Source organism: Klebsiella sp. GG_Kp175, from assembly GCF_040062325.1.
Classification (GTDB): domain Bacteria; phylum Pseudomonadota; class Gammaproteobacteria; order Enterobacterales; family Enterobacteriaceae; genus Klebsiella; species Klebsiella quasipneumoniae.
In genome coordinates, this window is record NZ_JBEAFX010000007.1 from 1 (window position 1) to 115,343 (window position 115,343).

A 115,343-nucleotide genomic window follows, 5' to 3' on the forward strand; every position below is an offset into this window, starting at 1 on the left:
CTGCACGACCCACCAATGTAAAAAGGCGCCCTAAAGGCGCCTTTTTGCTATGCGTGGAACACAGCCCCGGCCACGAGCTTCCCCGTGGCGATAAAACGCGATCAACGCTGATACAGCGGATCTTCAACCCTGGCGGCGGTGAGATTGCCCCCTTCTTCTCGCACGATTTCCCATAACGCCTGGGCGGCGGTCGACAGCGAGCGGTTTTTCCGGCATGCCAGCATCAGCTGCCGCTCCATTACCGGAGTCAGTCGCTTCACCGCCAGATGGCTTCCCTGCGGTAACGGCAGCGCCAGCGCCGGCAGTACGCTGATGCCAATTCCCGATTCCACCATCGGAAACAGCGTTGCCGGATGGCCAATCTCCTGCACAATGTTCGCCCGGACAGCCAGCCTGCTGAGCGCCGCATCAATCAGCGGACGGCTGCCGGAAGCATAGTCCTGCAGGATCAGTCTCTCATTCTGTAGCGCCTGCCACGGCACTTCAGTCAGGCTGGCAAAAGGATGATCCTCCCGGCAGAGCAGCAAAAAAGGTTCCGCCAGGACCACCTCGCACTGCAGATCGGCCGCCGGGCCCGGATCAATCACGATGCCAAAATCCACTTCTCCCTGGCGAATACTCTCCAGGACCCACTGCTGGGGCCGGTCGTGCAGCACAAAATCGATATCAGGATAACGTCGATTACTGTGAGCAATACACTGCGGAATAAGGTGGGCGGAAATCGTCTGACTGGCGGCGACCTTAACGGTGCCACTCAGCTGCTGGCCTACCCGACCGGCATCGCGCAGCGTCACCGCAAGCTCATCGAGCAAACGCTCCAGCCTGCCTGCCAGCTGCTGACCCGCCTCGGTGAGGACCACCTCCCGGGTGGTACGGTCAAGGAGACGGACTCCGGTCTGATGCTCCAGCTCCTTGACGCTGTGGCTGACGGCCGACTGGCTTAAGCCAATCATCTCCCCCGCCCGGCTAAAGCTCCTGGCGCGGGCAACGGTAACGAATACTTTTAACTGACGCAGAGAGTAATTCATCTTTTTAATTCATGAATAGATGCAATAAATCAATTTTATTTCTCAAATCAAAAAAAGCACAATAGCGCATCTCTTTTCAGGAGCGTTTATGAAACTTTTCCGCATTCTCGATCCGTTTACGGCAACCCTGGTCACCGTTGTCCTGTTGGCCTCATTCTTCCCGGCCCGTGGCACTTTCGTCCCCTTCTTTGAACATCTCACCACCGCCGCCATCGCCCTGCTGTTCTTTATGCATGGCGCCAAACTCTCCCGGGAGGCAATTATCGCCGGCGGCAGCCACTGGCGTTTGCATCTGTGGGTGATGTGCAGCACCTTTATCCTCTTCCCGGTGCTGGGGGTTCTGTTTGCCTGGTGGGCGCCGGTGAAGGTCGATCCGATGCTCTACAGCGGTTTTATTTATTTGTGCATTCTGCCGGCCACCGTGCAATCCGCCATCGCCTTCACCTCGCTGGCCGGAGGCAACGTCGCGGCGGCGGTCTGCTCAGCTTCGGCCTCCAGCCTGTTGGGCATCTTTGTTTCACCACTGCTGGTGGGGGTCCTGATGAACCTTCACGGCGCAGGCGGTAGCCTCGAGCAGGTCGGAAAGATCATGCTGCAGCTGCTGTTGCCTTTCGTGCTCGGCCATTTATCGCGGCCGTGGATCGGCAACTGGGTGGCGAAGCATAAGAAGTGGATTGGTAAGACCGACCAGACCTCGATTCTGCTGGTGGTCTACTCCGCCTTTAGCGAGGCGGTGGTGAACGGGATCTGGCATAAAGTGGGCCTGGGATCGCTGCTGTTTATCGTGGTAGTCAGCCTGGTGCTGCTGGCCATCGTCATCGCGGTCAACGTGTTCGTCGCCCGCCGCTGCGGCTTTAACAAAGCCGATGAAATTACCATCGTCTTCTGCGGTTCGAAAAAGAGCCTGGCCAACGGCATCCCGATGGCCAATATTCTCTTCCCGACCTCCATCCTCGGCATCATGGTGCTGCCGCTGATGATCTTCCATCAAATCCAGCTGATGGTCTGCGCGGTGCTGGCACGGCGCTATAAGCAGCAAACCGATGCGCGTCTCGCTCAGGAAAAGACTAACGCTGCCAAAGCTTAACGCGCTTTCTTCAGGGGCTGGACCAGATCGCTCAGCCCCTCGCTTTTAATCAGCAGGGTCAGCGCCATCAGCTCGCCGAGATGGCCGGCAGGGAATTGATCCTTGCGCGCGAACCACAATAAATACTCCTCCGGGACATCGATTAAACGACGCCCCTTGTATTTACCGAACGGCATCTCGGTATTGGCGATCTCGACCAGCTGCGCTTTATCCACGTTATTCTCCCAACAGGCGCATCATTTCGGCTTCGTCAATCACCTCGATGCCGAGCTCCTGCGCTTTCGCCAGCTTAGAACCCGCCGCTTCGCCTGCAATCACCAGATCGGTTTTCTTCGACACGCTGCCCGCCACCTTCGCCCCCAGCGCCACCAGACGCGCTTTGGCATCATCCCGCGACAACTGACTGAGGCTGCCGGTCAGGACGACGGTTTTGCCTGCAAACGGGCTGTCAATCTCTTCCGCCTTCACCACCACCGGCGCCGGCCAGTGAACCCCTTCCGCCAGCAGCTGCGCGATGACATCGCGGTTGCTCTCTTCGGCAAAGAAGTTGAAAGTATGGGTGGCGACGACGATGCCGACATCAGGGACCTTCTGCAGCTCCTCAATGGAAGCCTGCTCCAGGGCTTCGAGGGTGCCAAAATGCGCCGCCAGGCCTGCCGCCGTGGCTTCTCCTACCTCGCGAATGCCCAAGGCGTAGAGGAAACGCGCGAAGGTTGTCTCTTTGGCTTTCTCGAGAGCGTTGACCACGTTTTGCGCGGACTTCGGCCCCATCCGATCCAGCCCGGTCAGTTTCCCTGCGGTCAGCCGGAACAGATCCGCCGGGGTATGGACGTACTCTTTCTCCACCAGCTGGTCGATGATCTTATCGCCCATGCCGTCAACGTCCAGCGCGCGACGGGAGACAAAGTGCTTGAGCGACTCTTTGCGCTGCGCGCCGCAGATCAGGCCGCCGGTACAGCGGGCTACCGCCTCGCCTTCCACTCGCTCAACGTCGGACTGACAAACCGGGCAGTGGGTCGGGAATTCAACATCCCGGGCATCTGCCGGACGTTCGGAAAGCACCACGTTGACCACCTGAGGGATCACGTCGCCTGCCCGGCGAATCACCACCTTGTCGCCGATTTTCAAGCCTAAGCGTTCAATCTCATCGGCGTTATGCAAAGTGGCATTACTCACCAGCACGCCGGCGACATGGACCGGCTCCAGGCGCGCCACCGGCGTAATCGCCCCGGTGCGACCCACCTGGAACTCCACGTCCCGGACGAAAGTCATCTGCTCCTGGGCCGGGAACTTAAAGGCCACGGCCCAGCGCGGCGCGCGGGCGACGAAACCCAGCTGTTCCTGCAGCGCCAGCGAATCGACTTTGATCACCACGCCATCAATGTCAAAGCCCAGATGGGGACGATCTTCCTCGACTTTACGATAGTAAGTGAGCACTTCCTCGGGGGTATGGCAAAGAGTGACGCGATCGCTCACCGGTAATCCCCATGCTTTGAACTGCTGTAAACGGGCCGAGTGGCTGGCCGGCAGCTCACCGCCCTCCAGCACCCCAACGCCGTAGCAGAAGAAAGTAAGCGGTCGCTTCGCGGTGATGCGCGGGTCCAGCTGGCGCAACGAGCCCGCCGCCGCATTGCGCGGGTTAGCAAACACTTTTCCGCCGGTGCGGCGAGCTTCTTCATTGATTTTTTCGAACCCGGCCTGTGGGAGGAACACTTCCCCGCGCACCTCCAGGCGTGCGGGGATATTATCGCCATGCAGCCTGAGCGGGATGGTGCGGATGGTTCGCACGTTAGAGGTAATATCCTCGCCGGTGGTGCCGTCGCCGCGGGTCGCCGCCTGCACCAGCACGCCGTTTTCGTAGAGAATGCTCACCGCGAGACCGTCGAGCTTCAGCTCGCAGCAGTAGATGAGCGGGTCTGTGCTTTTCAGGCGATCCAGCACCCGCTTGTTGAAGGCCAGAAAGCTCTCTTCGTCAAACACGTTGTCCAGTGACAGCATCGGCACTTCATGGCGGATCTGGCTGAAGGCGGTCAGTGGCGCCGCCCCCACGCGCTGAGTCGGCGAATCCGGGGTAATCAGCTCCGGATGCTGGCTCTCCAGCTCGCGCAGCTCGCGCATCAGCCGGTCATACTCCGCATCGGGCACTTCCGGCGCGTCCATAACGTGGTACAGGTATTCATGATGGCGAAGCGTGGTTCGCAGTTCAGTCAGTTGTTGTTCGATCGGTTCCATATCACACCATCAATGATAAAAAACCCCCGACAGGCGGGGGTTGAGAAGGAGTTGAGATAACGCGGGACGTCAGGCGTTCGCGTCTTTCACTTCGCGAATACGATCCTGGTATTCACGCAGTTTTTGCGGCGTCATCATGCGACGCTGATCGTCAAGCACCACGCCGCCCACTTCATCGGCGATATACTGCGCAGACTGCAGCATCAGCTTGAAGTTCTGCAGTTCATCACCGTAGGAAGGGACCTGCATAAAGATAGTCACCCCAGGGGTCATCATATCCGCCATGCTGTCCGGATTGAAGGTCCCCGGCTTCACCATGTTGGCCAGGCTGAATAGCACCGGGCCGCTGCCGTCCGGGCTCAGATGGCGGTGGAAAATATTCATTTCACCAAACTTGAAGCCGGCCTGCTGGATGCTATTGATAAGCACCTCGCCGTTAAGCTGCGCGCCATGGTGCGCGGCGACGTTCATCACGATGACCGTCTCTTTACGCTCTTTCGGCTGCGGCGCTGCAGGCTGCTGCGGCTCTGTCGGCTGCGGTTCAGCCACCGCGGGCTGCGGCGCGGCAACAGGCTGTGGCGCAGGCTGCTGCGGAGCGGCCGGCTGCGGCTGGGCGACGGTCGGGGTCACCGGCTTCGGCGCGACAGGCTGTTGCACAACAGGCTGCGGCTGGTGTTGCGGTTGCACGGGCGGCTGCGCGGGTTGCGGCTGTTGCCAGCCCGGCTGCGGAGCGGCATGCGGCGCAGACGGTTGTCCCTGCGGTTGTACCGGGGCCTGGCGCGGCGGCGGCGCCTGACGAACCGGTTCCTCAGGACGCACAGGCTGCTGCATCTGGCGCTCGTAAGGCGGCTGGTACTGGTGCTGCGGCGCCTGACGAGGGGCTTCATGCTCCCCATGCGCGCCGTGCGGAGCGTGAGTCACCGGATGAACGCGGACTTCACCTACGCCTTCAACATTATCATCAAAGTCGTCGTTTTCCGACTCATCGTCGCGCGACTTCATACGTTTCAGTGGGCGATCGCGAAACATCGAAGAACGTTCTTTACGGCTGGTCCAGAAACCATGTACCAGTAAAGCGATTATGGCGATCGCGCCAACAATGATTAATATCAGACGCAAATCCTGCATCATTATATTCTCTGTTGTTCTAACACCTTGCCACCACGGCAAACATTTACTCACTAAGAGTATTTGCCGATTACCTCAAGTGCAAGTGCGTCGGTCGCTTTCACCACATAAAGATGAACTAAATCGTGCTTTTTGCTGTTTTTTCGAACATTTCCTAACTGGTTATTGTCTGACGACCCGATAAAATAAGCGAACATTCACACTGGATGTTAAAAAAGGAGCAATGCCTGGCTATGGTTTCATCATCCGCACCGACCCCGCGTAGCGGCGTACACTATTTTTCGCAGGGCTGGAAACTCATCGGGCTGCCGGGCATACGTCGTTATGTCTTCCTGCCTTTACTGGTTAACGTGCTGCTGATGGGCGGTGCTTTCTGGTGGCTGTTTACCCGTCTCGACAGCTGGATCCCTTCGCTGATGAGCCATGTACCTGACTGGCTGCAGTGGCTGAACTACCTGCTGTGGCCGGTGGTGGTGCTGTCGATCCTGCTGGTGTTTGGCTACTTCTTTTCTACTATTGCCAACTGGATTGCCGCACCGTTCAGCGGCCTGCTGGCGGAACAGCTGGAAGCGCGTCTGACTGGCGCCACCCCGCCGGACGTCGGCGTCTTTGGCATCATGAAGGATATTCCGCGCATCATGAAGCGTGAGTGGCAGAAGCTGGCATGGTACCTGCCCCGCGCCATCGTGCTGCTGCTGCTCTACTTTATACCCGGCGTTGGCCAGACGGTGGCTCCGGTACTCTGGTTCCTGTTCAGCGCATGGATGCTGGCGATTCAATACTGCGATTACCCCTTCGATAACCACAAGGTTCCCTTCAGGACCATGCGCGAAGCGCTGCGCAGCCGCAAGGTGATGAATATGCAGTTTGGCGCGCTCACCAGCCTGTTCACCATGATCCCGGTGTTAAACCTGGTGATCCTCCCGGTGGCTATCTGCGGCGCCACCGCCATGTGGGTCGATTGCTATCGCGACAGACACGCCAGCTGGAAGTAGTCGTCACACCTCCCCCGGGGAGCGGCGAGCGCCGCTCCTTATATCTCCGCTTATTCCTTCTTGCTCATCATTATTTCCCTTACGCATATAGATATGCTAAATCCTTACTTCCGCATATTCTTTAAGCGGGTATGCTGATGCCGTACCCCCAAATTTCATACAGTTAAGGACGGGCCATGAGTAAGATTTTTGAAGACAACTCCCTGACTATCGGTCATACGCCGCTGGTACGACTGAACCGAATTGGTAACGGCCGTATCCTGGCAAAGGTAGAATCTCGTAACCCGAGCTTTAGCGTAAAATGCCGTATCGGCGCCAATATGATCTGGGATGCTGAAAAGCGCGGCGTGCTGAAACCTGGCGTGGAACTGGTCGAACCGACCAGCGGCAACACCGGTATCGCCCTCGCCTACGTGGCGGCGGCACGCGGCTACAAGCTAACGCTAACCATGCCGGAAACCATGAGCATTGAGCGTCGTAAGCTTCTGAAAGCGCTGGGCGCCAACCTGGTGCTGACCGAAGGCGCCAAAGGCATGAAAGGCGCCATTCAGAAAGCGGAAGAGATTGTCGCCAGCAACCCGGAAAAATTCCTGCTGCTGCAGCAGTTCAGTAACCCGGCTAACCCGGAAATCCACGAAAAGACCACCGGCCCGGAAATCTGGGAAGACACCGACGGTCAGGTGGATGTCTTCATCTCCGGCGTCGGTACCGGCGGTACGCTGACCGGCGTCAGCCGCTACATTAAAAACACCAAGGGCAAAAAAGATCTGATCACCGTCGCGGTTGAACCGACCGATTCGCCGGTCATCTCCCAGGCGCTGGCGGGGGAAGAGCTCAAGCCGGGCCCGCACAAAATTCAGGGCATCGGCGCCGGCTTCATTCCTGGCAACCTGGATCTGAAGCTGGTGGACAAAGTAATCGGCATCACCAATGATGAAGCGATCTCCACCGCACGCCGCCTGATGGAAGAAGAAGGCATCCTGGCGGGTATCTCTTCCGGGGCCGCCGTTGCCGCGGCGCTGAAGCTGCAGGAAGATGAGGCCTTTACCAATAAGAATATTGTGGTTATCCTGCCTTCCTCGGGTGAGCGTTATTTAAGCACCGCGCTGTTTGCCGATCTCTTCACCGAGAAAGAACTGCAACAGTAGTGCCAGCTTGTAAATAATGTGTAAAAAAGCACCTTTTCAGGTGCTTTTTTGTGGCATACGTCAAAGTTTTACCCCTCCTGGCATTGATTCACCTCGTAGGGTCTGGTATTTAACCAGCACATTTATTTTGATGCGCGAAATTATTCAGAAGAGGATTTCCGCCAGCTGAATCGATTTTATGATTTGGTTCAAGTCTTCCTTTCGCGGCATAATGTTTAATGACGTGCTAGACGTCAATGGCCCGCAGGTCTTCGCAGCGCCAGGCGCTGCCGACGCCAAGGCCGGAAACGTAACGCCGGCGCTAACAATACAGGCTAAAGTCGAGTCGTTAGACTAGACTTTAGGTCCACAACACTAAACCTATAAGTTGGGGAAATATAATGTTCCAGCAAGAAGTTACCATTACCGCTCCGAACGGTCTGCACACCCGCCCTGCTGCTCAGTTTGTTAAAGAAGCTAAAGGCTTCACTTCTGAGATCACTGTAACCTCCAACGGCAAAAGCGCCAGCGCCAAAAGCCTGTTCAAACTGCAGACTCTGGGCCTGACCCAGGGCACCGTAGTGACCCTCTCCGCGGAAGGCGAAGATGAGCAGAAAGCTGTTGAGCATCTGGTTAAACTGATGGCTGAACTCGAGTAAGTTCACGGGTTCTTTTTCATATCAGTCACAAGTAAGGTAGGGTTATGATTTCAGGCATTTTAGCATCCCCGGGTATCGCCTTCGGCAAAGCACTGCTGCTGAAGGAAGATGAAATTGTCATCGACCGGAAGAAAATTTCTGCCGATAAGGTTGATCAGGAAGTCGAACGTTTCCTGAGCGGCCGCGCCAAGGCCTCCGCCCAGCTGGAGGTCATCAAAACCAAAGCTGGTGAAACTTTCGGTGAAGAAAAAGAAGCCATCTTCGAAGGGCATATTATGCTGCTGGAAGATGAGGAGCTTGAGCAGGAAATCATAGCCCTGATTAAAGATAAGCACATGACTGCCGACGCGGCAGCCAATGAAGTTATCGACGGTCAGGCCACTGCCCTGGAAGAGCTGGACGATGAATACCTGAAAGAACGTGCGGCTGACGTACGTGATATCGGTAAGCGCCTGCTGCGCAACATCCTTGGTCTGGCTATCATCGATCTGAGCGCGATTCAGGATGAAGTCATCCTTGTCGCCGCCGATCTGACCCCGTCTGAAACCGCACAGCTGAACCTGAAAAAAGTGCTGGGTTTCATCACCGACGCGGGCGGCCGTACCTCCCACACCTCCATCATGGCGCGTTCCCTGGAACTGCCGGCCATCGTGGGCACCGGCAGCATCACGGCGCAGGTGAAAAACGGCGACTATCTGATTCTCGACGCGGTGAACAACCAGGTTCTGATCAACCCGTCTAACGAGCAAATTGAAGCGCTGCGTAATCTGCAGGCTCAGGTTGCGGAAGAAAAAGCCGAACTGGCGAAACTGAAAGATCTGCCGGCGATTACTCTCGACGGCCATCAGGTTGAAGTGTGCGCCAACATCGGTACCGTTCGCGACGTCGAAGGTGCTGAGCGCAACGGCGCCGAAGGCGTAGGCCTGTATCGTACTGAATTCCTGTTCATGGATCGCGACGCGCTGCCAACCGAAGAAGAGCAGTTTGCGGCTTATAAAGCGGTGGCTGAAGCCTGTGGCTCTCAGGCCGTTATCGTGCGTACCATGGACATCGGCGGCGACAAAGAGCTGCCGTACATGAACTTCCCGAAAGAAGAGAACCCGTTCCTCGGCTGGCGTGCCGTGCGTATCGCCATGGATCGTAAAGAGATCCTCCGCGATCAGGTTCGCGCCATCCTGCGTGCCTCCGCTTTCGGTAAGCTGCGCATTATGTTCCCGATGATCATCTCTGTTGAAGAAGTGCGTGCGCTGAAGAAAGAGATCGAAATCTACAAACAGGAACTGCGTGACGAAGGTAAAGCATTTGACGAATCCATTGAGATCGGCGTGATGGTGGAAACACCGGCTGCGGCGACCATTGCTCGTCATCTGGCCAAAGAAGTTGATTTCTTTAGTATCGGCACCAATGATTTAACGCAATATACTCTGGCAGTTGACCGTGGTAATGATATGATTTCACATCTTTACCAGCCGATGTCACCGTCTGTACTGAATCTGATTAAGCAAGTTATTGATGCTTCTCACGCTGAAGGTAAATGGACTGGCATGTGCGGTGAGCTTGCGGGCGATGAACGTGCTACACTTCTGTTGCTGGGTATGGGGCTGGACGAATTCTCTATGAGCGCCATTTCCATCCCGCGCATCAAGAAGATTATTCGTAACACGAACTTCGAAGATGCGAAAGTATTAGCAGAGCAGGCTCTTGCTCAACCGACAACGGACGAGTTAATGACGCTGGTTAACAAGTTCATTGAAGAAAAAACAATCTGCTAATCCACGAGATGCGCGGCCCAAATTACTGCTTAGGAGAAGATCATGGGTTTGTTTGATAAATTGAAATCTCTGGTTTCTGATGACAAGAAAGACACCGGAACTATTGAGATTGTTGCTCCCCTCTCCGGTGAGATCGTCAACATTGAAGACGTGCCGGATGTGGTTTTTGCGGAAAAAATTGTGGGCGATGGGATTGCCATCAAACCGACCGGCAACAAAATGGTCGCGCCGGTAGACGGTACCATTGGTAAAATTTTCGAAACCAACCATGCGTTCTCTATTGAATCTGATAGCGGCATCGAGCTGTTCGTTCACTTCGGTATTGATACCGTTGAACTGAAAGGCGAAGGCTTCAAGCGTATCGCTGAAGAAGGCCAGCGCGTGAAAGTCGGCGACCCGGTTATCGAATTCGATCTGCCGCTGCTGGAAGAGAAAGCCAAGTCTACCCTGACTCCGGTGGTTATCTCCAACATGGACGAGATCAAAGAGCTGATCAAACTGTCCGGTAGCGTGACCGTGGGTGAAACCCCGGTAATCCGCATCAAGAAGTAATGATTGCTGCATTGAAATGGCGCCGAAAGGCGCCATTTTTTTATATCGCGTGGGTCACCGGCTGATAGCATTTTTCGCGAGATAAGAGACGCAATCCTTCCGGGGTGCTCTCCAGAATGCGCCGCTCGCCGTCAGAGACCAGCAGTTCGCACTGATATCCACCGGCCAGGCCGAACAGCGACCGCGCCACGCAGGCATCCTCCAGCGCCGCCTCCCCTGTGGTATCAAAATGACCAACAATGCGTCCCTGCTGACGGATCACTAACCGATAGCTTTTCATCTCTGTTGCTCCAGCGGCGGCAGGATCAGTTCGTCACACCCCTGCGCGGCAGTCCAGTTCATCACCTCCAGCACGCGCTGGGCGGCTGCTTCCGTCGCTGCCCCCAGCGCCAGGCCCGAAAGCAACCCGCTCACCAGCTCAGCGCAAAACAGATCGCCGGTACCCTTCAAGTCCGTCTCCACCCGCGGGTGAACCACCACCTGCACTGCATCGGCCGTCACCACCAGCACATTGATTGTCGAAGCGGCCTCTCCTGGCGCGCTGGTGATCACCACCCACTTGAGACTGTCCGACAGCAGGCTTCGCGCCGCGGCGACCGCCTCCTGCTGATTGCGACAGCGCCGGCCGCTCAGCGTCTCCAGCTCAAACAGATTAGGGGTGATCCCTTGCGCCAGCGGCAGCAGGTGCTGACGATAGGCGTCCGGGATCTCGGCCTTGACGTAGATGCCGCTGTCGACATCGCCAATCACCGGATCCACCAGAATACAGAGATCGGGATGGCGGTCGCGGACCCGCGTCAGCCACTGCGCCAGGCGTTCAATTTGCACGGCGTTGCCCATATAGCCGGTGGTCACCGCACGCAGTTCGCGCAACGCGTCGCGCTCCTCAAGCGCCTGCAGGTACCCGACAAACCACTCCTCCGGGATAATGCCGCCATAGAACGTCTCATAATGGGGCGTATTGCTGAACAGCACCGTCGGCACCGCCAGCACGCGCAAACCGTGCTGTTTAATCGCCGGTACCGCGATGCTGTTGCCGACGCTGCCGTAAACTACCTGCGACTGCACGGCGACGATATCGACTTCCGACGCCCGGCTTTTGTCGTGAAAGAGCACTGATTGTATGTCATCTTGCTGGCCCATCTTTTCTCCCCCCGCTGGACAGCGGGTCACGCTCTGATTATGATTCGTCCTATGCTAAATTTCATTTTGTCATAGGTCAATAATGTTTGCCGGAAAAACCGCCAGCGATATCTTCGATCATATCCGCCATCTGGTGCAGAGCGGTGGCTTGCAGCCCGGAGAGGTTCTGCCGCCGGTACGCGAGCTCGCCAGCCAGCTGGCGGTGAATCGCAATACCGTCGCCGCCGCCTATAAACGGCTGGTGACATCTGGTCTGGCCGTGAGCCAGGGACGAAACGGCACGGCCATCAAAGCACGGGATCCGCTGCCGGCGCTGGAGGGCGGTGACCCCACGACGCCGCTGAACGATCTCTCCAGCGGCAATCCGGACCCCGCCAGGCTGCCTGATTTAGCACGCTATCTGGGCCAAATTGCCCGCACGCCCCACCTGTATGGCGATGCCCCCATCGAGCCGCGGCTTGGCGAATGGGCTGAGGCATGGTTTTCCGGGGAGATAACCGTTCCCTTTGCCCTGAACCTCGCCAGCGGGGCGATTGACGCGCTGGAGCGTCTGCTGTGCGCCTTGCTGCTCCCCGGCGACGGCGTGGTGGTTGAAGATCCCTGTTTTCTTAGCAGCATCAATATGGTGCGTTACGCTGGCTTTACCCCCTGCCCGGTGGCGGTGGATGCCGAGGGGATGGATCCTGTCGGGCTGGAGGAGGCGTTACGCAACGGCGCGCGGGCGGTGATCTTAACCCCGCGCGCGCACAATCCTACCGGCTGTAGCCTGACGGAAACCCGGGCGCATGCCCTGCGGGAGGTGCTGGTCCGTTATCCGCAGGTGCTGGCGATCGTCGATGACCATTTTGCCCTGCTGTCGGCTACGCCCTGGTTTTCTCCTCTGCCCGCGAGCACCCAGCGCTGGGCGGTGGTGCGTTCGATGTCAAAAACCCTCGGGCCAGACCTGCGGCTGGCCTTTATCGCCAGCGATATCGACACCTCCTCGGCGCTGCGCCTGCGGCTTAACGCCGGCAGCCAGTGGGTCAGTCATCTGCTGCAGTATCTGACGCTGGCCTGTCTCACCGATGAGGCATTTATCGCCTCGATGACGGAGACCCGCCGTCACTATCGCCAGCAGAATGAGAAACTGGCGGCAGCGCTGGCCCGGCACGGCTACAGCCATGCTACGCCTGGCGACGGCCTTAATTTCTGGCTGCCGCTGCCAACGGCGAGCCAGCCCTACGCCTTACGCCTGGCCCGCGCCGGCTGGCTGGTCCGCGAGGGGGAGGTGTTTGGCATTCGTACGCCCTCCCACGGGCTACGCCTGTCGCTGGGCCGCCTGAATGACAATGAGATTGCCCGCCTGGCGGCCGATATAGCCCAGGTCTTAGACGCTCCCTGACGCAGGTAGTGCGTCGAACGCATCGGGGAGTGGTAGCTACTGCCGACAAGTTACTGTAAAAATAAACGAAAACAGGCGTAGTCTTACCTGCATGCCCGGATCGTCGAAACGGATGAAACGCTCACGGTGGCGGACACATCGCTCACAATAAGGAGCACCAGAGATGCATCACATTGACCTGACCCTAAAAGCAGTCATCGAAGCCTGCGATCGCGCTATCTCGCAGGAAGATTACGATACCCTGATGGGCTATTACGCGGAAGACGCCGCGCTGGTCGTCAAACCGGGCATGGTAGTCAGAGGGAAAGAGAATATCCGCAAAGCGTTTATCGCCATTGCCGACTATTTCCAGCACCGGCTGATAGTAACCCAGGGGAAAATGGAGGTCATTGAGGGCGGCGGCAATGCACTGGTGATTATGGAGACCCGGCTGGATATCCCGACGGCACAGGGAATAACACAGGTTACGCGACGCGCAACCTATGTCTTTCAGAAGCGGGGGGAGCGCTGGTTGTGCACGGTCGATAACTCCTACGGCACCGACCTGCTCGATGATTAAATACCCGCTCCCTGGCTAAAGTGTTCCTCGCCGAACACGCCGGTGGAGAGGTAGCGATCGCCGCGATCGCAGACGATCGCCACCACCACCGCGCCTGGATTTTCGCGGGCGATACGTAACGCCCCGGCTACCGCGCCGCCAGAGCTGACGCCGCAGAAAATGCCTTCCCGCACCGCCAGCTGACGCATGGTGTTCTCGGCATCCTGCTGATGAATATCCAGCACCGCATCCACCAGCGAAGCGTTAAAGATCCCCGGCATATACTCTGCCGGCCAGCGGCGGATCCCGGGAATACTGCTGCCCTCCTCCGGCTGCAGGCCGACGATGGTCACCGGTTTACTCTGTTCGCGCAGAAATCGTGACACGCCGGTAATGGTGCCGGTGGTCCCCATACTGGAGACAAAGTGGGTGATACGCCCTGCGGTCTGCTGCCAGATTTCCGGCCCGGTGGTGGTGTAGTGGGCGTAGGGGTTGTCCGGGTTGTTAAACTGATCGAGCAGTTTGCCCTCCCCGCGCTGAGCCATCTCGAGGGCCAGGTCGCGAGCCCCTTCCATCCCCTGCTCTTTGGTGACCAGGATCAGCTCGGCGCCGTAGGCGCGCATCGCGGCCCGGCGCTCCTGGCTCATGTTGTCGGGCATCAGCAGCTTCATCCGGTAGCCTTTCAGCGCGGCGATCATCGCCAGCGCGATACCGGTGTTGCCGCTGGTCGCTTCGATCAGCACGTCGCCGGGCTGAATTTCGCCGCGCTTTTCCGCTTCGACGATCATCGACAGCGCAGCGCGATCTTTCACCGAACCGGCCGGATTATTGCCTTCGAGTTTGACCCAGATTTCGCTGCCGTTGTCCGGTCCGAGACGCTGAAGTTTGACCAGAGGGGTATTGCCGATGGTGTGTTCGAGTGTATTCACGATGTTTACTCAATAAAAAAGCCGGGCGGCGCTTCGCTTACCCGGCCTACCAGACGCGTGATAATTTCAGACCGGGTAAGCACAGCCTCACCCGGCAAAAGCACATGGATTTAAGCTATCAGGCCGACTGCGCCAGAGCAAGCTCGCCGCGCGGCTCGATACGCTCGGTACCGTTGTACAGGCGCGCATTTTGCAGCCCGACGAACAGCCGTTCGCCGCGGGACGGCGCCTCATCGCCCGTTAACACCACGCTCAGCGGTTCGTCATACCACCCCAGAGGCTGGACGACTAATTGGGTGTAGTGTCCTTTCGGACTGGCCTCCAGGACCTGCACCGGCAGCGGCGAATCCAGGCTGGTTCGGCGGCTGATGTCCACTTCCCACGGACGCAGGAACAGATCCACCGGCCCCTGGTATGCCGGGGTATAGCCTAACGGCCAGCGGTGGGCGCCAACGTGGAACTGTCCGCCGCGGATAACCCCCTGCAGACGATTCACTTCCCCCATGAACTCCAGCACGAAGCGGGTGGACGGCTCACGCCACACGCGTTCAGGCGCATCGGCTTGTTCGATGTTGCCCTGGCTCATCACCACCACCCGGTCGGCAACTTCCATCGCCTCTTCCTGATCGTGGGTGACGAACACGCTGGTAAATTTTAGCTCTTCATGCAGCTGACGCAGCCAGCGGCGCAGCTCTTTACGCACCTGCGCATCCAGCGCGCCGAAAGGTTCATCCAGCAGCAGAATTTGCGGCTCTACCGCCAGGGCGCGCGCCAGCGCCACGCGCTGCTTCTGACCACCGGACAGCTGCGCCGGATAGCGATCCGCCAGGTGAGCCAGCTGCACCATCTCCAGCAGTTTGGTCACTTTGGCTTTAATCGCCGCCGCATTGGGTCGTTCACGGCGCGGCAGCACGGTCAGGCCAAAAGCGATGTTATCGAACACCGTCATATGGCGGAACAGCGCATAGTGCTGGAAGACGAAGCCCACTTTACGGTCGCGGGCGTGCATCCGGCTGACGTCGGTGCCGTGGAAGCGGATATGACCGCTGGTCTGATGCTCCAGCCCGGCGATAATCCGCAGCAGGGTAGTTTTCCCGGAGCCGGAAGGCCCCAGCAGCGCGACCATTTGTCCGGAAGGGATATCCAGCGAGATATCATTCAGCACCTGGGTGCGACCAAACGATTTCTTAATATTGGCAATCTCAATGCTCATGATTTCCCTCCTGTTGCGCGCGTTTTTCCTGGTTGGCCAGACGCCATTGCAACATACTCTTTAAAAACAGGGTCAGAATAGCCATTAACGTCAGCAGGGCCGCGGCGGTAAACGAGCCGACGGTGTTGTAATCCTGCTCCAGTAATTCAATTTGCAGCGGCAGCGACAGCGTTTCTCCGCGGATCGAACCGGAGACCACCGATACCGCGCCGAATTCGCCGATGGCGCGGGCGTTGGTCAACACCACGCCGTACAGCAGCGCCCAGCGAATATTGGGCAACGTCACCCGGCGGAACATCTGCCATCCGGAAGCCCCCAGCAATACCGCCGCCTCATCTTCATGGCTGCCCTGACTCATCATCACCGGCACCAGCTCACGCACCACAAACGGACAGGTGACAAAGATCGTCGCCAGCACCATGCCCGGCCAGGCGAACATGATTTGCAGATTATGTGCATCAAGCCAGCCGCCCAGCGGACCGTTAGAGCCGTAGAACAGCAGATAAACCAGACCCGCGACCACTGGCGAGACGGCGAACGGGATATCCAGCATCGTCAACAGCAGCTGGCGTCCCGGGAACGTAAAGCGCGTGACCAGCCAGGCCAGCAAGGTCCCGAACACCAGGTTCACCGGCACGGTAATCAAGGCGATCATCACCGTCAGCCAGATGGCGTGCAGCATGTCCGGGTTCGCCAGGTTTTCCAGCACCGGCATTAACCCTTTGCTGAAGGCCTGGATGAAGATGTAGAGCATCGGCACCACAAGGATGAAGGCGGAAACCAGCATCCCGACGCCAATCAGAAACCATTTGCCCCAGTTGATGCGGGGCGCGTCGTAGCGTTTCAATTGAGTAACTTCCGCCATTAGTGACCTACCACGCGTCGACCAAAGCGACTCTGCAGGGTATTGATGGAAAACAACAGCAGCAGCGAGGCGGCCAGGATCACCGAGGCGATGGCGCTCGCCGCCGGATAGTCAAACTCCTGCAGACGAATAAAGATCATCAGCGACGTCACTTCCGTCTTCCACGCGATGTTGCCGGCGATAAAAATCACCGCGCCGAATTCGCCGAGGCTGCGGGTAAACGACAGAGCGATGCCCGCCAGCAGCGCCGGCGACAGCTCCGGCAGGACCACCTTGCGGAAACTCTGCCAGCGCGTGGCGCCCAGCGTTTCCGCTGCCTCTTCATATTCCGGTCCCAGCTCTTCCAGCACCGGCTGCACGGTACGCACCACGAACGGGATGCTGGTGAAAGCCATCGCCACGGCGATACCGAGCCAGGTATAGGTCACTTTAATATCGAACTTCGCCAGCCATTCCCCGTAAATGCCGTTTACCGAAAACAGCGAGGCCAGGGTCAGGCCGGCTACCGCCGTCGGCAGCGCAAACGGCAGGTCCATTAAGGCATCCAGCAGCGTGCGGCCCGGAAAACGATAGCGGGTAAGGATCCACGCCATCAGCAGACCGAAGACGCCGTTAAAAATCGAGGCCACGAACGCCGACAGCAGGGTCACCTTATAGGCCGCCACCACCTGCGGGTTGGTGATCACATCCCAGTACTGCGCCCAGCTCATCTGCGCCAGCTGCATCACCAGCGCGCTGAGCGGTAATAACAAAATCAGACAGACAAACAGCAGGCTGGTGCCGAGGCTCAGGGTAAAGCCCGGCAGCACGCGCTTGGACGACACAGCAAACATTACTTACGCCCCGCCGCCAGCAGTTTGTCCAGTTCGCCGCCGCTGGCGAAGTGGGTTTTCATCACCTCAGGCCAGGAGCCAAACTTGTCCTCCACGCGGAACAGTTCGGTCTGCGGGAATTTATCCTTCAGCGAATCCATCACTTTCGGGTTGTTTACCCGATAGTAGTAGTCGGTAATGATGGTCTGCGCCTGCGGGCTGTAGAGCCAGTTCAGATAGGCTTTCGCCGCCTTTTCCGTGCCGTTGGCTTTGACGTTTTTATCCACCCAGGCCACCGGGAACTCCGCCAGAATGTTGGTTTTCGGGATCACCACTTCAAATCCCTGCGCCTCATACTGCTTGCGAATATTGTTCACTTCCGACTCGAAACTGATCAGCACATCGCCCAGGCCGCGCTCGGCGAAGGTAGTGGTCGCCCCGCGTCCGCCGGTGTCGAAGACTTCGACGTTCTTCAGGAACTGGGTCATAAACTGTTCGGTTTTGGCTTTATCGCCACCGTCGGCTTTATCCGCCGCGCCCCAGGCCGCCAGGTAGGTGTACCGCGCGTTGCCCGAGGTTTTCGGGTTCGGGAAGATCAGCTTAACGTCAGAGCGGACCAGGTCGTTCCAGTCATGAATGTTTTTCGGGTTGCCTTTGCGCACCAGGAAGCCCATCGTCGAATAGAACGGCGAGCTGTTGTTTGGCAGGCGGCTTTGCCAGTCGGCCGGGATCAGGTTGCCTTTGTCATGCAGGATCTGCACGTCCGTCACCTGGTTGTAGGTCACCACGTCCGCCTTCAGGCCCTGCAGGATCGCCAGCGCCTGCTTGGAAGAGCCGGCGTGCGACTGCTTGATGGTCAGCTTGTCTCCACCATTGTCCTTCGCCCACTGCTGCTCAAAAGGCGGGTTAAGGGCGGCAAACAGCTCGCGGGAGACATCATAGGAGCTGTTCAGCAGCTCCGTCGCCTGCGCCTGCGCCACCAGCAGCAGGGAAGCCGCCAGCGCCAGATATCCTTTTTTCAGTGATTTAACGGCCATTGCGCACCCTTATCAAAAATGATCATTTACTGATGATCATCATATTTATAACGGGTACGAAAGGAGTAACGGTTTTATATACCGTTTGGCGATTTGGAAGTCGAAAAGGGAATAAGCACCTGGCAAAGCTTAGCTGAAAGCGGCTCGCAGATTAGACGTGTCATTGTGACAAACGGCAGCCAGGCGCGCACTGTGTTTATATGAAAAACACACAGATATTTGCTCGTCAGCTCAGACGTAGCTTAACGCCAACAGAACGTCGACTATGGTACTTACTGCGCAACCGCCGTTTTGCTTGCTATAAGTTTCGCCGCCAGCATCCCGTTGGCCCCTATATTCTCTATTTTGCCTGCTGCGCAACACGGCTGGCGATTGAACTTGACGGCGGTCAACACGATCAGAGACGCGTCTACGATGTTCGCCGTACCCGCTGGCTACAGAGTCAGGGATGGCGGGTTTTACGCTTCTGGAATAATGAGTTTGAAGAGTATGAAGAGGCGGTGATGGAGCGGATACTTGAAGCGCTTGAGTCGCCAATGCCCTCACCCCGCCCCTCTCCCTGAGGGAGAGGGAGAAAGAGAGTCCGCACGCAGATTCCATAACCGCACCGAACGGTTCCCTCTCCCTCAACGAGAGGGAGAAAGAGAGTCCACACGCAGATTCCATAACCGCACCGAACGGTTCCCTCTCCCTCAGCGAGAGGGAGAAAGAGAGTCCACACGCAGATTCCATAACCGCACCGTACCGTCCCCTCTCCCCTTTGGGGAGAGGGTTAGGGTGAGGGGACAAATTACAGCGCCTGAATACGCTCCAGGGAGGGCGCGAAGTAATAGCCGCCGGTCACTGGTTTGGTGAAGCGCAGCATCGCATCGCGTTTGCCGTCGGTATCGCCGAACATGCTCAGCAGCTGCTGCTCGATGTTGTACAGACGCGCGCAGTAAGCGCAAAAATAGAGGCCATGGGTACCGCTGGCGGTGCCATACGGCAGGCTCTGGCGAACAATTTTCAGCCCTTTGCCATCTTCTTTTAAGTCAACGCGGCTCAGGTGCGACGTGACCGGACGTTCGTCGCCATCGATCTCTTCATTGGCTTCCTTGGTGCGGCCGATCATCATCTCCTGATCCGGCACGCTCATGCGGTTCAGCTGTTTGAGATTATGCTCCCAGCGCTGGACGAACACGTAGCTGCCGCCCGCGTCCACGCCGTCTTTGATCACCGCCACTTCACGACGGGTTTCTTCCCCCGCCGGGTTTTCGGTGCCGTCGACGAAGCCGCTGAGGTCACGCTCTTCCACCCAGCGGAAGCCGTGGATCTCTTCTTTCACCTCGATAGCGTCGCCAAAGGCGGCCAGCGCGGCCTGCGCTACCGAGAAGTTCACTTCATGGCGGGCGGATAAAATATGAATCAGCAGGTCATACTGGGTGGACGGCGCCAGCCCTTTGCCGTAGACCGGAAAATCTTTTAACTCTTCCGCCCCTTCGCCGCCGCTCAGCTGACGCCAGACGTTATTGCCGAACGCCACCACGGCACCGAGTTTGGCGTCAGGGAATTTAGCCTGAAAGGTGGCCACTTTATCGACAAAAATTTTGCTCGCTTCGCGCAGGGCGTTAACGTCCCCTTTGACATTGGCTTCAATCCAAATCGCCGCGCGGCAATGTTCCGGCAAAATGCCGCTCTGAACCTGAGACATCGCTCCTCCTGAAATGATGCAACCACAACGCTGTCGCGTTGCTAACGCGCCATTGTAACCGTTTTTCAGGGCCGTCGTGTCTCTTCAGATCAATTTAGCGACGCCAGATAATTTTGCTGACCTTCCAGTTTTTCAGCGTATCGTCGGAGGGCATCAGTTCGTCCGGGCCGCTCCAGTGGCCGGTGAAGGCGTAACTGATATGCTGGCTCCCCTCGGCCTGACACTCGACGACCGCCCCGTTGTCATTGCTGCCTTTCTGGCAGTTGCCGAAGGCTTTGCTGTACAGATCGCTGAACGGTGTGCCGATTTTCACGCCGCTGGCGGTTTTGATTTCGGCATCACGCACCTCAATCCGGCTGATGGCGCCGTTGTCGCCATTGATGGTCAAGGCCACGCTGTTGTCTTTCAGCGCTTCAAAGTAGTGGACGATATTGCCCTTATCGGTCTTCATTCCGCTGCGCAAACGATAGTCGCCCCCCAGGGCATCGCTAATGGCCTGTTCGTTGAGCGGCGTGGACGCCGTCAGTTTACCCACCCCCTGCTCGGTCACCTCGGTGGAAGAACCAAACCAGTTCCACGGATAGGCCGCCGACCAGTTGACCGCGCTCATCGTTGAGCAGCCGGTGAGCGCCAGCGGAAGCGCGCAGAGCATTACACGTAGCGATTTCATTTCACAATCCTTTCTGAGTCATTCAACGCATGTTGGAGTTCACGATCGGTAAAAAGTGCCATTAAAAGCTAGTCTGGCGAAAACAGGCGCCGAGGCGACGGCTGGTTGCCAGCCACCACAGGGCATAACCATCCGCGACCAGCAGCGCAATGGTCAGCGATGAGGGCGATTCGCCGCTCAGCCATAGCATCGGCTGCCAGAGCAACAGCAGCACTTGCGATAGCACCAGCAGCCAGCGCATCGCCCGCCACAGGCGCGGCAGGCGCTGACGATAGCCGCTAAGCAGAAAGGCCAGCACCGCCGGCACGCCGGGAAGTAAACCGAGCCAGAAGCGGTCGTGATCGGGATAGAACAGATTCAGAATCGCGTCGCCCTGCTGGCGCGACGCGCCGGCCATCAAGAACAGCACCCACGTGCGGGCCTGTAACAACAGTACGCACCAGAAAAGAAAAGGCAGGCGCAGACGGCCATGGGCATCAAAATCGGCGGGGATAAACTCAGTATTCTTCATCTTCAATCAGGCGTTTGCCCAGGGTCAGAACGTCGGCGTACTCATAGCCCAGCCGCTCATACATCCCCTGCACCACGTCGTTGTCCTCGCGGACCATAATATTGATTTTCGGGCAGCCGCGGGCAATCAGCTTTTTCTCGAGCCGGTTGAGCAACGCGTTCGCAATCCCCCGGCCGCGATATTCCGGATGGACCCCCAGATAGTAGGCCGACCCGCGATGGCCGTCATATCCGCCCATCACCGTACCGACGACTTCGCCGTTCACTTCCGCCACCAGGAACAGGCTGACATCGTGATTCAGCTTGCGCTCAATATCCATCTCCGGATCGTTCCAGGGACGCAGCAGATCGCAACGCTCCCACAGCGTCACAACCTCTTCGAAATCCTGCTGGCGAAAAACGCGAATCTCCATGGTATTCCCCACCATTGACGGTTAAAAACAGTGATTATGGCGCGAATATGACTGATAGCCAATATCAGGCGAAATCAGCGACAAAAAATGGCATAATATGACTTTGTCATGTATTGAAATGAAAAGTAAAACAATTCTTATTTTGAATGGTCGTAACGGCAAACGCGATACGATATAACATTGGACATCACTTGTTTACAATTCAGGCCGAATGAGCACTTTTAAACCCTTAAAAATACTTGCTTCGCGCCGTCAGGTGCTGAAAGCCGGGCTGGCTGCCATGACGCTGAGCGGCGTCACTGCACAGGTCAGCGCAAAAGAGCAGCCACTGAAAACATCAAATGGACACAGCAAACCCGCCGCCAAAAAGGCCGGCGCCCGCCGCATTGTGATGCTCGACCCGGGCCACGGCGGCATCGACACCGGGGCTATCGGCCATAATGGCTCGAAAGAGAAGCATGTGGTACTGGCGATCGCTAAGAACGTGCGCAGCATCTTGCGCAGCAACGGCATTGACGCCCGCTTGACCCGCACCGGCGATACCTTTATCCCGCTGTATGACCGCGTGGAGATTGCCCATCAGCACGGCGCCGATCTGTTTATGTCGATCCACGCCGACGGCTTCACCAACCCGAGCGCCGCCGGCGCCTCGGTGTTCGCCCTGTCAAACCGCGGGGCGAGTAGCGCCATGGCGAAATACCTCTCCGATCGCGAAAACCGCGCCGACGAGGTCGCCGGTAAGAAAGCGACGGATAAAGACCATCTGCTGCAGCAGGTGCTGTTCGATCTGGTGCAGACCGACACCATTAAAAACAGCCTGACGCTGGGCTCGCATATCCTCAAAAAGATCAAGCCGGTGCATAAGCTACACAGCCGCAATACCGAACAGGCGGCGTTCGTGGTGCTGAAGTCGCCGTCCATACCGTCCGTGCTGGTGGAAACCTCGTTCATTACTAACCCGAACGAGGAGAAACTGCTCGGCACCACCGCCTTCCGGCAGAAAATCGCCACCGCGATTGCCAACGGCATTATCAGCTATTTCCACTGGTTCGATAACCAGAAAGCCCATTCGAAGAGACGTTAATGAAACCCGATGCCGCGCAGGTTAAAACTTTTCTGCTCCAGCTGCAGGACAGCCTCTGTCAGCAGCTGAGCGCCGTAGATGGCGCGCCGTTTATTGAAGACGCCTGGCAGCGGGAAGGCGGCGGCGGCGGACGCAGCCGGGTGCTGCGCGAGGGCAATGTGTTCGAACAGGCCGGGGTCAACTTCTCCCACGTCCATGGCGACGCCATGCCTGCCTCCGCCACGGCCCACCGCCCGGAGCTGGCCGGACGCAGCTTTGAAGCCATGGGCGTCTCGCTGGTGGTTCATCCGCTGAACCCCTATGTGCCCACCAGCCATGCCAACGTGCGGTTCTTTATTGCCGAGAAGCCCGGCGCCGACCCGGTGTGGTGGTTCGGCGGCGGCTTTGATTTAACCCCTTACTATGGCTTTGAAGAGGATGCCGTCCACTGGCATCGTACCGCCCGCGATCTGTGTCTGCCGTTCGGCGAGGAAGTCTATCCGCGCTATAAAAAATGGTGCGATGAGTACTTCTATCTCAAGCACCGCCAGGAGCAGCGCGGCATCGGCGGTCTGTTCTTTGACGACCTGAACACCCCGGATTTTGACCACTGCTTCGCCTTTATGCAGGCGGTCGGGAACGGCTATGCTGACGCCTATTTACCCATCGTCGAACGCCGGAAAGCCACGCCGTACGGCGAGCGCGAGCGCCACTTTCAGCTCTATCGCCGCGGCCGCTACGTCGAGTTCAATCTGGTCTGGGACCGCGGCACCCTGTTCGGTCTGCAGACCGGCGGTAGGACGGAATCGATTCTGATGTCGATGCCGCCGCTGGTACGCTGGGAATATGATTACCAGCCGGAGGCCGGCAGCCCCGAAGCGGCGCTGAGCGAGTTTATTAAAGTGAAAGCTTGGATCTAAACGAAGCCAATTCAGACCAAAAGCCCCGGAGTACCGGGGCTTTTTTATGACGTTTACAGCGGTTCGGTTTGCGCTTCGACAACCGCCAGCGCCACCATATTCACGATGCGACGCACGGAGGCGATCGGCGTCAGAATATGCACCGGCTTCGCGACTCCCATCAGCACCGGCCCGACGGTTACCCCTTCCGAACTGGAGACGCGCAGCAGGTTATAGCTGATCCGGGCGGCTTCCATATTCGGCATCACCAGAATATTGGCCGACCCTTTCAGCGGGCTGTCCGGCATGCGATCGTTGCGGATGCTTTCCACCAGCGCGGCGTCGCCATGCATTTCACCATCGATCATCAGCTCCGGGGCGCGGGCCTTCACCAGCTCCAGGGTTTTACGCATCTTGCTGGCTGACGGGCAGTCGGCAGAGCCAAAGTTGGAGTGCGACAGCAACGCCACCCGCGGCTCAATACCAAAGCGACGCACGCTTTCCGCCGCCATCAGGGTGATCTCCGCCAGCTCTTCCGGCGAGGGATCGTGATTGACATAGGTATCGGCGATAAAGGTGTTACCGCTCGGCAGCAGCAGCGCATTCATCGCCCCGGCGGTGCTGACGCCGTCGCGATAGCCGAACAGCGGCTGCACCACGCGGTAGTGGTCATGATATTCGCCGATAGTCCCGCAGATCATCGCATCCGCTTCGCCACGGTGAACCATGATGGCGCCAATCACTGTGGTGTTGCTAATCACCGCCCGCTGCGCCTGCTCCTGGGTAATGCCGCGGCGCTTCATCAGCTGATAGTACTCGCTCCAGTACTCTTTAAACCGCGGGTCGGATTCATTATTGACGATCTCGAAGTCAACGCCGGCCTTGATCTGCAGGCCCAGCTTCTGGATGCGCATTTCAATCACGCTTGGGCGGCCCACCAGAATCGGTTTGGCCAGCCCCAGCGACACCAGCTCCTGGGTGGCGTGCAGCACCCGGGTCTCCTCCCCTTCCGCCAGCACCACACGCTTCGGCTCTTTGCGCGCCTGAGAGAAGATAGGCTTCATAAACAGGTTGGTCTTATAGACGAACTCGCTCAGCTTCTCGATATAGGCGTCAAAATCAGCGATCGGGCGCGTCGCCACGCCGGAGTCCATCGCCGCCTTCGCCACCGCGGGGGCGATCTTGACGATCAGCCGCGGGTCGAACGGTTTCGGAATGATGTAGTCCGGGCCAAAGCTTAAATCCTGATCGCCGTAGGCGGAGGCCACCACTTCGCTCTGCTCAGCGTGGGCCAGCTCGGCAATGGCATGCACCGCCGCCAGCTTCATCTCTTCGTTGATCGCCGTCGCGCCGACGTCCAGCGCGCCGCGGAAGATGAACGGGAAGCAGAGCACGTTGTTGACCTGGTTAGGATAGTCGGAGCGGCCGGTGCAGATGATGGCATCATCGCGGACCTGCTTCGCCAGCGGCGGCAGAATTTCCGGCTCCGGATTGGCCAGGGCGAGGATCAGCGGCGCGCGCGCCATCTTCTTCACCATCTCCGGGGTCAGCACTTTCGGACCGGAGCAGCCGAGGAAAATGTCCGCGCCGTCGATCACGTCATCGAGGGTGCGTTTGCCGTCGTCTTCCACTGCATAGGCCGCTTTGGTTTCCGCCATGTTCGGCTCACGATCCTTATAGATAACGCCTTTCGAATCGCAGACCACGATGTTGTGCTTTTGCATCCCCAGCGCCACCAGCAGGTTCATGCAGGCAATTGCCGCCGCCCCGGCGCCGGAGACCACCATCCGCACGTCGGACAGATTCTTCTCAACGACGCGCAGGCCGTTGAGGATCGCCGCGGTGCTGATGATCGCCGTGCCGTGCTGATCGTCGTGGAAAACCGGAATATTCATCCGCTCGCGCAGCTGCTGCTCAATGTAGAAACACTCAGGCGCTTTAATATCTTCGAGGTTGATACCGCCGAAGGTCGGCTCGAGGGCGGCGACGACGTTAATGAATTTATCCGGGTCCAGCTCATCGACTTCGATATCAAACACATCGATGCCGGCGAATTTCTTAAACAGGACGCCTTTGCCCTCCATCACCGGCTTGCCGGCCAGCGCGCCGATGTTACCGAGTCCCAGCACCGCGGTGCCGTTGGAGACCACCGCCACCAGGTTGCCGCGGGCGGTATATTTGTAGGCCGCCAGCGGATCTTTTTCAATTTCCAGACAGGGGGCCGCGACGCCCGGCGAGTAGGCCAGCGCCAGATCGCGCTGGGTGGCGAGAGGTTTGGTCGGCGAGACCTGGATTTTTCCGGGAACCGGAAATTCGTGGAAGTCGAGGGCGCTCTGTTTTAACTGCTCATCCATTTTATATTCCTTTCTTTCACGTATCGTTCGTAGGGAAAAAGCGTGATGACCATCCTGTCGTTCACCTTTCAGTGGCAGACAGTATCCCTCCTGGCGGGGCGATAAACTTTGAACACCGCCAAACTCTGGCCATCGCTATGATCTGGTTGTTATCAATTTATAGCGGTTATGTTACCCGGATTCGCCGCCAATAATAGCCCCGTCTGCTATGCTTTTTGGTTATGTACCTCATCAATATTTATACCGCATACCGGCAAGCACTCATGTAACACCTTGTTCCAGGAGGACTTATCTATGAATCAGCTAGACAGTATCAAGCAGTTCACCACCGTGGTCGCCGACAGCGGCGACATCGAATCCATCCGCCACTACCATCCGGAAGATGCCACCACTAACCCCTCCCTGCTGCTGAAGGCCGCCGGCCTGGCGTCCTATAGCGGACTCATTGACGACGCGATCGCCTGGGCGAAAAAGCAAGGAGGCGGCCGTGAAGCGCAGGTGACTCACGCCTGCGATAAGCTGGCGGTCAATTTTGGCGCGGAGATCCTCAAAAGCATTCCTGGCCGGGTCTCCACCGAGGTGGACGCCCGGCTCTCCTTCAACCGGGAGAAGAGCATCGAGAAAGCGCGCCATCTGGTGGCGCTGTATCAGGAGATGGGCATTGATAAGTCGCGGATCCTGATCAAGCTGGCCTCCACCTGGGAGGGGATCCGCGCCGCCGAGACCCTGGAAAAAGAGGGGATCCACTGCAACCTGACGCTGCTGTTTTCCTTCGCCCAGGCCCGGGCCTGCGCCGAGGCCGGGGTCTATCTGATCTCCCCTTTCGTCGGACGTATTTATGACTGGTATCAGGCGCGCAAACCGCTGGATCCTTACGTGGTTGAGGAAGATCCCGGGGTGAAATCCGTGCGCAATATCTATGACTACTTCAAACAGCATAAATACAACACCATCGTGATGGGCGCCAGCTTCCGCCGCACCGAGCAGATCCTCGCCCTGGTCGGCTGCGACCGGCTGACCATCGCCCCGCCCCTGTTAAAAGAGCTGCAGGCCAGCGACGCCCCGGTGGTGCGCAAACTGATCCCTGCCAGCCAGATCCTGCCGCGCCCGGTGCCGCTCAGCGAGGCGGAGTTCCGCTGGGAACATAATCAGGATCCGATGGCGGTCGAAAAGCTGGCGGAGGGTATCCGCCTGTTCGCCGTCGATCAACGCAAACTGGAAGATCTGCTTGCCGCCAAACTGTCACTTTAGTCTCACGGAGAAAACTATGTCCCGAAGAGAGCTTGCCAACGCCATCCGCGCCCTGAGCATGGACGCGGTGCAGAAAGCCAATTCCGGCCACCCCGGTGCGCCAATGGGGATGGCAGACATTGCCGAAGTGCTGTGGAACGATTTTCTCAAGCACAATCCGCAGAACCCTGGCTGGGTGGACCGCGACCGTTTTATTCTGTCCAACGGCCACGCGTCGATGCTGCTCTACAGTCTGCTGCACCTGTCCGGCTACGATCTGCCGCTGTCAGAGCTGAAGCAGTTCCGCCAGCTGCACTCTAAAACGCCGGGTCACCCGGAGCATGGCTATACCCCCGGGGTGGAGACCACCACCGGCCCGCTGGGCCAGGGGCTGGCGAACGCCGTCGGTATGGCCATCGCCGAACGCACCCTGGCGGCGCAGTTTAACCGCCCCGGTCATGAGATTATCGACCATCACACCTGGGTTTTCATGGGCGATGGTTGTCTGATGGAGGGGATCTCCCATGAGGCCTGTTCGCTGGCAGGCACGCTCGGACTGGGCAAGCTGATCGGTTTTTACGACCACAACGGCATCTCCATCGACGGCAAAACCGACGGCTGGTTTACCGATGATACGGCAGAACGTTTCCGCGCCTACCACTGGCACGTGATCGGCGACATTGACGGCCACGATCCTCAGGCCATCAAACAGGCCATTACGGAAGCGCAGGCGGTGAAAGATAAGCCGTCGCTGATCATCTGTCGGACCATCATCGGCTTCGGTTCGCCCAACAAAGCCGGCTCAGAGGAGTCGCACGGCGCGGCGCTGGGTGAAAAAGAGGTGGCCCTGGCCCGCCAGCAGCTGGGCTGGAAACATCCCCCCTTTGAGATCCCGAAAGAGATCTATCAGGGCTGGGATGCGCGTCCACGCGGCGAAAAAGCCGAGCACGCCTGGAACGAGAAATTCGCCGCCTACCGGCAGCAGTTCCCGGAGCTGGCCGCTGAGCTGACCCGCCGCATGGATGGCGCCCTGCCGGAGGATTTTGCCGCGACCGCCCGCGACTACGTGGCGAAGCTGCAGGCCGAGCCGGCGAAGATCGCCAGCCGTAAAGCCTCGCAGAACGCGCTGAACGCGTACGGCCCGCACCTCCCGGAGCTGCTGGGCGGTTCGGCGGATCTGGCGCCGAGTAACCTGACCATCTGGTCTGGCTCGACATCGATTAAAGAGGATGCCGCGGGCAACTATATTCACTACGGCGTGCGCGAATTCGGCATGACCGCGGTGGCCAACGGCATCGCCCTGCACGGGGGATTCATCCCCTATACCTCGACCTTCCTGATGTTTGTGGAATACGCCCGCAACGCCGCGCGCATGGCGGCGCTGATGAAGGCCCGGCAGATCATGGTCTATACCCATGACTCCATCGGTCTGGGGGAAGACGGTCCGACCCACCAGGCGGTGGAACAGCTGGCCAGTCTGCGGCTGACGCCCAACTTCAGCACCTGGCGCCCATGCGACCAGGTGGAGACCGCTGTCGCCTGGCAGGCGGCCATCGCGCGTCAGGGCGGACCGACGGCGCTGATCCTGTCGCGACAAAACCTGGCGCAGATGCCGCGCACCCCGCAACAGGTGCAGGATATCGCCCGGGGCGGCTACGTGCTGAAGGATGCCGGAGGCAAACCCGACCTGATCCTCATCGCCACCGGCTCGGAAGTGGAGATCACCGTCCTGGCGGCGGAAAAATTGTTGGCCAACGGGGTGAATGTGCGAGTGGTTTCGCTCCCCTCCACCGATGTATTTGACGCTCAGGACGAGGCCTGGCGCGAGTCGGTGCTGCCGTCGGACGTCAGCTCCCGGGTGGCGGTCGAGGCCGGGATAGCGGACTACTGGTATAAATATGTCGGCTTAAAAGGCAAGATTGTCGGCATGACCGGCTACGGTGAATCCGCCCCGGCGGAGCAGCTGTTCCCGTTCTTTGGCTTTACGGTCGACCATATCGTCGCCACCGCCGAACAGGTGCTTAACGGGTGATCCACAACGTGGGCCAGGCGTCTGGCCCCTGCCAGTTGTCGCACGTCGGCTGCTGCGCGTAGCGGGAGAGGCTGAACCGCTGGCCGTCAAAACGCCAGCGGGTCTGGATCCCGCAATCGCCAGACGCGCGCCCCTTGTCCAGGGTCACCAGCTCATGGCGGCGGTCATCATAGCTGGCGTTAATTAGCTCTATCTCCCGCGGCGCCTCGCCCGGCGGCTGAAATGGCAGCGTTAGCCGCACCTGGCGGGCGACATACGGGCGCTGGCGGGAGACCAGCCAGGCCAGCCAGACGGTGTTGTACGCCCCGGATTCGCAGCTGGTCATTAGCAGCACTTTGTCATCCGTCAGGGCAGTGACGCGAATTTCGCGGCGGAACGGATCGAGGGAGCAGTTACTGTTGCTCATCCGCTCATTGCCATAGTCCATCAGATCGTTGAGCTCATCACGCCCCAGCGGCGACTGCGCCATGTCTGCGCTCGCCACCGCGCGCAGCGCCGGCGCCGGCGGTACGCTGAGCGGCGGCTCCTCCCCTTTGCCAACCCAGGCCGTTTCGCTGCCCACCCGCTTTTGCCGGGCGTCGATAAAAAACAGGGCCGCTTTCAGCCCCTGCAGGGAGATAGTCTGCAGGCCGTTGGCCAACGAGAGGGTTTTTCCCTCCTGTACCCGCTGGAGGAACGCATCGATCGTCACGCTGTCGTCAGTTTTAATGAGTTTATCTTCAATGCGCCAGCGCTTGTCGGTCAGGGACAGCGGTTTACCATCCAGCAGCAGGCGCGGCGCTATCGGCGCGAGCGTCGCCACCGGATTGCCGGTGCCGCCCAGTTCGATACGCAGGCTGGCATCAGTAGCCGCCCCGGCGCTGCGGCTGAGGGTCATCACCAGACCATAATGCAGCCCCACGTTGCGGGTGACGCAGAAGTTTTGGTTATTACAGGTGACCTGCCAGTCGTTGAAGCGCTGCTGCGCCGGTGCCGACCATGCCTGTGAGCAAGGCAGCACCGCCAGAAAGAGGAAAAAAATGATGCGAAAAAGCATGAACCGCCCGACCCCAGATAAACCCAACCACGGCGCCTATCCTGGACAACGGCAGCCGCTGACTCAATCGGATTTGTCAGAGTTCCCCGACATCAGGCCAGAGGTTTGCAAATACTGCAGCAGAATGACCGCTTTCCCGTCGCGGATCTCCCCGTCAGCGACCATCTGCAGCGCCTGGCTAAAGGGCAGCTCCAGCACCTCGATGGCTTCGTCATCCACCCCGCCGCCGCTGGTCGTTCGCTGCGCGTCGCTGTACTCAGCGATAAAGAAATGCACCACTTCGGTGACGCCCCCTGGCGACATAAACAGCTCAAACAGCTTTCGCACCTCGCCCACTTCATAGCCGGTCTCTTCCACTGCCTCTTTACGAATGCAGGCCTCCGGCTCGTCGTTGTCCAGCAGCCCGGCGCAGGTTTCAATCAGCATGCCGTCATGATTGCCATTGACCCAGGTGGCGACCCGAAACTGACGCACCAGGACCACCGTCTGCTTATGGCGGTTATAGAGCAGCACGGTGGCGCCATTGCCGCGATCGTAGACCTCGCGCTTGTGGCGCACGACGCTGCCGTCCGCCCGCGTCAGCTCATAGGTCATGTTGCGTAGTACGAACCAGTTCTCAGAGAGGATTTTATCTTTAATGACGTGAATATTGAGTGACATACCGACCCCACAGCGTAAAAGGACGCCCTCATACTACGCTGCGGAGCCGGGTTTGTCGTCAGTGAAGCGGCGTCGTTTTCAGCCCCAGGTAGTCAAGGATCCCCTGCGCCGCGTGACGGCCTTCCGCCATCGCCGTCACCACCAGGTCGGCGCCGCGCACGGCATCGCCGCCGGCAAAAATCTTCTCCTGGCTGGTCTGATAACGGTAACGGCTCTCCACTCCGGCTTTAATACGCCCCTGGCTGTCCAGTGCCACCCCCGCCGCTTCCAGCCAGGGCATGCGGTGCGGGTGGAAGCCAAAGGCCATGATCACCGCATCTGCCGGCATAACAAACTCGCTGCCGGGGATCGGCGTCGGGCGGCGTCTTCCCCCGGCGTCCGGAGCACCCAGCTCGGTGCGCAAAAAGCGAACCCCGTTCACCCGCCCGTTCTCGTCCAGCTCAAGCGTCACCGGCTGGACGTTAAACTCAAAAAGCGCTCCCTCTTCGCGGGCGTTTTTGACCTCTTTTTTCGAGCCCGGCATGTTGGCTTCATCCCGCCGATAGGCGCAGGTCACCTGGCGGGCGCCATGGCGCAGCGCGGTACGCACGCAGTCCATTGCCGTATCGCCGCCCCCCAGCACCACCACGTTCAGCCCGGCGGTGTTGACATAAGGCTCCTGCGCCGATTCCGCCAGCCCCATCACCTGTTTGGTGTTGGCGATAAGAAACGGCAGCGCATCGTAGACCCCGGGGGCCTCTTCATTCGGCAGGCCGGCCTTCATGGAGCGATAGGTTCCGGCGCCGACGAACACCGCGTCATACTCGGCCAGCAGCGTCGCCAGAGGGATATCTTTCCCCACCTCGCAGTTGAGCTCAAAGCGGACGCCCATCTCGCTGAAAATCGCCCGCCGCCGGGTCAGCAGCGACTTATCCAGCTTGAACGCCGGAATGCCGAAGGTCAGCAGACCGCCGATCTCCGGATGACGGTCAAAGACCACCGGCTGCACGCCGTGGCGCACCAGCACATCGGCGCAGGCCAGACCGGCCGGCCCGGCGCCGATAATCGCCACCCGTTTACCGTTCAGCTTAATCTGCGAGAGGTCCGGACGCCAGCCACTGGCCAGCGCCTGGTCGGATATAAATCGCTCAATATTGCCGATGGTGACCGCACCGCTTTCCTCGCGCAGGGTGCAGGCGCCCTCACACAGCCGGTCCTGGGGGCAGACGCGGCCGGTGATCTCCGGCAGACAGTTGGTCTGATGGGACAGGGCGACCGCGGCGGCGATATCCCCTGCCTTCACCAGCTCGACCCACTGCGGAATAGTGTTATGTAGCGGGCAGGTCCATTCACAGATGCTGTGTTCTCCACATTTCAGGCAGCGGGCGGCCTGCTGCCGGGCCTGGGTCGGGCTGAACGGCTGATAGATCTCCTCAAAGTGGTTCTTGCGCACCTCCGCCGGCAGCTTATCCGGCTCTCCGCGCGGCGGCGTCATCGCCATCTGCCTGACCTTCTCGCCGGCGTCGGGCTGTCTGGCGGGGGCCGCGCCGCGCTGCCACGGCTGCGCCTCCTGGCAGGCCGAACGCAGACGCCGCTGCCTGGCCATCGTGGTCAATGTCTCATCGTCGGCGAGGGTCAGCGCCTGCGCCGGACAGTTTTCCACACAGGCCGGTCCCGCCTCGCGGCCCGCGCACAGATCGCATTTCTGCGCGCTGGCTTTCACCTGGCCTGCGGCCTGCGGCGTCACCACCACCTCCATCACCCCGAACGGGCAGGCCACCATGCAGGATTTACAGCCAATGCATTTCTCCTGACAGACCTGAACGCTGTCGCCAGTCTGGGCGATGGCGCCGTTGGGGCAGCTGCGGAGGCAGGGGGCGTCTTCGCAGTGGCGGCAGGTGATGGCGTTACGCTGCCCCTCTGCTTTAATCACGGTGATACGTGGCAAAAAGCGCTGCGGGGTCAGCGCATGTTGCTCCTCGTTATGCGCCATTACGCAGGCCACTTCGCAGGCCTGGCAACCGATACATTTTCGGCTATCGCTCAATATAAAGTGGTTCATGGCTTCCTTTTGTCTTATTGGTGAATAACCCCTTAATGCGCATGCCTATTTATTACCCGACAAGACGAGGCCGGAACAATGTTCATTTGCCCAGGATACCCTTTTTCTGGAAAGAATCCGTTTTGGATCAATTTTTTTGACTTATATGAAATCAGGTTTCACACCGGCAAGGGATAATGCGTCCCCGGGTGCGGCGGGCGAAGCGGTGTGGCCGACCTGGCGGCACGAAAGGTCGATGTTTCTTTACGATACGGCAAAAGCAACATGATAAATTACACTATCTCCTTAATTTCTCCACGATTGCCGGAGGCGCTGGCGCTAAAGTGGCACAGGCTGTGCAATAACAAGAACATGTGCATATGAGGTTTTCATTCTGATGGCGAATTTCTTTATCGATCGCCCCATTTTTGCGTGGGTGCTGGCAATCCTGTTATGCCTGACGGGCACCCTTGCCATTTTGTCGCTGCCAGTTGAACAGTATCCCGATCTGGCCCCGCCGAATGTACGGGTCACAGCCAACTATCCTGGCGCCTCCGCACAAACCCTGGAGAATACCGTCACCCAGGTTATCGAACAGAATATGACCGGCCTCGATAACCTGATGTATATGTCATCCCAGAGCAGCGCCACCGGCCAGGCGACCATCACCCTCAGTTTTACCGCCGGTACCGACCCGGACGAAGCGGTACAGCAGGTGCAAAACCAGCTGCAGTCGGCGATGCGTAAACTGCCGCAGGCGGTGCAAAACCAGGGGGTTACGGTACGCAAGACCGGCGATACCAATATCCTGACCCTCGCCTTCGTCTCCACCGACGGCAGTATGGATAAACAGGATATCGCCGACTACGTCGCCAGTAACATTCAGGACCCGCTCAGTCGCGTCAACGGCGTGGGGGATATCGACGCCTACGGCTCGCAATACTCAATGCGCATCTGGCTCGATCCGGCAAAGCTCAATAGCTTCCAGCTGACCACCAAGGATGTTACCGACGCTATTAGTTCGCAGAACGCCCAGATTGCCGTCGGCCAGCTCGGCGGCACGCCTTCCGTGGATAAGCAGGCGCTGAACGCCACCATCAACGCGCAATCTCTGCTGCAAACCCCCGAACAGTTCCGCAATATCACCCTGCGCGTCAATCAGGATGGCTCAGAGGTGACCCTCGGCGATGTCGCTACCGTGGAGATGGGGGCGGAGAAGTATGACTATCTTAGCCGCTACAATCGCCAGGCCGCCTCTGGCCTGGGAATTAAGCTCGCCTCCGGCGCCAACGAAATGGCCACCGCGGAGCGCGTGATCGCTCGCCTCAATGAGCTCTCGCAGTATTTCCCGCACGGGCTGGAATATAAAGTCGCCTACGAGACCACCTCCTTCGTGAAGGCTTCTATTACCGACGTGGTGAAAACCCTGCTGGAGGCGATCCTGCTGGTTTTCCTCGTGATGTATCTTTTCCTGCAGAACTTCCGCGCCACTCTGATCCCGACCATCGCCGTACCGGTGGTGCTGATGGGCACCTTCGCGGTGCTCTATGCCTGTGGTTACAGCATCAACACCCTGACGATGTTCGCGATGGTGCTGGCGATCGGCCTGCTGGTGGATGACGCCATCGTGGTGGTGGAGAACGTTGAGCGCATCATGAGCGAGGAAGGACTGTCGCCGCGGGAAGCCACCCGCAAATCGATGGGACAAATTCAGGGCGCGCTGGTGGGGATCGCGATGGTGCTGTCGGCGGTGTTTGTGCCGATGGCCTTCTTCGGCGGCACCACCGGCGCTATCTATCGCCAGTTCTCTATTACGATTGTCGCGGCGATGGTCCTCTCGGTGCTGGTGGCCATGATCCTCACCCCGGCCCTTTGCGCTACCCTGCTCAAGCCGATTAAACCAGGTGAATCCCATGAGCGAAAAGGCTTCTTCGGCTGGTTCAACCGCACCTTTAACCGCAGCGCCAGCCGCTATGAAACTTTCGTCGGCAAGATCCTTCACCGCTCGCTGCGCTGGATGCTGATCTACATCGTCCTGCTCGGCGGGATGGTGTTCCTGTTCCTGCATCTGCCCACTTCGTTCCTGCCGCTGGAGGATCGGGGGATGTTCACCACCTCGGTACAGTTGCCGAGCGGCAGCACCCAACAGCAGACGCTGAAAGTGGTACAGAAAGCGGAAGATTACTTCCTCAATAACGAGAAGCAGAACGTCGAGTCAGTGTTCGCTACCGTTGGCTCCGGCCCCGGCGGCAACGGACAGAACGTAGCCCGCATGTTTGTGCGCCTCAAAGACTGGGACCAGCGCGATCCGCAAACCGGCTCCTCCTTTGCCATTATTGAACGCGCCACCAAAGCGTTTAATCAGATCAACGAAGCCCGGGTCATCGCCAGCAGCCCGCCGGCAATCAGCGGCCTCGGCAGTTCGGCAGGCTTCGACATGGAGCTGGAAGATCACGCCGGTAAGGGGCACGATGCGCTGATGGCGGCGCGCGATACGCTGCTTGAGCTGGCGGCTAAAAACCCGCTGTTGACCCGCGTCCGGCATAACGGGCTCGACGACAGCCCGCAGCTGCAGGTCGATATCGATCAGCGTAAAGCTCAGGCGCTGGGCGTCTCCATTGACGACATCAACGATACGCTGCAAACCGCCTGGGGGTCGAGCTACGTCAACGACTTTATGGATCGCGGGAGGGTGAAGAAAGTCTACGTCCAGGCGGCGGCGAAATATCGGATGCTGCCTGACGATATCAATCTCTGGTACGTCCGCAACAGCAGCGGCACGATGGTGCCGTTCTCGGCCTTCGCCACCTCGCACTGGGAGACCGGTTCGCCGCGCCTGGAGCGCTACAATGGCTACTCGGCGGTGGAGATCGTCGGTGAAGCGGCGCCGGGCATCAGTACCGGTACCGCGATGGACATGATGGAGAAGCTGGCCGCGCAGCTGCCGACCGGCTTTGGCCTCGAATGGACCGCCATGTCCTATCAGGAACGCCTCTCCGGCGCTCAGGCGCCGGCCCTGTACGCGATTTCCCTGCTGGTGGTGTTCCTGTGCCTGGCGGCGCTGTACGAGAGCTGGTCGGTGCCGTTCTCGGTGATGCTGGTGGTTCCGCTCGGGGTGATTGGCGCTCTGCTGGCGACCTGGATGCGCGGCCTGGAGAATGACGTTTATTTTCAGGTGGGCCTGTTGACGGTGATCGGCCTGTCGGCGAAAAACGCTATTCTGATCGTCGAGTTCGCCAATGAGCTTAACGAGAAAGGCCAGGATCTGCTCAGCGCCACGCTGTCGGCCTGCCGTCAGCGCCTGCGCCCTATCCTGATGACCTCGCTGGCGTTTATCTTCGGCGTGCTGCCGATGGCCACCAGCACCGGCGCCGGTTCCGGCAGCCAGCATGCGGTCGGCACCGGGGTGATGGGCGGGATGATCTCCGCCACCGTGCTGGCCATCTTTTTCGTACCGCTGTTCTTTGTGCTGGTGCGTCGCCGCTTTCCGCTGAAGGAGCGTCCGCAATAAACCCTCGGACGTGGGCGGCGAGCCGTAATAACAGAAAAGGCGACCTGGATGGTCGCCTTCTTTATGTGTTCAGAACTATGACGCGCTTATTTACGTCGCGTTATTCCCCTGCTCACATTGCGGAAATTTATTTACGAAGCATGCCTTCAATAAAATCTTTCCAGTTCCCCAGTTCATGTTCAATCATAATAGCCTCTCTTATTATTATGGTCGATTCTATATAACTTCATTGCTGATGGGAAGTTGTGCTCCCCTATTGCTCTGATTGTCTTGTGGACCGCTGACAGAGATAAAACCTCTGGTTGCCGCCACTATGCCGTCTCGTATGTAAAAATTATGTGATGCAGAGCACCATCAAGCAACATTTTCGTAATATTGTTAATGCCCTCACATCATGCCCGCGGCTGGGCGAATTTTAATCACCCTAACGCATTGCATGAATTGCCTGGTAAAAAGTTATATTTATTCATCTGAATCACGTATTATTTCAATAAGGCTTATATATTCGGAAATATCTGAGTTAACCGCTTAATTGAATGTTAAAGGTTTATCTATGCTCACCATGTACGGAATTAAAAACTGCGATACCATTAAAAAAGCCCGCCGCTGGCTGGAAGCACATCAGATTGACTATCGCTTCCATGACTACCGCACCGATGGCCTCGACCGCGCGCAACTGGATACCTTTATTGCCGAACTGGGCTGGCAGGCGCTGCTGAACACCCGCGGCACCACCTGGCGCAAACTGGACGAATCGCTGCGCAACAGCATCGATAATGCCGATGCCGCCGCCGCATTGATGCTGGAAATGCCGGCGATCATCAAACGCCCATTGCTCTGCGCGCCCGGTCGTCCTATGCTGCTGGGTTTTAGTGAAGCAAGTTATCAGCAGTTTAACGAGGTATAGTCTATGTCTTGCCCGGTCATTGAGCTGGCTCAGCAGCTTATTCGCCGCCCTTCCCTTAGCCCCGATGATGCGGGATGCCAGGCGTTAATGATTGAACGCCTGCGTGCGATCGGCTTTACCGTTGAACCGATGGATTTCGGCGATACGCAGAACTTCTGGGCCTGGCGCGGCCACGGCGAGACGCTGGCCTTCGCCGGCCACACCGACGTGGTCCCGGCAGGCGACGCCGACCGCTGGATCAATCCACCGTTCGAACCTACCATCCGCGACGGGATGCTGTTTGGCCGCGGGGCGGCGGATATGAAAGGCTCGCTGGCGGCGATGGTGGTTGCCGCAGAGCGTTTTGTCGCGCAGTACCCGAACCATCGGGGCCGGCTGGCGTTTTTGATCACCTCTGATGAAGAGGCCAGCGCGAAAAACGGCACCGTCAAAGTGGTGGAGACGCTGATGGCGCGTAACGAGCGTCTGGACTACTGTCTGGTCGGCGAACCCTCCAGTACCGAAGTGGTCGGCGATGTGGTGAAAAACGGCCGCCGCGGCTCGCTGACCTGCAACCTGACCATTCACGGCGTACAGGGCCACGTCGCCTATCCGCACCTTGCCGATAACCCCGTCCATCGCGCCGCGCCGATGCTGGCGGAGCTGGTCAATATCGAGTGGGATAAAGGCAATGAATACTTTCCGCCGACCAGCATGCAGATTGCCAACGTGCAGTCCGGTACCGGCAGCAACAACGTGATCCCTGGCGATATGTTCGTCCAGTTCAACTTCCGCTTCAGTACGGAACTGACTGACGAGACGATCAAAGCCCGGGTGGTCGCCCTGCTGGAAAAATACCAGCTGCGTTACAGCGTGGAGTGGTGGCTCTCCGGACAGCCGTTCCTTACCGGACGGGGCAAGCTGGTGGATGCGGTCGTCAATGCCATTGAGCACTATAATGAGATCAAACCGCAGCTGTTAACCAACGGCGGCACCTCAGACGGACGGTTTATCGCGCGCATGGGGGCGCAGGTGGTTGAGCTGGGCCCCGTGAACGCCACAATTCACAAAATTAATGAATGTGTGAACGCCGCCGACCTGCAGCTGCTGGCGCGGATGTATCAACGCGTAATGGAACAGCTGGTCGCCTGACGTACTGACGTAAAGAGGAAGCGCGCATGGAATGGCTTATTAAACACTGGTGGATTCTGGTGCTGGTCTTTTTGGTGGGGGTAATTATCAACGTGATTAAAGATCTAAACCGCGTTGACCACAAAAAATTCCTCAACAACAAACCCGATCTGCCGCCGCACCGTGATTTTAACGATAAATGGGACGATGACGACGACTGGCCGAAGCACGACCAGTCGAAGAAACCGTAAGTTTGCCGTTATCGCGGTAGCGCCCGCCTGTAACCCCGCCCGCCGGGGTTACAGCATTTCGATGATATCGTCCCCTTTCGGCGTACTGCCGCTCAGCGCCTCATCAAAATAGTGCTTCGGCACGGTGTAGCGCAGTCGCTCGATCGCGAACTGCATGCTGCGATCGTCAATGGCATGCCCCAGATCGTCCACAATATCTAAGGTCACGTCGCCCCCCGCCTGCAACAGCGCCTCCTGTGCCGACACCGCCCACGCCAGATCGATAACCCGATCGTCACCACCGTGGATCAGGTGAATGGTGGTGGCCGTCGTTGCGGTAACCGGCAGCGTCGCATAGCGGCCATTAAAGGCGATCACCCGCGAAGCCAGATCCGGCGCTGCTTTGATGCTCTCCAGCGACATGATCGCCCCCTGAGAGAAGCCGATCAGCGCGGTGGCCAGTGGGCTGATGCCGCTCTTTTCCTGCCAGTAGCGCACAATTTCAATAAAGGTCGGCATAATGGCGTCGATACGCTGCTGACGATTTTCTTCCGTCACTCCCTGCACCGAAAACCACTGCCGACCGTCAGGACCGCAAGGCTCCACCCCGCCAATGCTCACGATCAGCGCATCAGGAAACTGCGGCGCGAACCAGCTGCCAATTTGCCCCATGGAGACCGGGTTATCCCCCACGCCATGAAACAGCAGCAACAGCTGTTGCGCAGGCGTCGCAGGGCTTTGAACAATAAAATGATCGTGTTTCATGGCTGTCTCCTTAGTGTATGCGGGCAGTGTACGCCGCTCGCCAGATATGACCATGCCATTTAACTGAATGAGTTAGTTAAAAAAATTGCAGGTTCGCCACCTGCTGATGCAGCGCCTCGGCGCGCGCTGCATCGAGGAAGCGCAAAGCGTCAGCGGCCTCCTGACGCCATCTCGCCAGCAGGGCTTTACGCCCTGTTAGCTGCAGCGCGGCGCAGAGTTCGGCCTCTTCTTCCCCCTGCAGACGCCCGCGCAGGGCCGGCAACGGGATGTCGGCCTGCAACAGCAGGCGATTGAGGCAACCCAGCGCCGCGGCCAGCGGGCGATGGGCGAAGGCAAAGCTCGCCGCTTCCAGCCAGTCCTCATCACTAAGCATAGCCCCTGAAACGGCCGGCAGCGGCGCGGACGCTTGCCGCCACGGGCGCAGCCAGTATTCATCACGCTGTAGCCGCTGTGCCTCCCGTTGCGCGAGCTGATGCCCCGCTGCAGTCAGCGGGAACAGAGCCATCGCGGTATAGCACCCGCTGCTGGCCTCGCGATGGGTGCCCAGCCGCACGAGAATAAACCCACAGCGTTGCCAGAAGCGCCACAGCTCAGGGGTATAGCCAAAGCTGACGGAGAGATAATCATAACCTGCGGCATCGGCGGCGATATCGGCGATCATCTGTTGCCCCAGCCCTTCGCGCTGGCGGGCGGGGTGGACGGCGATCCGACTGACCCGCAGCCCGCGCAGCGTCGCCGCCAGGGGACTGCCGCCATGCGCCGCCAGCGACTGGGCGACCAGGTTCCCCCGCGGCCGGCGAAAACCCGCCCACACCGCCCGGCTGAGTTCGGGAGAAAGTCCCCCTTCGGCCACCAGCCACAGGGCGCCCGCCACCGCACCGCCGGCGCGAGCGCAGCGGAAAGCCTGGCCTGGAGCGTCCATCATGCGCCGCAGATCGAGAGGAGAAGTGCGGTAATGCGCCCCGGATAACAGCTGGTACATCGCTTCCGGCAGCGCCGGCTGCGTTTGCCAGCTAGACTGATTGACCGCCTCCAGGACTACCTCCCCCGTCGGCGCGTCGCGAAATGCCTCATCGCTGAAGATCAGCAGCTGGCTGATGGCCGACTCCAGCGGGCAGCCTGCGGCCCAGCGGATCGGCGCGCTCAGGCTGAACAATTGCAGATAGGGCAGGCTGGCGCAAAATTTCAGCAGGAACCCGCGACCGGTGCCCTCATAACCCTGCACCGTCGTGGTAAGTAGCGTGCGGGGAAAACGGCTAACCAGCTGCCGGAGAAGCGGAGCCGGTATAGCCGCGGCCTCATCGACAATCAGCCAGGACGCCTTTTCCTTCGACGACAGCAACGCATCAGGAGCCATAAAGCGAAACGCCTCGCCGGCAAAGCTCGCCAGCACGTCGACGGCGCTGCGGGTCGGGGCGGTAACAATGGCCTCGCCCGCGAGCTGGCGCAGCAGCATGCCCGCGAGGGCGGATTTGCCTCGCCCTCGTTCAGCCGTCACTGCTGCGATACCAGGCGGTAGACGCAATAATTGCCCAAGGATCGCCGCCTGTTCGGCCAGCGGGTGACCATCGGCGGGATGCCAGTCAGGGTGCCGGACGGCCAGCGGGAGCCGCGGCGAGTCCGACTGCCGCCAGAGCAGCACCTCGGGGTCGGCGATAAACTGCCGACAGCAGCGGAGAACAAAGTTGGGGGTAGAGATCGGGTCGGGCGTATCGCTCCAGCGCAGGGAGTCCTCATCCACCCGGGACGGCCAGTCGGCGAAAGAGGGCGTCAGCAGCACCAGCCAGCTTCCCGCCCGCAGCGTACCGCTCAGGGCCGCCAGGGCGGCCACATCAAACCCGCGCCGGGCATCGAAAAAGGCGTGCATCACTTCCCGCCCCAGCAGCGTCTTCAGGGCGCCAGGCGCCACGCCGGGCGCAGAAACCGGCTCGGAGCCCACCCACAGGCCATCGCCGCCGAGCCGCTCCCGCAGCGCCTGCGCCTGCTGCAGCGTCCAGGCCTCGTCGCCGCTGAGCACCAGCAGGCGGCGAATCCCCTCCCGCGCCATCTGCGCGGTGAGGTCAAGCAGCGCGTCCATCATCAGGGGCGATTACAGCGCGCTGCCGAAGGTGTTGCACTGCGCCGGGTCGCCGCTGTCGAAACCGCGTTTGAACCAGGTGTAGCGCTGTTTTGACGTTCCGTGGGTAAAGCTGTCCGGTACCACCCGCCCCTGGCTCTGCTGCTGCAGACGGTCGTCGCCGATGGCCTCGGCGGCGTTTAACGCCTCCTGCAGATCGCCGGTTTCCAGAATATCCTGCTGCTGCATATTATGCCCCCAGACGCCGGCGAAGCAGTCTGCCTGTAGCTCCATCTTAACCGACAGCCGGTTGGCTTCGGCCTCGGTGGCATGCTGCTGTTGCTGGCGAACCTTCGGCTCAATGCCCAGCAGTTTTTGTACGTGATGACCCACTTCATGGGCAATGACGTACCCCTGGGCAAAGTCGCCATCGGCGCCCAGTTTATTTTTCATCTCATCGTAGAATGACAGGTCGATATAGACCGTACTGTCGGCAGGACAGTAGAACGGCCCCATCACCGACTGGCCGGTACCGCAGCCGGTACGGGTCGCGCCGCGGTAGAGCACCAGCTTTGGCTGAGGGTACTGGCGGCCCATCTTTTCAAAAATCGGTCCCCAGGTATCTTCGGTGGTGGCCAGAATGACGGAAGTAAACTTCGCCGCTTCATCGTCTTTCGGACTGATGGAGCGCTGCGTGGAGGTCTGCTGCTGCGGCATCGGTTCGCCGGTCAACATGCCGGTCAAATCCACGCCGTAGTAGCCCGCCACCAGCACAATAATCAGCAGTACAATGCCGCCCTTCCCGCTCGGCAGACGGAAGCCGCCGCCCCCGCCGCCGCCAAACGGCGAGCCTGATTGTCCACGTCGATCTTCAACATTGTCGCTTTCGCGACGCCCTTGCCAGCGCATAAGCACCTCATTCCCTGTTATGTATCAATAGCAGAGATCGTAGGCGGTTCAGCGCAGGATTACCACAGGAAACAGCAAGAGACGCCAGAAGATGAGGCCATCTTCTGGCGGCGGGCGGGTTAGTCGAGCTTAACGCCCAGACGGTGAGCCACTTCTTCGTAGGCTTCGATCAGGCCGCCAAGGCTCTGGCGGAAGCGGTCTTTGTCCATTTTATCGAGGGTGTTTTTGTCCCACAGGCGGCTGCCGTCCGGCGAAAACTCATCGCCCAGGACCACTTCGCCTTTGAACAGACCAAACTCCAGCTTAAAGTCCACCAGAATCAGACCGGCGTCATCGAACAGCTTTTTCAGCACGTCGTTGGCTTTGTAGGTCAGCTCGCGCATCCGCGCCAGATTCTCTTTGCTCACCCAGCCGAAGGTTTCGCAATAGGAGTCGTTGACCATCGGATCGTGCATGGCATCGTTTTTCAGGAACAGATCGAACAGCGGCGGATTCAGCTCGATTCCTTCTTCAATGCCTAAACGTTTTACCAGCGAGCCTGCCGCACGGTTACGCACCACGCACTCCACCGGCACCATATCCAGTTTTTTTACCAGGCATTCGGTATCGGAGAGCAGCGCTTCCATCTGGGTAGGGATGCCCGCTTCTGCCAGTTTGCTCATAATGAAGTGGTTGAACTTGTTATTCACCATGCCTTTACGATCGAACTGCTCGATGCGCGCGCCATCACCTGCTGACGTATCGTTACGGAATTCCAGTACCAGCAGGTCCGGATTATCGGTGCTGTATACTGTCTTCGCCTTACCACGATACAACTCAGCTTGCTTTTTCATCTTTCACTACTCCAGTGATATTGAGCCTAAAAATACGTTTCCACCTATACACAAAATCATTCAAAGTGCATCGAGGCGGCAACTGAGCGAATCCCCAGGAGCTTACAAAAGTAAGTGACTGGGGTGAACGAAGGCGGCCAACAAAGAGGCAATTTGAAGGATGATGTGCATACGCACACGTTTGCGTCACTATATATTAAAAGGGCCGGATTGCTCCAGCCCTTTCGTTTACTTGTTAAATGCGGCCTGGAATACGGCTACCAGGGCGTCATTTTGCGACTGCGTCAGGGTGTGGCCTTTCGGGTCGATGAACTGCAGGCTACTGCGGTTATCGAGGTCGCCGACCTGAAGTTTGTAGTCACCGGAGGCCAGCTGCGGGTCGCGTGCGCCCAGCTCCTGCCAGCTGCTGTCAGACAGCGGCTTGTAGGTCAGCGCCATGCTGCCCTGAGAGCGCGTGCTGTCGGTCACTTTCATCCCCACTTTCTCGAGGGCGCCTGGCAGACGCTGCCACACCATGTTAAACGGCGCGCGAACAACGAGCATCGGCAGACCCGTATCGTCGGCAGCGCTCTGCACGTCGAAGGTGGCGCCCGCGCTGCGCTGGGCGGCGTTCTGGGCGCTGGTGGCGTTCATGTCCAGGCCTTCCGAAATGACGTTCAGCATGGCGGTGCTGTAGCGCTGCAGTGACGCCGGATCGGCAACCGGTTTACCCGCCTGCTCCAGATTCACCAGCTTGACCACCACCGCTTGCTGATAGCCCTGCGGTTTGACGGAGATTTGATAACGACCGCGATACTGCTGATCTTCATCAAGACGGTTCCACTCAACCCAGTCGGTGTTCAGCGTCTGGCTCGCATCATCGCGCTTGGCGATAACGTAGTTCTTCGACTGAAGAATGCTGGTAACCTGCGCCCACAGCGAACCGCTGCGGCCGTTCTCGACCATCAGCGTCGCGGTATCGCCGTTGAACTGGGTGCGGGCGCCGCTAACCAATGCCAGCGGCTGCGCCGGCGGGCGAATGTCCAGCGCCTTGCCGACCGCGCCGGTGCTGTTGGCCACCGGAATGTTGTAATCACCCACCTGAATCGGCAGGATCATCCCCGCCGGCGCGTGAAGTTCGCTCAACGGTGACGCCTGTAAATAGGCCTCATCACCGCTCACCTGACGCTTATAGCGCGAGTCGGAACTACAGGCCGCGAGGAGTAGAACCAGCGAAACACCCGCAACCTTCGCCAGGCGCGACTTCTGTACTGAGTAAGCCATCAAATCTCCCTAAACTTTACAGCAAACCGGCATGCTTCAGCGCGGCGGTAACGGCTTCACGACCCTGGTCGGTGATAGGCGTCATCGGCAAGCGCAGCGTATCGGTCGCCACAAGACCCAACGCCTTGCATCCCCATTTCACCGGGATAGGATTGGGTTCGACAAATAATTTTGTATGCAATGGCATCAGACGCTGGTTAATCGCCCGGGCTTCGGCAAATTGACCCGCCAGCGCCAGACGGCACATGTCGGCCATTTCGCGCGCCGCCACGTTGGCGGTGACGGAAATCACGCCCACGCCGCCGAGCTGCATGAAGTCCATACCGGTCGCATCGTCACCGCTCAGCAGAATAAAGTCGTCTGAAACCAGCTCTTTGATCTGGTGAACGCGACTTAAGTTCCCTGTAGCTTCCTTAATACCGACAATATTTTTAATTTCCGCCAGACGGCCAACGGTTTCCGGCAGCATATCGCAACCGGTACGGGACGGCACATTATACAGAATTTGCGGCAGGTCAGTATGTTCGGCGATAGCTTTAAAGTGCTGGAACAGGCCTTCCTGGGTAGGACGGTTATAATAAGGAGTGACCGTCAGGCAGCCGACAACGCCGCTGTCGTTAAAACGCTTGGTCAGGCTAATCGCCTCTGCGGTTGCATTGGCTCCCGTTCCAGCGATCACCGGGATACGCCCGTCAGCCAGTTCCAGCGTCATCATCACCACGTCGCCGTGCTCTTCATGGCTCAGCGTTGCGGATTCACCGGTAGTCCCTACCGAAACGATCGCCGAGGTTCCGTTGGCGACATGGTAATCAATCAGTTTTTTCAGGCTTGTCCGGCAGACATTACCGTTTTCATCCATCGGCGTGACAAGCGCTACAATACTTCCCGTGAACATGGGCCATCCTCAGAGCAGAAGTGCGACAAGATTCTCAATGTTACGTTTGGAGCTGCAATAAAAGCAAGAGACCCGACGCCATCAGGGATGTTGTATGGCGGTTTTTTTTATGCTTTCCTAATGTTACCTCACCTTTTTAAAGGAAGAACAGGTTTGACAGCCTCATTACAACACTATCTGGTTATTACCGCCCTGGGGGCTGACCGTCCCGGCATCGTGAATACGATCACTCGCCACGTCAGCAGCTGCGGTTGTAATATCGAAGACAGCCGGCTGGCCATGCTCGGTGATGAGTTTACGTTTATCATGCTGCTTTCCGGGTCGTGGAATGCGATTAACCTGATCGAATCAACCCTGCCGCTGAAAGGCGCGGAGCTGGAGCTGTTGATCGTGATGAAACGCACCACCGCGCGCCCCCCGCAGGCCATGCCAAACACCGTCTGGGTCCAGGTTGAGGTGCCGGACTCACCGCATATCATCGAGCGCTTCACTGCCCTGTGCGATACATGGAATATGAATATCGCGGAACTGGTGTCCCGCACGCAGCCGGGAGACGGTGATTCCGCGCAGCTTTTTATTCAGATAACTGCCCACAGTCCTGCGACGCAAAATGCAGCAAATATCGAACAAGCGTTCAAAGCCCTATGTACAGAACTCAACGCACAAGGCAGTATTAACATCGTTAATTATTCACAGCATGATGAACAGGATGGAGTTTAACCCATGACCCCACTGAAAGCCGGTGATCTTGCACCGAAATTTAGCTTACCGGACCAGGACGGCGAGGAAGTAAATTTAACCGACTTCCAGGGACAGCGTGTCCTGGTTTATTTTTACCCGAAGGCCATGACCCCGGGCTGCACCGTCCAGGCGTGCGGCTTGCGCGACAACATGGACGACCTGAAGAAAGCCGGTGTGGAAGTGCTGGGCATCAGCACCGATAAACCGGAAAAGCTCTCCCGCTTCGCCGAAAAAGAGCTGCTGAACTTTACGCTGCTGTCTGATGAAAACCATCAGGTTTGCGAGCAGTTTGGCGTCTGGGGCGAAAAATCCTTTATGGGGAAAACCTACGACGGGATCCACCGTATCAGCTTCCTCGTCGATGCCGATGGCAAAATCGAACACGTCTTTGATGACTTCAAAACCAGCAATCACCACGACGTGGTGCTGAACTGGCTGAAAGAAAACGCCTGATGCAAAGCAAGACGCCGGGTGAGAGAACCTCGCCCGGCGTCTTTTTTTATCCTCAATGCCTTAGTCGTCGTCGACCACCAGGCCATCCGGCCAGGCATGCACCACCGCTTTAATCAACGTGGCCAGCGGAATGGCGAAGAAGACGCCCCAGAACCCCCACAAACCGCCAAAGATCACCACCGACAGGATAATCACCAGCGGGTGCAGATTCACCGCTTCCGAGAACAGCACCGGGACCAGCAGATTGCCGTCAAGCCCCTGAATAATCAGATAGACCGCGAACAGACTCCAGAACTCGGTGCCCGCGCCAAACTGAAACAGCGCCACCCCCACCACCGGAATGGTCACCACAAATGCACCAATATAGGGGATCAGCACCGAGAAGCCCACCAGCACCGCCAACAGCAGCGAGTAGTTGAGGCCGAAAAGGATGAAGCCTATCCAGGTGGCGACGCTGACGACAATCATCTCCAGCACCTTACCGCGAATGTAGTTGGTGATTTGCTGGTTCATCTCCTTCCATACCTGCCCGGCCAGGCCGCGGTTGCGCGGCAGCACGCGGCGTACCGCGTTGAGCATCTGCTCTTTATCCTTCAGCAGGAAGAAGACCATCAGCGGCACCAGCACCAGATACACCGCCAGCGTAAGCAGCCCCACCAGCGAGGCGAGAGAATACTTGACCACTGAGTCGCCCACCGTCAGCATCCGGGTGCGCATATTTTCCGCCATCGCATCGATGATGCCGGCATCCATTAACGCCGGATAGCGCCGCGGCAGCGTGGCGGCAAAATCAGAGAGCTTGTTGAGCATGCCCGGCATATCGCGGATAAGGTAGATCCCCTGCTGCCAGGCCACCGGCAGCACCACGAAAGCCAGCAACAGCAGGATGCCCACGAAGAGGATCAGCACCAGCGAGGTCGCCCAGGTGCGCGACAGACCGATGCGCTCCAGGCGCACGGTCGGCCACTCCAGCAAATAGGCCAGCACGATAGCCACCAGTAACGGGGCCAGCAGGCCGCTGAAAAAGAACATGATGCCGAAACCGGCAAGCAAAATAACCAGCAGCGCTATCGCCTCAGGGTCGCTGAATCGACGGCGGTACCACTGCATTAACATCTCGAGCATAAAACCTTCCCTGAAGCGCAAAGCGGCGACAAACGGAGGAATTGTATCGAAATGTCACAAAAAAGACTTCGCTTTTTGATGCGCAGCAGACAAACCCGTCTCCGCCGTGAAGAACCTATTTTCAATGTGTCTAACGCCAGCTAAACTCGCTGGGATGCGGCCAGGGAACATTGCGTCGCACAATCGGTCAAACTGGCACACCCACATTACAGGACAGAGGTTATGTTCAGGCAGTTGAAGAAAACGCTGGTGGCGACCGTGATCGCGTCGCTGACGCTGGGTTCGTTAGGCCCTGCTTTTGCTGACTCCGCAGATACCCTGCCGGACATGGGGACCTCCGCAGGAAGCACGCTGTCGATTGGTCAGGAAATGCAGATGGGGGATTACTACGTCCGCCAGCTGCGCGGCAGCGCGCCGCTGATCAACGACCCTCTGCTGGTGCAATACATCAACGGGCTGGGCATGCGTCTGGTCTCGCATGCGAATTCGGTGCGCACCCCGTTCCACTTCTATTTGATTAATAACGACCAAATCAACGCCTTCGCCTTCTTCGGCGGCAATGTGGTCCTCCACTCGGCCCTGTTCCGCTATTCCGATAATGAGAGCGAACTGGCCTCTGTCATGGCGCACGAAATTTCCCACGTTACGCAGCGGCATCTTGCCCGCGCAATGGAAGATCAGAAGCGCAATGCGCCGCTGACCTGGGTCGGCGCGCTGGGTTCAATTCTGCTGGCGATGGCCAGCCCGCAGGCCGGGATGGCGGCGCTGACCGGGACGCTGGCCGGCACCCAACAGGGCATGATCAGCTTCACCCGTCAGAACGAAGAAGAGGCCGACCGGATTGGTATTCAGGTTCTGCAACGCTCGGGATTCGACCCGCAGGCCATGCCGATGTTTATGGGTAAACTGCTTGATGAGTCGCGCTACTCGACGCGGCCGCCGGAAATGCTGCTCACCCACCCTCTGCCGGAAAGCCGGCTTGCCGATGCTCGTAACCGCGCCAACCAGATGCGCCCGGTTGTCGTGCAGTCCTCAGCGGACTTCTATCTGGCGAAGGCGCGTACCCTCGGAATGTACACCAACGGCGACAATAAGCTGGGCATCGATCTGCTCAACGCCTGGGATAAAGGCAATATCCGCCAGCAGCATGCCGCGCAGTATGGCCGCGCCCTGCTGGCGATGGAAAGCAACAACTTTGACCAGGCGCGCAAAACGCTGCAGCCGCTGCTCAGCGCCGATCCGCAAAATCCCTGGTATCTCGATCTGGCCACCGATATCGACCTCGGGCAGAAGAAAACCGGCGACGCCATCAACCGTCTTAAAAACGCTCGTGAACTGCGCACCAATCCGGTGCTGCAGTTGAACCTGGCCAACGCCCTCCTGCAGGGCGGACAGCCCGGGGAAGCGGCGACCATCCTGAATCGTTATACCTTTACCTATAAAGAGGATGGCAACGGCTGGGACCTGCTGGCTCAGGCGGAAGGCGCCCTGGGCAATCGCGACCAGGAGCTGGCGGCGCGGGCAGAAAGCATGGCGCTGGTCGGCCAGCTGGAACAGGCGATTTCCCTGCTCAGCAGCGCCAGCTCGCAAGTGAAACTCGGTAGTCTGCAGCAGGCCCGCTACGATGCCCGCATCGACCAGCTACGTGAGCTACAGGCCCGCTTCCGCCCCTACCAAAAAATGTAAGGAGACCCCATGACCGACGCGGTAAAAATTTACCATAACCCACGCTGCTCGAAGAGCCGCGAAACGCTGAGCCTGTTGAAGAGCCACGGCATCGATCCTGAGGTGGTGCTTTATCTTGAGACGCCACCGGATGCCGGGACGCTGCGTCAACTGCTGCAGCTGCTGGATATGGAGAGCCCCCGCGAGCTCATGCGCCAGAAAGAGGATCTGTATAAATCGCTCAATCTTGCCGACCCGGCGCTCAGCGACGCGGCGCTGATACAGGCGATGGTCGCCAATCCTAAGCTTATCGAACGCCCCATTGTCGTTAGCCGCGGCCAGGCGCGTATTGGCCGACCGCCGGAGCAGGTCCTCGAGATCGTAAGCTAACCCACCCGCGCCGCGCTATCGCGGCGCTTTTTTACGTAGCCGATTCCAGATCTTCCACGCCAATCCCTCCCGCCCGCCTTGCAGTGCTACTGTTCATCTATCGCTCAATCCACTGGACGGATGAACATGAAAAAACCAACCTCAACGCCTCATGATGCCGTATTTAAGAGCTATCTCTCCCATCCTGATACCGCCCGCGATTTTCTGCGGCTGTACCTGCCCGAGACGCTGCTTAAGGTGTGCGATCTGCGTACGCTGCATCTCGAGTCCGGGCATTTTGTCGAAGACGATCTGCGTCCCTTTTACGCCGACATTCTGTATTCCCTGAAAACCACGGCGGGAGACGGCTATATTTATGCGCTTATCGAACACCAGAGCACGCCCGATCGGCATATGGCCTTTCGTCTGATGCGCTACGCCATCGCCGCCATGCAGCGCCACCTTGATGCCGGCCACGATCGGCTGCCGCTGGTGATCCCTGTTCTCTTCTACCACGGTCTGGTGAGCCCCTACCCGTTCTCGCTGCGCTGGCTCGATGAATTCGTCGCTCCGGAGCTGGCCGGCCACCTTTATCACGGGGCGTTTCCGCTGGCGGACATTACCGTCATTCCGGATGACGACATTGCCACCCATCAGCGCATGGCGACGCTGGAGTTACTGCAAAAACATATTCGACAACGCGATCTGGCGCAGCTCCTCGACAAGCTGAGCGAATTATTATTGACTGGTCTGGCGACGGAATCGCAGGTACAAGCCCTGATGCACTATCTGGTGCAGGCAGGCAACGCGCGAGAGCCGATCAAGTTCATTCGCGAGCTGGCGTTACGTACGCCGCAGCACAAGGAGACGTTGATGACAATTGCGGAATATCTGGAACAACAGGGCCTGGAGCGGGGCCTGGCGCAGGGCCGTCAGGAAGGCCGGAAGGAAGAGGCGCAGCGTATCGCCGCCGCTATGCTACACAGTGGCCTGGCGCGCGATCTGGTCGCCCGGTTGACCGGGCTGACGGAGGAGGAACTGACTCCGCAGGCGGACTAGAGTTTAAGGATCTCTTTCACGAAGGGGATCGTCAGCTTGCGCTGAGCGGTAATCGAGGCATGATCCAGCTGATCGAGGGTCATAAACAGCGAGCGCATTTCGCGATCCAGCCGCTTCAGCAGGAAGCGGCAAACGTCCTCCGGCATCTCGAAGCCGCGCAGTCTGGCGCGCAGCTGCAGGGCCTGCAGCTTGTCTTCATCCGACAGCGGCTGCAGCTTATAGATCTGCCCCCAGTCAAGCCGCGAGGCGAGATCCGGCAGACCAAGATTCAGTTGCCGCGGCGGCCGGTCCCCGGTGATCAGCAGACGGGTTTTACCTGATTCCAGGATCCGGTTGTAGAGATTAAAGATGGCCATTTCCCAGGGCTCATCCCCGGCGACGCACTCGATGTTATCGATGCAGACCAGCGCCAGCTGTTCCATCCCCTCCAGCACCTCCGGCACAAACCAGGTGCGTTTATCCAGCGGCACGTAGCCCACGGCATCCCCGCGCTGGGAAAGCTCGGCGCAGGCGGCATGTAACAGGTGGCTGCGACCCGCCCCTTCACGTGACCAGATATAAATATACCCGCTGTGTTCCTGGCGCAGTACGTTCTGGAGGGCAGCAAGTAGGGAAGGATTATCACCCGGCCAGAAACTCGCGAAGGTTTCGTCGTCAGGAAGATACAGTGGCAAAGAGAGCTGTGCCGGTGCGTTCAGATGGACCTCAACATAGGCTTACAGAAAAACGCGAAGAGTTTATCACAGATTTAGGTCAGGAGAGAACCGGGCGGGATCGCCGCCCGGCCAGACGATCGTTATTTAACCTCTTCGCTATCCGCGGCGTCGAGAACCACCTCTTCCGGACGCAGGACGCTGATAAGCTTGAAAATCAGGCTGAGCGCGATACCGACGATGGTGGCCAGCGCCATCCCTTTCAGCTCAGCGGCGCCGATGTGCACTTTGGCACCGCTGACGCCGATGATCAGGATCACGGAGGTGAGAATCAGATTCTGCGCCTTGCTGTAATCCACCTTCGATTCAATCAGTACGCGGATCCCTGAGGCGCCGATTACCCCGTACAGCAGCAGCGACACGCCGCCCATCACCGGCACCGGGATGATCTGGATCGCCGCCGCCAGTTTGCCGACGCAGGAGAGCAGAATCGCAATGATCGCCGCGCCGCCGATAACCCAGGTGCTGTAGACGCGGGTAATCGCCATCACGCCGATATTTTCCCCGTAGGTGGTGTTAGGCGTCGAGCCGAAGAAGCCGGAAACGATCGTCGACAGGCCATTGGCAAACATCGAACGATGCAGGCCCGGGTCGCGGATCAGATCGCGTTTGACGATATTGGCCGTCACCACCAGGTGACCGACGTGCTCGGCAATCACCACCAGCGCAGCGGGCAGAATGGTGAAGATGGCGAACCATTCAAAACGCGGCGTGTAGAAGGTTGGCAGCGCGAACCAGTGCGCTTCGGCGATCGGGGTGGTATCGACCACGCCCATCACAAACGACAGCGCATAGCCCACCAGAACGCCAATCAGGATCGGGATAATCGCCAGGAAGCCGCGGAACAGGACCGAACCAAACACCGTCACCGCCAGGGTCACCATCGAGATAATAATGGTTTTACTGTCCGGCGACTGGCCGTCGGCCGGCAGCAGCCCGGCCATGTTGGCCGCCACGCCCGCCAGCTCCAGACCGATAACCGCCACGATGGCCCCCATCGCCGCCGGGGGGAACATCACATCCAGCCAGCCGGTACCGGCTTTTTTGACAATAAAGGAGACGAGGCAGAACAGCACGCCGCACATAATGAAACCGCCCAGCGCCACTTCATAGCCCAGCGGCAGCAGGAGCAGCACTGGAGAGATAAAGGCGAAACTCGATCCCAGATACGCCGGGATTTTGCCTTTACAGATAAAGAGGTACAGCAGCGTACCAATACCGTTGAACAGCAGCACGGTGGCCGGGTTGATGTGGAACAGGATTGGCACCAGCACCGTTGCGCCAAACATGGCAAACAGGTGCTGCAAACTAAGCGGGATAGTCTGTAAAAGCGGCGGTCTTTCACTCACCCCGATAGCACGGCGCGTCATAGTGTTTTCCTCTGAGATGGTTAGTTATGTGTGTTTTATTCAAAAAAAAGCCGACTCTCAAAGTCGGCTTATTTATCGTTATGCGATTATTTCGTACCAAAGATCTTGTCGCCGGCATCGCCGAGACCGGGAATGATGTACCCGTGCTCGTTCAGTCCCTTATCGACAGAGGCGGTGTACAGCTCAACGTCCGGGTGCGCTTTCTCCAGCGCGGCAATTCCTTCCGGCGCCGCCACTAGTACCAGCACCTTGATGCTGGTGCAGCCGGCGTTTTTCAGCAGATCGATAGTGGCGATCATCGACCCACCGGTGGCCAGCATCGGGTCAACCACCAGCGCCATACGCTCATCGATGTTGGACACCAGCTTCTGGAAGTAAGGTACCGGCTCGAGGGTCTCTTCATTGCGATAAATACCCACCACGCTGATACGCGCGCTCGGCACGTGCTCAAGTACCCCTTCCATCATGCCGAGGCCTGCGCGCAGGATTGGCACGACGGTAATTTTCTTGCCCTTGATCTGCTCAACTTCCACCGGGCCGTTCCAGCCTTCGATGGTCACTTTCTCGGTCGCCAGATCGGCGGTGGCTTCATAAGTCAGTAAGCTGCCCACTTCAGAGGCGAGTTCACGGAAGCGTTTGGTGCTGATGTCGTGCTCGCGCATCAGGCCCAGCTTGTGTTTGACGAGTGGGTGTTTGACTTCCACAATCTTCATTCTCTTTCTCCTCTGAGGGGCAGCCACAAAAAAAATCGCGGGATTATACCGCTTTTTTCGGATTAGGCCATACCCATCTTGCTTGACGTATATCAAGCAAAGTGATTTAGAGACAAAAAAACCGGAGGCGAGGCTCCGGTTTTAGCGCGGGGTTCTGCCGGGCGGCGCTAACGCTTACCCGGACCGCAAACCCCGCAGGCCCGATAAGCGCAGCGCCACGGGGGAATTATAGCTGCTCCCCGTTGCTGGCAATCACCTTCTTATACCAGTCGAACGACTTCTTCTTACTGCGCTCCAGCGTGCCGTTGCCTTCATTATCTTTATCCACGTAGATAAAGCCGTAGCGTTTTTTCATCTCCCCCGTTCCGGCGGAAACCAGATCGATACAGCCCCACGGGGTATAACCCATAAGATCGACGCCATCCTCGACCACCGCCTTTTTCATCTCCGCTATATGCGCGGAGAGATAATCGATACGGTACTGGTCATCCACGCTGCCGTCCGCTTCACGAACATCGATCGCGCCAAAACCGTTTTCGACAATAAACAGCGGTAGCTGATAGTGATCCCAGAACCAGTTCAGAGAATAGCGCAGGCCGACCGGGTCAATCTGCCAGCCCCAGTCCGACTTTTTCACGTACGGGTTGGAGACCAGGCTGGTGGTTTCATCATAATCGAGCAAGGGGTTGTCTTCGGTGGCTTTGGTGGCGAAGGACATATAGTAGCTAAAGCCGATGTAGTCGACACAGCCTTCGGTTAACGCCTGACGATCGGCTTCGGTGATGTCCAGGCTAAAGCCGCGGCGGGCAAAATAGTTGAGCAGATGCTGCGGATAGCGGCCGCGCACGTGGACATCGGTGAACCAGTACCGACGGTGCATGGCGTTCATCGCCATCATCATATCGTCCGGCGCGCAGGTCAGCGGATAGATAGGGCACATGGCGATCATGCAGCCTATCTGCAGAGCAGGGTTGATCTCGCGCGCCGCTTTCACCGCCAGGGCGCTGGCCACCAGCTCATAATGTGCGGCCTGGTACATTACCGGTTCCCGATCTTCACCCGGTAAATACTTCAGACCGGAGTTGGTGAAAGGGGCAAAGTCCTCATGGTAGTTAGCCTGGTTGTTGATCTCGTTGAAGGTCATCCAGTACTTCACTTTATGCTGATAGCGGGTGAAGACGACCCTGGCGAAGCGCACGAAAAAGTCGATCAGCTTGCGGTTACGCCAGCCGCCGTACTCGGTGACCAGGTGATAGGGCATTTCAAAATGCGACAGCGTAATGACCGGTTCAATACCGTGTTTCAGACATTCGTCGAACAGATCGTCATAAAACTGCAGGCCAGCCTCGTTCGGCTCCTGTTCATCGCCCTGCGGGAAAATACGCGTCCAGGCAATCGAGGTGCGGAAACATTTGAAGCCCATTTCGGCAAACAGCGCCAGGTCCTGCGGGTAGCGATGATAAAAATCGATCGCCTCATGGTTCGGGTAGTTTTTTCCCGCCACCACGCCGTCGGTGATTTCCCGCGGCACGCCGTGGGCGCCGGCGGTCATCACATCCGCCACGCTGACCCCCTTGCCCCCCTCCTGCCAGCCGCCCTCTAACTGATGCGCCGCCACCGCGCCGCCCCACAGAAAACCTTCTTTAAATCCGGACATAGTCTCTCCCTAAGGTCGATCGTCGCCAGGCGAACGATAGTGCTGATTGAAATGGTAAACCGCGCCAATCAGGCCGGCATCGTTGCCGTGACTGACGGTATCGAGATAGTCGGCAATGCCGAACCAGGCCAGATGCTGGCGCAGCAGCGTCAGAAATCCAGGACGTTCCACAACGCCGCCGCCGATAAAAATGGTCTGCGGATCGAAGATATTGACGAGGTTATAAAGGCCATGGCCCAGGCCATTGAAGAACTCGGCGACCAGACGCTGGCAAACCGGGTCGCCGGCGTCATAGCGGTCAAAAATCATTTCGCCAGTGACGCTATCCAGCGGCGCGCCAATATGTTCTGCATAGCGATAGCGCAGCACACGCAGGGTGCAGTTTTCATTCATCGAGTAGCGACGGGGATCGCGTCCGCCGGGACGATCGGTAAGCATATAGCCGAACTCGCCGGCGCGAAAACGCGCCCCGTGGATCAGCTGATGTTGGCAAAAAATCGCTCCACCGATGCCAGTGCCGATAGTGAGCACCAGAAAATTGGCCATCTCCGCCGCTTTACCCTGCCAGCGCTCGGCAAGCAGCACACAGTTGGCGTCGTTTTCCACCGAGACCGGCAGCCCGGTTCGCGTCTCGAGCCATGATTTCATGGCGAAGTTATCAAAGCGACGGATAGCGCCGCCCATGGTGATAAATCCGCTGTGCGGATCGACATAGCCCGGCGCGCTGATGGCAATGCCTTCGCATGACGGGTGGGCCGCCAGCCACGACAGCATGGTCTGTAAGATATGATCGCCATCGCTGTCATTGATTGACTGCTTCGCGGTTTCCAGCAGCCTTCCGTCGCGGGTCATGACGCCCATCTTTAACGCGGTGCCACCGATATCAAATGCCGCAATCTTCATTCATCCCTCCCCTGTCGAACATAAATCACCGGTAATCCATACGGCGATCAATCACAGAAACCGGTTTCAGTAATATGATGGGGATTACCTGACACTGAGGCAAGCACAAGGCTGTACCCGGTTTCATTTTCGTGAGCAGTATCAAATTTGACCATCCGCCAACGGTTTTAAGCCGACTGTAAAGCAGGCTCGCAAACGTTTGCTTTCCCTGTTAGAATTGCGCCGATTTTTCTTGCTTACCGCAAACGCGTGGAGACTTCGCAGTGACCGACAAAACCTCTCTCAGCTATAAAGATGCCGGCGTGGATATTGATGCAGGCAACGCTCTCGTCGACCGTATTAAGGGCGTGGTGAAGAAAACCCGTCGCCCGGAAGTGATGGGTGGACTGGGCGGATTCGGCGCGCTGTGCGCACTGCCGCAGAAATACCGCGAGCCGGTACTGGTCTCCGGCACCGACGGCGTCGGTACCAAGCTGCGTCTGGCAATGGATCTGAAGCGTCACGACACCATCGGCATCGACCTGGTCGCCATGTGCGTGAACGACCTGGTGGTTCAGGGCGCTGAACCGCTGTTTTTCCTTGATTACTACGCCACCGGTAAACTGGACGTCGATACCGCAGCCAGCGTCATCAACGGCATCGCCGAAGGCTGCCTGCAGTCCGGTTGCGCGCTGGTGGGCGGTGAGACCGCAGAGATGCCGGGGATGTACCACGGCGAAGATTACGACGTGGCGGGTTTTTGCGTCGGGGTGGTGGAAAAATCAGAAATCATCGACGGCAGCAAAGTCGCTGACGGCGATGTGCTGGTGGCGCTGGCCTCCAGCGGCCCGCACTCTAACGGCTATTCGCTGGTGCGTAAGATTATTGAAGTTAGCGGCGTTGACCCACAGACCACCGACCTTGACGGCAAACCGCTGGCCGACCATTTGCTGGCGCCGACCCGCATCTATGTGAAATCGGTTCTCGACCTTATTGCCAGCGTTGACGTCCACGCCATCGCCCATCTGACCGGCGGCGGCTTCTGGGAAAACATCCCGCGCGTACTGCCGGACAACACCCAGGCGGTGATTGATGAGTCTTCCTGGCAGTGGCCGTCCGTTTTCAACTGGCTGCAAACCGCCGGTAACGTCAGCCAGCATGAGATGTACCGTACCTTTAACTGCGGCGTGGGGATGGTTATCGCCCTGCCGGCAGCAGAAGCAGACAAGGCCATTGCCCTGCTGAACGAGAAAGGTGAAAACGCGTGGAAAATCGGGTATATCAAAGCCTCCGATTCCGAACAGCGTGTGGTCATTGCATGAAAAACATTGTGGTGCTGATTTCCGGTAGCGGCAGTAATTTGCAGGCGATCATCGACGCCTGTGGCCGGAAACAGATAAACGGCACCCTGCGTGCGGTATTCAGTAACAAGGCCGATGCGTTCGGCCTTGAGCGCGCGCGCGCGGCCGGGATCCCGGCCCACGCGCTGGCGCAAAGTCAGTTTGCCGACCGGGAAGCGTTCGATCGTCAGCTGATGCATGAAATTGACGCCTACGCCCCGGATCTGGTGGTGCTGGCGGGCTATATGCGTATCCTTAGCCCGGCCTTTGTCAGCCACTATCAGGGACGACTGCTGAACATCCACCCTTCGTTACTGCCGAAGTATCCTGGCCTGCATACCCATCGCCAGGTGCTGGAAAACGGTGACGAGGAGCATGGGACCTCGGTGCACTTCGTCACCGATGAGCTGGATGGCGGTCCGGTTATCCTGCAGGCCAAAGTGCCGGTCTTTGCTGGCGACAGCGAGGAAGAGGTTACGGCGCGGGTACAGACCCAGGAACATGCCATTTATCCGCTGGTGATAAGCTGGTTCGTCGAGGGGCGTCTGCGCATGGTGGGCAACCACGCCTGGCTGGATGAACGACAGCTTCCCCCCCAGGGCTATGCCGCTGAAGTATAAGCACGTCTCGCCCCGGTCATTGCCGGGGCTACTTTCTCACTTCTCCCCGGTTATTTATCTGTGTTTTCCAGGCAAAGTGCGTTGTGGTTCCACCCCGCAGGCAATGGCGTCGGCCGCTGGTAATCAAACTCACGTAGCGTCAGGTCAGTCACGCCGTTGGCATACATCACCGGCAGCCCTCCCGGGTAAGGCTCAACCCCCCAGGCACGGCCGCTGTGCGGATTCAGACACCAGGCATTATCCATGCCCATGCCGGTTGGCGACTGCGGGTTACACGGCGGACGCACATCATAAAGCCCCTGCTCCATCTGTGGATTAAGCTTCTGGTGGAGCTGGATGCCGTCAAAAAGAATGCGCTGGATCAGGCCCGCTGGTTCACTATGCAAATTAATCGCCCCTTCACACTCCCCGACCAGACCGCGAAACTGGATCCGAGTGATGGCGCCGGGGGCGATAGCCGGATCGCGATGGCGTGCGGAAAGAAAAACCGGATCCGCCTCCCCCCAGTGACAGGCTGGCGCGCTCACGCAAGCAAACGCTATGTTGCTGAAGATCATCCGCCGCAGCTGGCCGCCGTCGCGGGATAGCAAGCCGATCCCGCGATTGGAATCAAAGATGGTGCAGTTGCTGACCAGCACATCTTCAATATCCTGCCAGGTTTCCGTACCGACTTTTAAGGCGCAGCTTTTCGACCGCAGCGTACAGTTCACGATCGTAACCTGACGCAGCGGACGCTGAATATGCGCAGGCTTGGCCGTGGTTTTCAGACAGATAGCGTCATCGGCGGCGCTGAAATAGCAGTTGGCGATATGCACCTGCTGGCAGCTGTCGATATCCAGCGCGTCGGTATTGGCCATCGTCAAATCGTTATCCACGGTAATCCCGTTAATCGTCACGCCGATACACGAGACCAGATGTATGGTCCACATCGGCGCATGGCGCACGGTAATATTTTCCAGTCGCACGCCGCGGCAGTTCTCCAGCAAAATGATGCGCGGCCGCCGCTCGACGGGCTGGCGGTACCCCATGGCATCGACATCCCGGGAAAACCAGCCGTCGGCGCTACCGTAGATTTCACCGCCGCCACAGATACTCACATTTTGCGCATCGAGAGCATAAAGAAAGGCCCGGTGGGAGCACTCTGCCTGGCTCAGCGCGACCGCTTGGGTAAAATCATCGCCGTTTTCGCTGACGATCAGCTTGGCGCCCGGCGACAGCCACAGGCAGGTATTTGACCCTATCCGCAAGCCGCCGAGCGCGTACCTGCCGTGATCGACCACCAGCGTACCTCCTCCGGCCTCCGCCAGCTCGTCCAGCGCCTGTTGAAAGAGAGCGGTATCGGGAGTGACGCCATCCGCGTGGGGATGGCGCTGAGAAAGATGAATATTCATAGCGTATCCTGAAAATCAAACAGGCAGCTATCACACCATCTCCTGCCCGACCAGCGTAGGGGAGAAACTGCCCGCGGGGCAATATCTGCGCAGCATTTCACATTCACCAGGTCCGTCCGGGATAAAATGTGATGGATAACGCAAATCCTGCGCGGCCAACCGCGAAAAGCGTACTCTCCGCACAGTTCCCGCCCGCGGCCATCGCGTCAGCCGTGAGCCATATCACGGGATTTATTTCATTTCATCGCCATTTGGCAGGCTGCTCGCAGAACGGCGCAAAATCCCCGTATCCGGCATTTTCGCCCCCGCCTCCCCTCTTTTCCTGTGCAACCTCGCTTTCCTTACCAAAGAGATACGCTTATGACGAGGACAGTAACCCCAACGCGAGAAGTCAAAACCCGCAATATCCTCTGCTGGGGGATGGGTGATATTTTCGGTAGCGGCGCGATGACCATTACCGGCCTGTGGCTGCTCTACTTCTATATTGAGGTCGCCGGGCTCTCCCCCGCCGCCGCCGCCTCCATTTTCGCCATCGCCAAAATCTGGGATGGGATCACCGATCCGGTGATGGGCTACATCACTGACAACATCCGCACCCGCTGGGGACGCCGGCGGATATTCTTTATTCTCGGCGCGCCGATGTCGCTCTGTTTCGCCCTGATGTGGGTGAGCGGTTTCGGTTACGCCTGGTACCTCGGCACTTATTTACTTTTCAGCACCGTGTTTACGCTACTGATGGTGCCTTACGATACACTGCCGGCAGAAATGACCTCGCGCTACGATCTGCGCTCTAAGATGTCGGGCGCGAGGATGCTGTTCGCGCAGGCGACGGCCTTTCTCGCCGCGCTGATCCCCGGGCAAATCATGGCTCACGTCGCCGACCAATCGCAGGCATTTCTCTATATCGGCATCGTCTTCGCCCTGCTCTTCGCCCTGCCGTGGATTTTTGTCTGGCGCGGCACCTGGGAGCGCGACGCTCTTCCGCCACCGCAGGCCCGCCAGGGGTTGCTTAAAACCCTGGGGTCGTTATACCGGGAGATGGCTTCAACGTTTCATCTGCGCACTTTCCGCATTCATATCATGATGTACGTCGGCGGCGCGGTGGCGTTGGATATTTTCGGCTCGCTGTTTATGCATTACATGACCTATGTATTGCGCGTCGGGACCTCCCTGGCATCGCAGGCGATGAGCCTGATGACGCTGTTTCAGTTCTTCGCCATCCCGTTCTTCACCTGGCTGTGCATTCGCGTTGGCAACGGCAATGCCTATAAGCTGGCCATTGCGCTGATCCTCTGCGCTTTGCTGTGGTTCAGCCAGCTTAGCGCCGGCTTTAGCCATCTCTCCTGGCTGCTGCTCGGCGGTGCGGTGGTAATGGGCGTCGCCCGCGGGGGAACCTATCTCATTCCGTGGAACGTCTATAACTTTCTGCCGGATGTCGATGAGGCCTATACCGGCGTGCGCCGCGAGGGAATTTACGCCGGCGTGATGATGCTGACGCGCAAGTTCTCCCAGGCGCTGGCGCTGTTTATCGTCGGACTGGCGCTGGAGGCGTTTGGCTTCACCAAGGGCGCTGAAGCGCAGAACGCCGCCGCCCTTAACGGCATCTGGTGGGTTTTCCTGGTGGGCCCGGCCTGCTGGCGATCCTGGCCATGTATGGCGCATTTCGTTTCCGCTTAAGCCAGCCGCGCCATCAAATTCTGATTAACGAGCTGGAGCGCCTGCGCGCTGGCGGCCATCCGCAGGATGCCAGCCCGCAGACGCGAGAAACTATTGAACTACTAACCGGTCATCCGCACCGCAATGCCCGCTGGCAACACGCCGTCTTACCGCAAGGGAGTGATTATGTCGCAGAAAAGCAACCGTCCTGAACTCCTTCAGCGTATTGAAGCGCTGATCGATAACCTAACCGCCATTAACGATAAGAGCGGCCAGTTGCAGCGGCTGGCCGATGGCCGGGTCATTGATACGAAAGGCTGGGAGGGCTGGGAATGGACGCACGGCATCGGTCTGTTCGGACTGTTTCGCTATCAGCAGTTGACCGGTTCCCCCCGCGCCCGTCAGCTGATTGACGACTGGTTCAGCGCCCGCTTCGCCGAGGGAACGCCGGAGAAAAACATCAATACGGCTTGTCCGTTCTTAACGCTGGCGCTGCGCTACCAGCAGGCGCCGCGCAGCGACTGGCGCGCCTACCTCGACTGCTGGGGCGAAGCCATCTATCGCCAGATGCCACGCACCGATGAAGGCTGTCTGCAGCATGTCACCTATGAGAGCGCGCATCAGCAACAAATCTGGGACGATACGCTGATGATGGCGGTATTGCCTCTGGCCATACTGGGCAAAATGTTTGATAAACCGCGCTGGGTGGAAGAGGCCATCTACCAGTTTTTACAGCATCTGCACTATCTCAGCGACCGCCAGAGCGGCCTGTGGTATCACGGCTGGCATTTCGCCGGCCGACACCACTTCGCCGGCGCTCTGTGGGCCCGAGGCAACAGCTGGATAACCCTGGCGATCCCGGAGCTGCTGGAGATGCTCGATCTCGACGAGCATGATGCTGTTTACCGGCAATTGCAAAATACCCTGCAGATACAGGTCGCCGCGCTTGCCCGCTGCCAGAGTGACAACGGTTTGTGGCCAACGCTGCTCAACGACCCCGACAGCTATCTGGAAGCCTCGGCGACCGCCGGGTTTGCCGCCGGCATCTTCAAAGCGATACGCCTCGGCTATCTGGAAGCGGATTATCTGCCGGTGGCCGAACGCGCGTGCGAGGGAATTATCGACCATATTTCACCACAGGGTGAACTGTTGCAGGTGTCGTTCGGCACCGCGATGGGCCACGACCTTGATCACTATCGTCACATCCCGCTCACCGCCATGCCCTATGGCCAGGCGATGGCGATGCTGTGCCTGGTGGAAGCCCTGCATCGCACGCTGTAAAAGCGTTACCTGAGCGCCGTCAGTTCGGTGCTCAGGCTATCCGCCAGGCTACGCACCCGTCCGGGATCGAACATGACGTAGAACGCCGGCGAGGCGTCGCTCATCTGCTGGCAGATCGTTTCCATCTCAGACGCGCAACGGTACAGCGCCTGCACATTGATATGGCAGATCTCCCGCATGCTCCAGCTGTTCTCCACCTCGCGGGCGAAATGCAGCGTAAAAAAGGCCTTTTGCGCATGGGTAAACAGCTGGCAATAGAGCGCCAGCCCCTGCCACTCTTCACGCCACTACCGCTCCAGCGCTGCAGGAAACTCCGCCGTGTGGGCAAACGCCAACGCCTCTTCCCCCAGGCGCTGCGCGCCGCTGGCCACCTCATCCTTTTCCTGCGCGATTTGCGTCAGATTGCTCATCGACTTCTGCGGGTCGTCGCGGGTGAAATGAATATCCTGCGCCGACCCCGGCAGCCAGTGGCTACGCGCCAGCTGACCGTACAGGCTCCACACCGCCTGCCCGTAGCTTTCCGGCAGCTGGCTGTGGCGATGGAAGACGTGGTCGCGCACGTAGATCGCCTGGTAGAGCGTTTGCGCTCCCTGCTCGAGAAGCTGCCGGAACTGCTGCGCCACGTCGTCAGGCGGACACCAGCCGTAGCGCTGCGCCAGCCACTGGTCGAGCAACTGCTGCTGGTTTTTCGCCATCCCGTCCCCCAGCAGCTGGCTGCAGGCGAACAGGTTGCATTCGCTTAAGGTATCGGGGATCCAGTGGTTATCAATACTTTCCCAGCTGGCTTTACAGATAGCGCCGGTGATACGCGGATTCCGGCTTTGGCACCACAGCAGCCGCCCCTGCAGTTCATCGATACGCAGAAACGGCATAACTCCCCAACCAACTTCCTCCCCGGCCAGATCGATATCAACCCACACATCCCGCGTCTGCACCGCCAGCAGCGCCGGGTTATTGGGAAAGGCTGGCCAGAAGCGTTCCGGGGTCAGTTTAATCGATACCGATACCGTCGGCGGCAGCGGTTCAATAGCGTCCAGCACGGTACTGAGATCGTCGTTGCTTGCCGGGAAGACGCGTATTACCAGATGTTTGTTTTGCGCCGCGACGGCCTGGCTCAAGGCGCCAAAACAGCGGCGATACAGCACGAAGCTCTGCGCCGGCTGGCGCCCTTCCCCCGCCTCGCGACGCTGCCTATCCCACTGCGGGCGGGAGATCGGCAACAAGCCGTCAGTGCTGGAAAGGGCGATAATCAAGCCGGTGAGCGCCGGTACGCCCTCGCAGACGGCGCGGACTTTGTCGGTCAACCAACGGCTCCAGAAATCCACATCAAAACGCACACCGCCCGGGTTATCCAGCAGTTCCGGATGCGCTAACAACAGCTCCGTCGGGAAACTGAGCTCTTTCGCCTGCAGATAAAAGCGCAGCCCCAGTTCCCGACAGCGCAGCGCCAGGCGGTTGAGATAGATACAGCGCGCTCGCTGCTGGCTCGACAACCGGTCGTTATAGTCAAACGGCGTGTAGCCCTGCGGCGATACCAGCTTGCCGAACAGCTCCGCCTGGCCGATCACCACGGTATTAAAACCATGTTTTATGGCATATTCCATTAAGCGACAAGCTGACGGCCAGTGCCAGATATCCTGATTATTGAGCTCCAGCGCCCGCGTTTCCCACATCGTTTCGCCCCCCATTTACTCATGATTGAACATAACGTAAGCAAACAAACGCGTCCGCTTTTTCCCGACATCAGGTTGAAAGAAAACTGTCATATTGCTTTGACATAGTTGGACATTCAATGGCAATGCTCGCCATAATGAAACAAGCGACATCAATGATCCGGAGTGTGAGTTGTAATGGGCCAGGAAAAGCTATACATCGAAAAAGAACTCAGCTGGTTATCTTTTAACGAACGCGTGCTGCAGGAAGCGGCGGACAAAAGTAACCCGCTGATTGAGCGCATGCGCTTCTTAGGGATCTACTCCAACAACCTTGATGAGTTTTACAAAGTGCGCTTCGCTGAGCTTAAGCGCCGGATTATTATCAGTGAAGAACAAGGCAGTACCGCCCATTCTCGCCACCTGTTAGGCAAAATCCAGGCCCGCGTTCTGAAGGCCGATCAGGAATTCGATAGTCTGTATAACGAACTGCTGCTGGAGATGGCGCGCAACCAGATCTTCCTGATCAACGAGCGCCAGCTGTCCGTCAATCAGCAGGCCTGGCTGCGCAACTACTTTAAACAGTATTTGCGGCAGCATATCTCGCCGATCCTGATTAACCGCGAAACGGACCTCGTGCAGTTCCTGAAAGATGATTACACCTATCTGGCGGTGGAGATTATCCGCGGGGAGAACATCAACTATGCCCTGCTGGAAATTCCGTCGGATAAGGTCCCGCGCTTCGTAAACCTGCCGCCGGAAGCGCCTCGCCGCCGTAAACCAATGATCCTGCTGGATAACATTCTGCGCTATTGCCTGGACGACATCTTTAAAGGCTTCTTTGATTACGATGCGCTGAACGCCTACTCGATGAAAATGACCCGTGACGCCGAGTACGATCTGGTGCATGAGATGGAGTCGAGCCTGATGGAGCTGATGTCCTCCAGCCTGAAACAGCGCCTGACCGCCGAGCCGGTTCGCTTCGTCTACCAGCGCGATATGCCGGACGCGATGGTCGAAATGCTGCGCGATAAGCTCTCCATCTCCAACTATGACTCAATGCTGCCGGGCGGCCGCTATCACAACTTCAAAGACTTTATCGGCTTCCCGAACGTGGGTAAGGCCAATCTGGTCAATAAACCTATGCCGCGCCTGCGTCATCTGTGGTTTGATAAATTCCGCAACGGCTTCGACGCCATTCGCGAACGCGATGTGCTGCTCTACTACCCCTATCATACTTTTGAGCATGTGCTGGAGCTGCTGCGTCAGGCCTCGTTCGACCCCAGCGTACTGGCGATCAAAATCAACATCTACCGCGTGGCCAAGGATTCGCGCATCATCGACGCGATGATCCACGCCGCCCACAACGGTAAAAAAGTCACCGTAGTGGTGGAGCTACAGGCGCGTTTTGACGAAGAGGCCAACATTCACTGGGCGAAACGCCTGACGGAAGCGGGCGTCCACGTTATCTTCTCCGCGCCGGGCCTGAAAATCCACGCCAAGCTGTTCCTGATCTCGCGTAAAGAAGGCGATGAGGTCGTGCGCTACGCCCACATCGGCACCGGTAACTTCAACGAGAAGACCGCGCGGATCTATACCGACTATTCGCTGTTAACCGCCGATGCGCGCATTACCAATGAAGTTCGCCGGGTGTTTAACTTTATTGAAAACCCCTACCGCCCGGTCAGCTTCGATTACCTGCTGGTGTCGCCGCAGAACTCGCGTCGTCTGCTGTATGAGATGATCGACCGCGAGATCGCCAATGCGCAGAACGGGCAACCGTCCGGTATTACCCTGAAGCTGAACAATCTGGTGGATAAAGGACTGGTAGACAGACTGTATGCCGCCTCCAGCTCCGGCGTGCCGGTCAACCTGTTAATCCGCGGCATGTGCTCGCTGATCCCCGGTCTGGAAGGCATCAGCGAAAATATTCGCGTCATCAGCATTGTGGACCGCTTCCTCGAGCATGACCGGGTCTATTGTTTTGAAAACGGTGGCGATAAGCAGGTCTGGCTCTCCTCTGCCGACTGGATGACGCGTAATATCGATTATCGCATCGAAGTTGCCGCCCCGCTGCTCGACCCGCGCCTGAAACAGCGGGTGCTGGATATTTTTGATATCTTGTTCAACGATACGGTAAAAGCGCGCTATCTTGATAAAGAACTGAGTAATCGCTATGTGCCGCGCGGCAATCGCCGTAAAGTACGCGCTCAGATGGCGATTTACGATTATCTCAAATCACTCGAACAACCCGACTAACCTATGCCAATAAACGAAAAAACCCCTCGGCCGCAGGAGTTCGCTGCGGTTGACCTTGGTTCGAACAGTTTTCATATGGTGATCGCCCGTGTCGTCGACGGCGCCATGCAGATCATCGGACGCCTGAAACAGCGCGTACATCTGGCCGATGGCCTCGATGAAAACTCGGTGTTGAGCGAAGAAGCCATGACCCGCGGGCTGAACTGCCTGTCGCTGTTTGCCGAACGCCTGCAGGGGTTCTCCCCTTCCAGCGTCTGCATCGTCGGGACGCATACGCTGCGCCAGGCGACCAATGCGGCAGAGTTTCTTAAACGCGCGGAAAAAGTGATCCCCTACCCGATCGAGATCATCTCCGGTAATGAAGAAGCGCGCCTGATTTTTATGGGCGTGGAGCACACGCAGCCGGAGCGCGGCCGTAAGCTGGTGATTGATATCGGCGGCGGTTCGACCGAGCTGGTCATCGGTGAAGATTTTGAGCCCCGGCTGGTGGAAAGCCGTCGCATGGGCTGCGTGAGTTTCTCCCAGGCCTACTTCCCCGGCGGGACCATCAATAAAGAAAATTTCCAGCGCGCTCGCCTGGCGGCGGTGCAAAAACTGGAAACCCTGGCCTGGCAGTTCCGTATTCAGGGCTGGACCGTGGCGCTGGGCGCCTCCGGTACCATTAAGGCCGCCCAGGAAGTGCTGGTGGCTATGGGCGAGAAGGACGGGTTTATTACGCCGGAGCGCCTCGAAATGCTGGTCAGTGAACTGCTGAAGCATAAAAACTTCGACGCGCTCAGCCTGCCCGGCCTCTCGGAAGATCGTAAAGCGGTCTTTGCCCCGGGGCTGGCCATTCTGTGCGGCGTATTTGACGCGCTAGCCATTAAAGAGCTTCGTCTGTCTGATGGCGCGCTGCGTGAAGGCGTGCTGTACGAAATGGAAGGCCGCTTCCGCCACCAGGATATTCGTAGCCGTACGGCGCAGAGTCTGGCGAATCAGTACAACATCGATCGCGAACAGGCGCGCCGGGTGCTGGAAACCACCACCCTTATGCTGGAGCAGTGGCAAGAGCAGAATCCCAAGCTGGCCAATCCGCACCTGGCGGCGCTGTTGAAGTGGGCGGTGATGCTCCATGAGGTGGGCCTGAATATTAACCACAGCGGCATGCACCGCCACTCGGCCTATATTCTGCAGAACAGCGACCTGCCGGGCTTCAACCAGGAGCAGCAGATGCTGATGGCCACCCTGGTGCGCTATCATCGCAAAGCGATAAAACTCGACGATCTGCCGCGCTTTACGCTGTTCAGGAAAAAGCAGTTTCTGCCGCTGATCCAGCTGCTGCGCCTCGGCGTGCTGCTGAACAACCAGCGTCAGGCCACCACCACGCCGCCGACGCTACGGCTGCAGACGGAAGCTCACCACTGGACGCTGACCTTCCCGCACAACTGGTTTAGCCAGAATGCGCTGGTGCTGCTGGATCTGGAAAAAGAGCAGCAGTACTGGGAAGGTGTGCCGGAGTGGCTGCTGAAAATTGCGGAAGAAGAGCCAGACGCCTGATCGCCTCTATGGATATCATGCGAGCCGGGCCATCGCGCCCGGCTTTTTTACGGCTTCAGGCGCTCATCCCCTCCGCCAGCTGCGTCAGAGGCACCGGGACGCCAATATCATAGCCCTGCATATAATCGATCCCCAGCGCGATGACCGCCTGGCGTATCTCCGGCGATTCAACATATTCGGCCACCACCTGCATGTTCTTCATCCGCGCCAGACGACAGATTGAATCCACCACCTGGTAATCAAGACTGCTGGCGAGCAGATTGCGAATAAAGCTGCCGTCTATTTTAAGAATATCGACGTTCATCGTTTTTAACCGCGCATAGCTGGCGTAGCCGGTACCAAAATCATCGATAGCTACCCGGCAGCCCAGTGCCCGCAGGTGCTCTAATGTCTGGCAAACTAGCTCGGGGTTGCTGAGCGCATAGTTTTCGGTCAGCTCGAAAATAATCTGCCATGGCTCAATGTTGTAGGCCTGCAGCAGGTTTTCGACCTCCTCGGGAAACTGACTGCGGCTCAACGAGACCGGAGAGAGGTTGATCGCCAGCCGCAGACCGGGCAGCGCCCGCCGGTTGGCATCCATAAAGGCCAGGGTATGCTCAATGACCCACTGATCCACGCGCGTGGACAGCCCAAACTCGTGCGCCACCGGCAGGAACTCGTTGGGCCCCGTCAGTTCGCCCGACTCGCCTTTCATCCTCAACAACACTTCATGGTAATTGTCGCCGCGAATGCCCTGGATAGGCTGCGCCATCAGGACAAAATAGTCTTGCTCCAGCGCCTTGAGGATGCGGTTCATCATCGCCACTTTGTCTTTCAGATCCTGCTGGACATGCCCGGCGCCGCGGCGCTGCAAATTCTCCGGATGGCCACTGGCCAGCGACATGTCGGCAATCGTGTTCAGCTCGCCAAGCAGCAAATACAGATGCTTCACCGGCGAGCGGACGTTGCAATAGCTCATGCCGATCCGCGGCTGCAGGGGGACCCCGTCCCAGTGAAAACGGAACTGTCGCAAGGAGCGCTCAATTAAGTGAATGCGCGCCTGGTGCCCTTCGCTGTTGAGACGAAACACTAAATCGTGACCGGCAAGATGATATACCGCTTCGTTCGGCTCCAGCAGCGCACGCAGGTGATTCGCCAGCATTTGCTTATACTGAATACGCAACAGCACCCCGTAGTGGCGGCCCAGCAGTTCAAGCTCAGGAATACGCAAAAAACAGAGCGTCGACCAGCTCGCGCCGTTCAGCGCCCGGCTCAGCGCCCGCAGATTCGGCATATGTACTACCGGGTCGAGGAAGGCCATCTGTCGGATCCGGGCGTAGATCAGCCGCTGCTGTGTTGCCAGCATCGCCGTATAGGCGACAATAAACGAGAACACCAGGTAGCTTGACGAGGTGATCGCCAGCTGAGTGTTATAACTTGGATAAATAGGTAAATAACGGTAATGAAAATGGATCACGGCGATCAGTACCGGCGTCCATATCAGCGAGATAAAGCGATAGCCAAAACGCATCGCCCCCCACAGCATCACCGGCATCAATAAGGATAATGTATAATTTGTACTAAATATGGTGCTGGTATCATTAAGCGGCATCAATAATAGCCCCAGCAATAGGGTTAATATCGCCGCCCAACTGATGATTTCAATTTTCTTTATTTTTGGATCAATTTGTAAGCGAACCTGAGAAATATACCCGCGCAAATAAAAAGGGTTACGAATTACCCGCAGCAGTAAATAACATAACGGTACACCGGTCAGGCACCCCACCATCAGCGCCTGAAAGGTGATTAACGACCGTAAACTAAACGGCGAGACGCCGGTCATATCCGTTGTGCGCGGATGTAGCCCCAGATACTCGGCGATCTGCGACAAAATCAGAAAAATGACCGAAGGGAGCAGCATTTGCCAGAACAGACGATGCGGCATCAGCCTGACGTTACCGTGCGATACCTGCTGCCGTTGGGGAACAAAGATGCGATATCCGCCCCAGCAGAGCACGCAGGGGATCAGAAAATGGAACAGTACGCCAACGGCCTGCTCCGGCGTCATGCCCCGGGCCAGCGTTAGCAGCAGACCAACGATAATACCGGGGATCGCCGCCCAGCCGAAAAACATCATCAGGCTGAGCACCAGCGCCAGGGGAAGATAATAAAGATAAACCATGTGCCCATTCAGCATGGTATATGTATTCATCCCTCTGGCAAGGGGTAATAATAACACAGGCAGGAGAAGCGGTAAGGCCCACCATTTGTCGCGATATTGTTGATAGTATTTTAATAAATTCATAGGTGCTCTACAGAGAGCCTCTGCTCCTGCGAGGCATATTCAGGCAGGCATCCAACCACCCCATGCTGACCGCATAAGTAATAACGATACGGTAACGTCCGCTGATTTTAGTGGTGAAGAGAATGAGGCTGTTGATGTAAATCAACAAATGCTGACACCAACATTAATAAAACTTATTTTTTCAGCTTTTCGTGGCTAATAAAGAGAGCATGTAAATACGAGGATTATCTTATATAACATTAATTAATGTTTTCACTGCCGCACTTTTACATCTGCATCAATTGACCCCACCTCGTTCCTGTGCCTTAATACCCCCATCGCCCATCTTCGGGTATACTTCAAGGAACCTTTTGTGAGTCAGGCACCCAGTATGCGTAAACGACATCGATTTAACCGTCGCATGACCCGTATCGTACTGCTTATCAGCTTTCTCTTCTTCTTTGGACGCTTTGTCTACTCCTCCATCGGCGCCTGGTATCATCACCAGGATAAAAAAGCGTCGCAGGAGTCAACGCTCACCGCCGAGCCCTCCGCCCGCGAGTAACCCGTTGATCCTGATGCCGGATACGCCACTATCCGCAGGTAGAGACACCCGTTTCCGAGGCACTATCCCTGACGAGGCATGTTTTGCCGCTGACGATTTATAAGCGCACGGCCTGCAGCAGACGCAGCATTTCCGCCATTCCTTTGGTAATCACTTTATCCTGACGCATGACAACCGCCAGCTGACGGTACAGCGACGGGGCCAGAGAATGTACCGTTAAGCCATAGCGATCCTCCGCCTGCTCTACCGCCATGCGGGGCACAATACTGTAGCCCAGCCCGGCCCGCACCATGCGTTTGATCGCCTCGATGCTCCCCAGCTGCATCACCGGCGTGACCGCCAGGCCCGCCGAACGGAACCAGCGGTCAATCAGATCCCGCGTGCCGCTGCCCGCCTCGAAGGCAATGAGCGGCAGCGCCTGCAGCTCCTCAGGGGTACACACCGCCGGGATCCCCGCCTCGTGGCTGGGATGGATGACCACGAACTCCTCGTCCACCACGGCGGTCACCGCCAGACTGCGTCCCTGAACGGGCAGCGTGACCAGCCCAAGATCGAGCCGGTTTTCCTCCACCGCCCGGACGATATCCAGCGTGTTGCCGGTGGTCACCCCCACCGTCAGCAGTGGGTGCTGCTGACGAAGATGCTGCAGCAGCGGCGGAAGAAGATGAATGCAGGCCGTCGCGCCGGTCCCCAGAGTCAGTGAGCCATTAACTTCCTGACTAAATGCACTGACCGACTGCACCGCGCTATTCACCGCCCGATCGATCTGCTCGCTGTGGGCCAGCAGCGCCATTCCCGCCGCCGTCGCCTTGATCCCGCGCCCGGTGCGCTCCAGCAGTCGGGTCTGTAAAAATTGCTCCAGCTGACGCACCTGCAGGCTGACGGCAGGCTGGGAGATCCCCAGCGCGTCGGCGGCGGCTGAGAAGCTGCCGCGCTGTACGACCAGCCGGAAGGTCGCCAGGTTTCCCAGGTTCAGTGTTGTCATGCAAAGTTTCTCTTATACCGCGCATAAGGTGGCCGCTCTGCCAGAACAATAGCCTGCCGGGTATGCTCAGGACAACTCTCTTAACGGAATGAAAAACCATGGGAACACCGGCTATTCCCCGACGCCTAGCCTTCACCGCGGGCGCTCAGCAACTGATCAACTGGGGTATCTCTTTTTATATGCCCGGCACCTTTGCCGGAGCTATCGCCGCCGACAAGGGATGGAGCTCGCCGCAGATCTATCTTGGCCTGACGCTTGCGATGCTGATCATGGCGGCGGTCTCCCCGCTGGTCGCCAGGCTGCTGGCTCGCTTTGGCGGACGACTGGTGGTCACCAGCGGAACCTTACTGATAGCCGCCAGTTGCGCGATGATGGCCTGGAGCCCTTCGCTGGTCGGCTGGTACGGCGCCTGGCTGCTGACCGGCGTCGGCATGCGGCTGTCGTTGTATGATGCCCTGTTCGCCGCGGTAGTGAACCTTTACGGCCAGCAGGCGCGGAAAACCATCTCTCAAATCACCCTCGCCGGCGGTCTGGCCTCTGCCCTCTTCTGGCCGCTGGGGGAGGCTTTACTCACCGTGATGTCCTGGCAGGATGCCCTGCGGGTCTATGCGCTGTTTGGCCTGCTGAGCGCATGGCTGAGTTATCAGCTGCCTCGTCAGCGGCTCGGCTCATCGACGAAAGCGAAAGCCCCAACAGCGGATGGCGATCGGCGTAACGGCATACGTTATGCGCTCTTTATTGCGCTGATCACCTTCATCTCCACCGGCACCTCCACCCATCTGCCGGAGTTTATCAGCCACTTTGGCCTGCCGGTTGCCATCGGAATGCTGTGGGGATTTGGCCAGACCGGCGCCCGGCTGGGGGAAGTGCTGGCCGGTCGACGCATCACCCCGCTCGCGCTGACGCGTTTTACCGCGCTCGCCATGCCGCTCTGTTTTCTCCTTGGTGTCAGCAGCACGGCGTATGCCGGGTGCGCAGCCGGGTTTGTGCTCGGCTATGGCGCGATAAATGGGCTGGTGACGATTGTGAAAGCGACGCTGCCGCTGGCGCTGTTTAGCGCAGAAAGCTACGCCAGCCGCACGGGTCTCCTGCTGATCCCCGGGCAACTGATGGCGGCGGCCGCCCCCTTTACCTATGCATGGCTGAACCATCGGCTGGGTATCGTGGGTGGAATGTGGATTTCCACCGGGTTAACGCTGATCGTTGCCGGACTGGCGCTGGCGATGGCGCGATCGGTGGGTAAAACAGAGCCGGACAAGCGTCCAGCCCTCTGCCCGGGGGCAAAACGTGGGCCGGCTGAACATCTGCCGGAACCATAAACGGGTACATTCACCGGGGACACAGGAAACCACCCAGTGATGGATAGCGGTGAGGGATGACGGGATTGAGGCTGGGCATAAATTAAAAAACCCTCTGTAACAACAGAGGGTTTCATTTTATTCAACTAACGCCGGGGATTATTCCCACTCGATCGTTGCTGGCGGCTTACCGCTGATGTCATACACCACGCGGGAGATACCGTTCACTTCATTGATAATGCGGTTAGAGACGCGGCCGAGGAAATCATACGGCAGGTGCGCCCAGTGCGCGGTCATGAAGTCGATGGTTTCCACCGCACGCAGGGAAACCACCCAGTCGTATTTACGGCCATCGCCCATCACGCCGACGGAGCGAACCGGCAGGAATACAGTGAACGCCTGGCTCACTTTGTTGTACAGGTCAGCTTTGTGCAGCTCTTCGATGAAGATAGCGTCCGCGCGACGCAGCAGGTCGCAGTACTCTTTCTTCACTTCGCCCAGCACGCGCACGCCGAGGCCCGGGCCCGGGAACGGATGACGGTAGAGCATATCGTACGGCAGACCCAGCTCCAGACCGATCTTGCGCACTTCGTCTTTGAACAGCTCACGCAGCGGCTCAACCAGCCCCATCTTCATCTCTTTCGGCAGGCCGCCCACGTTGTGGTGAGATTTGATGACGTGCGCTTTACCGGTGGCGGAAGCGGCAGATTCGATAACGTCAGGATAGATGGTGCCCTGCGCCAGCCATTTGACGTCGTCCAGCTTCAGCGCTTCTTCGTCGAACACTTCCACGAAGACGCGGCCGATGATCTTACGTTTCGCTTCCGGATCGCTTTCACCTGCCAGCGCGTCGAGGAAGCGCTGCTCGCCTTCCACGTGAACGATGTTCAGGCCAAAGTGGTCGCCAAACATCTCCATCACCTGCTGGGCTTCGTTCAGACGCAGGAGACCGTTATCCACGAATACGCAGGTCAGGTTTTTGCCGATGGCGCGGTGCAGCAGCATCGCGGTCACCGAAGAGTCCACGCCGCCGGAGAGGCCGAGGATTACTTTGTCATCGCCAACCTGCTGGCGAATACGCTCAACGGCGTCGTCGATGATTTTCGCCGGGGTCCACAGCGCTTCGCACTGGCAGATGTCGCGCACGAAGCGCTCCAGCATACGCATACCCTGACGGGTGTGGGTCACTTCCGGGTGGAACTGCACGCCATAGAAGCGTTTTTCTTCGTTGGCCATAATGGCGAACGGGCAGTTGTCGGTGCTGGCGACGGTGACGAAGTCAGACGGGATGGCGGTGACTTTGTCGCCATGGCTCATCCACACGTCCAGCAACGGTTTGCCGTCCGCGGTCAGGGAGTCTTCGATACCGCGCACCAGCGCGCTGTCGTTAACCACTTCAACCTGCGCGTAGCCAAACTCACGCTCGTTAGAGCCTTCTACATGGCCGCCCAACTGCATCGCCATGGTCTGCATACCGTAGCAGACGCCAAATACCGGCACGCCGGCTTCGAACACATACTGCGGCGCGCGCGGGCTGTTCTCTTCGGTGGTGCTTTCCGGGCCGCCGGAAAGAATGATGCCGCTTGGATTAAATTCGCGGATCTGTGCTTCCGTGACATCCCATGCCCACAGCTCACAGTAGACGCCCAGTTCACGCACGCGACGCGCCACCAGCTGAGTATACTGTGACCCGAAGTCGAGAATGAGAATGCGATGTTTATGAATGTTTTCCGTCATTGACGCTAATTCCGAGGCAAGTGAAACAGAGTAAATAAATCGCCCGACGCAAGGTCGGGCGAAGAAATCAGGAGCCCAGGCGGTAGTTCGGGGACTCTTTGGTGATGGTCACGTCGTGAACGTGGCTTTCCTGGATGCCCGCACCGCTGATGCGTACGAATTCAGCTTTGGTACGCAGCAGGTCAATGGTACCACAGCCGGTCAGCCCCATACAGGAGCGCAGGCCGCCCATCTGCTGGTGAATGATCTCTTTCAGGCGGCCTTTATAGGCCACGCGGCCTTCGATACCTTCCGGCACCAGTTTGTCAGCGGCGTTATCGCTCTGGAAGTAGCGGTCAGAGGAACCTTTCGACATCGCGCCGAGGGAACCCATCCCGCGATAGGATTTGTAAGAGCGCCCCTGATAGAGTTCGATTTCGCCCGGGGATTCTTCGGTACCGGCCAGCATGGAGCCGACCATCACTGCCGCCGCACCGGCCGCGATCGCTTTGGCGATGTCGCCGGAGAAACGGATACCGCCGTCGGCGATAACCGGAATTCCGGTGCCTTCCAGCGCTTCCACCGCGTCGGAAACGGCGGTGATCTGCGGCACGCCTACGCCGGTCACGATACGGGTAGTACAGATGGAGCCCGGGCCAATGCCTACTTTCACCGCACTGCAGCCGGCTTCCGCCAGCGCGCGTGCGCCTGCGCCAGTGGCAACGTTGCCGCCGATGATCTGCAGGTCAGGATATTTCGCGCGCGTTTCACGGATACGCTGCAGAACGCCTTCTGAGTGACCGTGCGAGGAGTCGATCAGCAGAACGTCAACGCCTGCCGCTACCAACGCGTCTACGCGCTCTTCGTTGCCGGCACCAGCGCCGACCGCCGCGCCTACGCGCAGACGGCCCTGCTCATCTTTACAGGCGTTCGGTTTACGTTCCGCTTTCTGGAAGTCTTTTACGGTGATCATCCCGCGCAGGTGGAAGCTCTCATCCACAACCAGCGCTTTCTCAACGCGTTTTTCGTGCATCTTAGCGAAGACCACTTCACGGCTTTCGCCTTCACGCACGGTGACCAGGCGCTCTTTCGGGGTCATATAGACGCTGACCGGCTGGTTCAGATCGGTAACGAAACGCACGTCGCGGCCGGTGATGATGCCGACCAGTTCGTTCTCTTCGGTAACCACCGGGTAGCCGGCGAAGCCGTTACGCTCGGTCAGCTCTTTCACTTCACGCAGGGTGGTGGTCGGCAGAACGGTCTGCGGGTCGGTGACCACGCCGGACTCATGTTTCTTCACGCGGCGAACTTCTTCCGCCTGGCGCTCGATAGACATGTTTTTGTGAATAAAGCCGATGCCGCCTTCCTGTGCCAGGGCAATAGCCAGACGCGCTTCCGTTACGGTATCCATGGCTGCGGAGAGCATAGGAATATTCAGACGAATGGTTTTCGTCAGCTGAGTGCTGAGATCGGCTGTATTCGGCAGAACGGTAGAATGAGCGGGAACGAGGAGGACGTCGTCAAACGTCAGGGCTTCTTTAGCGATACGTAGCATGGGCAATATCTCGACCAGGGTGGATAAATATTGCCGTGGCATTATACAGAGCGTAACCGATTGCATCTACCCTTTTTTGCAAATAATACTTGCCATCCCCTCTGAGCGCGTTACTATCGACTGAATAACCTGCTGATTTAAAGTTTGATCTTGCTCACATGTTACCCTCTCAATCCCCCGCAATTTTTACCGTAAGCCGCCTCAATCAGACGGTGCGTCTGCTGCTTGAGCGCGAAATGGGCCAGGTTTGGATCAGCGGCGAGATCTCTAACTTCAGCCAGCCTTCTTCCGGCCACTGGTACTTCACCTTAAAAGACGATAACGCCCAGGTGCGCTGCGCGATGTTCCGCAACAGCAACCGCCGGGTCACGTTCCGCCCGCAGCACGGGCAGCAGGTGCTGGTTCGCGCCAACATCACCCTGTATGAGCCGCGCGGCGACTACCAGATTATCGTCGAAAGCATGCAGCCCGCCGGCGAAGGGTTATTACAGCAGAAGTATGAGCAGCTCAAAGCGCAGTTAACGGCGGAAGGACTGTTCGAGCAAAAACATAAGCAGGCGCTCCCCTCACCCGCCCACTGCGTCGGCGTCATCACCTCGAAAACCGGTGCGGCGCTGCACGATATTCTCCATGTTCTCAGGCGCCGCGATCCCGGGCTGCCGGTGATCGTCTACCCGACCGCGGTCCAGGGTGACGATGCCCCAGGGCAGATTGTGCGCGCCATCGCGCTGGCCAACGCGCGCCAGGAGTGTGACGTGCTGATTGTCGGGCGCGGCGGCGGTTCGCTGGAGGATCTGTGGAGTTTTAACGATGAGCGGGTGGCGCGCGCTATCTTCGCCAGCCAGATCCCTATCGTCAGCGCCGTCGGCCATGAAACCGACGTCACTATCGCTGACTTTGTTGCCGACCTGCGCGCGCCGACCCCTTCTGCCGCCGCGGAGATCGTCAGCCGCAATCAGCAGGAGCTGCTGCGCCAGCTGCAGGCCGGGCAGCAGCGGCTGGAGATGGCGATGGACTATTTCCTCGCCAGTCGCCAGCGCCGTTTTACCCAGTTGTTCCATCGTCTGCAGCAGCAGCACCCGCAGCTGCGGCTGGCCCGCCAGCAGACCGCTCTGGAACGCCTGCGCCAGCGGATGCGCATCGCCGTGGAATCGCAGCTTAAACGCGCCGATCAGCGGCAAAAGCGCACCGTTCAGCGCCTGAATCACTACAACCCGCAGCCGCGCATCCACCGGGCGCAATCGCGCCTCCAGCAGCTGGAATACCGGCTGGCGGAAACGATGCGTGGCCGCCTCAGCGAGCGGCGTGAACGGTTTGGTCACGCGGTGACCCATCTGGAGGCGGTGAGTCCCTTAGCCACCCTGGCGCGCGGCTATAGCGTCACTTCGGTGAGCGACGGCACGGTACTGAAGCAGACAAAACAGGTCAAAACCGGCGATCTGCTCACCACCCGCCTGAAAGACGGCTGGGTCGAAAGCGAAGTGAGGCAGATTGCGCCGGTGAAAAAAACGCGGGCCAGAAAGCCATCGCCGCCTAAACCAGCGGAATAAATTCCACCCGTTTTTTCGAGATCAGGCCGTGCCCGTGCTGGCAAAAGTAATCCACCGCGCCACACGCCTTCAGCACCTCCAGCGGCTGGTGGCATTCCGGGCAGCGCGCCTCAAGGGCAAATACCCTTTCGCACTGCGCGCAATGCGCGCTGCTGCCTTTGACATCTAACGGCGCGTGGCACAGAGGGCAATCAAGTTCCATAACCATTCCTTTCAATGTTTATCTGCATCTATTTTACCATGTTCCGGGTTTAATGAGGGCCGCGTAATTGCTGCTGCAACCTGAGCAGCCACTCCACTTCCTCAAGCCGACGCCGCGTCAGCCCGGCCACGCTTTCGGGCGCCCGGGTAAACACATTCTCCGCGCCAAGGATCTGCTCTTCGAGACAGTGCGCATAGATCGCTCCGGGCCGGGTCCAGCGCTGGATCTGCTCACCGTCCTGTAGCGTCGCCACCTCGCCATCAGGGGCGCGATTGAGGGCAAGCATTCGCCCGTCCCGCAGCCCTATCCGCATCCCCTTTTGCCCGCCCTCGGGACCAGCATATTTGTTAAGCCAGATATTCAGCGGGATATCGCCCAGGCGTCCCTGCAGATGCGCCTCTCCCTCGGCGGTGAACGTATCCCCATGAGCAATGTCCCGGCCGAGACGGTCTTTCGCCGCCCGGACGGCGAGCTCCAGCGTCACATCGCCTCCGCAGCCGAGCAGGGTTTCACGCAGCATCGCCAGGACATGGGTACCGATATCGAGGATCACGCCGTCGGGATGACGCAGCTGCCGGGTATCCAGCTCGCCGGTGGCAAAGTTGAGCGCGACCGGTTCTCCGGCAGCGTTAAAGCCGCTTGGCTCCTGCAAATAGCCTTCGATCCAGACGATATCCTGCGCTGAAAGGTGCGGCGGCGGCAGGCCGCTGACCTCCTCTTCCGCCTGCCACGGCGGAGCAAGAGCGTTCAGCGCTAACCCACGCGCCATCCAGTGGTCGAGGGCCAGCACGCGACCGGCCTCCCCGGCCGGCGCCAGCAGCGCCCGCAGCCGGGCGGCCTGCTCAAGGTTGGCGACAATCGGTTTCTCCACCACGATGCGGGGAATGGCGCTGGCTAAAGCCCTCTCCAGCACGGGCAGGTGCTGGAGGGATGAGGTGGTGATGAAGAGCGTATCCAGGGGTTCGGCCAGCAGCGCCGACAGCGAACTACGGCGCTGGATCCCCGGCAGCGCTCTGCTGCTGTCCAGATCATAGCCCTGGCAGCTGTCAATACGGTATCCCAGGCGACGCAACGCCGGTAAATAGGCAGTTTCCACCACCGCGCCAAGGCCGATAAAACCAATCTGCATAACAAGTCCACTTTTGAGCCGGTCTGTTCCCGGCGAAGTATCGCGGGATTATGGCGGAAAGTTTTGACTTTTACCGGCGCGGCGGCCACAAAAAACCCGCCGAAGCGGGTTTAATGATTATTTGCTTTTCTTGATGTGCTTGATCAGGCGCTTACGTTTACGCATCTGGTTCGGCGTCAGGGTGTTGCGCTTATTGGCGAACGGGTTTTCCCCTTCCTTGAACTGGATACGGATTGGCGTGCCCATCACGTCCAGGGATTTACGGAAATAGTTCATCAGGTAGCGCTTGTAGGAATCCGGCAGATCCTTCACCTGGTTACCGTGGATCACCACGATAGGCGGGTTGTAGCCCCCGGCGTGGGCATATTTCAGCTTCACGCGTCGGCCGCGAACCAGCGGTGGCTGATGATCTTCCGCCGCCATGTTCATGATCCGGGTCAGCATCGCGGTGCTTACGCGGCGGGTAGCGCTATCGTAGGCTTCACGTACCGATTCAAACAGGTTGCCGACGCCGCTGCCGTGCAGGGCGGAGATGAAGTGCACCCGGGCAAAGTCGATAAAGCCCAGACGATAGTCGAGGGTCTCTTTCACCTGCTCCTTCACTTCCTGGCTCAGACCGTCCCATTTGTTGACGACGATCACCAGGGAGCGACCGCTGTTGAGGATAAAGCCCAGCAGCGACAGATCCTGATCGGAGATGCCTTCACGGGCATCAATCACCAGCAGCACGACGTTGGCGTCTTCAATCGCCTGCAGGGTCTTGATGACCGAGAATTTCTCCACCACGTCAGTAATTTTGCCGCGCTTGCGCACCCCGGCGGTATCGATGAGCACGTATTCGCGCTCGTCACGCTGCATCGGGATGTAAATGCTGTCGCGAGTAGTGCCCGGCATATCGTAAACTACCACGCGATCTTCGCCGAGGATGCGATTGGTGAGCGTCGATTTACCGACGTTGGGACGTCCGACAATCGCCAGTTTGATCGGCAGATCCTGCGGATTGAAGTCATCTTCAGGCTCTTCTTCCGCTTCACCGTTCTGCTCAGCTTCGAATTTTGCCCAGTATTCGGCGTCTTCATCCACCTCCTCCTGCGGATTAACCTCATCTACCCATGGCAGCAGGGCCTGCTCCAGCAGGCTGGTCACGCCGCGGCCGTGCGAAGCGGCAATAGGATAGATATCGCCCAGGCCAAGCGACCAGAAGTCCGCCATCGCCTGGTCGACGTCGATGCCGTCGGTTTTGTTAGCCACCAGGAAGGTGGGCTTTTCACGAGAGCGCAGGTGTTTAGCGATCGCGATGTCCGCCGGCATCAGGCCCGCGCGCGCATCGACCATAAACAGCACCACATCGGCCTCTTCGATTGCCAGCAGCGACTGCTCCGCCATCCGGGTTTCCACGCCCTCTTCCGTACCATCAATACCACCGGTATCGATACAGATGAATTCGCGGCCTTCGACTTCGGCCCGACCGTACTTACGGTCACGAGTCAGCCCCGGGAAATCCGCAACCAGCGCATCACGAGTGCGCGTCAGGCGGTTAAAGAGCGTGGATTTTCCAACGTTAGGGCGCCCGACAAGCGCGACCACAGGTATCATGTTAAATGCCTCATACAATCACTAAGCAACATCGTCATAACGACGTTTTTAAAAAAGTCAAAACGGCCCCTGTCTGCCAGGGGCCGTTTCTTAATCACTCACGACAGCGGTAATTAACGCGTAATCGCGTACAGCGTACCGTCTTTCGCCTGGATCAGCAGTCGACCATCGGCCACAACCGGGTCGGTCAGGAAGCCGGAGCTGTCCACTTTCTGCTGCGCCACAAAATGGCCATCTTCCGGGTTCACCCAGTGCATATAGCCTTCGCTATCGCCGACCACCAGATTGCCATTATACAACACCGGCGCGGTCAGCAAACGGTGCAGCAAATCGCTTTGTGTCCACAGGGTCACGCCGCCATCGGTAGTCAGCGCCAGCAGGCGGTCATTCTGGTCAACCAGATAGATACGGTTGCCATCGACGATGAAATCATTCACCGAACCCAGCTCGCGTTTCCACATAATCTGGCCGCTACGCAGATCCAGCGCGGTCAGGTTACCGTTGTAAGCCAGCGCATAGACAACGCCGTTGACGATAATCGGCGTGGTGTCGACGTCGCTCAGACGGTCGATTTCCGTCGGCCCGGTGGCCGTGGAAATACGCTGCTGCCAAATCATCTGCCCCTGCTGCATCAATACCGCGCTGACGCGGCCATTGTCGCCGCCCACGATCGCCGCGCCGTAGGCGGTGGCCGGAGCGGATTCGCCGCGCAGGGAGAGCGCAGGCATATCCAGATTCACCGTCCATTTCACGGCGCCATCGGTCTCATTCAGCGCCTGCAGCTGGCCGTTACTGGTGTGGACCAGCACCATGCCATCGCTCACCACCGGGCGCGACAGCGCTTCGCCGGCGACGCGGGTTTGCCAGGCCACGGTACCATCGCTGGTATTCAGCGCATACAGCTGCGCTTTTTCACTGCCGATATAAACATGGCCGCCCGAGACGGTCACACCGCCGGAAAGCAGCGCTGGGGTACGCGAGAACCAGCCATCTTTCTCCGCCAGATTCACCGACCATACCTCTTTACCGTCATCGGCGTTCAGCGCTTTGACGGTGCCTTTACGGTCAGCGGCATAAACCACGCCGTCGGCGAAGGCCGGATGAAGGTTAGAGTAAAATTCGCCGATACCATCGCCAACCGAGGTGCTCCAGGACGTGGACGGCGTAAACTGGTTTTCTACCGTCGGCAGCGGTGACATTTTCACCACATCTTCTTCGCTATTAAACAGCGAACACCCGCTCAGCAAGGTAACGGAAAGCAGCCCTGGCAACAGTAATTTACGCAATTGCATCGAGTCCCTCTCAGATGGACAAATTATTCATTTTCATACGCATCATTTCGCTGAGCGCAGGAGAAGCATCGCTTTTCACGCCAGCTTCCCACGCCGCACGGGCCCCTTGCTTATCGCCTTTGCTCAACAGAATTTCGCCGCGCAAATCAGCCACAATAGCGGTCCAGCCTTCACCTTTAATGCTGTCGAGGGTTTTCAGCGCCGCATCAGCCTGCTTCATCTGCAGTTGAACGCGGGCAAGACGCATACTGATAACCGATTTCAGATTATCATCAGACGCGGCAGCCAGCCCCTGCTGAAGCTGCTTTTCGGCGTTCGGCAGATCGTTCTGTTCAACAAAATGCTGTGCCAGCTCGAGAGAAGCGAAGGCGCCGTAGGTATTTTTATTGTCAGCCGCGAACTTCTCCGCCCCTGACAGCACTTCTGGCGTATTTGATTTCAGCGCGGAAGTCGCCTGTTCGTAAGCCAGCGACGCGTCTCTGGCGGTATCCTGCTGATGGGAGGTCCAGTAGCGCCAGCCAACCAGCGCGCCAATCCCTAAAATCACCCCGACCGCCAGCGCTTTGCCGTTTTCGGCAAAGAAGCGCTTCAGCGCATCGACCTGATCGTTCTCATTGTTAAAAGTTTCCACGCAGTCCTTCTCCTGACTAATAATTCCCGGGAGATTAACCCAGAAGTGTGCGCAAATGCGCGGCAACGCTCTCCTGCGTTACGGTAGTTTGCTCACCTGAGCGTAAATCCTTCACTACCACGTTTCCGTCAGCGATCTCTGACTCACCCAGCACCAGTGCGACGCGTGCGCCCCACTTATCAGCGCGGGCGAACTGCTTCTTAAAGTTGCCGCCGCCGTGGTTGGTCATCAGTTTCACGCCGGGTAGCGCATCGCGAACCTGCTCAGCCAGACGCATGGCGGCGGACTGAGTATCGGTTCCGGAGGCTACCAGGTATATATCGACAACAGGATCGGCTTTAAATTCCGGATTCACTGCCTGGACCAGTAAAACAAGACGTTCCAGACCCATGGCGAAGCCCACGCCCGGGGTGGCACGACCGCCAAGCTGCTCAACCAGACCGTCGTAACGGCCGCCGGCACAGACGGTGCCCTGGGAACCGAGACTGGTGGTCACCCACTCAAACACGGTGCGGTTATAGTAGTCGAGACCGCGCACCAGGCGCTGGTTGACGGTATAGCGGATCCCGGCATCGTCAAGCAACGCGCACAGGCCGGCAAAGTGGGCTTTCGACTCTTCGTCGAGATAATCGCCGAGCGCCGGCGCGTCGTTCAGCAGCGCCTGCACGTCCGGGTTTTTGGAGTCCAGCACCCGCAGCGGGTTGGTATACATCCGGCGTTTGCTGTCTTCATCAAGCTTATCGGTAAACTGCTCGAGATAAGCCACCAGCGCGTCGCGGTAGTTGGCGCGGGCTTCCAGCGAACCGATGGAGTTCAGCTCAAGGCTGACGTGATCGGAGATGCCCAGCTCACGCCACCAGCGCGCGGTCAGCATGATCAGCTCCGCATCAATGTCCGGCCCCTGCAGGCCGAAAACTTCGGCGCCGATCTGATGGAACTGGCGGTAACGGCCTTTCTGCGGACGCTCGTGGCGGAACATCGGCCCGACGTACCACAGACGCTGTTCTTGATTGTACAGCAGACCATGTTCGATGCCGGCTCGTACGCAGCCCGCCGTCCCTTCCGGACGCAGCGTCAGGCTGTCGCCGTTGCGGTCCTCAAAGGTGTACATCTCTTTTTCAACCACGTCGGTCACTTCGCCGATCGCGCGTTTGAATAACGGGGTCTGCTCTACAATCGGCAAACGGATTTCGCTGTAACCGTAGCTACCGAGCACCTGCTTCAGTGAGCCTTCAATGCGCTGCCAGAGAGCGGTTTCGCCCGGCAGATAATCGTTCATGCCACGGATGGCTTGAATGTTCTTTGCCACGTTTATTCTCTTTATATATACAAAAATGAACCCCGGCGCCTCGCGCCCGCAGGTTCAATCATACACGGGAAGCGTATCGCTTCCCAACACGTTATTTTGCTTCAAGCTGTTGAACGTCAATCCGACGGGCTTCATCGAGCATCGAGGCTTTGGCGCGGATCCGCGCTTCAAGCTGGTCGATCATGTCGTTGTTGTCCAGGCGATCTTTACGCACGCCGTCTTCATACAGGCCGCTTTTCTTGTTGCCGCCGGTCACCCCGAGGGTGGAAACCAGCGCTTCGCCCGGGCCGTTCACCACGCAGCCGATGATCGAAACATCCATCGGGGTGATGATATCTTCCAGACGTTGCTCCAGGGCGTTCACCGTACCGATAACGTCAAACTCCTGACGCGAACAGGTCGGGCAGGCGATGAAGTTAATACCGCGGGAACGGATACGCAGCGATTTGAGGATATCGAAGCCAACCTTGATCTCCTCCACTGGATCCGCCGCCAGCGAGACGCGCAGCGTATCGCCGATCCCTTCGGACAACAGCAGCCCAAGACCGATCGCCGATTTCACCGCGCCGCTGCGCGCACCGCCCGCTTCGGTGATCCCGAGGTGCAGCGGCTGATCGATCTGTTTCGCCAGCAGGCGATAAGACTCTACCGCCAGGAAGACGTCAGAGGCTTTAACGCTGACTTTAAACTGATCGAAGTTAAGGCGATCGAGATGATCAACGTGGCGCATGGCAGATTCGAGCAGCGCCTGCGGCGTCGGCTCGCCATATTTTTCCTGCAGATCTTTTTCCAGCGAGCCGGCGTTGACGCCAATGCGGATCGGGATGTTTTTATCCCGTGCGCAATCTACGACCATGCGGATGCGCTCTTCGTTGCCGATGTTGCCTGGGTTGATACGCAGGCAGTCGACGCCATATTCTGCGACTTTCAGCGCAATACGGTAGTCAAAGTGGATATCGGCGACCAGCGGGACGTTGACCTGCTGTTTGATCAATTTGAACGCCTCAGCGGCGTCCATCGTCGGAACAGAGACGCGGACAATATCCGCGCCTACGCGCTCTAACGCTTTGATTTGATTTACGGTCGCAGCCACATCAGTGGTGCGCGTATTGGTCATTGACTGAACGGCGATGGGGGCCCCATCGCCAATTGGCACATTACCAACGTAAATACGTTTAGATTTTCTACGTTGAATCGGAGCCTGGTTATGCATGAAAAATCTCCCGCGTTACCCGTCTGTTACTGCGCCGGTGATGATTCGGCATTAAGGGTCAGACGCGCAACCTGGTTAGTTCTGATAAAACGACTTAAATCGACAGGCTTGCCCAGATACTGGATCTCTACCGCAGCCGGGGCGCCAATTTTCAGCTTATACGGCGCCTGACCGCTCAGGTTCAGATTTCCGCCTTTACGCTGCAGGCCGCTGAACAATTTTTTGCCGGTAGCATCGCTCACTTCCAGCCAGCAGTCGGCGGAAAAGTTCATCACCAGATCCTGCGCCGATGCCGCCGGGTTCGTCACGTTCGCCTGATCGGTCGGCAATGGCGTGGCCGGGGTAGCCGGCGCCGTCGGGGCTGCGCCTGCGGTATCGACATTGGCCTGGGAAGGCGCGACAACGGCGTTATTGTCCGCTGGCGTCTGAGCCGGTGCGCTGGTGGTCGGGGCGCTGGCGGTATCGGTTGGCGCGCTGTTCGCAGCGCTATCGGCGGTCGGGGCTGCCGGGGCGCTGGTATCCAGCGGCACGCTCTGGCTACTGGTGTCGCCGCTGTTCAGCTCAGCGGAAGACTGATCGGCCATGGTGGAGATCTCTTCCTGCTGCGCCTTATGGTCTTGCCACCACCAGGCGCCGCTCAGGCCGATAACCACAAACAGCACCAGCCAGGTGAAGCTCATCAGCCAGCCGTCGCGTTTTTTGCGACGTTTACCTAAAGAGAAGCTCTGCATTGGCGCGACTTTCGCCGCACGGATGGGCGCTTGCTTGGCCATCATCGGCAGCAGCTCGTCTTCTGGAATATGTACGAGGCGAGCATAGGAGCGGATGTACCCGCGCAGGAAGGTGGAAGCGAGGTCGGCAGGCGCCTTATCGTCTTCAATATCACGAACCGTGGACACCTTCAGGCATAAGCGTTCTGCCACCGCTTGCTGGCTAAGTCCGAGTTGTTCGCGGGCGTGACGCAGACGCGCGCCCGTGGTGTTTGCTTCTTGATGATCTTGAGTGGCTTCAGTATTCATTCGCTACAACTACTGGTACGTGAAATTTAAAGTTCAGCGCGGGAAAAAGCCGGCGCCGCGAGACATCTGTGGTACGTCAGCCTCACAGTATAGGACTGTCAGCCGCGCGATCACAGAGACGAATCAAAATTGAATGCTAAGCGGTTGTTGTGCCGCTACATACTGCCTCAAAGTCGACAAAAACGCACCGTAATTATTAACCGAATCAGCGTATTTCGCCTGGCTATAGGTCATAAATATGGCCCGTGCCGCCTGCGCTGCACGGGCCATCATTTGTCAGACCGCTTTTACGTCAATCGCTTCGCCCTGCATCCGCTTACGCAGCGTGCGCTTGGTTCGGTCGATAACATCGCCCGCCAGCTGACCGCAGGCGGCGTCGATATCGTCGCCGCGCGTTTTACGCACGATGGTCGTAAAGCCGTACTCCATCAGGACTTTGGAGAAACGGTCGATGCGGCTGTTAGAGCTGCGGCCATACGGCGCGCCCGGGAACGGGTTCCATGGGATCAGGTTGATCTTACACGGCGTATCTTTCAGCAACGCCGCCAGTTCGTGGGCGTGCTCGGTGCCGTCGTTGACATGATCCAGCATCACGTACTCGATGGTCACCCGGCCCTGGTTGGCGTTGGACTTCGAAATATAGCCGCGCACCGAGTTGAGGAAGGTCTCGATGTTGTACTTTTTGTTGATCGGGACGATTTCGTCACGAATGGTATCGTTCGGCGCGTGCAGGGAGATCGCCAGCGCGACGTCGATCATATCGCCGAGTTTATCCAGCGCCGGCACCACGCCGGAAGTCGACAGGGTGACGCGACGTTTGGAGAGGCCAAAGCCGAAATCGTCGAGCATGATTTCCATCGCCGGAACGACGTTGTTGAGGTTCAGCAGCGGCTCGCCCATGCCCATCATCACCACGTTGGTGATCGGACGTACGCCGGTGGTCTTCACCGCGCCGACGATTTTCGCCGCGCGCCAGACCTGGCCGATAATTTCGGAAACCCGCAGGTTGCGGTTAAAGCCCTGCTGGGCGGTGGAGCAGAATTTACACTCCAGCGCGCAGCCTACCTGGGAGGAGACGCACAGGGTGGCGCGGTCTTCTTCCGGGATATAGACGGTCTCGACGCGCTGATCGCCAACGGCAATCGCCCATTTGATGGTCCCGTCGGTTGAGCGTTGTTCTTCAACTACTTCCGGGGCGCGGATCTCCGCCACTTCTTTCAGTTTACTGCGCAGGACTTTGTTGATGTCAGTCATCTCATCAAAGTCGTCGCAGCAGTAGTGATACATCCATTTCATCACCTGATCGGCGCGGAAAGGCTTCTCGCCCATGTTTTTGAAAAACTCGCGCATCTGCTGACGGTTTAAATCCAGCAGGTTGATTTTGGCATCTTTGTTCGGCACCGTCAGAGCGGCGGTATCAGGCGTGACAATTTGTTCAGACATAATGTTTTCCGGCCTCGTTATTACACGTTATGGCCCCAGGTGGGTTGAAAAAGAAACGCCCCGGAGAGCGACAGCTCGTCCAGGGGCGCTATATTCTACAAATTCTGGCGCATCATTGCCACGTTTGCACAAAGCAATGATAAAAAATCTGTAACTGACTGCTCAATCCTCTAAGGCTTTTCGATTGTCGCAAGGCGGCAAGCAAGTGACAAATTCGTCGGGAACGAATTTGACCAGCCGTAGGCTGGCCTCCGGTGAGAGGCAGGAGCCTCTCATTAATCCCCGGGAGCATAGATAACTATGTGACCGGGGTGAACGCGCGCAGCCAACGCCGCGACGGTCGAAAAGACGACGAGGATTAGCGAGTGCGCGGGCAAACCTCGCCTTCAGCAAAGAAGAACGCGATTTCGCGAGCAGCGGATTCTACAGAGTCGGAACCGTGGGTGCCGTTCTCGGTGAAGCTGTCAGCGTAGTCAGCGCGCAGTGTACCCGCCAGCGCGTTTGCCGGGTTGGTCGCGCCCAGCAGGTCACGGTGACGCTGAACCGCGTTTTCGCCTTCCAGGACGGAAACCACGATCGGGCCGGAGGTCATGAACTCAACCAGACCGTCGAAGAACGGGCGACCTTCGTGCTCAGCATAGAAACCACGAGCCTGCTCAACGGTCAGGTGCAGCATTTTGGTGCCGACGATTTTGAACCCTGCAGCTTCAAAGCGGGAAAAGATGCTGCCAATAACGTTTTTTGCCACCGCGTTTGGTTTGATGATGGAAAAAGTACGTTCAATAGCCATGATTACCTCTAATTAAATGTTCTGTTGTTGCACATACGATCGTATGGCCTGGCGCGCATTATAATGAGCATCCCCGCCCCTGCCTACGGATGAAGGTAACATTTTGTTAAAATAAGATGAGTATTGAAAACACAAACCGCCAACAACAAATTTACCCTGGTTATTGCAGGGTGAAACGCGCGGCCGCCGTTTGCCCTGCCTCATCCATCACCACCAGCTGCCACTCGCCGGGCTTATCCAGGGTTAGCGTGGTTCTCGCGCCGGCGGCATCTATCGGCTGGCCGTTGATAAACCACCAGCGCCGCCCTTCCCCGCCGCTGGTTTGCAGGGGCAACATCACCCGCGCCTCGCCCGGCAGACGTTTAATCACCGCCCCCTCGCGGACCCCGGAGAGCACCAGCGGTGCGACATCCTGAGTTTGCAGCGGCGGACATGCCCTTGATGCCGGCCCCAGACGCGCGGCGCGACGCTCACCCGGCGGTAGCCAGGGTTCCAGCGGCAGCGGCCAAACCTCAACCACCGTTTCGCGCGCCCCGGGACAATCCGCCGCCACCCGTTCGCCGTGTTCATTACGCCACACCGGGAAGCGGATCCCGCGCACGCCCTCCTGCCCCGGCAGCAGCAGGGTCGGCGGCTGGCTGTCTTCCAGCAGCCAGCTGGCCAGGCGACGACGGCAGTTGCTGTCGCCCGCCGGCAGCGCCTGGCCGCCGGGCCAGCATAGCGTCCCGCGGCTGACCGTTGCCGGGCGCGGATCGACCGGCAGGCCGCCGCGGCTCATCGCCGGGCGGGCGAGCAGCAGATTATTGACCTGATTGAGCAACGGCACCGCGCTGGCGAAACCAAACTGCCCCACCACCGGCGTACCGTCCGGACGCCCGGTCCAGATGCCTATCAGATAACGCGCATTGAGACCCACCGCCCATGCATCGCGATACCCGTAGCTGGTGCCGGTCTTCCAGGCCAGCGGCGCCACTTGCGGGAGTGAGGCATCGGGAACCGGTTGCGCTTCGCCGGCCAGGATGCGCCGGACGATCCACGCCGCCCCCGGGGATAGCAGCGCCCTTTCCACCAGCGGGTCTCCGGGCTTCATGCGCAGCCGCGCCGCCTTCCCGTGGCGGGCAAAGGCGCTGTATGCCGCGACGATATCTTCCAGCCTCGCCCCGGCGCCGCCGAGGATCAACGACAGATTTGGCTCGGCGCCGGCGGGCAGCATCAGGGGCAACCCGGCATTGCGCAAATTCGCCGCGAAACGTTTGGGCCCGTAGGCTTCAAGCACCTGGACCGCCGGTAGATTCAGGGAGCGCACCAGCGCCTCGCTGGCGCTCACCGGGCCGTGAAAGCCGCTGTCAAAGTTACCGGGGCGATAATCGCTAAAGCGCCGCGGCACATCCTGCAATAACGACGACGGATGAATCAGCCCCTCATCCATCGCCAGCGCATAAATGAAGGGTTTCAACACCGACCCCGGCGAACGGACCGCCGACGCCATATCAATGTGGCCAAAGCGGCTGTCGTCCGTAATATCCGCCGAACCCACCCAGCCGCGGACTTTCATATCCGTGTGATCGACCACGACCATCGCCAGCGAACTGCGCGGCGGCAGGCGCGATTTCCAGTTCAGCGCCAGATCCTCAAGCTGCCGCTGGAGTCCGGCATCGAGGGTCGTCACCACCTTTTCATCACCACTGCTCGCCAGCGCCCGACGGGCGAAGAGCGGCGCCAGCTGCGGCATCTGGCGCGGAAACAGCCACACCGGCTCCTCCATCGCCTCCTTTACCGCCTGCTCCGGCCAGACGCCCTGACTGACCATACGCGCAAGCACTTTATCGCGCGCCGCCTGGGCCCGCTGCGGCCAGCGGTCCGGACGTAAACGGCTGGGCGCCTGGGGCAGCACTGCCAGCAGCGCCGCCTCGCCGTAGCTAAGCCTGGCAGGCGGCTTCCCGAGATAGGCCCAGCTGGCCGCGCCGATACCCTGCAGGGTGCCGCCAAACGGCGCGCGGTTCAAATAGAGGGTCAGAATGTCGCTTTTTGACAGATGCCACTCCAGCTGCAGCGCACGCCATAGCTGGCGCAGCTTGCCGCCGAAAGTGCGGGGGTGGGGATCGAGCAGGCGCGCCACCTGCATGGTAAGCGTGCTGCCGCCGGAAATGACCCGCCCGGAGGTAAGATCCTGCCAGGCGGCGCGTACTACAGCGAAGGGATTGACCCCCGGATGGCGCCAGAACCAGCGGTCTTCATACTGGATGAGCGCCTGAAGATAACGCGGCGACACGTCGGCGAGAGTGACCGGATAACGCCAGACGCCCTGCGCGTCGGCAAACCGCCACAGCGGCGTCCCGTCTTCCGCCACCACCACGCGGGCGGGCGTAACGTCCCGTAGCGGCAGCGGCCACAGGCGATCGGCCGCCAGCACCGCCAGCCACAGCAGAAAAATAAACGCCGCCAGCCCGCGCCAGCAGCGTTTTACCCGAGGCAATACGCGCATTTACGGCGTCACGGTGAGCGGGCCGCTGGCCGCTCCGGTCGCCCGCCACTGCGGCACATACATCGATTCCACCTGCGGCTGCGGGACCTGATAAGTGCCCGGCGTCACCGCTCGCGCCAGATAGACCAGCGTCACCGGCTGACCTTCATTGACCGCGACTGCGGCGACGAAGCGGTCATCGCGGAACTCGATATGCTGAATATCCGCCTGCTGCATCTGGTTAAGCAGGTTTTGCACCGCTTCGCCATTCTCCTGCAGGCTGGCGCTGCTGTTGGCCAAATTCTGGTTTTCCAGCTCCAGACCGGCTGGCAACAGATCAACCACCAGCGCGTCAGGCACGTTGCGTTTGGCGGTCACCTCCAGCTTGACGAGTACCAGTTCGCCGCTGCGCAGTGATGACAGCGATTTCTGCTGCCCCTGGGTATCGAAAATAGTTCGTTCAATCCCCAGGACGTTACCGCCCGGCTGCGGCGCGCTTTGCGGATAGCCGCTGCTGTCGAGGCGCAGCCACAGCGGCTGGCTGCCGGTGTTGCTCACCTGCAGTGCCGCCAGCCGATCGCCGTCGAGGTTGCGGGTTTGCGCTTTGTCGCCGGTCAGCGGCTCCGCCTGCAGCGAGGTTTGCGCCTGCCAGCTGCCCGGCAGGTCGGCCAGCGTCCGTCCGGCAAGGAACAGGGCGTTGGTTTCCTGGGTCGACAGCCAGCGCTGGCCATAGGCCTCTTCCGACAGCGTGCTCAAAAGCTGATTTTGCACCTCCGGCAGCAGCTTATTCTCTTCCAGCAGCGCCAGCTTCAGGGCGTCATCGCGAAGCGGGCTACCGTAATCGCCCAGCCAGCGTTTCTCATCCTGACGCGGGGTGGCAACCGCCAGCTTCAGCGCGGCGTCGCCGCGCGGCGCATCGCCCATGGTTTTCAGCGCGATGCCGAGCTGCAACAGCGGCAAGCCGGATCGCGCCTGGTCGTGACGGCTCCAGATTTCACGTAAGGCGCCGAGGGGGGCTTTTTGCTGACGCGCCAGCACCAGCGCGGCATAGGCCTGAGCGGCAAAGCGGCTGGCCTGGGCGTCGTCGCTGTAGCGTACGGTCATCAGCCCCGGCTCCTGCAGGTAGCGCAGCAGACGTTCATTGCCTTTATTGATAGCGTTGATCGGCACGCTGTAACCCTGCTCGCCGGCGCGAACGAGGAAATCCATGGCGTAAGCGGTCAGCCAGTACTCTTCCGGCCCCTCTTTATCCCATAGCGCAAAGCCGCCGTTTTCCAGCTGCATCTGCAGCAGGCGCGAGATGCCGACATCGATTGCCGCGCGGCGTTTTTCGTCGCTATCGCCGCTGATGCCCAGCGCCTTTAGCTGCGCCGCGCTGGTATACAGGGACGGGAACAGACCGCTGGCGGTCTGCTCAAGGCAGCCGTAAGGATAGGCTTTCAGATCGCGGATATAACGCGCGAGATTCAGCGGCGGCTTGCCGCTGAGCAGCAGCTGGCCCTGCAGCGTCTGCGGGGCGAAACCTGCCGATTGCGCCGCTGGCGCCTGCCAGCTTTCGCCGGGCTGCAGCACGGCGCCGCTGTTGACGGTCTGCGCCGGGAACGCCGGACGAACGCCGATTTTCCACTGTTTCTGCAGCGGGGCGAAGGTTTCCCCCGGCAGGCTCAGGCCGCTGATCGTGGCGTTCACCTGGCCATCGCCGAAGCCCGCCAGCGCGCTCACCGGCACAAACAGCGTGCTGCGTGCCCCCGGCGCCAGCTGCACCGGCGGCAGTTGACCCTCGGTCAAGGACACCAGCCCGCTGGCGGCAAGATGCACCTGCAGGGTTTGCGGTTTATCGGTCAGGTTGCTGAGATCCAGCGCCAGACGCGTAGTGTCGCCGCTGGCGAGGAAGCGCGGAGTGTTCAGCTCGGCGATGACCGGGGCGGCCACCACCACTTTATCTTCGCTGCTGCCAAAGTCATTCGCCGTCCAGGCCTGAGCCATCACCCGCAGTTCGCCGTTAAAATCACCGATCGGCAGCGTCACCGTCCCTTCGCCCTGATCGTTCAGCACCACCGGCTGCGCTTGTTGGGCGATGATGGTCACATGGTTAACCGGCGGTTTACCGCCACGTTTTAACTCGTCGCCATCGCCGCCGAAGCGCAGGCTGGCCACACGTCCCTGTCCTTCAATGACCTGGCCGTAAATATCATAGATATCCGCCCCATAACGTTTCTGGCCAAAGAAGGCGTTCCACGGATCCGGGGTGGCGTAATCGGTAATATTCAGCACCCCGCTATCGACCGCCGAGAGCAGAACGTTCACCTGTTTCGGCGCCTCGCCCTCTTTGACGCTGGCTTTCACTTTCACCGTCAGCGGCTGGTTGGGGCGCATTTTATCCGGGGCCTCCAGCGCCAGCGTCAGGCGACGGTTTTCATCGCCCAGCGGCAGATGCAGCAGGCCCACCGCGCGTTTCGGCGTCGCCGAGCGGGATTTATCGCCAGGACGAACCACCAGTGTGCTGAGGTAGAGGTCGTGGCGATTCCAGGCTTTATCCACCGGGATCGACAGGTCCATCCCCTCGGCAGGTACGTCAATCTCCTGCCACCACAGCGGCCCTTCGCTGGATTCCACCATCGCGTAGCCTTTACCCGCCGCCGGGGCAGCAATGTGCAGCCTGATGGTGTCACCCGGCTTATAGCTCGGTTTATCCAGCTTCATGGTGACCCGGTCCGGGCGCGCTGCGCCGGTGCCTTCGCTGTTATCCTGCCAGCTGTAGCCCGCCCAGAAGCGCACGCTGCTGACGACATCGTCCGGTCCTTTCACCTCCAGGCGATAGGAGCCCCACTCTACCGGAAAGCTCACTTTACCGATCTGGCCGGCCTGCAAATCCAGCGACTCCTCGCCCTCCTGCAGATCTTTTTGATCGAACTGCGACTGCCAGCCTTCGCTGTCGGACCAGTTCCAGTAATAATCGCGGCGCTCGCGGATCAGCCGTACCTGCAGGCCGGAAACGGCTTTTTTCTCGCCTTTGGCGTCGGCATAGACGATATCAAACGCGGCGTTGCTGTTTTCATCCACCACCGGCTGCTTCACCGTAGTGTCAGTGCGGTAGTCATAAACGTCCTTCAGGGTAAATTGCGGGCGGATCCCCGGCAGCGCCTCGGCAGGCCAGATCGGCTGCATAACCGTACGGGTGATCGGACGCCCGCCGGACTCCAGCAGGCTCGCCTGCAACACCACCTGCAGCGGCGAATGGCTATCCTGCCACTGGCTTGAGGTCGTCACTTCACCATGGCCGTTTTCATCCAGCGTCAGCTGGACTTCATCAAGGCTGCGGGAGAGATTTTCTTCCGCGATATCGCCGAACTGGAAGCCCGGCAGAGCGGCGACGGCGTCGCGCAGCGGGCGCAGGAACAGTTTGCCCTGCAGCTGGTTGCCGCTGGCCGGCGCGCCGTAGAGATAAGCGCCGCTGACGCCAAAGGCGACATCGGCATTCGGCGCGACAGGCGCCGCCTGCGGCGTCAGCTTCAGCGCCATGCGTTCCGGCATGAAGTCTTCGACGTGGAAATCCCATTCGCGGGGCTGATTGTCGCCGGTGCTGGCGCGAATGTGCCACATGCCGGTGGCCGCGCCGCTGTCGAGCGGATAAGTAAACTGGTACAGGCCGTTAACCGGCTTGCTCATCACCGAGCGGATCACCTGGCCATCCGGCTGGACCACCTCCAGCTTCACCGGCTGTTCCGCCAGCGGCTTGCCGTCGCTATCGCGCAACAGCGCATTGAGGATCACCGTTTCGCCCGGACGATAGAGATCCCGTGGGCCAAACATAAAGAACTGTTTACTGAAGCCAGGCGCGCCGGCAATGGAGAACTCCGCCAGATCCAACGCCGGCAGTTTGAGGTCAAGGAGCGTGGTCTGCCCCTCTTTGCGCGCCAGCAGCAGCGCGGCTTCTTTATCGGTTTGCAGGGTGACGTGACCCTGGCTATCGCTTTTCGCCTGCGCCAGGGTCTGCCCTTTGGCGTTGAGCAGCTGGACGTCGATACCAGACTGGGCGGCGCCGTTTTCCAGGCTCTGGGTAAAGACGTCCAGCCGGTTGTGGTAACGATGCGCCGACACGCCGATGTCGCTAAGGGTAAACAGCGTCGCCGCGTTGCTGTAGCTATAATGACCCGCCGGGTTCATGACCGCCACGTAGACGCCAGGCTGCTGGAGCGGCTTGATGTCGCTCAGCGGCAGCAGCAGCTTTTCGCGGGTATTGCGCGCCGGATTGAGGTCAAAGCGGCCGCTGTATACCAGATCGGCCATCTTCAGCAGCTCGTCGGATTCCCAGTTGCTTAATGAATTGCGGTATTCCCACTGACTGACGAAGGCCGAGAGCGATTCCGGCTTAATGCGGAAGAAGTTCACGTCGACGTTATCGACGTTCAGCGCCATCACCGGTAGCCCGGCGATCACGTTGCCCGGCAGCAGCGAGCCGCGGCTGGCAAACCCAACGCTTGGCGCGATATCACGGGTGGTCAGAGTCTTCTCGAATGGTTTATCGAGCGTCGCCTTGTTCAGGGCGACCAGCGTCGGGTCGACCGAGACAATCAGCTCGCGCTTTGGCTCCAGGTGACGCAGACGCAGCTCTTTGAGGTTCGGCGCCAGCTCCCAGGCGCCATCTACCTTACCGCTCTTCTTATCCACCAGGTGTACGCTGCGGGAGAAATCCTGGTCCGGCTGCAGCGGCACGGAAAAGGTCAGCACCAGGGTCGCGGCGCCATCCAACTGCACCTCCGAGGCGTCGAGCAGCGTCAGCGCTTTGCCCTGACTTTTTTCCGCCAGCGCCGCCAGCTGGGCGCTGTCCGGTTTTGCCGCCGCGCCAGGGCCGCTATCGGCGGCCGGCGTCGGGGCCGTAGCCTGCGGTGCACCGCTGTCGTCACACCCGGTTAATGAAAATGCGGTAAGGAGCGCCAGTGACAGCGCCGCTAAACGAAATGGTTTCATCCTTCTAACCCCTCGGCCGGTGGGCCTGATGCAAATTATCACTTTTTATTATGCGTTAAGGCGGCGCTTCTCAACAGTGATGACGCGGGTTTCTGCCGATTAATCAGAAAAGTGCCGTGACGTCGTCCCCACTCTGGCGTCCTTAACTTGTCAGCACCCGATAAAACGCCGACAATTCAGTCATGAATAGTAAAACGGAGGCACCTATGTCCACCTCGTTTTTTGTCGCCGCCGACTGGCTGGCGGAACATATTGATGACCCGGAGATCCAGATTATCGACGCCCGCATGGCGCCCGCCGGACAGGAGGCCCTGCGCGATATGGCCGCGGAGTACCGCGCCGGCCATGTGCCGAACGCGCTGTTTTTCGATATCGAGGCGCTGTCCGATCACACCAGCCCGCTGCCGCATATGATGCCGCGCGCCGAGGCGTTTGCCGTCGCCATGCGCGAACTGGGCGTCTGCAGCGATAAGCACCTCGTGGTTTATGACGAAGGCAATCTGTTTTCCGCGCCTCGCGCCTGGTGGATGCTGCGCGCCTTTGGCGTGGAGAAGGTGTCGATTCTGGCCGGTGGACTGGAGGGCTGGCGCCGCGACGAACTGCCGCTGGAACAAGGGGTGCCGGAGGTGGCCGAAGGGGAATTCGACGTACGCTTCGATCCTCAGCAAATTAAGCGCCTGACCGACGTGCTGCTGGTCAGCCATGAAGGGTCGGCACAGATTGTCGATGCGCGTCCGGCGGCCCGGTTTAACGGCCAGGCTGACGAACCGCGCCCGGGCCTGCGGCGCGGGCATATCCCCGGCGCGCTTAACGTGCCGTGGACGGATCTGGTGATTAACGGCGAGCTGAAGACCGTCGACGAGCTGAACGACATCTTTTTGCGTCAGGGAGTCGATTTTGACCGGCCCATTATCGCCAGCTGCGGCTCCGGCGTGACGGCGGCGGTGGTGGTGCTGGCGCTCACCACGCTTGGCGTGAACGGCGTCTGCCTGTACGACGGCTCATGGAGCGAATGGGGGGCGCGCAGCGATCTGCCGATTGAACCGGCTCCTGCCGCTCAGTAAACGCCGTATGGCCGCGGGCGCCCCGTTCCGCGGCCACTAAATAATTTCTGATTTTCCCCGCCTCTTTCTCCTGCCAGCCGCTAAACCGGTTACTCTGTGCTGCCGCAGGGCTTGCGCCTGCCGTGTTCGCTTTACTGCCGCCCACTATATAAGGAAATTGAATGATGGCTTTTTCATTACCGGATCTCATGGATGTCGTACACAAGCACAACCGCAATCCCACCCCAAAACCGATGCCCGTAGAGGAAGTGGATCGCCTGCGAGTACGGAAATACCGCGATCCGCAAAATAGCGAAACCGTGGCGCTTCCGGAAAGTTTGAAAGCGCTGCTGGCTTACGATTGCCAGCTGACAAGCCCCCACGGTCAACGGGTGCTGGAATCGGTTCTGGACGCCATTGATGAACATGGCGTCCTGCTTTCCGACTCGCTGGATGAAGATGCTTATTATATGAATGGCCTTGATATGATCGGGCTGGATATTGAAGAGCTGATGCCCGTCTGGAACGACGATCCGCGTCTTCCTGCCCTGATTCGCCTCTGCCATCCTGGGGATCAGCAGGTATTTATCTATGTCACCGAGCGTGATGAACAGGGTGAATATCCTGTCGTCCGCTTCGAGGGTAAAGAGAATGACCTTTGGCTGGCAGAATCGTCACTGATTGAATATTTGCAGGAGATTTTTGCCGGTGGAGAGGAGAGCCACGACGAATGGCAGCATCAGCAAGCCCTCAACCAGGCACGCGATGGCGCCTTGCTGGAGCTGGAATATCTTCATGAGGATCTTTACGCCAGGCTCGAAGGTTGCCCTGACTAATTCACCATCTCCCGCCGAAAGCGCGCTTAACGGGCGCCGTCGGGGCCAGCTCCAGGAGGGAGCTCTTAATCCCTAACCTGATGTCACCACAAGGAGTGAAAATGGCATTAGTCTCCAACCCACATTCTGCTTATTCCCCTCGCCTTCCCTGGCTGGGAGGCATCGCTGGCCTGCTGGTCGGCGGCGCGATCCTCTATTTTTGGCCGCAATGGAACCGAACATGGTTAAGCCTGGTTCCTGCGCCCGTTTCCGTCTATACCCGCTTTATCGGCGTCACTTTGGCAGACGTCCCGCTGATCACCTATGGTCATCAGGCGCTGCTGGGTTTTCTGATGGTGCTGCTCGCGCCCGGTTACGGTAAATCGACGCTTGCCGCATGGATGATGCACAACCCGGCGTCAAGCCGCCGCTGGCCCGGCGAGGTACTCCGTGCCTGGGTGACGAAATTTGGCCTGCTGGTCATGGTCTTTTGCAATCTGTTCTTTTTGTCCCGGGTCGGATCCGGGACCCTGGCGTTATATATTTTTATTCTCCAGCACATCAGCGTTGCCGCGGCGGTGACGTCAGGAGGGCTGCTGCTGCGTGACGCCCGACGTCTGGCCCGCAGATTCGATGCTCAGCTGGCGGATCTGCGCCTTCTGATGCTCCTCACCCTCGGGTTCCAGACGATTTTGCCGGCGCAGATCGCGCTGATGAGCGCCCGGGGCGTGAATACGCCGCTGGGCTGGTATATTGTCAGCGCGCAGATGGTGGGGGTGTTACTGGCGTTTATGCTGGTCGCCGGGCTGGTAGCAGCGCTACGCTATCTGCTGGGAGAGGAAAGGTGCCGGGCCTGGCGCGGGGATATGGCGCTCTTCAACGGCATCGTCACGCTGTGCGTGGCGGGATTTCTGCTCTATCACATGGTGTCAGCCTATCCGCGAATCGTTGCCGCCCTGCATTAATCTTTACCAACCCGCTTTGGCATCGAGCTGAAAGTATAGCGAAACCGGGGGCTGCCGCCCCCGCTGTCAGATAATGCGGTTTTGTTTGAAATCGCGCAGGAAGCTGCCCCAGCGCTTTTCATAGAACGGCGTGATATGGGCAATCATAAAGTGGCTGATGCCCTTCTCGCCGTCTACCACCTGGCAAATATCGATCGGCTCATCGCCGGGCAGGGTATCGGTGGCCACGCTGCCGGTGGTCTGAATAATGGACTCGATATCCCCTTCCGCTTCAATGCCGATAAGCAGATTAGCAGGCGCGTCGGCGTGCTCTTTGATCGAGCACAGGAACGCCCGCTTGACGGTTTTCAGCGTTTTGAACAGCGTGGTCAGCGAATCCACCATCTGCGCCGGCGGCTCGGCGACTTCAGACAGCAGCAGCGCTTCGCCCCCCTCCAGCACCGTCTGGGTGCTGAGCGGGCTGCCCTCTTCCCCGAGCAGATGGCTGATTTCCCGCGGGGTGAATTCTTTACCGCTCGGCAGCTTCGGGTTGAGGAACAGCGATTCGCCGAGAGTCATCGCCATCAGCGTGCGGGCCGGCATCATCACGAAAGCCTGTTCGTCTTCCACCGCCTGCTGCAGGGCCTCCAGCGAAGTGAAGAACGGAATGACCGACGTGCCGTCATCTTTTTCCCAGTGCTGCAGATCCAGCGCGCTATCTTCAACAATCTGCTCGCCATCGGCTGCGCTGCCCGGTACCCAGACGGTGGCCTCAAGCAGCGCGCTGAAAAATGCCGGACGATGAGCGGGCTCGGTAGCCGCTTTTTCCAGCAGGGTTTCTAATTCGTTTTTGGTTTCGGACATAGTTTGGCTACTTCAAAAATCGCCCGGCGGCGCGACGTCCGCACGGGCCTGCGGATTTTCCAGGCCGGGTAAGCGTAGCGCTACCCGGCAAGGCCATTACTCAGCCGTCAGCAGATTGGCGATAGTACGTACGCCAAGCCCCGTCGCGCCCGCCGACCACTGCTCAACGGCCGATTTGCGGTAGGTTGCCGAACAGTCGATATGCAGCCAGCCCTGGTGGTAGTTTTCCACGAAGTGGGACAGGAAGCCCGCCGCGGTGCTGGCGCCGGCCGGATAGGCGGCGCTGCCGGTATTGTTCAGTTCCGCGAAGTTAGACGGCAGCTGATTACGGTGGAATTCGGCCAGCGGCAGACGCCAGAACGCTTCATTTTCCGCCTGGGCGCTCGCCAGCAGGCGATTCGCCAGCGCATCGTCAAAGCTGAACAGCGCGTGGTAGTCGTTGCCGAGGGCGGTTTTCGCCGCGCCGGTCAGGGTGGCGGCATCGACGATCAGCTCAGGCTTCTGCGCCGAAGCGTCAATCAGGCCATCCGCCAGCACCAGACGACCTTCGGCGTCGGTGTTCATCACTTCGACGGTTTTGCCGTTGCGATAATGAATAATATCGCCCAGTTTGAAAGCGTTGCCGCTGATCAGGTTGTCGGCGCAGCACAGATAGAGCTTCACGCGCTTATTCAGCCCGCGGGTAATGGCGAAAGCCAGAGCGCCGGTGACAGTCGCCGCGCCGCCCATATCAGACTTCATTGAATCCATAAAGGCGCTCTGTTTGATGCTGTAGCCGCCGGAATCAAAGGTGATGCCTTTACCTACCAGACAGGCGTATACCGGGGCTTCTTTATCGCCGGTCGGGTTATAGTCCAGCGCCAGCAGAACCGGCGGACGCTCGGAGCCGCGGCCGACGGTGTGCAGGCCGAGATAGCCCTGCTCACGCAGATCTTCGCCTTTGGTGATGCGATAGCTCATCTTTTCGCCCGCCACGCTGCACAGCAGGTCGACGGCGCGCTGCGCCAGCTGTTCCGGGCCCAGCTCTTCCGCCGGCGCATTGATGGTGTCGCGCACCCAGTCAATAATGGTCAGACGGTTATCCAGCTCGCTTTTCTGCACATCGTCCAGGGTCGGCCATTCAACTTTTCGGGTGCCTTTCGGGCCTTTATAGCCCGCCCAGAACGCCCACGCGCGGTCGGTGTTCCAGCCTTCGCCGCTTAACGCGACATGCTTGATGCCCATGCCGTCAATTTTACGCGCCGCGCGCTGAATCAAGCCCAGGTCGTCTTTACCGTTGAGATGCAGGGCAATGCCATCATTATTAATGCTGTAAGACGCCTTCTCTCCCCAGCGCGCATCGGCTGGCTGAGTGGAAAGCGTAATCTTCATGGCTTCGGTCATTATCATTATCCTTCTTAGCAAACGGGCCACCGTATGGCAGCCCGTAACGTTCTCTCGCTCGATGATTCATCCGACTTTATACCGCCGCATAAATCATGACGCGAAAATTATTCGGCTTCGTCTAACCAGACTAACAGAATCGCCTCGAGAATTTTTTCATTGGATGCGTTCGGATCATCATCAAACTCTTCCAGATCGCAAATCCACTGATGCATGTCGGTAAAGCGAACGGTTTTTGGGTCGAGGTCAGGGTAAGCGTCATACAGCGCTTCGCCGATTTCACGACTGTCGGTCCATTTCAGTGCCATATTAGTGCTCGCGTGCGTGGTTGATGGTGTAACGCGGGATCTCAACGACCAGATCTTCGTCGGTGACGCGCGCCTGGCAGCTCAGGCGGCTGTCAGGCTCCAGTCCCCAGGCTTTATCCAGCATATCGTCTTCATCTTCGGTACTTTCCGCCAGCGAGTCAAAGCCTTCACGCACGATGCAGTGGCAGGTGGTGCAGGCACAGGATTTTTCGCAAGCGTGTTCAATCTCGATGCCGCTACGCAGCGCCGCATCCAGAATAGTCTCACCGGTCTCAGCTTCCACAACGATGCCATCCGGACACAGGTCCTGGTGGGGCAGAAATACAATTTTTGGCATTTTAAACCTCGTCCACGGATTGGCCTTTCAGCGCGATACGGACCGACTGATCCATACGGCGGGCGGCGAATTCCTGGGTTTGTGTGTCGATATTTTTAATCGCTTCTTTAATGGCGTCGGCGTCGTCGCCTGCCGCGGCGGCGCGTACCTGCTCCGCAGCAGCATCGATAGCCTGACGCTCCGCGGCGCTTAACAGCGCGGCGTCGGCGGCCAGCGCGCTTGTCAGGCTTTCCAGGACGCGTGCGGCTTCTACTTTCTGTTCAGCCAGCATGCGCGCCTGAATATCCTGTTCGGCGTAGCTCATCGAATCTTTAATCATGGTGGCGATTTCGCCATCGGTCAGACCGTAAGACGGTTTCACCTGAATAGAGGCTTCCACGCCGGTCGATTTTTCCATCGCCGTGACGCTCAGCAGGCCATCGGCATCCACCTGGAAGGTGACGCGAATATGCGCCCCGCCCGCCGGCAGCGCCGGGATACCGCGCAGCGCAAAGCGCGCCAGCGAACGGCAATCCTGCACCAGCTCACGCTCGCCCTGCATCACATGAATGGACATCGCCGTCTGGCCATCTTTGAAGGTGGTGAACTCCTGGGCGCGGGCCACCGGAATGGTGGTATTACGCGGGATCACTTTCTCCACCAGACCGCCCATGGTTTCCAGCCCTAACGACAGCGGGATAACGTCGAGCAGCAGCAGTTCGCTGTCCGGCTTGTTGCCGACCAGAATATCGGCCTGGATCGCCGCGCCAATGGCGACGACTTTGTCCGGGTCAATGGCGGTCAGCGGAGTGCGGCCGAAGAATTCGCCTACGCGCTCGCGCACCAGCGGCACGCGGGTCGAACCGCCGACCATCACCACTTCCAGCACCTCTTGCGCCTCAACGCCAGCGTCTTTCAACGCCCGGCGGCAGGCCATTAACGTGCGTTTTACCAGCGGGGCGATCAGATCGTTAAACTGGCTGCGAGTGATATCGCCCTGCCAGCCGCCGACCTCAACGTGCGCCACCTCGGCATCGCTAAGGGCAATTTTCGCCGCGATGGCGGCATCCAGCAGCTCACGCTGCAGGCGGTTGTCGCTACGGTCGCTGAAGCCTGCCTGCTCGCGCAGGTAGTCCGCCAGCAGATGATCGAAATCATCGCCGCCGAGAGCGGAATCGCCGCCGGTAGCCAGCACTTCAAACACCCCGCGGCTTAAGCGCAGAATAGAGATATCGAAGGTGCCGCCGCCGAGATCGTAGACCGCAATCACCCCTTCCTGGCCGGAATCAAGGCCATAGGCGATAGCCGCCGCGGTCGGTTCATTAAGCAGGCGCAGCACGTGCAGACCCGCCAGACGCGCCGCGTCTTTGGTCCCCTGACGCTGGGCGTCATCAAAATAAGCGGGAACGGTGATCACCACGCCGTCGAGCTCGCCGGCCAGCGCTTCAGTGGCCCGGGCAGCCAGCGCTTTCAGAATATCGGCGGAGACGCGAATCGGGTTCAGCAGGCCGCCGGCGGTCTGGATCATCGGCAGGCCGTTTTCACTGGCCTGCAGCTGATACGGCAGATGCGGATAGCGATGTTGGATATCGGCGAGGGAGCGCCCCATCATCCGTTTCACGGAGCTGATGGTGTTGGCGGGATCCTGGGCGGCGTTCAGCCGGGCGTCATAGCCGACGGTCAGCCCCGATGCGTGGTAGTTCACCACCGACGGCAGCAGATAGCGGCCTTGATGATCGGGCAGAGTCTCGGCCTGGCCGCTACGCACGGTAGCCACCAGAGAATTGGTGGTGCCCAGGTCGATACCGGCCGCCAGACGACGCTGGTGCGGCGCGGCGCTCAGGCCGGGCTCACTAATTTGTAATAAGGCCATAATTGCTTCCGAAAATTAAAAATCGAGCAGTTTTTCTTCGAGTTCTTCAGCACTGCTGCGCAGTTTATCGAGGAAACGGAGCTTACGCACCGTGTCCGCCGCCGCCTCCCAGCTCTCATTATGCAATTGGTCAACCATCAGCTGATGGCGGGTATCAAACAGCGCTTTCACTCGTTTGATAAAGCTTTCCAGCCGCGCTTCGTCTTTCGCCTGGCCGATCTCATCCAACTCTTCGCGCAGTTCCAGCTGTTCCATCAGGAACGCGGTATCGCGAACGGTATGCTGCTCGCTGGCCAGATCGAAGCCATGCAGCGAGAGGAGGTATTCTGCGCGGGTCAGGGGATGGCGCAGCGTCTGCCAGGCCTGGTTAATGGTGGCGGAATACTGAACCGCCGCAAGCTGCTCCGCAGCGGGCGCGCTGGCAAATTTATCCGGATGGTACTGGCGCTGCAGATCCTGATACCGGACAGCCAGTTGTTCAAGCGAGAGGGTATAGCTGGCTGGTAACCCGAAGAGGGTGAAATAGTCCATAGTAACCTCAGGGTCATGCATCTAAACGAAAACCCCACGCGCGGCGTGACCGCGGTGGGGTTGGGGTGTACCGATTATACGTTAAAGCTTTCGCCGCAGCCGCACTCATCTTTGACGTTCGGGTTGGTGAACTTAAACCCTTCGTTAAGGCCTTCTTTGACGAAGTCCAGCTGCGTGCCGTCGAGGAATTGCAGACTTTTGCCGTCGATCACGACCTTCACGCCTTTGTCTTCAAACACGGTGTCTTCAGCCGCCGGCTCGTCAACAAACTCCAGTACATAGGCCATACCTGAGCAGCCGGAGGTTCTCACGCCCAGGCGCAGGCCAAACCCTTTTCCGCGGTTTGCCAGGAAGGCATTGACTCGCGCTGCTGCACTGTCGCTAAGAGTAATCGACATAACAAAACCTCAACTAATTATTTTGCTTCACGTTTGCTTTTGTAATCCGCAATCGCGGCTTTAATCGCGTCTTCCGCCAGAATAGAGCAGTGAATTTTCACCGGCGGCAGTTCCAGTTCATCGGCGATATCGGTGTTCTTGATCGCCTGCGCTTCGTCCAGGGATTTACCCTTCACCCACTCGGTGACCAGGGAGCTGGAAGCGATAGCAGAACCACAGCCGTAGGTCTTGAAGCGCGCGTCTTCAATGATACCTTCATTGTTGACTTTAATCTGCAACTTCATCACGTCGCCGCAGGCCGGCGCGCCGACCATGCCGCTGCCGACGTTCTCGTCGCTGTTGTCAAAAGAGCCGACGTTGCGCGGGTTCTCGTAATGATCGATAACTTTTTCGCTGTATGCCATGATGAATTCTCCTTATTGGTGCCGAATTAGTGATGTGACCATTCAATACTGTTCAGATCCACGCCCTGTTTGAACATTTCCCACAGTGGAGAAAGCTCGCGCAGACGGCCAATGGATTTACGAATCAGGTTGATGGCGTAGTCAATCTCTTCTTCGGTAGTGAAACGACCTAAAGAGAAACGAATAGAACTGTGCGCCAGTTCATCAGTCATGCCTAACGCGCGCAGCACGTAGGATGGCTCAAGGCTCGCGGAAGTACAGGCTGAACCGGAGGAAACCGCCAGGTCTTTCAGCGCCATAATCAGCGACTCGCCTTCAACATAGTTGAAGCTGACGTTAAGAATGTTCGGCGCGCCCTGCTCAAGGTCGCCGTTGAGGTACACTTCTTCCATATCCTTCACGCCGTTCCACAGACGGTTGCGCAGCGTGCGCAGACGCGCCATCTCGCTTTCCATCTCTTCTTTGGCGATACGGTAAGCTTCACCCATGCCGACGATCTGGTGAACAGGCAGAGTACCGGAACGCATACCGCGCTCGTGGCCGCCGCCGTGGATTTGCGCTTCGATACGAATGCGCGGCTTACGACGCACGTACAGCGCGCCGATGCCTTTCGGACCGTAGATTTTGTGACCGGAGAAGGACATCAGGTCCACTTTCAGCTGGCTGAGATCGATAGGCAGCTTGCCCACGCTCTGGGTGGCGTCTACGTGGTAAATGATACCGCGGGCGCGACACATCTCGCCGATGGTAGCGATATCCTGCACCACGCCGATTTCGTTATTCACATGCATGATGGAAACCAGGATGGTGTCGTCACGCATCGCCGCTTCCAGCTCTTTCAGATCGATAATCCCGTTGCTCTGCGGCGCCAGGTAGGTCACTTCGAAGCCTTCGCGCTCCAGCTGACGGCAGGTATCCAGAACCGCTTTATGCTCGGTTTTGCTGGTGATGATGTGCTTGCCTTTTTTCTGATAAAAGTTGGCAGCACCCTTGATCGCCAGGTTGTCGGATTCAGTCGCACCAGAGGTAAAGACGATTTCGCGCGGGTCGGCACCGACCAGCTCGGCAATCTGATTGCGGGCGATATCAACCGCCTCTTCAGCCTGCCAGCCAAAACGGTGGGAACGAGAGGCCGGGTTACCAAAGGTCCCGTCCATGGTCAGGAACTGCATCATTTTCTCGGCAACACGCGGGTCCACCGGCGTGGTTGCGGAGTAATCGAGGTAAATCGGTAATTTCATTGCTCTTAAACTCCGTACATCACTCAATGCAAGGAATCAGGCAACCGGCTTGATGTACGACCGAGTACACGGAATGTCGGAGCATCCCGGCCTGATTCTGAAAGCTCTTTATAATCGTTGTCCCGCCGTTTCGCGCTGCCTCGCCCTGTCAGCCGCAGCCCGAAACGGGACGGGTCACTCAGGCGCGCAGTTTAACGTCGATCGCGTCCTGGGTGCGCGCATTGCGCTGGGTTTCGTGCTGATGCTGACGACCGGAAACATCGAGGATCTCCTGGTTATTCACCAGTTCTCCGAGGGTGATATTGTTCAGGAAGCCGGTCAGACGCTCGCTCAGATCGCGCCACAGCGCGTGAGTCAGGCATTTATCGCCGCCCTGACAGCCGCCCTTGCCCTGGCAACGGGTGGCATCAACGGATTCGTCCACGGCGCTGATGACTTCGCCGACGGCGATACTGCCGGCATCTTTACCTAACAGATAACCACCGCCTGGGCCACGAACGCTGGAAACCAGGCCATTTTTACGCAGGCGAGAGAACAGCTGTTCCAGATAGGAAAGCGAAATTCCCTGACGCTCTGAAATATCTGCCAACGGCACCGGGCCCGTTTCAGAGTTGAGCGCAACGTCAAGCATCGCGGTCACGGCATAACGCCCTTTAGATGTCAGTCTCATGTCTTACTTAACCTCAAACTCGCCCCTGGCCGGGCTTTTTATTAATATGGGTATTGCATAGCAGGGCCAAGTCTGACATTCCCGAGTAATTTGGTCAACTATTTACTTGACTGTTTTAGTCAGGTATTTGGCTTTCCGTGCCGTTATTAATTTCGAGCCGCTCCCGGGGTCGGCCAAAGGCCTCGCCCGGGCTACAACAGAGATGTAGATTCGTAGGCCGGATAAGCGAAGCGCCATCCGGCGTTAACGCTCTTACTTACCTTTATTCTGCTGCTCAATAGACGCCAGCATGCCGCGCAGGATGTTCAGCTCCTGGCTTTCCGGACGTGCGCGGGTGAACAGACGACGCAGCTTGTTCATCACCTGCCCCGGATGATTCGGGCGGATAAAGCCCGTCGCCAGCAGCGTCTGCTCAAGATGGTCGTAGAATCGCTCGAGATCGTCCACCAGCGGGTACGGCGCCTCTTCATGTTCAACCGCCGGCTGCGCTTGCTCCTGCGCCGCCAGCCAGGCCATCCGCACTTCATAGGCGATAACCTGCACCGCCATCGCCAGGTTCAGCGAGCTGTACTCCGGGTTGGCGGCGATGGCCACATGGTAGTGACACTTCTGCAGTTCATCGTTAGTCAGGCCAACGCGCTCGCGGCCAAACACCAGCGCCACCGGCGCATGCTGGCCTTCGGCGATGCTTTTCAGACCGCATTCGCGCGGGTCGAGCATCGGCCACGGCAGCGTGCGGGAGCGCGCGCTGGTGCCAACCACCAGGCTACAGCCCGCCAGCGCTTCATCAAGGGTATCGACGATCTGCGCGTTGCCAATGACGTCGCTGGCGCCCGCAGCCAGAGCAATGGCCTGGGAATCAGGCTTCACCAGCGGATTGACCAGCCACAGGTTGGTTAAGCCCATGGTTTTCATCGCGCGGGCAACGGAGCCCATATTGCCGGTGTGGGAAGTTTCTACCAGTACGATTCGAATATTTTGCAGCATTATGGTTCTTCGGCTAAAGATTATTCGGGCATGCTACCATAAAACGGAGACATAAGCAGATTTCGCTGTTATTATATGCGCCGTTTTTTCCCGTTCTTTAACATCCAGTGAGAGAGACCGATGCATCCGATGCTGAACATCGCCGTGCGCGCCGCGCGCAAGGCGGGTAATTTAATTGCCAAACACTACGAAACGCCAGACACCGTAGAAACCAGCCAGAAAGGCAGCAATGATTTTGTGACCAACGTCGATAAAGCCGCCGAAGCGATTATTATCGAAACCATTCGCAAATCTTACCCGCAGCACACCATTATCACCGAAGAAAGCGGTGAACACGCTGGTGAAGAGCAGGATGTTCAATGGGTTATCGATCCACTGGATGGCACCACCAACTTCGTTAAACGTCTGCCGCACTTCTCTGTTTCCATCGCCGTACGCATCAAAGGCCGTACTGAAGTCGCGGTGGTTTACGATCCGATGCGTAACGAACTGTTCACCGCGACCCGCGGCCAGGGCGCGCAGCTGAACGGCTACCGTCTGCGCGGCAGCAACGCTCGCGACCTCGACGGCACCATCATCGCGACCGGCTTCCCGTTCAAGGCGAAGCAGCACGCCACCACTTACATGAATATTCTCGGCAACATGTTCACCGAATGCGCCGATTTCCGCCGTACCGGCTCCGCCGCACTGGATCTGGCCTACGTTGCCGCCGGCCGCGTTGACGGTTACTTTGAAATCGCCCTGAAACCATGGGATTTCGCCGCAGGCGAGCTGATCGCTCGTGAAGCAGGCGCTATCGTGTGCGACTTCACCGGCGGTCATAACTATATGCTGACGGGCAACATCGTTGCCGGTAACCCGCGCGTGGTAAAAGCGATGCTGGCGAACATGCGCGAGCAGCTGAGCGATGCGCTGAAGCGTTAATCTCTTACTGATGTCAAAAAGGAAGCCGCGGCTTCCTTTTTTTATGTCATGACAGCATCCTCAGGATCTGGCGAATCACCGCATTACCGCCAATACAGAGCACCGTCAGGCCGCTAAATAAAGCCAGCGGTCCGCGCCAGCGCAGGCAGCCCTGCGGCCCCAGCCAGCACCGGAAACACAGCGCTATTCCTACCGTCGCCAGGCGAGCGAGCAGCACGCCCACCATCGCCGGAACCAGCAGCAGCCATCCCCACAGCGGCAGCTCATACTGCTGCGCACTGAGTAAAATCCATACCAGCTGAAACGGCAGATAAAAACTCAGGGCAACGATCAGCGGAATGCGAATATTGCCTGCCGGTGCGGCAACGCCTTTAACGCCGCGCCAGCCGTCGCGCAGCAGTATTGCTGCCAGCACCAGCGTGGCCAGATAGCAAACGTCGTTACAGATGCCCGCAATCTGCATTAGCCTGTCGCTGCTTAGCTTACTCATAAACGCGAAACGCCAGAAAATGATCACCAGAAAACCCAACTGCAACGCCCAGCTGCGCAGGATCCAGTCGACCATCTCCCGCGGCGAGGGTTGGTTATGCACAGCCCAGGCGACGATGGGCAGTTTACTGTGTCCGGGATGGCAAAAGGCCAGCACGAAGCCTGACAGCGTCAGGGTGGCGTAGGCCACCAGCGGGATATCCGCGACACTCGTCACCCCGAATCGCATAACATACGGCATGGCGTGGTAGACGCGCACCAGATCGGACGGCCACCAGCTGGCCAGGGCTGGAAACCAGAAGACGATCGCCAGGCCCGCCAGCAGCCCGGCGGCGCCGGCGCAGCCATAATAGAACCGCCCGTTCTGCGCGGGAGAAACGATATTTGCGGCCATAGCGACTCCTTGTCATCCGCCGAAAAGCGGAAAACTAGAGCATCGCCGCGTCAGCGGCAAGCGCCGGCGCCCACTTTCGGATTTGCGCCCGACGCCTGGCTAAAACGGACGGATCCCGCCGCCGGCCGGGACGGCGCTGAACCACATCACGCCTGCCGCCGCGAGCAAAATGACGCCGCCGGCCAGCGCCAGCGTCAGCCAGCCTACCTGGCGCCACAGCGGCGGTGCCTGATGCTGACCCAGCTTCACCGCCAGCTGGCGAAAACTGTGCACCAGCAGCGCCAGCGCCGTGATAGTCAATGAGGTCCCTGCCGCCATCGCCAGCGCCGCCGCCATCCCCCAGCTGAACACCCCGATCACTTTGCTGAACAGCAGGACCATGATCGCCCCCGAGCAGGGACGCATGCCCATCGACAGGACAATCACGGTGCGAGCCCGCCAGTCGTCGCCGGCCTGCAGCTGCTCCGGGGCCGGGAGATGCTGATGCCCGCAGCCGCAGTGTTCGTTATGAACATGATGCGGGGTGAACGCGGTAAACGTTGGCCGGCTCAGCAGCAGACGCAGCTTTTTCAGCGCCCGCCAGCAGAGCAGCAGACCTAACGCGCCCACCAGCAAATAGCTGCCCTTCTCCAGCCAGAAACTGCTGAGATGCAGCTGGCGCGCTGGCAGCTGCAGTAGCGCCAGCACCACCACCACCAGCGCGATAGCCACCAGCCCCTGCAACAAAGAGGCGGCCAGCGTCAGGTTAATACTCGATTTCAGCTTTGAGGGATGGGTGGCAAGCCAGGTCGTAATGACAATTTTGCCGTGGCCGGGCCCTAAGGCATGCAGCACCCCGTAAACGAAGCTGAATCCAAGCAGCGACAGCCCCGCCGCAGCCGGGTTCTCCGCCACCGCCTGCAGCAGGCGGCTGAGCTCCAGATTGAGCGCGCGCTGCCAGACCGCGCTCTGCATCAGCACCTGCGGCCAGGCCAGCCACAGCCAGATGCCGCCCGTTACGCTCACGGCCAGCAGCAGCGCCAGCGGCCACAGCGCTTTCCAGCGCGAAGTGCGCGTGCGCGGGGTAAAAATTACTGACATGTCAGCGTCACCTTCTGGGCAAAATAGCTGCCCAGCGCCATATCCTCAGGCGGCGCATCCGCTTTATCCAGCGACTGGGCGTATGAGAGCATTTTGTCATTCGGTTTTGGCGTCATCACCGTTGCCTTACAGACGGCCTGCAGCGCGGCGGGCAGGGAAAAATCGCTATCTTTGTCATAAAACATATCGACATAGTAGGTCGGATCGAAAGTGGAAAAGGTAAATGTCTGCCCGGCAACGGGTTGCGGCGTCGCCAGCGGCAGGGTGAAGGTCAGTACCGCCTGCAGGCCGTCGCGCTCAAGACCGTAGCCGTCGGGGCGATTGTCAAATTTCACCCGCTGGCCGTTGTGCCACAGCTCGCTGAAATAGTGCTGGCCGAGCACGTTGGCCATCACCTCCGCCGCCAGTTTTTTCCATACTTCGCTGCCCGGTTTAGCGTTTCCGGCGTCGTAAAGCAGATCCGAGGAGGTTATTTCATCCATTGTCCAGCGCATTTTAAAGGCGCTCAGCAGGCCGTCTTTGACCACCGGCTCGCTCTGCAAACTGATGAAGCTATGCGGATGCGCAGCGGCTGTCCATGATAAAACCATGAAAAACGCCGCGCTGGTGCATTGTTTCACTCTGTTCATCTGTTCCTCACGTGAAAAATTCTGTGAACTTCGCCAGCAATCCTGAGCTAAAGCGGGCGCACTTCCCTGCCCCCGCCGCCGTCATTGTCTATCCTTAGCGGAAACCCTAACTGGAACTTACCAGATGATGACCGTCATTGAACCACCATCTGCGCTTTCCAGTCCACAGCGCCGTAGCCAGGTGCTCCTGATGTTTTATCTGCCCGGACAGTCGGTAACGACTGAACGGCTTGGCAGAATCAACCTCGTTGATGAGACCACGGCCCGGCAGGATATCGAGGAGACCGGACGCGAAATTCAGCGTTACCACCGCCTGACCCTTCGGTCACAGGTGGACGGCAGCTATCGGATTGAAGGCGCCGCGCTCGACCAACGTTTATGCCTGCTGCATGCGCTGCGGCGGGGCCTGCGCCTGTGCCCGCAGTTCGTTAACCATCATTTTACCCCGGCGCTGAAAACGCAGCTTAAACAGGAAGGCATCGCCCGTACCTTGTACGATGATACCAACCTGCAGGCGCTGGTGAACCGCTGCGCACGAGCGCTCAATCGCCAGTTCGACTGCCGGGACGTCCAGTTTCTGCGCCTGTACCTGCAGTACTGCCTGCTTGAGCATCACCGGGGCTATTCACCCGACTTCAATGATGAACAGCAACGCTGGGCGCAGACCGCCGCCGAGTTCACTCTGGCGCAGGAGATTGTCCGCCACTGGCAGCGCCGGGTCGGCGCTCCGCCGCATGTCGGAGAGCCTTTTTTCCTCTCGCTGCTGTTTATGATGCTCAAAACCCCCGATCCGCTTCGCGATGGTCACCCGCAGGATCGACGCCTGCGGCTGGCTATTTCCGGCCTGATCCACCGCTTCCAGATGCTCGCCGGCAGGTCGTTCAGTGACGAGCAGGGGCTGAGCGACCAGCTTTATATTCACTTGTCGCAGGCATTGATCCGCAGCGTGTTTGCCATCGGCATCGACAGCACGCTCACGGAGGAAGTGAGCCGGCTCTATCCTCGTTTACTACGCACCACCCAGGCGGCATTGAGCGAATTCGAGGAGGCCTGGCACGTCCGTTTTAATGAGGAAGAGACCAGCTTAATCGCGGTGATCTTTGGCGCCTGGCTGATGCAGAAAAGCGACCTGCACGAGAAGCAGGTTCTGCTGCTGACCGATGATAATCCGGATATGGAAGCGGCCCTGGAGCAGCAGCTGCGCGAACTGACGCTGCTGCCGCTGAATATCAAATACCAGAGCGTAGAGCGCTTTCAGAAGGAAGGCGCGCCCAAAGGGGTGACGCTTATCGTCACTCCCTATGCGACGGCGCTGCCGCTGTTTTCACCGCCGCTGATCCACGCGGAGAACTGCTTCACCGAACGCCAGCAGCAGCATATCTGCGCGATGCTCGAGGACTAGGCCGCCACCGTTTTTGGCCGAATAGCCAACGCCGGGATGGTCAGCAGCGCCATTACCCAGAACACGCCCTGGTGCAGGTGCTGGTAGAGGAAGCCGGCGAAGACGGTCATAATGGCGATACTCCCGCCCATCGCCACCGCGGAGTAGACGGCCTGCAGGCGGATCACTTCGCTGCCCTGGCGGGCGGCGATATAGCGCATCGCCGCCAGATGACACACCGTAAAGGTCCCGCAGTGAAGGATCTGCGCGAGGATAAGCCCCGGCAGCGCTGTGGTCCAGCCCATCAGCGTCCAGCGAACCAGCCCGCACAGGGCAGAGAGCAGCAGCAGATCCCGCGCGCTGAAGCGGCGGAACACCTTTTTACTCAGCGCGAAGATCACCACTTCCGCCACCACACCTAACGACCACAGATAACCGACCGCCGAGGCCGAATAGCCGGCCTGCTGCCAGTAGATGGCGCTAAAGCCATAGTAGGCGGCGTGCGCCCCCTGCAGCAGACAAACGCAGGCGAGAAAGCGCCAGCTTTGGCGCACCAGCGTCAGCCAGGCCGCCATTCCGGCCCCCTGCTGCTGGCGCGACGCCCCCTGAGGCATCACCGACGGCTTAAGCAACATGCCGAGCAGCATCGAGGCGACGCCCAGGCTTAGCATCAGCAGGATCGCCCGGTAATCGAACAGGCTCACCAGCTTACCGGTCAGCGCCGAACCAATCACAAAGGCGATGGAGCCCCATAGCCGCACCCGGCCATAGTCCATGGTGATCTGCTTTTGCCAGGTATTGGCCAGAGCATCCGTCAGCGGCACCAGCGGCGAAAAGAACAGGTTGAAGCCCACAATGATCGCCAGCAGCCATGCTACGTGGCTGCCGGCCCAGAAGGCCAGCGCGAAGAGCAAGGTTAACAGCGCCAGCACGCGCAGCGCGGCGATCAGCCGGGAGGGATCGCTCACCCGCGGGGCAATCAGCAGGCTGCCGAGAAAACGGGCCACCAGACCGGCGCCAAGCAAAATGCCGATGGTTTCCGGGGTCAGCCCGTTGCCGGCCAGCCAGACGCTCCAGAAGGGCAGAAAAATACCGTAGCTAAAAAAGTAAGTGAAGTAACTGAGCGCCAGCCAGCGCGTGGAGTGCAAGACCATGATTTCCTCCCGAATGGTGGCGATAGTCTGGCGATAAACCCCATCGTGAGTAAACCTGTGTCTCACTCTCTATATGGAAGTTGAGTACATTTGTCTTTAAATCGTGACGCGCATCACGGAGCACTCCCCACTCCGTCACCGGTTGTATTAAATAAAATCCGATAACCGGGCATCAAAGTGCGACCAACGATACGGCGAAATCCTGATGAAACGAAGCGCGACATTATTATTTTCCTGCTATGGCGGCTGGCAACTTTGTGTATTACGTTTAAATCACACGTCTCTCATAACGAGCTGATTATGAACACACTCCGCTATTTTGATTTTGGCGCATCCCGCTCTCTGCTACTGCTCATCGCCCGCATCGCCGTGGTGGTTCTGTTTCTACTTTTTGGCTACCCCAAACTGCTGGGCTTTAGCGGTACGGTGCAATACATGGCCGCCTCCGGCGCGCCGATGCCGACCCTGGCGGCGATTATCGCCGTCATTATGGAAGTGCCTGCCGCGATTTTAATTGTGCTGGGCTTTTTCACCCGCCCGCTGGCGGTCATCTTTATTTTCTACACCCTGGGCACGGCGGTGATTGGCCATCACTACTGGGATATGACTGGCGATGCGGTATTGCCGAACATGATTAACTTCTGGAAAAACGTCAGCATCGCCGGCGCCTTCTTGCTGCTGGCAATCACCGGCCCAGGGGCAATCTCCCTCGACCGTCGCTAATCTGCAGATGCAAAAAAGGCCGCAAACGCGGCCTTTTTGATGTCAACGCTAACGCTTACGCGTAAACCGGGAAGCGGGCGCAGATATCCAGCACTTTGCCTTTCACACGCTCAATGACCGCGTCGTCATTGATATTGTCCAGCACGTCACACATCCAGCCAGCCAGCTCTTTGACTTCCGCTTCTTTAAAGCCGCGACGAGTCACAGCCGGAGAACCGATGCGGATACCGGAGGTCACGAACGGGCTCTTCGGATCGTTCGGCACGCTGTTTTTGTTGACGGTGATGTTGGCGCGGCCCAGGGCGGCGTCAGCTTCTTTACCGGTCAGGTTTTTATCCACCAGGTCCAGCAGGAACAGGTGGTTCTCAGTACCGCCAGACACCACTTTGTAGCCGCGGTTCAGGAACACTTCCACCATTGCTTTGGCGTTTTTCGCAACCTGCTGCTGGTAAACTTTAAACTCTGGCTCCATCGCTTCTTTCAGCGCCACCGCTTTCGCCGCGATAACGTGCATCAGCGGGCCGCCCTGCGCGCTTGGGAATACCGCAGAGTTCAGCTTCTTATACAGCTCTTCGCTACCGCCTTTCGCCAGGATCAGGCCGCCGCGCGGACCCGCCAGGGTTTTGTGGGTGGTGGTGGTCACGACGTGAGCATGCGGAACCGGGTTCGGGTACACGCCAGCGGCAATCAGGCCTGCCACGTGCGCCATATCGACGAACAGGTAAGCGCCGATGCTGTCGGCGATTTCACGCATTTTTGCCCAGT

At 58.8% G+C, this 115,343-nt stretch carries 101 protein-coding genes and 3 pseudogenes (1 of these 104 running past the window's edge); 37 read left to right on the plus strand and 67 right to left on the minus strand.

What is annotated here, in order from left to right; all coding sequences use genetic code 11:
- Positions 1-101 precede the first annotated feature (101 nt).
- Positions 102-1,028 carry a LysR family transcriptional regulator gene (locus tag ABLU73_RS13210; protein WP_004202013.1) on the minus strand — a complete coding sequence of 309 codons (927 nt, stop codon included), beginning with the start codon at positions 1,026-1,028 and terminating at the stop codon, positions 102-104.
- An 88-nt stretch (positions 1,029-1,116) separates the two neighbouring features.
- On the opposite strand from ABLU73_RS13210, the gene ABLU73_RS13215 reads away from it, so the two are divergent.
- Positions 1,117-2,115: a bile acid:sodium symporter family protein gene (locus ABLU73_RS13215; RefSeq protein ID WP_094309776.1), complete on the plus strand. Its 999-nt coding sequence runs from the start codon at positions 1,117-1,119 to the stop codon at positions 2,113-2,115.
- Here the strand turns inward: ABLU73_RS13215 and ABLU73_RS13220 are convergent.
- The 3 genes from ABLU73_RS13220 to zipA form a co-directional block, all read right to left on the minus strand.
- Entirely contained in the window at positions 2,112-2,330 is a 219-nt protein-coding gene (locus ABLU73_RS13220) for a DUF3820 family protein (protein WP_004202007.1), read from the minus strand. The genes ABLU73_RS13215 and ABLU73_RS13220 overlap by 4 nt on opposite strands.
- 1 nt (position 2,331) lies before the next feature.
- The gene (gene ligA, locus ABLU73_RS13225) at positions 2,332-4,347 is read right to left on the minus strand and encodes an NAD-dependent DNA ligase LigA (protein ID WP_004202005.1); all 2,016 of its coding nucleotides are present in this window, start codon (positions 4,345-4,347) and stop codon (positions 2,332-2,334) included.
- Positions 4,348-4,416: 69 nt separating this feature from the next.
- Positions 4,417-5,478, minus strand: coding sequence for a cell division protein ZipA (gene zipA, locus ABLU73_RS13230; protein WP_348850238.1), 1,062 nt, complete (start codon positions 5,476-5,478; stop codon positions 4,417-4,419).
- Between the two features lie 230 nt (positions 5,479-5,708).
- Here zipA and cysZ point away from each other — a divergent pair, with 230 nt between their 5' ends.
- From cysZ to crr, 5 genes are all read left to right on the plus strand, one after another.
- Complete coding sequence (gene cysZ / locus ABLU73_RS13235; protein WP_017900461.1) at positions 5,709-6,470, plus strand: sulfate transporter CysZ; 762 nt, start codon at positions 5,709-5,711, stop codon at positions 6,468-6,470.
- A gap of 176 nt (positions 6,471-6,646) precedes the next feature.
- Entirely contained in the window at positions 6,647-7,618 is a 972-nt protein-coding gene (gene cysK / locus ABLU73_RS13240; protein WP_004202001.1) for a cysteine synthase A, read from the plus strand.
- A gap of 380 nt (positions 7,619-7,998) precedes the next feature.
- Complete coding sequence (ptsH, locus tag ABLU73_RS13245) at positions 7,999-8,256, plus strand: phosphocarrier protein Hpr (RefSeq protein WP_002913505.1); 258 nt, start codon at positions 7,999-8,001, stop codon at positions 8,254-8,256.
- A gap of 44 nt (positions 8,257-8,300) precedes the next feature.
- Positions 8,301-10,028, plus strand: a complete 1,728-nt coding sequence (gene ptsI / locus ABLU73_RS13250) for a phosphoenolpyruvate-protein phosphotransferase PtsI (protein WP_004201998.1) — start codon at positions 8,301-8,303, stop codon at positions 10,026-10,028.
- Between the two features lie 42 nt (positions 10,029-10,070).
- Positions 10,071-10,580, plus strand: coding sequence for a PTS glucose transporter subunit IIA (crr, locus tag ABLU73_RS13255; RefSeq protein WP_000522253.1), 510 nt, complete (start codon positions 10,071-10,073; stop codon positions 10,578-10,580).
- Between the two features lie 40 nt (positions 10,581-10,620).
- On the opposite strand, the gene ABLU73_RS13260 is transcribed toward crr, so the two are convergent.
- Both ABLU73_RS13260 and pdxK read right to left on the minus strand, forming a co-directional pair.
- Positions 10,621-10,860 (minus strand): hypothetical protein, encoded by a 240-nt coding sequence (locus ABLU73_RS13260; RefSeq protein WP_017900460.1) that lies wholly within the window; start codon positions 10,858-10,860, stop codon positions 10,621-10,623.
- Complete coding sequence (gene pdxK, locus ABLU73_RS13265; protein ID WP_004201995.1) at positions 10,857-11,723, minus strand: pyridoxine/pyridoxal/pyridoxamine kinase; 867 nt, start codon at positions 11,721-11,723, stop codon at positions 10,857-10,859. Before pdxK ends, ABLU73_RS13260 begins: the two co-directional genes overlap by 4 nt.
- A gap of 82 nt (positions 11,724-11,805) precedes the next feature.
- On the opposite strand from pdxK, the gene ptsJ reads away from it, so the two are divergent.
- Together ptsJ and ABLU73_RS13275 are read left to right on the plus strand one after the other, a co-directional pair.
- A complete protein-coding gene (gene ptsJ / locus ABLU73_RS13270) occupies positions 11,806-13,104 on the plus strand; it encodes a transcriptional regulator PtsJ (protein ID WP_064187542.1) in 1,299 nt (432 codons plus the stop codon).
- A gap of 163 nt (positions 13,105-13,267) precedes the next feature.
- Positions 13,268-13,663: a nuclear transport factor 2 family protein gene (locus ABLU73_RS13275; protein WP_064178311.1), complete on the plus strand. Its 396-nt coding sequence runs from the start codon at positions 13,268-13,270 to the stop codon at positions 13,661-13,663.
- On the opposite strand, the gene cysM is transcribed toward ABLU73_RS13275, so the two are convergent.
- The 5 genes from cysM to cysP all read right to left on the minus strand — a co-directional run bounded on the left by cysM (position 13,660) and on the right by cysP (position 18,498).
- The gene (gene cysM, locus ABLU73_RS13280) at positions 13,660-14,571 is read right to left on the minus strand and encodes a cysteine synthase CysM (RefSeq protein WP_004201992.1); all 912 of its coding nucleotides are present in this window, start codon (positions 14,569-14,571) and stop codon (positions 13,660-13,662) included. The two genes, ABLU73_RS13275 and cysM, sit on opposite strands and share 4 nt — an antisense overlap.
- A 118-nt stretch (positions 14,572-14,689) precedes the next feature.
- Positions 14,690-15,784: a sulfate/thiosulfate ABC transporter ATP-binding protein CysA gene (cysA, locus tag ABLU73_RS13285; protein WP_004201991.1), complete on the minus strand. Its 1,095-nt coding sequence runs from the start codon at positions 15,782-15,784 to the stop codon at positions 14,690-14,692.
- Entirely contained in the window at positions 15,774-16,649 is an 876-nt protein-coding gene (gene cysW / locus ABLU73_RS13290; RefSeq protein WP_004201990.1) for a sulfate/thiosulfate ABC transporter permease CysW, read from the minus strand. Before cysW ends, cysA begins: the two co-directional genes overlap by 11 nt.
- Positions 16,649-17,482, minus strand: a complete 834-nt coding sequence (gene cysT, locus ABLU73_RS13295) for a sulfate/thiosulfate ABC transporter permease CysT (RefSeq protein ID WP_002913626.1) — start codon at positions 17,480-17,482, stop codon at positions 16,649-16,651. The genes cysW and cysT overlap by 1 nt, the downstream gene beginning before the upstream one ends.
- A complete protein-coding gene (cysP, locus tag ABLU73_RS13300; protein WP_017900457.1) occupies positions 17,482-18,498 on the minus strand; it encodes a thiosulfate/sulfate ABC transporter substrate-binding protein CysP in 1,017 nt (338 codons plus the stop codon). The genes cysT and cysP overlap by 1 nt, the downstream gene beginning before the upstream one ends.
- Positions 18,499-18,698: 200 nt before the next feature.
- Here cysP and ABLU73_RS13305 point away from each other — a divergent pair, with 200 nt between their 5' ends.
- On the plus strand, positions 18,699-19,061 hold the full coding sequence (locus ABLU73_RS13305) for a DUF559 domain-containing protein (RefSeq protein ID WP_072061038.1): 363 nt from the start codon (positions 18,699-18,701) through the stop codon (positions 19,059-19,061).
- Positions 19,062-19,288: 227 nt separating this feature from the next.
- Here ABLU73_RS13305 and ABLU73_RS13310 read toward each other — a convergent pair whose 3' ends face one another.
- The 4 genes from ABLU73_RS13310 to ABLU73_RS13325 all read right to left on the minus strand — a co-directional run bounded on the left by ABLU73_RS13310 (position 19,289) and on the right by ABLU73_RS13325 (position 21,781).
- Positions 19,289-20,188: a Dyp-type peroxidase gene (locus ABLU73_RS13310; RefSeq protein WP_004201987.1), complete on the minus strand. Its 900-nt coding sequence runs from the start codon at positions 20,186-20,188 to the stop codon at positions 19,289-19,291.
- A 94-nt stretch (positions 20,189-20,282) separates the two neighbouring features.
- Entirely contained in the window at positions 20,283-20,858 is a 576-nt protein-coding gene (locus ABLU73_RS13315; RefSeq protein ID WP_048295270.1) for an RpoE-regulated lipoprotein, read from the minus strand.
- A gap of 61 nt (positions 20,859-20,919) precedes the next feature.
- Positions 20,920-21,369 carry a DUF2919 domain-containing protein gene (locus ABLU73_RS13320; RefSeq protein ID WP_017900453.1) on the minus strand — a complete coding sequence of 150 codons (450 nt, stop codon included), beginning with the start codon at positions 21,367-21,369 and terminating at the stop codon, positions 20,920-20,922.
- The gene (locus tag ABLU73_RS13325; protein ID WP_002913637.1) at positions 21,356-21,781 is read right to left on the minus strand and encodes a GNAT family acetyltransferase; all 426 of its coding nucleotides are present in this window, start codon (positions 21,779-21,781) and stop codon (positions 21,356-21,358) included. Before ABLU73_RS13325 ends, ABLU73_RS13320 begins: the two co-directional genes overlap by 14 nt.
- A 211-nt stretch (positions 21,782-21,992) precedes the next feature.
- On the opposite strand from ABLU73_RS13325, the gene amiA reads away from it, so the two are divergent.
- Together amiA and hemF are read left to right on the plus strand one after the other, a co-directional pair.
- On the plus strand, positions 21,993-22,865 hold the full coding sequence (amiA, locus tag ABLU73_RS13330; RefSeq protein ID WP_004201984.1) for an N-acetylmuramoyl-L-alanine amidase AmiA: 873 nt from the start codon (positions 21,993-21,995) through the stop codon (positions 22,863-22,865).
- On the plus strand, positions 22,865-23,764 hold the full coding sequence (hemF, locus tag ABLU73_RS13335; RefSeq protein ID WP_023318852.1) for an oxygen-dependent coproporphyrinogen oxidase: 900 nt from the start codon (positions 22,865-22,867) through the stop codon (positions 23,762-23,764). The genes amiA and hemF overlap by 1 nt, the downstream gene beginning before the upstream one ends.
- 53 nt (positions 23,765-23,817) lie before the next feature.
- Here the strand turns inward: hemF and maeB are convergent, their stop codons facing one another.
- The gene (gene maeB / locus ABLU73_RS13340) at positions 23,818-26,097 is read right to left on the minus strand and encodes an NADP-dependent oxaloacetate-decarboxylating malate dehydrogenase (protein WP_004201966.1); all 2,280 of its coding nucleotides are present in this window, start codon (positions 26,095-26,097) and stop codon (positions 23,818-23,820) included.
- A 294-nt stretch (positions 26,098-26,391) separates the two neighbouring features.
- On the opposite strand from maeB, the gene tal reads away from it, so the two are divergent.
- Positions 26,392-27,348, plus strand: coding sequence for a transaldolase (gene tal, locus ABLU73_RS13345; RefSeq protein ID WP_004201965.1), 957 nt, complete (start codon positions 26,392-26,394; stop codon positions 27,346-27,348).
- Positions 27,349-27,364: 16 nt separating this feature from the next.
- Positions 27,365-29,359 carry a transketolase gene (gene tkt, locus ABLU73_RS13350; protein WP_114508343.1) on the plus strand — a complete coding sequence of 665 codons (1,995 nt, stop codon included), beginning with the start codon at positions 27,365-27,367 and terminating at the stop codon, positions 29,357-29,359.
- On the opposite strand, the gene ABLU73_RS13355 is transcribed toward tkt, so the two are convergent.
- The 3 genes from ABLU73_RS13355 to aegA all read right to left on the minus strand — a co-directional run bounded on the left by ABLU73_RS13355 (position 29,349) and on the right by aegA (position 33,096).
- Complete coding sequence (locus ABLU73_RS13355; protein ID WP_004201962.1) at positions 29,349-30,395, minus strand: DUF1176 domain-containing protein; 1,047 nt, start codon at positions 30,393-30,395, stop codon at positions 29,349-29,351. The two genes, tkt and ABLU73_RS13355, sit on opposite strands and share 11 nt — an antisense overlap.
- A gap of 63 nt (positions 30,396-30,458) precedes the next feature.
- Positions 30,459-31,055: a GDP-mannose pyrophosphatase NudK gene (gene nudK, locus ABLU73_RS13360; RefSeq protein ID WP_002913754.1), complete on the minus strand. Its 597-nt coding sequence runs from the start codon at positions 31,053-31,055 to the stop codon at positions 30,459-30,461.
- A 58-nt stretch (positions 31,056-31,113) separates the two neighbouring features.
- On the minus strand, positions 31,114-33,096 hold the full coding sequence (gene aegA, locus ABLU73_RS13365) for a formate-dependent uric acid utilization protein AegA (RefSeq protein ID WP_004201961.1): 1,983 nt from the start codon (positions 33,094-33,096) through the stop codon (positions 31,114-31,116).
- Positions 33,097-33,472: 376 nt separating this feature from the next.
- Here aegA and acrD point away from each other — a divergent pair, with 376 nt between their 5' ends.
- Complete coding sequence (gene acrD, locus ABLU73_RS13370; protein ID WP_017900450.1) at positions 33,473-36,586, plus strand: multidrug efflux RND transporter permease AcrD; 3,114 nt, start codon at positions 33,473-33,475, stop codon at positions 36,584-36,586.
- Positions 36,587-36,713: 127 nt separating this feature from the next.
- Here the strand turns inward: acrD and ypfM are convergent, their stop codons facing one another.
- Positions 36,714-36,773 carry a protein YpfM gene (gene ypfM, locus ABLU73_RS13375; protein WP_100181659.1) on the minus strand — a complete coding sequence of 20 codons (60 nt, stop codon included), beginning with the start codon at positions 36,771-36,773 and terminating at the stop codon, positions 36,714-36,716.
- Positions 36,774-37,139: 366 nt separating this feature from the next.
- Between ypfM and ABLU73_RS13380 the strand changes: the two genes are divergently transcribed.
- The 3 genes from ABLU73_RS13380 to ABLU73_RS13390 are packed head-to-tail and all read left to right on the plus strand — an operon-like array spanning position 37,140 to position 38,854.
- Positions 37,140-37,493, plus strand: a complete 354-nt coding sequence (locus tag ABLU73_RS13380; protein ID WP_004201956.1) for an ArsC family reductase — start codon at positions 37,140-37,142, stop codon at positions 37,491-37,493.
- A gap of 3 nt (positions 37,494-37,496) precedes the next feature.
- Positions 37,497-38,624 (plus strand): succinyl-diaminopimelate desuccinylase, encoded by a 1,128-nt coding sequence (dapE, locus tag ABLU73_RS13385; RefSeq protein WP_004201953.1) that lies wholly within the window; start codon positions 37,497-37,499, stop codon positions 38,622-38,624.
- A gap of 26 nt (positions 38,625-38,650) precedes the next feature.
- Positions 38,651-38,854 carry a YpfN family protein gene (locus ABLU73_RS13390; RefSeq protein WP_002913768.1) on the plus strand — a complete coding sequence of 68 codons (204 nt, stop codon included), beginning with the start codon at positions 38,651-38,653 and terminating at the stop codon, positions 38,852-38,854.
- Between the two features lie 48 nt (positions 38,855-38,902).
- On the opposite strand, the gene ypfH is transcribed toward ABLU73_RS13390, so the two are convergent.
- The 6 genes from ypfH to dapA all read right to left on the minus strand — a co-directional run bounded on the left by ypfH (position 38,903) and on the right by dapA (position 45,554).
- Complete coding sequence (gene ypfH, locus ABLU73_RS13395; RefSeq protein ID WP_004201952.1) at positions 38,903-39,598, minus strand: esterase; 696 nt, start codon at positions 39,596-39,598, stop codon at positions 38,903-38,905.
- A gap of 76 nt (positions 39,599-39,674) precedes the next feature.
- Positions 39,675-41,678, minus strand: coding sequence for a GNAT family N-acetyltransferase (locus tag ABLU73_RS13400; protein ID WP_264924703.1), 2,004 nt, complete (start codon positions 41,676-41,678; stop codon positions 39,675-39,677).
- Positions 41,679-41,687: 9 nt separating this feature from the next.
- The gene (locus ABLU73_RS13405) at positions 41,688-42,563 is read right to left on the minus strand and encodes a neutral zinc metallopeptidase (RefSeq protein ID WP_004201945.1); all 876 of its coding nucleotides are present in this window, start codon (positions 42,561-42,563) and stop codon (positions 41,688-41,690) included.
- 119 nt (positions 42,564-42,682) lie between these two features.
- Positions 42,683-43,396, minus strand: a complete 714-nt coding sequence (purC, locus tag ABLU73_RS13410; RefSeq protein ID WP_002913801.1) for a phosphoribosylaminoimidazolesuccinocarboxamide synthase — start codon at positions 43,394-43,396, stop codon at positions 42,683-42,685.
- Between the two features lie 228 nt (positions 43,397-43,624).
- Positions 43,625-44,659 (minus strand): outer membrane protein assembly factor BamC, encoded by a 1,035-nt coding sequence (gene bamC, locus ABLU73_RS13415; RefSeq protein ID WP_004201942.1) that lies wholly within the window; start codon positions 44,657-44,659, stop codon positions 43,625-43,627.
- 16 nt (positions 44,660-44,675) lie between these two features.
- Positions 44,676-45,554, minus strand: a complete 879-nt coding sequence (gene dapA, locus ABLU73_RS13420) for a 4-hydroxy-tetrahydrodipicolinate synthase (RefSeq protein WP_017900447.1) — start codon at positions 45,552-45,554, stop codon at positions 44,676-44,678.
- 153 nt (positions 45,555-45,707) lie between these two features.
- Between dapA and ABLU73_RS13425 the strand changes: the two genes are divergently transcribed.
- Positions 45,708-46,274, plus strand: a complete 567-nt coding sequence (locus ABLU73_RS13425; protein ID WP_002913804.1) for a glycine cleavage system transcriptional repressor — start codon at positions 45,708-45,710, stop codon at positions 46,272-46,274.
- A 3-nt stretch (positions 46,275-46,277) separates the two neighbouring features.
- A complete protein-coding gene (bcp, locus tag ABLU73_RS13430; protein ID WP_004201935.1) occupies positions 46,278-46,748 on the plus strand; it encodes a thioredoxin-dependent thiol peroxidase in 471 nt (156 codons plus the stop codon).
- 60 nt (positions 46,749-46,808) lie between these two features.
- On the opposite strand, the gene ABLU73_RS13435 is transcribed toward bcp, so the two are convergent.
- Both ABLU73_RS13435 and ABLU73_RS13440 read right to left on the minus strand, forming a co-directional pair.
- Positions 46,809-47,873: an AI-2E family transporter gene (locus tag ABLU73_RS13435; protein ID WP_004201933.1), complete on the minus strand. Its 1,065-nt coding sequence runs from the start codon at positions 47,871-47,873 to the stop codon at positions 46,809-46,811.
- Positions 47,874-47,927: 54 nt separating this feature from the next.
- Positions 47,928-48,044, minus strand: coding sequence for a hypothetical protein (locus tag ABLU73_RS13440; RefSeq protein ID WP_032425793.1), 117 nt, complete (start codon positions 48,042-48,044; stop codon positions 47,928-47,930).
- Positions 48,045-48,095: 51 nt separating this feature from the next.
- On the opposite strand from ABLU73_RS13440, the gene bepA reads away from it, so the two are divergent.
- The 3 genes from bepA to ABLU73_RS13455 all read left to right on the plus strand — a co-directional run bounded on the left by bepA (position 48,096) and on the right by ABLU73_RS13455 (position 50,966).
- On the plus strand, positions 48,096-49,559 hold the full coding sequence (gene bepA, locus ABLU73_RS13445; protein ID WP_202678365.1) for a beta-barrel assembly-enhancing protease: 1,464 nt from the start codon (positions 48,096-48,098) through the stop codon (positions 49,557-49,559).
- Positions 49,560-49,568: 9 nt separating this feature from the next.
- A complete protein-coding gene (arsC, locus tag ABLU73_RS13450) occupies positions 49,569-49,928 on the plus strand; it encodes an arsenate reductase (glutaredoxin) (protein WP_064150931.1) in 360 nt (119 codons plus the stop codon).
- A 126-nt stretch (positions 49,929-50,054) separates the two neighbouring features.
- On the plus strand, positions 50,055-50,966 hold the full coding sequence (locus ABLU73_RS13455; protein WP_064178304.1) for an Rpn family recombination-promoting nuclease/putative transposase: 912 nt from the start codon (positions 50,055-50,057) through the stop codon (positions 50,964-50,966).
- On the opposite strand, the gene ABLU73_RS13460 is transcribed toward ABLU73_RS13455, so the two are convergent.
- The 5 genes from ABLU73_RS13460 to bglK all read right to left on the minus strand — a co-directional run bounded on the left by ABLU73_RS13460 (position 50,963) and on the right by bglK (position 56,322).
- Complete coding sequence (locus ABLU73_RS13460) at positions 50,963-51,664, minus strand: DnaA inactivator Hda (RefSeq protein WP_020947395.1); 702 nt, start codon at positions 51,662-51,664, stop codon at positions 50,963-50,965. The genes ABLU73_RS13455 and ABLU73_RS13460 overlap by 4 nt on opposite strands.
- A 98-nt stretch (positions 51,665-51,762) precedes the next feature.
- A complete protein-coding gene (uraA, locus tag ABLU73_RS13465; protein WP_017900445.1) occupies positions 51,763-53,049 on the minus strand; it encodes a uracil permease in 1,287 nt (428 codons plus the stop codon).
- A gap of 86 nt (positions 53,050-53,135) precedes the next feature.
- Complete coding sequence (upp, locus tag ABLU73_RS13470; RefSeq protein WP_004201927.1) at positions 53,136-53,762, minus strand: uracil phosphoribosyltransferase; 627 nt, start codon at positions 53,760-53,762, stop codon at positions 53,136-53,138.
- Between the two features lie 226 nt (positions 53,763-53,988).
- Entirely contained in the window at positions 53,989-55,419 is a 1,431-nt protein-coding gene (locus tag ABLU73_RS13475) for a 6-phospho-beta-glucosidase (RefSeq protein WP_017900444.1), read from the minus strand.
- A gap of 9 nt (positions 55,420-55,428) precedes the next feature.
- The gene (gene bglK, locus ABLU73_RS13480) at positions 55,429-56,322 is read right to left on the minus strand and encodes a beta-glucoside kinase BglK (RefSeq protein ID WP_017900443.1); all 894 of its coding nucleotides are present in this window, start codon (positions 56,320-56,322) and stop codon (positions 55,429-55,431) included.
- Between the two features lie 263 nt (positions 56,323-56,585).
- Here bglK and purM point away from each other — a divergent pair, with 263 nt between their 5' ends.
- Together purM and purN are read left to right on the plus strand one after the other, a co-directional pair.
- Positions 56,586-57,623 carry a phosphoribosylformylglycinamidine cyclo-ligase gene (gene purM, locus ABLU73_RS13485; protein ID WP_004201922.1) on the plus strand — a complete coding sequence of 346 codons (1,038 nt, stop codon included), beginning with the start codon at positions 56,586-56,588 and terminating at the stop codon, positions 57,621-57,623.
- A complete protein-coding gene (gene purN, locus ABLU73_RS13490; protein ID WP_348850241.1) occupies positions 57,620-58,261 on the plus strand; it encodes a phosphoribosylglycinamide formyltransferase in 642 nt (213 codons plus the stop codon). The genes purM and purN overlap by 4 nt, the downstream gene beginning before the upstream one ends.
- A 50-nt stretch (positions 58,262-58,311) precedes the next feature.
- Here purN and ABLU73_RS13495 read toward each other — a convergent pair whose 3' ends face one another.
- A complete protein-coding gene (locus tag ABLU73_RS13495; protein WP_264924704.1) occupies positions 58,312-59,652 on the minus strand; it encodes a glycosyl hydrolase family 28 protein in 1,341 nt (446 codons plus the stop codon).
- A 420-nt stretch (positions 59,653-60,072) separates the two neighbouring features.
- On the opposite strand from ABLU73_RS13495, the pseudogene ABLU73_RS13500 reads away from it, so the two are divergent.
- Positions 60,073-61,520: pseudogene (locus tag ABLU73_RS13500) on the plus strand (MFS transporter).
- Complete coding sequence (locus ABLU73_RS13505) at positions 61,495-62,589, plus strand: glycoside hydrolase family 88 protein (protein ID WP_264924707.1); 1,095 nt, start codon at positions 61,495-61,497, stop codon at positions 62,587-62,589. Before ABLU73_RS13500 ends, ABLU73_RS13505 begins: the two are co-directional and overlap by 26 nt.
- Before the next feature lie 5 nt (positions 62,590-62,594).
- Here ABLU73_RS13505 and ABLU73_RS13510 read toward each other — a convergent pair.
- Positions 62,595-64,262: pseudogene (locus tag ABLU73_RS13510) on the minus strand (hypothetical protein).
- A gap of 177 nt (positions 64,263-64,439) precedes the next feature.
- Here ABLU73_RS13510 and ppk1 point away from each other — a divergent pair.
- Positions 64,440-66,500, plus strand: a complete 2,061-nt coding sequence (gene ppk1, locus ABLU73_RS13515; RefSeq protein WP_002913838.1) for a polyphosphate kinase 1 — start codon at positions 64,440-64,442, stop codon at positions 66,498-66,500.
- A 3-nt stretch (positions 66,501-66,503) separates the two neighbouring features.
- Entirely contained in the window at positions 66,504-68,036 is a 1,533-nt protein-coding gene (gene ppx / locus ABLU73_RS13520; RefSeq protein ID WP_004201914.1) for an exopolyphosphatase, read from the plus strand.
- Positions 68,037-68,091: 55 nt separating this feature from the next.
- Here the strand turns inward: ppx and ABLU73_RS13525 are convergent, their stop codons facing one another.
- Positions 68,092-70,320, minus strand: a complete 2,229-nt coding sequence (locus ABLU73_RS13525; protein ID WP_017900442.1) for an EAL domain-containing protein — start codon at positions 70,318-70,320, stop codon at positions 68,092-68,094.
- A 370-nt stretch (positions 70,321-70,690) separates the two neighbouring features.
- Here ABLU73_RS13525 and ABLU73_RS13530 point away from each other — a divergent pair, with 370 nt between their 5' ends.
- On the plus strand, positions 70,691-70,864 hold the full coding sequence (locus ABLU73_RS13530) for a YfgG family protein (RefSeq protein ID WP_032456457.1): 174 nt from the start codon (positions 70,691-70,693) through the stop codon (positions 70,862-70,864).
- Between the two features lie 97 nt (positions 70,865-70,961).
- On the opposite strand, the pseudogene ABLU73_RS13535 reads toward ABLU73_RS13530, so the two are convergent.
- A pseudogene (locus ABLU73_RS13535) lies at positions 70,962-71,874 on the minus strand (LysR family transcriptional regulator).
- A gap of 73 nt (positions 71,875-71,947) precedes the next feature.
- Here ABLU73_RS13535 and ABLU73_RS13540 point away from each other — a divergent pair.
- The gene (locus ABLU73_RS13540; RefSeq protein WP_004201907.1) at positions 71,948-73,168 is read left to right on the plus strand and encodes an MFS transporter; all 1,221 of its coding nucleotides are present in this window, start codon (positions 71,948-71,950) and stop codon (positions 73,166-73,168) included.
- Positions 73,169-73,306: 138 nt separating this feature from the next.
- On the opposite strand, the gene guaA is transcribed toward ABLU73_RS13540, so the two are convergent.
- On the minus strand, positions 73,307-74,884 hold the full coding sequence (gene guaA, locus ABLU73_RS13545; protein ID WP_004201905.1) for a glutamine-hydrolyzing GMP synthase: 1,578 nt from the start codon (positions 74,882-74,884) through the stop codon (positions 73,307-73,309).
- Positions 74,885-74,951: 67 nt separating this feature from the next.
- On the minus strand, positions 74,952-76,418 hold the full coding sequence (gene guaB / locus ABLU73_RS13550; protein ID WP_004151980.1) for an IMP dehydrogenase: 1,467 nt from the start codon (positions 76,416-76,418) through the stop codon (positions 74,952-74,954).
- Between the two features lie 158 nt (positions 76,419-76,576).
- Here guaB and xseA point away from each other — a divergent pair, with 158 nt between their 5' ends.
- Positions 76,577-77,968, plus strand: coding sequence for an exodeoxyribonuclease VII large subunit (gene xseA / locus ABLU73_RS13555; protein WP_064183419.1), 1,392 nt, complete (start codon positions 76,577-76,579; stop codon positions 77,966-77,968).
- On the opposite strand, the gene ABLU73_RS13560 is transcribed toward xseA, so the two are convergent.
- The 12 genes from ABLU73_RS13560 to ABLU73_RS13615 all read right to left on the minus strand — a co-directional run bounded on the left by ABLU73_RS13560 (position 77,952) and on the right by ABLU73_RS13615 (position 96,027).
- Complete coding sequence (locus ABLU73_RS13560; protein WP_004201901.1) at positions 77,952-78,170, minus strand: zinc ribbon domain-containing protein; 219 nt, start codon at positions 78,168-78,170, stop codon at positions 77,952-77,954. The two genes, xseA and ABLU73_RS13560, sit on opposite strands and share 17 nt — an antisense overlap.
- Positions 78,171-78,219: 49 nt before the next feature.
- Positions 78,220-79,299, minus strand: a complete 1,080-nt coding sequence (locus tag ABLU73_RS13565; protein WP_264924709.1) for a Gfo/Idh/MocA family oxidoreductase — start codon at positions 79,297-79,299, stop codon at positions 78,220-78,222.
- A 117-nt stretch (positions 79,300-79,416) separates the two neighbouring features.
- On the minus strand, positions 79,417-80,895 hold the full coding sequence (gene der, locus ABLU73_RS13570; RefSeq protein ID WP_004144309.1) for a ribosome biogenesis GTPase Der: 1,479 nt from the start codon (positions 80,893-80,895) through the stop codon (positions 79,417-79,419).
- Between the two features lie 113 nt (positions 80,896-81,008).
- A complete protein-coding gene (gene bamB, locus ABLU73_RS13575; protein WP_004201895.1) occupies positions 81,009-82,187 on the minus strand; it encodes an outer membrane protein assembly factor BamB in 1,179 nt (392 codons plus the stop codon).
- 10 nt (positions 82,188-82,197) lie between these two features.
- Complete coding sequence (locus tag ABLU73_RS13580) at positions 82,198-82,818, minus strand: YfgM family protein (protein WP_004201892.1); 621 nt, start codon at positions 82,816-82,818, stop codon at positions 82,198-82,200.
- Between the two features lie 34 nt (positions 82,819-82,852).
- Entirely contained in the window at positions 82,853-84,127 is a 1,275-nt protein-coding gene (gene hisS, locus ABLU73_RS13585) for a histidine--tRNA ligase (RefSeq protein ID WP_004201891.1), read from the minus strand.
- Positions 84,128-84,218: 91 nt separating this feature from the next.
- A complete protein-coding gene (gene ispG, locus ABLU73_RS13590) occupies positions 84,219-85,340 on the minus strand; it encodes a flavodoxin-dependent (E)-4-hydroxy-3-methylbut-2-enyl-diphosphate synthase (protein ID WP_004201890.1) in 1,122 nt (373 codons plus the stop codon).
- 26 nt (positions 85,341-85,366) lie between these two features.
- Complete coding sequence (rodZ, locus tag ABLU73_RS13595; protein ID WP_004201889.1) at positions 85,367-86,359, minus strand: cytoskeleton protein RodZ; 993 nt, start codon at positions 86,357-86,359, stop codon at positions 85,367-85,369.
- A gap of 276 nt (positions 86,360-86,635) precedes the next feature.
- Complete coding sequence (locus ABLU73_RS13600; RefSeq protein WP_002913894.1) at positions 86,636-87,802, minus strand: bifunctional tRNA (adenosine(37)-C2)-methyltransferase TrmG/ribosomal RNA large subunit methyltransferase RlmN; 1,167 nt, start codon at positions 87,800-87,802, stop codon at positions 86,636-86,638.
- Positions 87,803-88,160: 358 nt separating this feature from the next.
- Positions 88,161-88,592 (minus strand): nucleoside-diphosphate kinase, encoded by a 432-nt coding sequence (gene ndk, locus ABLU73_RS13605; protein WP_004144312.1) that lies wholly within the window; start codon positions 88,590-88,592, stop codon positions 88,161-88,163.
- Positions 88,593-88,752: 160 nt separating this feature from the next.
- Positions 88,753-91,077 carry a peptidoglycan glycosyltransferase PbpC gene (gene pbpC, locus ABLU73_RS13610; protein ID WP_017900434.1) on the minus strand — a complete coding sequence of 775 codons (2,325 nt, stop codon included), beginning with the start codon at positions 91,075-91,077 and terminating at the stop codon, positions 88,753-88,755.
- On the minus strand, positions 91,078-96,027 hold the full coding sequence (locus tag ABLU73_RS13615; RefSeq protein WP_264924710.1) for an alpha-2-macroglobulin: 4,950 nt from the start codon (positions 96,025-96,027) through the stop codon (positions 91,078-91,080). It lies immediately after the preceding gene.
- Positions 96,028-96,233: 206 nt separating this feature from the next.
- On the opposite strand from ABLU73_RS13615, the gene sseA reads away from it, so the two are divergent.
- The 3 genes from sseA (at position 96,234) to ABLU73_RS13630 (ending at position 98,850) form a co-directional block, all read left to right on the plus strand.
- Positions 96,234-97,091 carry a 3-mercaptopyruvate sulfurtransferase gene (gene sseA, locus ABLU73_RS13620; protein ID WP_004201882.1) on the plus strand — a complete coding sequence of 286 codons (858 nt, stop codon included), beginning with the start codon at positions 96,234-96,236 and terminating at the stop codon, positions 97,089-97,091.
- A 164-nt stretch (positions 97,092-97,255) separates the two neighbouring features.
- Complete coding sequence (locus tag ABLU73_RS13625) at positions 97,256-97,906, plus strand: DUF5066 family protein (RefSeq protein WP_043520429.1); 651 nt, start codon at positions 97,256-97,258, stop codon at positions 97,904-97,906.
- A gap of 101 nt (positions 97,907-98,007) precedes the next feature.
- The gene (locus ABLU73_RS13630) at positions 98,008-98,850 is read left to right on the plus strand and encodes a hypothetical protein (protein ID WP_130947032.1); all 843 of its coding nucleotides are present in this window, start codon (positions 98,008-98,010) and stop codon (positions 98,848-98,850) included.
- Positions 98,851-98,916: 66 nt separating this feature from the next.
- On the opposite strand, the gene sseB is transcribed toward ABLU73_RS13630, so the two are convergent.
- The 11 genes from sseB to trmJ all read right to left on the minus strand — a co-directional run bounded on the left by sseB (position 98,917) and on the right by trmJ (position 107,804).
- Entirely contained in the window at positions 98,917-99,693 is a 777-nt protein-coding gene (sseB, locus tag ABLU73_RS13635; RefSeq protein ID WP_004201877.1) for an enhanced serine sensitivity protein SseB, read from the minus strand.
- A gap of 96 nt (positions 99,694-99,789) precedes the next feature.
- Positions 99,790-101,076, minus strand: a complete 1,287-nt coding sequence (gene pepB / locus ABLU73_RS13640) for an aminopeptidase PepB (RefSeq protein WP_004201874.1) — start codon at positions 101,074-101,076, stop codon at positions 99,790-99,792.
- A 107-nt stretch (positions 101,077-101,183) separates the two neighbouring features.
- A complete protein-coding gene (iscX, locus tag ABLU73_RS13645) occupies positions 101,184-101,384 on the minus strand; it encodes a Fe-S cluster assembly protein IscX (RefSeq protein WP_002913954.1) in 201 nt (66 codons plus the stop codon).
- Position 101,385: 1 nt separating this feature from the next.
- Complete coding sequence (fdx, locus tag ABLU73_RS13650; RefSeq protein WP_004201872.1) at positions 101,386-101,721, minus strand: ISC system 2Fe-2S type ferredoxin; 336 nt, start codon at positions 101,719-101,721, stop codon at positions 101,386-101,388.
- 1 nt (position 101,722) lies between these two features.
- The gene (gene hscA, locus ABLU73_RS13655) at positions 101,723-103,573 is read right to left on the minus strand and encodes a Fe-S protein assembly chaperone HscA (protein ID WP_004201870.1); all 1,851 of its coding nucleotides are present in this window, start codon (positions 103,571-103,573) and stop codon (positions 101,723-101,725) included.
- Between the two features lie 15 nt (positions 103,574-103,588).
- Positions 103,589-104,104 carry a co-chaperone HscB gene (gene hscB, locus ABLU73_RS13660; RefSeq protein ID WP_004201868.1) on the minus strand — a complete coding sequence of 172 codons (516 nt, stop codon included), beginning with the start codon at positions 104,102-104,104 and terminating at the stop codon, positions 103,589-103,591.
- Between the two features lie 74 nt (positions 104,105-104,178).
- On the minus strand, positions 104,179-104,502 hold the full coding sequence (iscA, locus tag ABLU73_RS13665; RefSeq protein ID WP_002913979.1) for an iron-sulfur cluster assembly protein IscA: 324 nt from the start codon (positions 104,500-104,502) through the stop codon (positions 104,179-104,181).
- Between the two features lie 17 nt (positions 104,503-104,519).
- Positions 104,520-104,906, minus strand: coding sequence for a Fe-S cluster assembly scaffold IscU (gene iscU / locus ABLU73_RS13670; protein WP_002913991.1), 387 nt, complete (start codon positions 104,904-104,906; stop codon positions 104,520-104,522).
- 26 nt (positions 104,907-104,932) lie between these two features.
- Positions 104,933-106,147: a cysteine desulfurase gene (iscS, locus tag ABLU73_RS13675; RefSeq protein WP_017900428.1), complete on the minus strand. Its 1,215-nt coding sequence runs from the start codon at positions 106,145-106,147 to the stop codon at positions 104,933-104,935.
- A 178-nt stretch (positions 106,148-106,325) separates the two neighbouring features.
- Positions 106,326-106,817 carry a Fe-S cluster assembly transcriptional regulator IscR gene (gene iscR / locus ABLU73_RS13680; protein WP_002913993.1) on the minus strand — a complete coding sequence of 164 codons (492 nt, stop codon included), beginning with the start codon at positions 106,815-106,817 and terminating at the stop codon, positions 106,326-106,328.
- 252 nt (positions 106,818-107,069) lie between these two features.
- A complete protein-coding gene (trmJ, locus tag ABLU73_RS13685; protein ID WP_017900427.1) occupies positions 107,070-107,804 on the minus strand; it encodes a tRNA (cytosine(32)/uridine(32)-2'-O)-methyltransferase TrmJ in 735 nt (244 codons plus the stop codon).
- A 120-nt stretch (positions 107,805-107,924) separates the two neighbouring features.
- On the opposite strand from trmJ, the gene suhB reads away from it, so the two are divergent.
- On the plus strand, positions 107,925-108,728 hold the full coding sequence (gene suhB, locus ABLU73_RS13690; RefSeq protein ID WP_002913995.1) for an inositol-1-monophosphatase: 804 nt from the start codon (positions 107,925-107,927) through the stop codon (positions 108,726-108,728).
- 46 nt (positions 108,729-108,774) lie between these two features.
- On the opposite strand, the gene ABLU73_RS13695 is transcribed toward suhB, so the two are convergent.
- From ABLU73_RS13695 to ABLU73_RS13705, 3 genes are all read right to left on the minus strand, one after another.
- Entirely contained in the window at positions 108,775-109,611 is an 837-nt protein-coding gene (locus ABLU73_RS13695; RefSeq protein ID WP_108450913.1) for a hypothetical protein, read from the minus strand.
- A gap of 99 nt (positions 109,612-109,710) precedes the next feature.
- Positions 109,711-110,691 (minus strand): nickel/cobalt transporter, encoded by a 981-nt coding sequence (locus tag ABLU73_RS13700; RefSeq protein ID WP_064794944.1) that lies wholly within the window; start codon positions 110,689-110,691, stop codon positions 109,711-109,713.
- On the minus strand, positions 110,682-111,320 hold the full coding sequence (locus ABLU73_RS13705) for a DUF1007 family protein (RefSeq protein WP_004201860.1): 639 nt from the start codon (positions 111,318-111,320) through the stop codon (positions 110,682-110,684). The genes ABLU73_RS13700 and ABLU73_RS13705 overlap by 10 nt, the downstream gene beginning before the upstream one ends.
- A 124-nt stretch (positions 111,321-111,444) precedes the next feature.
- On the opposite strand from ABLU73_RS13705, the gene csiE reads away from it, so the two are divergent.
- Positions 111,445-112,722 (plus strand): stationary phase inducible protein CsiE, encoded by a 1,278-nt coding sequence (gene csiE / locus ABLU73_RS13710; protein WP_017900424.1) that lies wholly within the window; start codon positions 111,445-111,447, stop codon positions 112,720-112,722.
- Here the strand turns inward: csiE and ABLU73_RS13715 are convergent.
- The gene (locus ABLU73_RS13715) at positions 112,719-113,855 is read right to left on the minus strand and encodes a 3-phenylpropionate MFS transporter (RefSeq protein WP_017900423.1); all 1,137 of its coding nucleotides are present in this window, start codon (positions 113,853-113,855) and stop codon (positions 112,719-112,721) included. The two genes, csiE and ABLU73_RS13715, sit on opposite strands and share 4 nt — an antisense overlap.
- A gap of 300 nt (positions 113,856-114,155) precedes the next feature.
- Here ABLU73_RS13715 and ABLU73_RS13720 point away from each other — a divergent pair, with 300 nt between their 5' ends.
- Positions 114,156-114,578 carry a DoxX family protein gene (locus tag ABLU73_RS13720; RefSeq protein ID WP_004201855.1) on the plus strand — a complete coding sequence of 141 codons (423 nt, stop codon included), beginning with the start codon at positions 114,156-114,158 and terminating at the stop codon, positions 114,576-114,578.
- 55 nt (positions 114,579-114,633) lie between these two features.
- Here ABLU73_RS13720 and glyA read toward each other — a convergent pair whose 3' ends face one another.
- Positions 114,634-115,343 carry the 3' portion of a serine hydroxymethyltransferase gene (gene glyA, locus ABLU73_RS13725; RefSeq protein ID WP_002914027.1) on the minus strand. It continues 544 nt past the right edge of the window, so the window shows 710 of its 1,254 coding nt (coding positions 545-1,254); the start codon falls outside the window, past its right edge; it ends in the stop codon at positions 114,634-114,636.

Bases quoted from the DNA above. Each gene is read 5' to 3' on its own strand.
- ispG (WP_004201890.1), bottom strand. From the start codon at position 85,340: ATGCATAACCAGGCTCCGATTCAACGTAGAAAATCTAAACGTATTTAC.
- ABLU73_RS13560 (WP_004201901.1), bottom strand. From the start codon at position 78,170: ATGGAACTTGATTGCCCTCTGTGCCACGCGCCGTTAGATGTCAAAGGC.
- ABLU73_RS13400 (WP_264924703.1), bottom strand. From the start codon at position 41,678: ATGATGGACGCGCTGCTTGACCTCACCGCGCAGATGGCGCGGGAGGGG.
- cysK (WP_004202001.1), top strand. From the start codon at position 6,647: ATGAGTAAGATTTTTGAAGACAACTCCCTGACTATCGGTCATACGCCG.
- ABLU73_RS13530 (WP_032456457.1), top strand. From the start codon at position 70,691: ATGCGTAAACGACATCGATTTAACCGTCGCATGACCCGTATCGTACTG.
- fdx (WP_004201872.1), bottom strand. From the start codon at position 101,721: ATGCCAAAAATTGTATTTCTGCCCCACCAGGACCTGTGTCCGGATGGC.
- ABLU73_RS13505 (WP_264924707.1), top strand. From the start codon at position 61,495: ATGTCGCAGAAAAGCAACCGTCCTGAACTCCTTCAGCGTATTGAAGCG.
- ABLU73_RS13305 (WP_072061038.1), top strand. From the start codon at position 18,699: ATGAAAAACACACAGATATTTGCTCGTCAGCTCAGACGTAGCTTAACG.
- iscU (WP_002913991.1), bottom strand. From the start codon at position 104,906: ATGGCATACAGCGAAAAAGTTATCGATCATTACGAGAACCCGCGCAAC.
- ppk1 (WP_002913838.1), top strand. From the start codon at position 64,440: ATGGGCCAGGAAAAGCTATACATCGAAAAAGAACTCAGCTGGTTATCT.
- ABLU73_RS13320 (WP_017900453.1), bottom strand. From the start codon at position 21,369: ATGAAGAATACTGAGTTTATCCCCGCCGATTTTGATGCCCATGGCCGT.
- ABLU73_RS13380 (WP_004201956.1), top strand. From the start codon at position 37,140: ATGCTCACCATGTACGGAATTAAAAACTGCGATACCATTAAAAAAGCC.
- tkt (WP_114508343.1), top strand. From the start codon at position 27,365: ATGTCCCGAAGAGAGCTTGCCAACGCCATCCGCGCCCTGAGCATGGAC.
- ptsJ (WP_064187542.1), top strand. From the start codon at position 11,806: ATGTTTGCCGGAAAAACCGCCAGCGATATCTTCGATCATATCCGCCAT.
- purC (WP_002913801.1), bottom strand. From the start codon at position 43,396: ATGAAAAAGCAAGCTGAGTTGTATCGTGGTAAGGCGAAGACAGTATAC.
- bcp (WP_004201935.1), top strand. From the start codon at position 46,278: ATGACCCCACTGAAAGCCGGTGATCTTGCACCGAAATTTAGCTTACCG.
- amiA (WP_004201984.1), top strand. From the start codon at position 21,993: ATGAGCACTTTTAAACCCTTAAAAATACTTGCTTCGCGCCGTCAGGTG.
- suhB (WP_002913995.1), top strand. From the start codon at position 107,925: ATGCATCCGATGCTGAACATCGCCGTGCGCGCCGCGCGCAAGGCGGGT.
- arsC (WP_064150931.1), top strand. From the start codon at position 49,569: ATGACCGACGCGGTAAAAATTTACCATAACCCACGCTGCTCGAAGAGC.
- ABLU73_RS13600 (WP_002913894.1), bottom strand. From the start codon at position 87,802: ATGTCTGAACAAATTGTCACGCCTGATACCGCCGCTCTGACGGTGCCG.
- purN (WP_348850241.1), top strand. From the start codon at position 57,620: ATGAAAAACATTGTGGTGCTGATTTCCGGTAGCGGCAGTAATTTGCAG.
- pdxK (WP_004201995.1), bottom strand. From the start codon at position 11,723: ATGGGCCAGCAAGATGACATACAATCAGTGCTCTTTCACGACAAAAGC.
- csiE (WP_017900424.1), top strand. From the start codon at position 111,445: ATGATGACCGTCATTGAACCACCATCTGCGCTTTCCAGTCCACAGCGC.
- ABLU73_RS13435 (WP_004201933.1), bottom strand. From the start codon at position 47,873: ATGCTCGAGATGTTAATGCAGTGGTACCGCCGTCGATTCAGCGACCCT.
- ABLU73_RS13210 (WP_004202013.1), bottom strand. From the start codon at position 1,028: ATGAATTACTCTCTGCGTCAGTTAAAAGTATTCGTTACCGTTGCCCGC.
- ptsI (WP_004201998.1), top strand. From the start codon at position 8,301: ATGATTTCAGGCATTTTAGCATCCCCGGGTATCGCCTTCGGCAAAGCA.
- ABLU73_RS13715 (WP_017900423.1), bottom strand. From the start codon at position 113,855: ATGGTCTTGCACTCCACGCGCTGGCTGGCGCTCAGTTACTTCACTTAC.
- trmJ (WP_017900427.1), bottom strand. From the start codon at position 107,804: ATGCTGCAAAATATTCGAATCGTACTGGTAGAAACTTCCCACACCGGC.
- nudK (WP_002913754.1), bottom strand. From the start codon at position 31,055: ATGTCACTCAATATTCACGTCATTAAAGATAAAATCCTCTCTGAGAAC.
- guaA (WP_004201905.1), bottom strand. From the start codon at position 74,884: ATGACGGAAAACATTCATAAACATCGCATTCTCATTCTCGACTTCGGG.
- sseB (WP_004201877.1), bottom strand. From the start codon at position 99,693: ATGTCCGAAACCAAAAACGAATTAGAAACCCTGCTGGAAAAAGCGGCT.
- ABLU73_RS13275 (WP_064178311.1), top strand. From the start codon at position 13,268: ATGCATCACATTGACCTGACCCTAAAAGCAGTCATCGAAGCCTGCGAT.
- ABLU73_RS13630 (WP_130947032.1), top strand. From the start codon at position 98,008: ATGGCATTAGTCTCCAACCCACATTCTGCTTATTCCCCTCGCCTTCCC.
- upp (WP_004201927.1), bottom strand. From the start codon at position 53,762: ATGAAGATTGTGGAAGTCAAACACCCACTCGTCAAACACAAGCTGGGC.
- ABLU73_RS13405 (WP_004201945.1), bottom strand. From the start codon at position 42,563: ATGCGCTGGCAAGGGCGTCGCGAAAGCGACAATGTTGAAGATCGACGT.
- sseA (WP_004201882.1), top strand. From the start codon at position 96,234: ATGTCCACCTCGTTTTTTGTCGCCGCCGACTGGCTGGCGGAACATATT.
- ABLU73_RS13615 (WP_264924710.1), bottom strand. From the start codon at position 96,027: ATGAAACCATTTCGTTTAGCGGCGCTGTCACTGGCGCTCCTTACCGCA.
- ABLU73_RS13625 (WP_043520429.1), top strand. From the start codon at position 97,256: ATGGCTTTTTCATTACCGGATCTCATGGATGTCGTACACAAGCACAAC.
- cysA (WP_004201991.1), bottom strand. From the start codon at position 15,784: ATGAGCATTGAGATTGCCAATATTAAGAAATCGTTTGGTCGCACCCAG.
- ABLU73_RS13700 (WP_064794944.1), bottom strand. From the start codon at position 110,691: ATGTCAGTAATTTTTACCCCGCGCACGCGCACTTCGCGCTGGAAAGCG.
- ABLU73_RS13705 (WP_004201860.1), bottom strand. From the start codon at position 111,320: ATGAACAGAGTGAAACAATGCACCAGCGCGGCGTTTTTCATGGTTTTA.
- ABLU73_RS13495 (WP_264924704.1), bottom strand. From the start codon at position 59,652: ATGAATATTCATCTTTCTCAGCGCCATCCCCACGCGGATGGCGTCACT.
- ABLU73_RS13315 (WP_048295270.1), bottom strand. From the start codon at position 20,858: ATGAAATCGCTACGTGTAATGCTCTGCGCGCTTCCGCTGGCGCTCACC.
- pbpC (WP_017900434.1), bottom strand. From the start codon at position 91,077: ATGCGCGTATTGCCTCGGGTAAAACGCTGCTGGCGCGGGCTGGCGGCG.
- ligA (WP_004202005.1), bottom strand. From the start codon at position 4,347: ATGGAACCGATCGAACAACAACTGACTGAACTGCGAACCACGCTTCGC.
- ndk (WP_004144312.1), bottom strand. From the start codon at position 88,592: ATGGCTATTGAACGTACTTTTTCCATCATCAAACCAAACGCGGTGGCA.
- cysP (WP_017900457.1), bottom strand. From the start codon at position 18,498: ATGGCCGTTAAATCACTGAAAAAAGGATATCTGGCGCTGGCGGCTTCC.
- bamB (WP_004201895.1), bottom strand. From the start codon at position 82,187: ATGCAATTGCGTAAATTACTGTTGCCAGGGCTGCTTTCCGTTACCTTG.
- ABLU73_RS13525 (WP_017900442.1), bottom strand. From the start codon at position 70,320: ATGAATTTATTAAAATACTATCAACAATATCGCGACAAATGGTGGGCC.
- uraA (WP_017900445.1), bottom strand. From the start codon at position 53,049: ATGACGCGCCGTGCTATCGGGGTGAGTGAAAGACCGCCGCTTTTACAG.
- rodZ (WP_004201889.1), bottom strand. From the start codon at position 86,359: ATGAATACTGAAGCCACTCAAGATCATCAAGAAGCAAACACCACGGGC.
- ABLU73_RS13310 (WP_004201987.1), bottom strand. From the start codon at position 20,188: ATGTCTCAGGTTCAGAGCGGCATTTTGCCGGAACATTGCCGCGCGGCG.
- ppx (WP_004201914.1), top strand. From the start codon at position 66,504: ATGCCAATAAACGAAAAAACCCCTCGGCCGCAGGAGTTCGCTGCGGTT.
- ABLU73_RS13440 (WP_032425793.1), bottom strand. From the start codon at position 48,044: ATGTTCCCTGGCCGCATCCCAGCGAGTTTAGCTGGCGTTAGACACATT.
- guaB (WP_004151980.1), bottom strand. From the start codon at position 76,418: ATGCTACGTATCGCTAAAGAAGCCCTGACGTTTGACGACGTCCTCCTC.
- cysW (WP_004201990.1), bottom strand. From the start codon at position 16,649: ATGGCGGAAGTTACTCAATTGAAACGCTACGACGCGCCCCGCATCAAC.
- ABLU73_RS13540 (WP_004201907.1), top strand. From the start codon at position 71,948: ATGGGAACACCGGCTATTCCCCGACGCCTAGCCTTCACCGCGGGCGCT.
- ABLU73_RS13720 (WP_004201855.1), top strand. From the start codon at position 114,156: ATGAACACACTCCGCTATTTTGATTTTGGCGCATCCCGCTCTCTGCTA.
- iscS (WP_017900428.1), bottom strand. From the start codon at position 106,147: ATGAAATTACCGATTTACCTCGATTACTCCGCAACCACGCCGGTGGAC.
- bepA (WP_202678365.1), top strand. From the start codon at position 48,096: ATGTTCAGGCAGTTGAAGAAAACGCTGGTGGCGACCGTGATCGCGTCG.
- ABLU73_RS13325 (WP_002913637.1), bottom strand. From the start codon at position 21,781: ATGGAGATTCGCGTTTTTCGCCAGCAGGATTTCGAAGAGGTTGTGACG.
- ABLU73_RS13260 (WP_017900460.1), bottom strand. From the start codon at position 10,860: ATGAAAAGCTATCGGTTAGTGATCCGTCAGCAGGGACGCATTGTTGGT.
- iscX (WP_002913954.1), bottom strand. From the start codon at position 101,384: ATGGCACTGAAATGGACCGACAGTCGTGAAATCGGCGAAGCGCTGTAT.
- bamC (WP_004201942.1), bottom strand. From the start codon at position 44,659: ATGGCTTACTCAGTACAGAAGTCGCGCCTGGCGAAGGTTGCGGGTGTT.
- cysZ (WP_017900461.1), top strand. From the start codon at position 5,709: ATGGTTTCATCATCCGCACCGACCCCGCGTAGCGGCGTACACTATTTT.
- dapE (WP_004201953.1), top strand. From the start codon at position 37,497: ATGTCTTGCCCGGTCATTGAGCTGGCTCAGCAGCTTATTCGCCGCCCT.
- hemF (WP_023318852.1), top strand. From the start codon at position 22,865: ATGAAACCCGATGCCGCGCAGGTTAAAACTTTTCTGCTCCAGCTGCAG.
- ABLU73_RS13455 (WP_064178304.1), top strand. From the start codon at position 50,055: ATGAAAAAACCAACCTCAACGCCTCATGATGCCGTATTTAAGAGCTAT.
- ptsH (WP_002913505.1), top strand. From the start codon at position 7,999: ATGTTCCAGCAAGAAGTTACCATTACCGCTCCGAACGGTCTGCACACC.
- xseA (WP_064183419.1), top strand. From the start codon at position 76,577: ATGTTACCCTCTCAATCCCCCGCAATTTTTACCGTAAGCCGCCTCAAT.
- tal (WP_004201965.1), top strand. From the start codon at position 26,392: ATGAATCAGCTAGACAGTATCAAGCAGTTCACCACCGTGGTCGCCGAC.
- crr (WP_000522253.1), top strand. From the start codon at position 10,071: ATGGGTTTGTTTGATAAATTGAAATCTCTGGTTTCTGATGACAAGAAA.
- ABLU73_RS13695 (WP_108450913.1), bottom strand. From the start codon at position 109,611: ATGGCCGCAAATATCGTTTCTCCCGCGCAGAACGGGCGGTTCTATTAT.
- bglK (WP_017900443.1), bottom strand. From the start codon at position 56,322: ATGAAGATTGCGGCATTTGATATCGGTGGCACCGCGTTAAAGATGGGC.
- zipA (WP_348850238.1), bottom strand. From the start codon at position 5,478: ATGATGCAGGATTTGCGTCTGATATTAATCATTGTTGGCGCGATCGCC.
- der (WP_004144309.1), bottom strand. From the start codon at position 80,895: ATGATACCTGTGGTCGCGCTTGTCGGGCGCCCTAACGTTGGAAAATCC.
- iscA (WP_002913979.1), bottom strand. From the start codon at position 104,502: ATGTCGATTACTCTTAGCGACAGTGCAGCAGCGCGAGTCAATGCCTTC.
- ABLU73_RS13390 (WP_002913768.1), top strand. From the start codon at position 38,651: ATGGAATGGCTTATTAAACACTGGTGGATTCTGGTGCTGGTCTTTTTG.
- ypfH (WP_004201952.1), bottom strand. From the start codon at position 39,598: ATGAAACACGATCATTTTATTGTTCAAAGCCCTGCGACGCCTGCGCAA.
- maeB (WP_004201966.1), bottom strand. From the start codon at position 26,097: ATGGATGAGCAGTTAAAACAGAGCGCCCTCGACTTCCACGAATTTCCG.
- acrD (WP_017900450.1), top strand. From the start codon at position 33,473: ATGGCGAATTTCTTTATCGATCGCCCCATTTTTGCGTGGGTGCTGGCA.
- ABLU73_RS13475 (WP_017900444.1), bottom strand. From the start codon at position 55,419: ATGTCCGGATTTAAAGAAGGTTTTCTGTGGGGCGGCGCGGTGGCGGCG.
- hscB (WP_004201868.1), bottom strand. From the start codon at position 104,104: ATGGACTATTTCACCCTCTTCGGGTTACCAGCCAGCTATACCCTCTCG.
- iscR (WP_002913993.1), bottom strand. From the start codon at position 106,817: ATGAGACTGACATCTAAAGGGCGTTATGCCGTGACCGCGATGCTTGAC.
- ABLU73_RS13215 (WP_094309776.1), top strand. From the start codon at position 1,117: ATGAAACTTTTCCGCATTCTCGATCCGTTTACGGCAACCCTGGTCACC.
- ABLU73_RS13355 (WP_004201962.1), bottom strand. From the start codon at position 30,395: ATGCTTTTTCGCATCATTTTTTTCCTCTTTCTGGCGGTGCTGCCTTGC.
- cysT (WP_002913626.1), bottom strand. From the start codon at position 17,482: ATGTTTGCTGTGTCGTCCAAGCGCGTGCTGCCGGGCTTTACCCTGAGC.
- dapA (WP_017900447.1), bottom strand. From the start codon at position 45,554: ATGTTCACGGGAAGTATTGTAGCGCTTGTCACGCCGATGGATGAAAAC.
- hscA (WP_004201870.1), bottom strand. From the start codon at position 103,573: ATGGCCTTATTACAAATTAGTGAGCCCGGCCTGAGCGCCGCGCCGCAC.
- ABLU73_RS13565 (WP_264924709.1), bottom strand. From the start codon at position 79,299: ATGCAGATTGGTTTTATCGGCCTTGGCGCGGTGGTGGAAACTGCCTAT.
- aegA (WP_004201961.1), bottom strand. From the start codon at position 33,096: ATGAACCACTTTATATTGAGCGATAGCCGAAAATGTATCGGTTGCCAG.
- pepB (WP_004201874.1), bottom strand. From the start codon at position 101,076: ATGACCGAAGCCATGAAGATTACGCTTTCCACTCAGCCAGCCGATGCG.